This is a genomic window from Arcobacter thermotolerans (assembly GCF_983172305.1).
Map to the genome: position 1 here is coordinate 1 of NZ_CFAFZJ010000002.1, position 115,343 is coordinate 115,343.

General features: G+C 26.6%; 109 protein-coding genes, 1 other RNA gene and 1 pseudogene (1 of these 111 running past the window's edge). 63 read left to right on the top strand and 48 right to left on the bottom strand.

Translation table 11 applies throughout. From position 1 onward, the window contains the following. Nucleotides 1-30: 30 nt before the first annotated feature. Together AC5LG6_RS01685 and AC5LG6_RS01690 are read left to right on the top strand one after the other, a co-directional pair. A complete protein-coding gene (locus tag AC5LG6_RS01685; protein WP_498585523.1) occupies nucleotides 31-348 on the top strand; it encodes a hypothetical protein in 318 nt (105 codons plus the stop codon). Continuing rightward, entirely contained in the window at nucleotides 345-815 is a 471-nt protein-coding gene (locus AC5LG6_RS01690) for a hypothetical protein (protein ID WP_498585524.1), read from the top strand. The genes AC5LG6_RS01685 and AC5LG6_RS01690 overlap by 4 nt, the downstream gene beginning before the upstream one ends. Nucleotides 816-950: 135 nt before the next feature. Here AC5LG6_RS01690 and AC5LG6_RS01695 read toward each other — a convergent pair whose 3' ends face one another. Then, on the bottom strand, nucleotides 951-1,529 hold the full coding sequence (locus AC5LG6_RS01695; RefSeq protein ID WP_066154497.1) for a class II aldolase and adducin N-terminal domain-containing protein: 579 nt from the start codon (nucleotides 1,527-1,529) through the stop codon (nucleotides 951-953). A 56-nt stretch (nucleotides 1,530-1,585) separates the two neighbouring features. Between AC5LG6_RS01695 and rsmH the strand changes: the two genes are divergently transcribed. Both rsmH and AC5LG6_RS01705 read left to right on the top strand, forming a co-directional pair. Further along, nucleotides 1,586-2,491 (top strand): 16S rRNA (cytosine(1402)-N(4))-methyltransferase RsmH, encoded by a 906-nt coding sequence (gene rsmH, locus AC5LG6_RS01700; protein WP_498585525.1) that lies wholly within the window; start codon nucleotides 1,586-1,588, stop codon nucleotides 2,489-2,491. Then, nucleotides 2,484-2,747, top strand: coding sequence for a hypothetical protein (locus AC5LG6_RS01705; RefSeq protein WP_066154503.1), 264 nt, complete (start codon nucleotides 2,484-2,486; stop codon nucleotides 2,745-2,747). The genes rsmH and AC5LG6_RS01705 overlap by 8 nt, the downstream gene beginning before the upstream one ends. 1 nt (nucleotide 2,748) lies before the next feature. Here AC5LG6_RS01705 and AC5LG6_RS01710 read toward each other — a convergent pair whose 3' ends face one another. Further along, the gene (locus AC5LG6_RS01710; RefSeq protein ID WP_498585526.1) at nucleotides 2,749-4,038 is read right to left on the bottom strand and encodes a C40 family peptidase; all 1,290 of its coding nucleotides are present in this window, start codon (nucleotides 4,036-4,038) and stop codon (nucleotides 2,749-2,751) included. Nucleotides 4,039-4,116: 78 nt separating this feature from the next. Here AC5LG6_RS01710 and AC5LG6_RS01715 point away from each other — a divergent pair, with 78 nt between their 5' ends. Continuing rightward, nucleotides 4,117-4,506, top strand: a complete 390-nt coding sequence (locus AC5LG6_RS01715) for a hypothetical protein (RefSeq protein WP_066222883.1) — start codon at nucleotides 4,117-4,119, stop codon at nucleotides 4,504-4,506. A 30-nt stretch (nucleotides 4,507-4,536) separates the two neighbouring features. On the opposite strand, the gene AC5LG6_RS01720 is transcribed toward AC5LG6_RS01715, so the two are convergent. The 5 genes from AC5LG6_RS01720 to mltG form a co-directional block, all read right to left on the bottom strand. Beyond that, nucleotides 4,537-4,815: a c-type cytochrome gene (locus tag AC5LG6_RS01720; RefSeq protein ID WP_498585527.1), complete on the bottom strand. Its 279-nt coding sequence runs from the start codon at nucleotides 4,813-4,815 to the stop codon at nucleotides 4,537-4,539. Between the two features lie 76 nt (nucleotides 4,816-4,891). Next, nucleotides 4,892-5,182, bottom strand: a complete 291-nt coding sequence (locus tag AC5LG6_RS01725; RefSeq protein ID WP_066222886.1) for a heavy-metal-associated domain-containing protein — start codon at nucleotides 5,180-5,182, stop codon at nucleotides 4,892-4,894. After that, the gene (locus AC5LG6_RS01730; protein ID WP_498585528.1) at nucleotides 5,179-6,117 is read right to left on the bottom strand and encodes a malate dehydrogenase; all 939 of its coding nucleotides are present in this window, start codon (nucleotides 6,115-6,117) and stop codon (nucleotides 5,179-5,181) included. The genes AC5LG6_RS01725 and AC5LG6_RS01730 overlap by 4 nt, the downstream gene beginning before the upstream one ends. A gap of 93 nt (nucleotides 6,118-6,210) precedes the next feature. Further along, complete coding sequence (locus tag AC5LG6_RS01735; RefSeq protein ID WP_498585529.1) at nucleotides 6,211-8,403, bottom strand: NADP-dependent isocitrate dehydrogenase; 2,193 nt, start codon at nucleotides 8,401-8,403, stop codon at nucleotides 6,211-6,213. Between the two features lie 118 nt (nucleotides 8,404-8,521). Next, the gene (gene mltG, locus AC5LG6_RS01740; protein ID WP_498585530.1) at nucleotides 8,522-9,649 is read right to left on the bottom strand and encodes an endolytic transglycosylase MltG; all 1,128 of its coding nucleotides are present in this window, start codon (nucleotides 9,647-9,649) and stop codon (nucleotides 8,522-8,524) included. 52 nt (nucleotides 9,650-9,701) lie between these two features. On the opposite strand from mltG, the gene AC5LG6_RS01745 reads away from it, so the two are divergent. Together AC5LG6_RS01745 and AC5LG6_RS01750 are read left to right on the top strand one after the other, a co-directional pair. Beyond that, on the top strand, nucleotides 9,702-12,452 hold the full coding sequence (locus AC5LG6_RS01745) for a YhdP family protein (RefSeq protein ID WP_498585531.1): 2,751 nt from the start codon (nucleotides 9,702-9,704) through the stop codon (nucleotides 12,450-12,452). Between the two features lie 87 nt (nucleotides 12,453-12,539). Next, the gene (locus AC5LG6_RS01750) at nucleotides 12,540-14,741 is read left to right on the top strand and encodes an endonuclease MutS2 (RefSeq protein WP_498585532.1); all 2,202 of its coding nucleotides are present in this window, start codon (nucleotides 12,540-12,542) and stop codon (nucleotides 14,739-14,741) included. Nucleotides 14,742-14,758: 17 nt separating this feature from the next. Here AC5LG6_RS01750 and AC5LG6_RS01755 read toward each other — a convergent pair whose 3' ends face one another. The 3 genes from AC5LG6_RS01755 to AC5LG6_RS01765 all read right to left on the bottom strand — a co-directional run bounded on the left by AC5LG6_RS01755 (nucleotide 14,759) and on the right by AC5LG6_RS01765 (nucleotide 19,884). Next, a complete protein-coding gene (locus AC5LG6_RS01755) occupies nucleotides 14,759-16,069 on the bottom strand; it encodes a hemolysin family protein (protein WP_456264039.1) in 1,311 nt (436 codons plus the stop codon). A 68-nt stretch (nucleotides 16,070-16,137) separates the two neighbouring features. Further along, entirely contained in the window at nucleotides 16,138-19,035 is a 2,898-nt protein-coding gene (locus AC5LG6_RS01760) for a DUF748 domain-containing protein (RefSeq protein WP_498585533.1), read from the bottom strand. Nucleotides 19,036-19,095: 60 nt separating this feature from the next. Further along, nucleotides 19,096-19,884: an ABC transporter ATP-binding protein gene (locus tag AC5LG6_RS01765; protein WP_498585534.1), complete on the bottom strand. Its 789-nt coding sequence runs from the start codon at nucleotides 19,882-19,884 to the stop codon at nucleotides 19,096-19,098. A 146-nt stretch (nucleotides 19,885-20,030) separates the two neighbouring features. Here AC5LG6_RS01765 and AC5LG6_RS01770 point away from each other — a divergent pair, with 146 nt between their 5' ends. From AC5LG6_RS01770 to AC5LG6_RS01785, 4 genes are all read left to right on the top strand, one after another. After that, a complete protein-coding gene (locus AC5LG6_RS01770) occupies nucleotides 20,031-21,011 on the top strand; it encodes a diaminopimelate dehydrogenase (RefSeq protein ID WP_066359858.1) in 981 nt (326 codons plus the stop codon). A gap of 188 nt (nucleotides 21,012-21,199) precedes the next feature. Further along, a complete protein-coding gene (locus AC5LG6_RS01775) occupies nucleotides 21,200-21,901 on the top strand; it encodes an MOSC domain-containing protein (protein WP_498585535.1) in 702 nt (233 codons plus the stop codon). Between the two features lie 12 nt (nucleotides 21,902-21,913). After that, the gene (locus AC5LG6_RS01780; protein ID WP_498585536.1) at nucleotides 21,914-23,098 is read left to right on the top strand and encodes an aspartate aminotransferase family protein; all 1,185 of its coding nucleotides are present in this window, start codon (nucleotides 21,914-21,916) and stop codon (nucleotides 23,096-23,098) included. Beyond that, nucleotides 23,095-23,697: a pyridoxamine 5'-phosphate oxidase family protein gene (locus AC5LG6_RS01785; protein ID WP_260893408.1), complete on the top strand. Its 603-nt coding sequence runs from the start codon at nucleotides 23,095-23,097 to the stop codon at nucleotides 23,695-23,697. Before AC5LG6_RS01780 ends, AC5LG6_RS01785 begins: the two co-directional genes overlap by 4 nt. 55 nt (nucleotides 23,698-23,752) lie before the next feature. Here AC5LG6_RS01785 and AC5LG6_RS01790 read toward each other — a convergent pair whose 3' ends face one another. The 6 genes from AC5LG6_RS01790 to AC5LG6_RS01815 all read right to left on the bottom strand — a co-directional run bounded on the left by AC5LG6_RS01790 (nucleotide 23,753) and on the right by AC5LG6_RS01815 (nucleotide 31,200). Next, complete coding sequence (locus tag AC5LG6_RS01790) at nucleotides 23,753-24,925, bottom strand: benzoate/H(+) symporter BenE family transporter (protein WP_498585537.1); 1,173 nt, start codon at nucleotides 24,923-24,925, stop codon at nucleotides 23,753-23,755. 106 nt (nucleotides 24,926-25,031) lie between these two features. Beyond that, entirely contained in the window at nucleotides 25,032-26,060 is a 1,029-nt protein-coding gene (locus AC5LG6_RS01795; protein ID WP_081560202.1) for a hypothetical protein, read from the bottom strand. Between the two features lie 125 nt (nucleotides 26,061-26,185). Beyond that, the gene (gene hemN / locus AC5LG6_RS01800) at nucleotides 26,186-27,553 is read right to left on the bottom strand and encodes an oxygen-independent coproporphyrinogen III oxidase (protein WP_498585538.1); all 1,368 of its coding nucleotides are present in this window, start codon (nucleotides 27,551-27,553) and stop codon (nucleotides 26,186-26,188) included. Continuing rightward, the gene (argF, locus tag AC5LG6_RS01805; protein ID WP_066152132.1) at nucleotides 27,554-28,483 is read right to left on the bottom strand and encodes an ornithine carbamoyltransferase; all 930 of its coding nucleotides are present in this window, start codon (nucleotides 28,481-28,483) and stop codon (nucleotides 27,554-27,556) included. 139 nt (nucleotides 28,484-28,622) lie between these two features. Next, the gene (locus AC5LG6_RS01810; RefSeq protein ID WP_498585539.1) at nucleotides 28,623-29,306 is read right to left on the bottom strand and encodes a response regulator; all 684 of its coding nucleotides are present in this window, start codon (nucleotides 29,304-29,306) and stop codon (nucleotides 28,623-28,625) included. Nucleotides 29,307-29,370: 64 nt separating this feature from the next. Further along, on the bottom strand, nucleotides 29,371-31,200 hold the full coding sequence (locus AC5LG6_RS01815; protein WP_498585540.1) for a 7TM diverse intracellular signaling domain-containing protein: 1,830 nt from the start codon (nucleotides 31,198-31,200) through the stop codon (nucleotides 29,371-29,373). 242 nt (nucleotides 31,201-31,442) lie between these two features. Here AC5LG6_RS01815 and AC5LG6_RS01820 point away from each other — a divergent pair, with 242 nt between their 5' ends. The 8 genes from AC5LG6_RS01820 to AC5LG6_RS01855 all read left to right on the top strand — a co-directional run bounded on the left by AC5LG6_RS01820 (nucleotide 31,443) and on the right by AC5LG6_RS01855 (nucleotide 37,442). After that, nucleotides 31,443-31,655 (top strand): helix-turn-helix domain-containing protein, encoded by a 213-nt coding sequence (locus AC5LG6_RS01820; RefSeq protein WP_105912609.1) that lies wholly within the window; start codon nucleotides 31,443-31,445, stop codon nucleotides 31,653-31,655. Further along, on the top strand, nucleotides 31,655-31,993 hold the full coding sequence (locus tag AC5LG6_RS01825; protein WP_187472453.1) for a HipA N-terminal domain-containing protein: 339 nt from the start codon (nucleotides 31,655-31,657) through the stop codon (nucleotides 31,991-31,993). The genes AC5LG6_RS01820 and AC5LG6_RS01825 overlap by 1 nt, the downstream gene beginning before the upstream one ends. Further along, entirely contained in the window at nucleotides 31,983-32,981 is a 999-nt protein-coding gene (locus AC5LG6_RS01830) for a HipA domain-containing protein (protein WP_498585541.1), read from the top strand. The genes AC5LG6_RS01825 and AC5LG6_RS01830 overlap by 11 nt, the downstream gene beginning before the upstream one ends. Nucleotides 32,982-33,077: 96 nt before the next feature. Further along, the gene (locus tag AC5LG6_RS01835) at nucleotides 33,078-33,443 is read left to right on the top strand and encodes a hypothetical protein (protein ID WP_027390974.1); all 366 of its coding nucleotides are present in this window, start codon (nucleotides 33,078-33,080) and stop codon (nucleotides 33,441-33,443) included. Between the two features lie 333 nt (nucleotides 33,444-33,776). Then, the gene (locus AC5LG6_RS01840; RefSeq protein ID WP_431394625.1) at nucleotides 33,777-34,169 is read left to right on the top strand and encodes a hypothetical protein; all 393 of its coding nucleotides are present in this window, start codon (nucleotides 33,777-33,779) and stop codon (nucleotides 34,167-34,169) included. Between the two features lie 358 nt (nucleotides 34,170-34,527). Further along, nucleotides 34,528-36,645 (top strand): ribonucleoside triphosphate reductase, encoded by a 2,118-nt coding sequence (locus AC5LG6_RS01845; protein WP_390852046.1) that lies wholly within the window; start codon nucleotides 34,528-34,530, stop codon nucleotides 36,643-36,645. Next, the gene (gene nrdD, locus AC5LG6_RS01850) at nucleotides 36,623-36,787 is read left to right on the top strand and encodes an anaerobic ribonucleoside-triphosphate reductase (RefSeq protein ID WP_498585542.1); all 165 of its coding nucleotides are present in this window, start codon (nucleotides 36,623-36,625) and stop codon (nucleotides 36,785-36,787) included. Before AC5LG6_RS01845 ends, nrdD begins: the two co-directional genes overlap by 23 nt. Further along, on the top strand, nucleotides 36,765-37,442 hold the full coding sequence (locus tag AC5LG6_RS01855; RefSeq protein ID WP_498585543.1) for an anaerobic ribonucleoside-triphosphate reductase activating protein: 678 nt from the start codon (nucleotides 36,765-36,767) through the stop codon (nucleotides 37,440-37,442). Before nrdD ends, AC5LG6_RS01855 begins: the two co-directional genes overlap by 23 nt. Before the next feature lie 3 nt (nucleotides 37,443-37,445). Here AC5LG6_RS01855 and folP read toward each other — a convergent pair whose 3' ends face one another. The 5 genes from folP to AC5LG6_RS01880 are packed head-to-tail and all read right to left on the bottom strand — an operon-like array spanning nucleotide 37,446 to nucleotide 41,466. Continuing rightward, entirely contained in the window at nucleotides 37,446-38,585 is a 1,140-nt protein-coding gene (gene folP, locus AC5LG6_RS01860; RefSeq protein WP_498585544.1) for a dihydropteroate synthase, read from the bottom strand. Then, the gene (locus AC5LG6_RS01865) at nucleotides 38,582-39,205 is read right to left on the bottom strand and encodes a DNA polymerase III subunit delta' (RefSeq protein WP_228138038.1); all 624 of its coding nucleotides are present in this window, start codon (nucleotides 39,203-39,205) and stop codon (nucleotides 38,582-38,584) included. The genes folP and AC5LG6_RS01865 overlap by 4 nt, the downstream gene beginning before the upstream one ends. 2 nt (nucleotides 39,206-39,207) lie before the next feature. Next, nucleotides 39,208-39,783, bottom strand: coding sequence for a HobA family DNA replication regulator (locus AC5LG6_RS01870; RefSeq protein WP_228199232.1), 576 nt, complete (start codon nucleotides 39,781-39,783; stop codon nucleotides 39,208-39,210). Continuing rightward, nucleotides 39,761-40,972 (bottom strand): aspartate kinase, encoded by a 1,212-nt coding sequence (locus tag AC5LG6_RS01875; RefSeq protein WP_066222963.1) that lies wholly within the window; start codon nucleotides 40,970-40,972, stop codon nucleotides 39,761-39,763. The genes AC5LG6_RS01870 and AC5LG6_RS01875 overlap by 23 nt, the downstream gene beginning before the upstream one ends. Nucleotides 40,973-40,992: 20 nt before the next feature. Further along, the gene (locus tag AC5LG6_RS01880) at nucleotides 40,993-41,466 is read right to left on the bottom strand and encodes an RNA pyrophosphohydrolase (RefSeq protein WP_174519291.1); all 474 of its coding nucleotides are present in this window, start codon (nucleotides 41,464-41,466) and stop codon (nucleotides 40,993-40,995) included. A gap of 72 nt (nucleotides 41,467-41,538) precedes the next feature. On the opposite strand from AC5LG6_RS01880, the gene hemW reads away from it, so the two are divergent. The 10 genes from hemW to ypfJ all read left to right on the top strand — a co-directional run bounded on the left by hemW (nucleotide 41,539) and on the right by ypfJ (nucleotide 50,574). After that, on the top strand, nucleotides 41,539-42,627 hold the full coding sequence (gene hemW, locus AC5LG6_RS01885) for a radical SAM family heme chaperone HemW (RefSeq protein ID WP_498585545.1): 1,089 nt from the start codon (nucleotides 41,539-41,541) through the stop codon (nucleotides 42,625-42,627). A gap of 12 nt (nucleotides 42,628-42,639) precedes the next feature. Beyond that, nucleotides 42,640-43,479, top strand: a complete 840-nt coding sequence (prmC, locus tag AC5LG6_RS01890) for a peptide chain release factor N(5)-glutamine methyltransferase (RefSeq protein ID WP_498585546.1) — start codon at nucleotides 42,640-42,642, stop codon at nucleotides 43,477-43,479. Between the two features lie 26 nt (nucleotides 43,480-43,505). Further along, entirely contained in the window at nucleotides 43,506-45,470 is a 1,965-nt protein-coding gene (locus AC5LG6_RS01895) for a M3 family metallopeptidase (protein WP_498585547.1), read from the top strand. 62 nt (nucleotides 45,471-45,532) lie between these two features. Further along, nucleotides 45,533-46,075: a hypothetical protein gene (locus tag AC5LG6_RS01900; RefSeq protein WP_431399774.1), complete on the top strand. Its 543-nt coding sequence runs from the start codon at nucleotides 45,533-45,535 to the stop codon at nucleotides 46,073-46,075. Between the two features lie 9 nt (nucleotides 46,076-46,084). Continuing rightward, nucleotides 46,085-46,360 (top strand): hypothetical protein, encoded by a 276-nt coding sequence (locus AC5LG6_RS01905; protein ID WP_066359882.1) that lies wholly within the window; start codon nucleotides 46,085-46,087, stop codon nucleotides 46,358-46,360. Nucleotides 46,361-46,429: 69 nt separating this feature from the next. Further along, nucleotides 46,430-46,795 (top strand): YbgC/FadM family acyl-CoA thioesterase, encoded by a 366-nt coding sequence (locus tag AC5LG6_RS01910; protein WP_498585548.1) that lies wholly within the window; start codon nucleotides 46,430-46,432, stop codon nucleotides 46,793-46,795. Continuing rightward, nucleotides 46,796-47,266 (top strand): phospholipase D-like domain-containing protein, encoded by a 471-nt coding sequence (locus AC5LG6_RS01915; RefSeq protein ID WP_498585549.1) that lies wholly within the window; start codon nucleotides 46,796-46,798, stop codon nucleotides 47,264-47,266. 33 nt (nucleotides 47,267-47,299) lie between these two features. Next, nucleotides 47,300-48,517, top strand: a complete 1,218-nt coding sequence (locus AC5LG6_RS01920; protein WP_498585550.1) for a M48 family metallopeptidase — start codon at nucleotides 47,300-47,302, stop codon at nucleotides 48,515-48,517. Then, nucleotides 48,514-49,683 (top strand): DNA recombination protein RmuC, encoded by a 1,170-nt coding sequence (locus AC5LG6_RS01925; protein WP_434240190.1) that lies wholly within the window; start codon nucleotides 48,514-48,516, stop codon nucleotides 49,681-49,683. The genes AC5LG6_RS01920 and AC5LG6_RS01925 overlap by 4 nt, the downstream gene beginning before the upstream one ends. A gap of 3 nt (nucleotides 49,684-49,686) precedes the next feature. Beyond that, nucleotides 49,687-50,574 carry a KPN_02809 family neutral zinc metallopeptidase gene (ypfJ, locus tag AC5LG6_RS01930; RefSeq protein WP_498585551.1) on the top strand — a complete coding sequence of 296 codons (888 nt, stop codon included), beginning with the start codon at nucleotides 49,687-49,689 and terminating at the stop codon, nucleotides 50,572-50,574. Here the strand turns inward: ypfJ and AC5LG6_RS01935 are convergent. Genes AC5LG6_RS01935 through AC5LG6_RS01945 form a run of 3 tightly spaced genes read right to left on the bottom strand, consistent with a single transcriptional unit; the run spans nucleotide 50,571 to nucleotide 52,890 of the window. Continuing rightward, nucleotides 50,571-51,470: a DMT family transporter gene (locus AC5LG6_RS01935; protein WP_228280904.1), complete on the bottom strand. Its 900-nt coding sequence runs from the start codon at nucleotides 51,468-51,470 to the stop codon at nucleotides 50,571-50,573. The two genes, ypfJ and AC5LG6_RS01935, sit on opposite strands and share 4 nt — an antisense overlap. Next, complete coding sequence (locus tag AC5LG6_RS01940) at nucleotides 51,470-52,690, bottom strand: molybdopterin molybdotransferase MoeA (protein WP_066222993.1); 1,221 nt, start codon at nucleotides 52,688-52,690, stop codon at nucleotides 51,470-51,472. Before AC5LG6_RS01940 ends, AC5LG6_RS01935 begins: the two co-directional genes overlap by 1 nt. Before the next feature lie 2 nt (nucleotides 52,691-52,692). Further along, entirely contained in the window at nucleotides 52,693-52,890 is a 198-nt protein-coding gene (locus AC5LG6_RS01945; protein WP_066157412.1) for a hypothetical protein, read from the bottom strand. Nucleotides 52,891-53,002: 112 nt separating this feature from the next. Between AC5LG6_RS01945 and AC5LG6_RS01950 the strand changes: the two genes are divergently transcribed. Together AC5LG6_RS01950 and AC5LG6_RS01955 are read left to right on the top strand one after the other, a co-directional pair. After that, a complete protein-coding gene (locus AC5LG6_RS01950) occupies nucleotides 53,003-53,785 on the top strand; it encodes a tRNA 2-thiocytidine biosynthesis TtcA family protein (protein WP_260923988.1) in 783 nt (260 codons plus the stop codon). Then, nucleotides 53,782-54,276, top strand: a complete 495-nt coding sequence (locus AC5LG6_RS01955; protein ID WP_066222999.1) for a 2-thiouracil desulfurase family protein — start codon at nucleotides 53,782-53,784, stop codon at nucleotides 54,274-54,276. The genes AC5LG6_RS01950 and AC5LG6_RS01955 overlap by 4 nt, the downstream gene beginning before the upstream one ends. A gap of 18 nt (nucleotides 54,277-54,294) precedes the next feature. Here AC5LG6_RS01955 and AC5LG6_RS01960 read toward each other — a convergent pair whose 3' ends face one another. Both AC5LG6_RS01960 and AC5LG6_RS01965 read right to left on the bottom strand, forming a co-directional pair. After that, nucleotides 54,295-54,534: a hypothetical protein gene (locus AC5LG6_RS01960; RefSeq protein ID WP_187472438.1), complete on the bottom strand. Its 240-nt coding sequence runs from the start codon at nucleotides 54,532-54,534 to the stop codon at nucleotides 54,295-54,297. Continuing rightward, entirely contained in the window at nucleotides 54,521-55,015 is a 495-nt protein-coding gene (locus AC5LG6_RS01965) for a putative metalloprotease CJM1_0395 family protein (protein WP_422170302.1), read from the bottom strand. The genes AC5LG6_RS01960 and AC5LG6_RS01965 overlap by 14 nt, the downstream gene beginning before the upstream one ends. Nucleotides 55,016-55,153: 138 nt before the next feature. Between AC5LG6_RS01965 and AC5LG6_RS01970 the strand changes: the two genes are divergently transcribed. Both AC5LG6_RS01970 and AC5LG6_RS01975 read left to right on the top strand, forming a co-directional pair. Continuing rightward, a complete protein-coding gene (locus AC5LG6_RS01970) occupies nucleotides 55,154-55,711 on the top strand; it encodes a CDP-alcohol phosphatidyltransferase family protein (protein WP_066168608.1) in 558 nt (185 codons plus the stop codon). Next, nucleotides 55,708-56,622: a Ppx/GppA phosphatase family protein gene (locus AC5LG6_RS01975; protein ID WP_081560192.1), complete on the top strand. Its 915-nt coding sequence runs from the start codon at nucleotides 55,708-55,710 to the stop codon at nucleotides 56,620-56,622. The genes AC5LG6_RS01970 and AC5LG6_RS01975 overlap by 4 nt, the downstream gene beginning before the upstream one ends. 7 nt (nucleotides 56,623-56,629) lie before the next feature. Here AC5LG6_RS01975 and AC5LG6_RS01980 read toward each other — a convergent pair whose 3' ends face one another. Beyond that, the gene (locus AC5LG6_RS01980; RefSeq protein WP_066168614.1) at nucleotides 56,630-57,421 is read right to left on the bottom strand and encodes a hypothetical protein; all 792 of its coding nucleotides are present in this window, start codon (nucleotides 57,419-57,421) and stop codon (nucleotides 56,630-56,632) included. 172 nt (nucleotides 57,422-57,593) lie between these two features. Here AC5LG6_RS01980 and AC5LG6_RS01985 point away from each other — a divergent pair, with 172 nt between their 5' ends. From AC5LG6_RS01985 to AC5LG6_RS02005, 5 genes are all read left to right on the top strand, one after another. Then, nucleotides 57,594-59,291 carry an acetolactate synthase large subunit gene (locus AC5LG6_RS01985; RefSeq protein ID WP_498585552.1) on the top strand — a complete coding sequence of 566 codons (1,698 nt, stop codon included), beginning with the start codon at nucleotides 57,594-57,596 and terminating at the stop codon, nucleotides 59,289-59,291. Then, complete coding sequence (ilvN, locus tag AC5LG6_RS01990) at nucleotides 59,291-59,788, top strand: acetolactate synthase small subunit (RefSeq protein WP_066157384.1); 498 nt, start codon at nucleotides 59,291-59,293, stop codon at nucleotides 59,786-59,788. The genes AC5LG6_RS01985 and ilvN overlap by 1 nt, the downstream gene beginning before the upstream one ends. 3 nt (nucleotides 59,789-59,791) lie before the next feature. Beyond that, nucleotides 59,792-60,739: a UDP-3-O-(3-hydroxymyristoyl)glucosamine N-acyltransferase gene (lpxD, locus tag AC5LG6_RS01995; protein ID WP_260899175.1), complete on the top strand. Its 948-nt coding sequence runs from the start codon at nucleotides 59,792-59,794 to the stop codon at nucleotides 60,737-60,739. Nucleotides 60,740-60,834: 95 nt separating this feature from the next. Next, a complete protein-coding gene (locus AC5LG6_RS02000) occupies nucleotides 60,835-62,973 on the top strand; it encodes a DNA translocase FtsK (protein WP_498585553.1) in 2,139 nt (712 codons plus the stop codon). Between the two features lie 23 nt (nucleotides 62,974-62,996). Further along, nucleotides 62,997-63,704 (top strand): SDR family NAD(P)-dependent oxidoreductase, encoded by a 708-nt coding sequence (locus AC5LG6_RS02005; RefSeq protein WP_498585554.1) that lies wholly within the window; start codon nucleotides 62,997-62,999, stop codon nucleotides 63,702-63,704. Nucleotides 63,705-63,735: 31 nt separating this feature from the next. On the opposite strand, the gene AC5LG6_RS02010 is transcribed toward AC5LG6_RS02005, so the two are convergent. Further along, the gene (locus tag AC5LG6_RS02010) at nucleotides 63,736-63,888 is read right to left on the bottom strand and encodes a hypothetical protein (protein WP_192941052.1); all 153 of its coding nucleotides are present in this window, start codon (nucleotides 63,886-63,888) and stop codon (nucleotides 63,736-63,738) included. Nucleotides 63,889-63,989: 101 nt separating this feature from the next. On the opposite strand from AC5LG6_RS02010, the gene hpf reads away from it, so the two are divergent. The 17 genes from hpf (at nucleotide 63,990) to AC5LG6_RS02095 (ending at nucleotide 83,308) form a co-directional block, all read left to right on the top strand. Next, complete coding sequence (gene hpf, locus AC5LG6_RS02015) at nucleotides 63,990-64,520, top strand: ribosome hibernation-promoting factor, HPF/YfiA family (RefSeq protein WP_066157375.1); 531 nt, start codon at nucleotides 63,990-63,992, stop codon at nucleotides 64,518-64,520. Nucleotides 64,521-64,601: 81 nt separating this feature from the next. Beyond that, on the top strand, nucleotides 64,602-66,065 hold the full coding sequence (der, locus tag AC5LG6_RS02020; RefSeq protein WP_498585555.1) for a ribosome biogenesis GTPase Der: 1,464 nt from the start codon (nucleotides 64,602-64,604) through the stop codon (nucleotides 66,063-66,065). 7 nt (nucleotides 66,066-66,072) lie between these two features. Then, nucleotides 66,073-67,635, top strand: coding sequence for a SulP family inorganic anion transporter (locus AC5LG6_RS02025; RefSeq protein WP_498585556.1), 1,563 nt, complete (start codon nucleotides 66,073-66,075; stop codon nucleotides 67,633-67,635). After that, the gene (locus tag AC5LG6_RS02030) at nucleotides 67,610-68,239 is read left to right on the top strand and encodes a uroporphyrinogen-III synthase (protein ID WP_066359912.1); all 630 of its coding nucleotides are present in this window, start codon (nucleotides 67,610-67,612) and stop codon (nucleotides 68,237-68,239) included. The genes AC5LG6_RS02025 and AC5LG6_RS02030 overlap by 26 nt, the downstream gene beginning before the upstream one ends. A gap of 236 nt (nucleotides 68,240-68,475) precedes the next feature. Beyond that, a complete protein-coding gene (gene purD / locus AC5LG6_RS02035) occupies nucleotides 68,476-69,747 on the top strand; it encodes a phosphoribosylamine--glycine ligase (RefSeq protein WP_498585557.1) in 1,272 nt (423 codons plus the stop codon). A gap of 1 nt (nucleotide 69,748) precedes the next feature. After that, nucleotides 69,749-70,192: an RDD family protein gene (locus AC5LG6_RS02040; RefSeq protein WP_498585558.1), complete on the top strand. Its 444-nt coding sequence runs from the start codon at nucleotides 69,749-69,751 to the stop codon at nucleotides 70,190-70,192. Continuing rightward, on the top strand, nucleotides 70,185-72,338 hold the full coding sequence (locus tag AC5LG6_RS02045; RefSeq protein WP_498585559.1) for an LPS-assembly protein LptD: 2,154 nt from the start codon (nucleotides 70,185-70,187) through the stop codon (nucleotides 72,336-72,338). Before AC5LG6_RS02040 ends, AC5LG6_RS02045 begins: the two co-directional genes overlap by 8 nt. A 2-nt stretch (nucleotides 72,339-72,340) precedes the next feature. After that, nucleotides 72,341-73,006, top strand: a complete 666-nt coding sequence (locus AC5LG6_RS02050; protein WP_066223034.1) for a phosphoribosyltransferase family protein — start codon at nucleotides 72,341-72,343, stop codon at nucleotides 73,004-73,006. Then, nucleotides 73,003-75,147, top strand: coding sequence for a polyribonucleotide nucleotidyltransferase (locus AC5LG6_RS02055; protein WP_498585560.1), 2,145 nt, complete (start codon nucleotides 73,003-73,005; stop codon nucleotides 75,145-75,147). Before AC5LG6_RS02050 ends, AC5LG6_RS02055 begins: the two co-directional genes overlap by 4 nt. A gap of 64 nt (nucleotides 75,148-75,211) precedes the next feature. Continuing rightward, on the top strand, nucleotides 75,212-75,580 hold the full coding sequence (locus tag AC5LG6_RS02060) for a response regulator (protein WP_066223040.1): 369 nt from the start codon (nucleotides 75,212-75,214) through the stop codon (nucleotides 75,578-75,580). Between the two features lie 23 nt (nucleotides 75,581-75,603). Beyond that, entirely contained in the window at nucleotides 75,604-77,670 is a 2,067-nt protein-coding gene (locus AC5LG6_RS02065; protein ID WP_434228227.1) for a chemotaxis protein CheA, read from the top strand. A 9-nt stretch (nucleotides 77,671-77,679) separates the two neighbouring features. Continuing rightward, the gene (locus AC5LG6_RS02070; RefSeq protein ID WP_066168701.1) at nucleotides 77,680-78,525 is read left to right on the top strand and encodes a CheR family methyltransferase; all 846 of its coding nucleotides are present in this window, start codon (nucleotides 77,680-77,682) and stop codon (nucleotides 78,523-78,525) included. Further along, on the top strand, nucleotides 78,522-79,196 hold the full coding sequence (locus AC5LG6_RS02075; protein WP_141051430.1) for a chemotaxis protein CheD: 675 nt from the start codon (nucleotides 78,522-78,524) through the stop codon (nucleotides 79,194-79,196). The genes AC5LG6_RS02070 and AC5LG6_RS02075 overlap by 4 nt, the downstream gene beginning before the upstream one ends. Nucleotides 79,197-79,215: 19 nt before the next feature. After that, complete coding sequence (locus AC5LG6_RS02080; protein WP_066403922.1) at nucleotides 79,216-80,289, top strand: protein-glutamate methylesterase/protein-glutamine glutaminase; 1,074 nt, start codon at nucleotides 79,216-79,218, stop codon at nucleotides 80,287-80,289. A 155-nt stretch (nucleotides 80,290-80,444) separates the two neighbouring features. Next, entirely contained in the window at nucleotides 80,445-81,497 is a 1,053-nt protein-coding gene (locus AC5LG6_RS02085) for a tyrosine-type recombinase/integrase (RefSeq protein ID WP_066359925.1), read from the top strand. A gap of 75 nt (nucleotides 81,498-81,572) precedes the next feature. Then, nucleotides 81,573-82,685, top strand: coding sequence for a molecular chaperone DnaJ (dnaJ, locus tag AC5LG6_RS02090; protein WP_498585561.1), 1,113 nt, complete (start codon nucleotides 81,573-81,575; stop codon nucleotides 82,683-82,685). A gap of 26 nt (nucleotides 82,686-82,711) precedes the next feature. Next, nucleotides 82,712-83,308 carry a hypothetical protein gene (locus AC5LG6_RS02095; RefSeq protein WP_498585562.1) on the top strand — a complete coding sequence of 199 codons (597 nt, stop codon included), beginning with the start codon at nucleotides 82,712-82,714 and terminating at the stop codon, nucleotides 83,306-83,308. On the opposite strand, the gene AC5LG6_RS02100 is transcribed toward AC5LG6_RS02095, so the two are convergent. From AC5LG6_RS02100 to AC5LG6_RS02110, 3 genes are all read right to left on the bottom strand, one after another. Then, nucleotides 83,305-83,961, bottom strand: coding sequence for a hypothetical protein (locus AC5LG6_RS02100; RefSeq protein WP_498585563.1), 657 nt, complete (start codon nucleotides 83,959-83,961; stop codon nucleotides 83,305-83,307). The two genes, AC5LG6_RS02095 and AC5LG6_RS02100, sit on opposite strands and share 4 nt — an antisense overlap. Nucleotides 83,962-83,964: 3 nt before the next feature. After that, nucleotides 83,965-84,153, bottom strand: coding sequence for a hypothetical protein (locus AC5LG6_RS02105; RefSeq protein ID WP_105908875.1), 189 nt, complete (start codon nucleotides 84,151-84,153; stop codon nucleotides 83,965-83,967). 74 nt (nucleotides 84,154-84,227) lie between these two features. Next, nucleotides 84,228-85,046, bottom strand: a complete 819-nt coding sequence (locus tag AC5LG6_RS02110) for a ferritin-like domain-containing protein (RefSeq protein ID WP_105925708.1) — start codon at nucleotides 85,044-85,046, stop codon at nucleotides 84,228-84,230. A gap of 56 nt (nucleotides 85,047-85,102) precedes the next feature. On the opposite strand from AC5LG6_RS02110, the gene AC5LG6_RS02115 reads away from it, so the two are divergent. From AC5LG6_RS02115 to AC5LG6_RS02125, 3 genes are read left to right on the top strand one after another with little or no spacing between them, the layout of a single operon-like run. After that, nucleotides 85,103-85,699, top strand: coding sequence for an MBL fold metallo-hydrolase (locus AC5LG6_RS02115; RefSeq protein ID WP_081560968.1), 597 nt, complete (start codon nucleotides 85,103-85,105; stop codon nucleotides 85,697-85,699). Beyond that, complete coding sequence (locus tag AC5LG6_RS02120) at nucleotides 85,678-86,598, top strand: GGDEF domain-containing protein (protein WP_105925706.1); 921 nt, start codon at nucleotides 85,678-85,680, stop codon at nucleotides 86,596-86,598. The genes AC5LG6_RS02115 and AC5LG6_RS02120 overlap by 22 nt, the downstream gene beginning before the upstream one ends. Before the next feature lie 9 nt (nucleotides 86,599-86,607). Continuing rightward, nucleotides 86,608-87,582: a GGDEF domain-containing protein gene (locus AC5LG6_RS02125; RefSeq protein ID WP_498585564.1), complete on the top strand. Its 975-nt coding sequence runs from the start codon at nucleotides 86,608-86,610 to the stop codon at nucleotides 87,580-87,582. Nucleotides 87,583-87,595: 13 nt separating this feature from the next. On the opposite strand, the gene cmoB is transcribed toward AC5LG6_RS02125, so the two are convergent. Both cmoB and AC5LG6_RS02135 read right to left on the bottom strand, forming a co-directional pair. Then, the gene (cmoB, locus tag AC5LG6_RS02130) at nucleotides 87,596-88,510 is read right to left on the bottom strand and encodes a tRNA 5-methoxyuridine(34)/uridine 5-oxyacetic acid(34) synthase CmoB (RefSeq protein WP_498585565.1); all 915 of its coding nucleotides are present in this window, start codon (nucleotides 88,508-88,510) and stop codon (nucleotides 87,596-87,598) included. A gap of 42 nt (nucleotides 88,511-88,552) precedes the next feature. Beyond that, nucleotides 88,553-90,322 (bottom strand): sensor domain-containing diguanylate cyclase, encoded by a 1,770-nt coding sequence (locus AC5LG6_RS02135; RefSeq protein ID WP_498585566.1) that lies wholly within the window; start codon nucleotides 90,320-90,322, stop codon nucleotides 88,553-88,555. Nucleotides 90,323-90,599: 277 nt separating this feature from the next. Here AC5LG6_RS02135 and ccsA point away from each other — a divergent pair, with 277 nt between their 5' ends. Both ccsA and AC5LG6_RS02145 read left to right on the top strand, forming a co-directional pair. Beyond that, on the top strand, nucleotides 90,600-93,356 hold the full coding sequence (gene ccsA / locus AC5LG6_RS02140; RefSeq protein WP_498585567.1) for a cytochrome c biogenesis protein CcsA: 2,757 nt from the start codon (nucleotides 90,600-90,602) through the stop codon (nucleotides 93,354-93,356). A 111-nt stretch (nucleotides 93,357-93,467) separates the two neighbouring features. Next, nucleotides 93,468-94,754 (top strand): zinc-binding metallopeptidase family protein, encoded by a 1,287-nt coding sequence (locus AC5LG6_RS02145; protein WP_498585568.1) that lies wholly within the window; start codon nucleotides 93,468-93,470, stop codon nucleotides 94,752-94,754. Between the two features lie 45 nt (nucleotides 94,755-94,799). Here the strand turns inward: AC5LG6_RS02145 and AC5LG6_RS02150 are convergent. The 3 genes and pseudogenes from AC5LG6_RS02150 to lolA form a co-directional block, all read right to left on the bottom strand. Next, nucleotides 94,800-97,207: pseudogene (locus AC5LG6_RS02150) on the bottom strand (methyl-accepting chemotaxis protein). Between the two features lie 86 nt (nucleotides 97,208-97,293). Further along, nucleotides 97,294-97,613, bottom strand: an RNA gene (gene rnpB, locus AC5LG6_RS02155) — RNase P RNA component class A. Between the two features lie 14 nt (nucleotides 97,614-97,627). Beyond that, nucleotides 97,628-98,155, bottom strand: coding sequence for a LolA-like outer membrane lipoprotein chaperone (gene lolA / locus AC5LG6_RS02160; RefSeq protein WP_066168747.1), 528 nt, complete (start codon nucleotides 98,153-98,155; stop codon nucleotides 97,628-97,630). Nucleotides 98,156-98,214: 59 nt separating this feature from the next. On the opposite strand from lolA, the gene secA reads away from it, so the two are divergent. Together secA and AC5LG6_RS02170 are read left to right on the top strand one after the other, a co-directional pair. Further along, entirely contained in the window at nucleotides 98,215-100,821 is a 2,607-nt protein-coding gene (gene secA, locus AC5LG6_RS02165; protein WP_498585569.1) for a preprotein translocase subunit SecA, read from the top strand. Nucleotide 100,822: 1 nt separating this feature from the next. Next, nucleotides 100,823-102,028 (top strand): ABC transporter permease, encoded by a 1,206-nt coding sequence (locus AC5LG6_RS02170; RefSeq protein WP_187471283.1) that lies wholly within the window; start codon nucleotides 100,823-100,825, stop codon nucleotides 102,026-102,028. Nucleotides 102,029-102,091: 63 nt separating this feature from the next. Here AC5LG6_RS02170 and mog read toward each other — a convergent pair whose 3' ends face one another. The 8 genes from mog to AC5LG6_RS02210 all read right to left on the bottom strand — a co-directional run bounded on the left by mog (nucleotide 102,092) and on the right by AC5LG6_RS02210 (nucleotide 111,145). Next, nucleotides 102,092-102,619, bottom strand: a complete 528-nt coding sequence (gene mog, locus AC5LG6_RS02175; RefSeq protein ID WP_066222264.1) for a molybdopterin adenylyltransferase — start codon at nucleotides 102,617-102,619, stop codon at nucleotides 102,092-102,094. Beyond that, nucleotides 102,616-103,134: a pimelyl-ACP methyl ester esterase BioV gene (gene bioV / locus AC5LG6_RS02180; RefSeq protein ID WP_498585570.1), complete on the bottom strand. Its 519-nt coding sequence runs from the start codon at nucleotides 103,132-103,134 to the stop codon at nucleotides 102,616-102,618. The genes mog and bioV overlap by 4 nt, the downstream gene beginning before the upstream one ends. Next, complete coding sequence (locus AC5LG6_RS02185; RefSeq protein WP_498585571.1) at nucleotides 103,118-104,602, bottom strand: AAA family ATPase; 1,485 nt, start codon at nucleotides 104,600-104,602, stop codon at nucleotides 103,118-103,120. Before AC5LG6_RS02185 ends, bioV begins: the two co-directional genes overlap by 17 nt. Further along, nucleotides 104,583-105,860, bottom strand: a complete 1,278-nt coding sequence (gene mtaB / locus AC5LG6_RS02190; protein WP_498585572.1) for a tRNA (N(6)-L-threonylcarbamoyladenosine(37)-C(2))-methylthiotransferase MtaB — start codon at nucleotides 105,858-105,860, stop codon at nucleotides 104,583-104,585. Before mtaB ends, AC5LG6_RS02185 begins: the two co-directional genes overlap by 20 nt. 12 nt (nucleotides 105,861-105,872) lie before the next feature. Continuing rightward, nucleotides 105,873-107,555 (bottom strand): mechanosensitive ion channel family protein, encoded by a 1,683-nt coding sequence (locus AC5LG6_RS02195; protein ID WP_498585573.1) that lies wholly within the window; start codon nucleotides 107,553-107,555, stop codon nucleotides 105,873-105,875. Then, nucleotides 107,556-108,590 (bottom strand): 3-dehydroquinate synthase, encoded by a 1,035-nt coding sequence (gene aroB, locus AC5LG6_RS02200; protein ID WP_141054359.1) that lies wholly within the window; start codon nucleotides 108,588-108,590, stop codon nucleotides 107,556-107,558. Between the two features lie 84 nt (nucleotides 108,591-108,674). Then, entirely contained in the window at nucleotides 108,675-110,549 is a 1,875-nt protein-coding gene (locus AC5LG6_RS02205) for a bifunctional diguanylate cyclase/phosphodiesterase (protein WP_498585574.1), read from the bottom strand. Next, the gene (locus AC5LG6_RS02210) at nucleotides 110,546-111,145 is read right to left on the bottom strand and encodes a transglutaminase-like cysteine peptidase (RefSeq protein WP_148625345.1); all 600 of its coding nucleotides are present in this window, start codon (nucleotides 111,143-111,145) and stop codon (nucleotides 110,546-110,548) included. Before AC5LG6_RS02210 ends, AC5LG6_RS02205 begins: the two co-directional genes overlap by 4 nt. Before the next feature lie 82 nt (nucleotides 111,146-111,227). On the opposite strand from AC5LG6_RS02210, the gene AC5LG6_RS02215 reads away from it, so the two are divergent. Next, nucleotides 111,228-111,725: a SixA phosphatase family protein gene (locus AC5LG6_RS02215; RefSeq protein WP_260874972.1), complete on the top strand. Its 498-nt coding sequence runs from the start codon at nucleotides 111,228-111,230 to the stop codon at nucleotides 111,723-111,725. Nucleotides 111,726-111,735: 10 nt separating this feature from the next. On the opposite strand, the gene AC5LG6_RS02220 is transcribed toward AC5LG6_RS02215, so the two are convergent. The 4 genes in view from AC5LG6_RS02220 to AC5LG6_RS02235 are tightly spaced (at most 1 nt apart) and all read right to left on the bottom strand, a layout consistent with a single transcriptional unit that may run on beyond the window. Next, nucleotides 111,736-112,683, bottom strand: coding sequence for a FecCD family ABC transporter permease (locus AC5LG6_RS02220; RefSeq protein WP_498585575.1), 948 nt, complete (start codon nucleotides 112,681-112,683; stop codon nucleotides 111,736-111,738). Continuing rightward, nucleotides 112,680-113,381, bottom strand: coding sequence for an ATP-binding cassette domain-containing protein (locus AC5LG6_RS02225; protein WP_498585576.1), 702 nt, complete (start codon nucleotides 113,379-113,381; stop codon nucleotides 112,680-112,682). Before AC5LG6_RS02225 ends, AC5LG6_RS02220 begins: the two co-directional genes overlap by 4 nt. Beyond that, nucleotides 113,359-114,201 carry an ABC transporter substrate-binding protein gene (locus AC5LG6_RS02230; protein WP_498585577.1) on the bottom strand — a complete coding sequence of 281 codons (843 nt, stop codon included), beginning with the start codon at nucleotides 114,199-114,201 and terminating at the stop codon, nucleotides 113,359-113,361. The genes AC5LG6_RS02225 and AC5LG6_RS02230 overlap by 23 nt, the downstream gene beginning before the upstream one ends. 1 nt (nucleotide 114,202) lies before the next feature. Continuing rightward, a protein-coding gene (locus AC5LG6_RS02235) for a TonB-dependent receptor plug domain-containing protein (protein WP_498585578.1) crosses the window boundary here: on the bottom strand, nucleotides 114,203-115,343 show its 3' portion. 683 nt of this gene lie beyond the right edge of the window; the window shows 1,141 of its 1,824 coding nt (coding positions 684-1,824); the start codon falls outside the window, past its right edge; it ends in the stop codon at nucleotides 114,203-114,205.

Here is a 115,343-nt window from a genome sequence, read left to right on the forward strand (position 1 = left end):
TAAATAAAGATGAAAAAAGAAATCCTATTATTGTTAATTTTTAGTTTTTTTATTGCTGGATGTAGCTCAAAACAGCCACCAATTGTTTTTAAACCAGAGGTTGTCTGCTATAAGCTTGAAAAAGCTGAAATAAAACCTCTTCAGTGTAATGAAGCTAAAGAAATTTCAAATGATAAAACTCAATTTGTAGTTGATGAGTCAGATAAGGAAGTATTTTTATCAAGATGTAATGAGTTAAAAAGTGCAATGACTTTTTATGAAAACCAAATTGATAGATATAACGCTTTTTGTGAAAAACAAATTAATAAAAATTTCCCACGGGAAAATCTAAAAGAGGGTGAAATATGAACTATGGATTTATAGATGATGAAACAATCGTAAAACAAGCTAAAAAAATCTGTGATTGCATTGGTTATGGAATGCATGGAACTGCTATGCAAATGATTATTGAAACAGCAGTTGCTGAAACTGGACTTGGAAAAATTGAAGATAAGACTGTTGGTGCTGGAATGGGATTAACTCAATTTGATGAGCTACCTTTTAAAGATATTTTAAAAAGAAATATGAAATCAAGAGATAAAATTTTAAAAGAGCTAGGGGTTGATATAAGTTTAGTAGAGTGGGATGATTTAAGATATAACAGTTATTTGGCTTTGTTGTTTGCAAGATTGTTTTATTGGTTAAAAGGTGATCCAATTCCAAAAACAATTGAAGAAAGAGCAGCTTATTGGAAGTTACATTATAACACTAGATTAGGGAAGGGTACTGTTGAACATTATTTAGAAATGAATAGAAAGTATGGAGTTAAAATTTAGTGTGTACATTGTGTCAAATTTGTACAAAAAAATAGTACACCAAAAGTAATATTTTGATACATCAAAAAAGTAAATTAGCGTGTAAGGGTGCTATTAAAGGCTTTTTTTAATTGTTTTAGTATCTCATAATATCTATTATCTAAAAGTGCTTTTTATACTTAAAAGTCTGCAAGAATTTTCCAAAATTGCTATTTTTTTTACAAGTTCATGAATATCTCTATCGTAAATATAAGTACCGATACCTTTAATAACAAGTAAGTTATGGTCTGTATTTTTTATAGATTTTGTAATCTCTAAAGCACTTCTCTCTTTCCAAGTTGATAAATCACCTGGATTATATATTGGAACTTCTCCAAAAAGTATTTTTCCAAAATAGTCTTCAAAAATTATATTATCATGTCCTAAAGTATAAGCTGTAGTATAAATTGGCATACCAAATGCTATATATTTTGCTTCGTGGATATTTGTATAAATAGCTGAATGAGTATATGCATCTAAACTAGCAATATTCCATCTATAGTCTGGTTTATTCATATTTAAAGTACAAAAAGATTTATCATCTAAATTATCAAAAACAGCATCTTTTGAATTTATCATAAAGTGTTCATGGTCTAGTTTGGCTGAGATTGCACCTTGAAAAATTCCAAAAAAGTTTTTTGTAAACATCGATAGAGATAATTCTGATAATAATTTTACTGTATCTTGATTCAACATTTTAAGCCTTAAATATATTTTCGGTATTATATACCAATTTTAATAAAAGGCTAAATTTGCAAAATATACCACATGTTCCTGTTTTATATAATGAAGTTTTAGATTGTTTTAAAGATATAAACAAAGGTTATATTATTGATTGTACTACAGGATATGCAGGACATAGTAGTGGATTATTAAATCAAAATAGTAGTGTAAAATTAATCTGCAATGATCAAGATGATGAGGCATTGAATTTTAGTAAAAATAGATTAAAAGATTTTGAAAATAGAGTCGAATTTAACAAAGGAAATTTTGAAAATATTATTAAAAAATTTGAAAATTATCCAATAAGAGGTGTTTTGGCTGATATTGGAGTATCTTCTTTGCAACTTGATAAATTAGATAGAGGCTTTAGTTTTAATTCAGAAAATCTAGATATGAGAATGAATCAAAATCAGAGTTTAGATGCTTCAACTGTTATAAATTCATACTCTCAAGTAGAACTTGAAAATATTTTTAAAGAGTATGGTGAAATTAGAGAATATAAAAAAATTGCATCTTTGATTCTTCAAAATAGACCATTTTATAGTGCAAAAGAGCTCGCAGAGTTTTTTTATAATAAACTTCCAAAAGGAAAAATTCATCCAGCTACTTTGATTTTTCAAGCAATTAGAATTGAAGTAAATGATGAGTTAGGTGTTTTAGATAGATTATTTAAATCTATGGAAGAGGCAAAATTAAAAGATTGTATAGTTGCAATAATCTCTTTTCACTCTTTAGAGGATAGAGTTGTAAAAAACTATTTCAAAAAATGGAGCGAAAATTGTATTTGTCCTAAGGATGCTTTTAGATGTGAATGTGGGAAAAATCATGCTTTAGGTAAAATTATTACTAAAAAGCCTATAATTGCAACAAATTTTGAGATAAAACAAAATCCAAGAAGTAGAAGTGCAAAGTTGAGGGTATTTAGATTTGTTTAAATTAAATGAAAAAAATTCATTAAGATTTGTTATTATTATGCTATTTTTAGCACTCTTTATGTATATCCCAAAAATTTATGTTAGCAATAATATTTATTATACAAGTAAAGATATAAATAGACTTTATTCACATTATATATCTCTAAATGAAGAAAATACATTTTTAAGCAAACAATTAGAGGATATGAAGTTTAAGAATCAAGTTTTAGATTCTCTTTTATTCAATCCTTTAATTAGACTTGAAGAAAATAAATAGTTTATAAAATAGTTATTCCTAAAACTTTTTTTAGGATATTACTATCTTGAGTAAAACCTTCCTGCTCTTTTGCAGGTTCTAGAGTTGTAATAGCTGTTTTCCCTATTATATATCTAAACTCTTTGTCCTCTTTGTCTTTTAATTTAACACTCCAAACATTATGAACAACTAAAGGTTCATTATTTTCAAGACCTATATACAACATTATGTGTCCTTTTAAATATACTAAAGTAGAAAAAGGGATACCATTTTTTCTTATAAACTCTTTTTTTTCATCAAGATTTAGTTGTGAAATATCAAAATACTTTCCATTTGTTGTTTGTGCTTTTGAGTTTCTGTGAAGGTATTTTCCAAATACACTAAAATAATCTTGAGTAAAACTAGAGCAATCTCTATTGTTTAAAAGCCCAGCCCAACCATAAGGTTCATTTATAAACTCCTTTAAAATTCTAGCAAGGTTTTCGTGATTATAAGATAATGGCATTTTTTCAATGAACTCTTCTTCTATTTGAATATATGATATTTTTGCATTTAAATTATCATCTTCTTTTGCAACTATAAAATTATTATCTTTTTTAGGAAAAATTGTACCAACTTTCACATACTCTCTAAAAATAGGGTCATAAATAGCAAATTTTTCTTTAGTTGCTATAAAATAATCATTTGTAGTAAAATCTTTTATAAAATCATCATCTACAAATGCAATGTTATTTATCTCTACCCAACCACCAACAAAGTGTGACTCAACAAATGCCCAAGCTCTATCTTTTGAGAAGTGAGAAACTATCAAAGGAGTATTTATTTTTAGTAGTGAATTTTGGTTGTAATCAAATGGAAAACCTTCTCCTGGTAAACTAGGATTATAAAACATTGGTGAGTTTGTTGGCAATACTCTTACATTTGTATTTTTTAGTGTAATTGCTTTTTTAATATCTTTATTGTAGTTTTCAAAATTTGCATTATCTATTTTTTTATCAAACCACTCTTTTGTTGCTTGATTATGATTTTCTAAATATACTTTTTTATTTTTATATGAAAAGCCCCATTTTGCCTCAATTTCACTATAAGATAATTTTGATTGTTTCCAAGGTCTAAAATATTTAGAGAAATATTCATCTGTTTGTTCTTCTTGATTGAATGATTTATCATTTGCTTGTTTCGATAGTTCTACAATTTTATCTTGTTTTACTTCTAAAATTGTTGGTTTTTCTACAACTACTTTTTGACTACAAGCTGTAAGTAAAAAAGATATTGCTAAAATGGTAGTAAAATATTTAAAAGTTTTTAACATATTTGTCCCTTAAATTTTTTATGGGATTGTATCATTTTATAATTGAAATTCATTTCACTTTGATTCTAGGAAGAATAAATGCTTAAATTATCTATAAATAAAGTTTTATTTGAAGATATTATATTAAAAAATATAACGACTATTGAAAAAGAAGCTACTAATTATTGGAAAAAAGAGTTTTTAGAGCCAAAAATTGTAGATAATAATATTTTTTATAGCCTAAAAAAGATAGACAAAATAGTTTTATCTAACACATTAGGTAATGATAAACCACAAATTATTGCAGAATGCTTAGGTATTGATTATTTAGAAGATGAATCAAAGTTTAAAATATATTTGGGAAAAATTTTAGAACAAAAAAATATAAATAATTTTAAAGATAAAAAAGATATTTTGATAAGTGAACTTATAAATGAGAAAAACGAGCTTATAAAAATATTAGAAAATATAAAAAAGAGTATAAAGTAGCTAAATATTTTAGCTACTTTATTAAAAAGATTACTTAATTATTAAATCAGCAATCTGTTTCATAGTTGCTTCATCCATACCTTTAACTTGACCAACCATTAGAGTTTTTTGAGCACCACCATAAGTTCCATCTTGATAACCTTTTAAAGATGCTACAAAATCTTCTTTTGTCATATCTTTGATTATTTTAGACTTACCTAAAGCCACTTTTTCACCATTTGCACCATGACATGCTACACATTTTGCATAAGGATTTGCAAATGCAAAAGTTGCCGCTAATATTGTTGTTGCTAAAACTATTTTTTTCATTTAATTTCCCTTTTAAATAAGATAAAATTATTATATGCAATCTAAGATTAAAATATATTGATTTTAGTCAATTTTTTTATTTATTTAATGCAACATCAATTTTACCGATTGCACAAGATACAAAACTTTTTGCAGTTGTAGTTGCTTTTTCAAAACCACTTAACTCATCATTTGTTAGTGGATATCCTAAACTTCTTAATTTAAGTTTTAACTCTTCAATTTTATTATCTTCAATATCTAATGTTATTTTTCTTGGATTTACAGATAAATCAACTTCAACACTACCAAAATCATCTTTCAAAGATTTTGTTAAAGTATTTGCACAACCACCACATTTTACATTATGTACTTCAAATGTTTGTTTCATTTATTATCCTTTAAAATATTAATACTGCTTACAACAGTTTGAGCAGATAATTTTAAATTTTCTTTTTCATCATCACTCAAATCAAGCTCTATAACCTCTTCAATACCATTTTTACCTATTATAGTTGGTACTCCAAGAGTAATATTATTATAACCATATTCATCAAAAAGGACAACAGATGTTGGAAAAGTCTCTTTAGTATCTTCTATTATAGCCCTACAAATAAGAAAACAAGAGTAAGCAGGTGCAAAATAAGCTGAACCTGTTTTTAATAAATTAACAATTCTAGCTCCACCATTTTTAGTATTTTCTAAAATATATTCAATATCTTCAGATTTTAATATATCAACGACTTTTTTACCATCAACTTTTGCATGATTTATCAAAGGAACCATTGTATTTGAATGTGCTCCTATAACCATAGCTTCTATATTGGTGTAATCAAAATCTAATTTTTCTTCTATATAGTGTTTAAATCTTGCACTGTCTAAAACACCAGCCATACCAAAAACTTTATTTCTAGGTAACTTTGACTTATTTAATGCTACATAAACCATTGCATCTAAAGGATTTGAAACTATAATAAAAATAGCATTTTTATTGTTTTCTAACACTTCATCAAAAATAGATTCTAATATTTTTTTATTTGTAAATATTAAATCTTCTCTACTCATATTTGGTTTTCTTGCAATTCCAGCTGTTATTACTACAATATCACAGTTTTTAAAATCACTATTATTTATACAAGCTTTAACTTTTGTAGCGCTATTTTTAGATTTTGCTGCTTGAGATATATCTAAAGCCATAGCTTGTGTAAATTCTTCTCTAATATCTTTTAGTAAAATAGATTTACAAAGATTGCTTGTAGCTAGGCAAAAAGCTAAGTTTGAACCAACATTTCCAACACCAATAATTCCAACAGTTTTTTTATTCACATCGAGCCTTTTTAAATTTGAAGAGCAAATTAAGAGTTTTCATAAGAAAGATTTTAAATTTAGACTAAAAAGAGGAAATCCTCTTTTTAGTAGTTATCCAATAATTTTGTTTAAAGTTGCAGAAGGTCTCATAACTTTTGAAGTTAATTCATCATCAAATAGGTAGTAACCACCTGTATTTGCTGGTTTTCCTTGAACTTCAGTAAGCTCTTTTAAAATTTGAGCTTCATTTTCATTCATTGCTTTTGCAATTGGAGTAAATTCAGCTTTTAATTCAGCATCATCATTCTGTTTTGCTAACTCATCTGCCCAGTACATTGCAAGATAGAAATGACTTCCTCTATTATCTATACTTCCAATTTTTCTAGCTGGAGATTTGTCATTGATTAGGAAAGTTCCAGTAGCTTTATCTAAAGTTTTTGCTAAAACAGCTGCTTTTTTATTATTTTGAGTATTTGCTAAATGGTCAAATGAAGCAGCAAGAGCCATAAATTCACCTAAACTATCCCATCTTAAATAGTTCTCTTCTTGAAGTTGTTGAACATGTTTAGGAGCAGATCCTCCAGCACCTGTTTCAAACAGTCCTCCACCATTCATAAGTGGAACAATTGATAACATTTTTGCACTTGTTCCAAGCTCTAAAATTGGGAATAGATCTGTATTATAATCTCTAAATACATTTCCAGTTACAGAAATTGTATCAAGACCTTTTCTCATTCTGTCAAGTGAATATTGCATAGCATCATCAGGAGATTTAATAGATATTTCAAGACCAGTTAAATCATAATCTTTTAAGTATTTTTCAACTTTTTCAATCATTTTAGCATCATGACCTCTATTTTTATCTAACCAGAATACTGCAGGAGTATTTGATAGTTTAGCTCTATTAACTGCAAGTTTTACCCAATCTTTAATTGGTTCATCTTTAGTTTGGCACATTCTAAAAATATCACCATTATCAACATCAAAACTAAATACAGTCTCACCAGCCTTATTTGTTACAACTATTTTACCATCTTCATTTGCTTGGAAAGTTTTATCGTGACTTCCATACTCTTCAGCTTTTTTAGCCATTAATCCAACATTTGGTACTGAACCCATAGTTTTTGGATCAAGTGCTCCATTTTTTTTACAATCATCAATTATTATTTGGTAAGTTGTAGCATAACATCTATCAGGAATCATAGCTAGAGTATCTTCTTCTTTATCCTCTTTATTCCACATTTTTCCACCACCTCTAATCATAGCAGGCATAGATGCATCAATAATAACATCAGATGGAACATGTAAATTTGTTATACCTTTTGCAGAGTTTACCATAGCAAGTCTTGGTTGAGAAGCATACACTGCATCAATATCAGCTAAAATTTGTGCTCTAGTAGCATCATCAACTTGGTCAAGTTTTGAGTATAAATCACCTAAACCGTTGTTAAAGTTTACTCCAATTTTTTCAAAAGTTGCGCTATGTTTTGCAATTAAATCTTTGAAATATACTTTTACAGCAAATCCAAACATAATTGGATCAGAAACCTTCATCATTGTAGCTTTTAAGTGAAGTGATAATAAAACATCTCTTTTTTTAGCTTCATCAATTCCTTTTTGATAGAACTCTTGTAAAGATTTTGCAGAAAGTTTAGTTGCATCAACAACTTCTCCTGCTTCTAAAGGTAATGATGCTTTTAAAACAGTCTCTTTTCCATCTTTTCCAACAAAAGAAATTTTAAAGTTATCCTCTTTTTCTAATATAGTTGAAACTTCTGAACCATAGAAATCATTTGAATCCATATGAGCAACATCAGTTTTAGAATCTTTTGCCCAAACACCCATTTTGTGTGGATTGTTTTTTGCATAGTTTTTAACAGCACTTGGAGCTCTTCTATCTGAGTTTCCTTCTCTTAATACTGGATTTACAGCACTCCCTAAGATTTTAGAATATTTTGCATTTACTTCTTCACTTGCGTCATAATCTGGAATGTTATAACCTTTTGATTGAAGTTCAGCAATAGCTGCTTTTAATTGAGGGATTGATGCAGAGATATTTGGTAGTTTAATAATATTTGCATCTGGATTTTGAGTCATATCACCAAGCTCAGCTAAAGCATCACCAATTTTTTGCTCTGGTTTTAAGTTTTCAGGGAAAGCTGCAATAATTCTTCCAGCTAGTGAAATATCTTTTTGAACCATTTGTATACCAGAACTTTTTGTGAAAGCCTGTACAATTGGTAAAAATGAGTATGTAGCAAGTGCTGGTGCCTCATCAACTTTTGTGTAAATAATTTGTGCCATTTTTCATCCTAAATTTTAAATTTGATATGGCGAGATTGTAACTAGATTTATATTTAAAGATATTGAATTTAGTTATATTTTTGTGTGTGAATATCTGATTGTTTCAAATATTCACATCTTAATTTACACTATTAAACAAATCTTTTATTGAAGGTGCTTTTTGATTTGAAATATCATTTTTCATTATATCAATAGCTTCATTATCTATATCGTTTGGTTTATCATTAACTTTTGTATAAGTTTTTGCTACTCCAATATTCGCATTAATATTTGCTTGATGTGTTTCATAATCATTTGAAAACTTATGAAGACCTGTTTTGTTATCTCTTACAAAATATAAGTAATTACTTTTTACAGGGAAAATTGCAGCTTTTATTGCATCTAAACTAACTGCACAAACTGGATCTTTTGGTAAACCTTTGTTTTTGTAAGTATTATATGAAGTTTCATCATTTCTAATTCTATCAGCTGTCACAACACTATTTGAATATTTTCCATAGTTTAATGTTCCATCCATTTGAAGTGCCATATTTTTCTTTAATCTATTGTGAACAACACTTGCAATAATAGGCATTTCATTTGTTGTTGCTGCCTCTTTTTGTATAACTGAAGCTAAAGATATGTATCTAAACCATTTTTCTTTATCATATTTACCAAATATTTTTTTTGAGAACTCTTCATATTTTTTATTTGTTTGAGAAAATAGATAAAATAAAATATACTCTTCGCTCATTCCAACAGGCAAAGAGTAGCTATCTGCTAATATATTTCCATCTAATTTATATGCGTGTTCATCATAAATTTTTTGAAGTTTATTTTCATCTAAATTAAATTCTTCTGCAATTTTTTTTAAAAAAAAGTATGAAGTTTCACCTGGAATTAGCGTAATTGTTTTTAAAGCAGCTTTTGAAGTAAGAAGTTTTATTAAAAAATCCATTTTTGTAAGTCTTGTTTGTTCAACATCAATCCAACCACTTTGAATGAAGCCCCTAGATTTTAAAATAATCTCATCTATTATATTCATTTCATAGCCATTTTTGTTTAAGTGTGTTACAATACTGCTCGTACTACCTTTTGGAATAAAGATTATTTTATTTGTAACAACTGGTAAGTTTAGATAGTAAAGCACAGCAATACAAAAAATAAGGGATAGATATAAAGTGTTAAAAAAGATCAGAATTTTTGTATTGTTACTCTCGTTATCTCTCTTATTTGTGATGTTTTCTCTTCTATTTTCAGGTATCAAAATCAGCTCTTTTCAGTTATTAAATTTTAAAATTTCGCAATTTTATATGAAATTGGATAAAAAACTCATTTTAAATATTGAAAACATAGAGTATAAATCAGAAAAAACTATGACAAACAGCTCAATTGAAGATATAAAAAAGAATTTAGATATTTTACCATTTGTATTAAAATGGTTTCAAAGTATTGATATAGAAAAATTATCAATAAACGATAATATAGTTAAAATAGTATTAAATAAAGATATTTTAAGTGTTGAAAATAAGTTTTTTTTACTTGATTCAAAAATAGATGTTTTATCAAAAGAGGTTTTGTTAGATATTAATAATTTATATTTAAAAGATTACAACATTTTATTTAAAGGAAAAGCTAAAATTGACTATTTTGATGAAGAGTTAAAGTATTTTGGAGATATTTATTATCAAGATTTAATAGTTTCTGGAAATATTGATATCACAAAAGATAGAGTTAATTTTTTTATAAAAAGTGAATTTTTTAAAAACTTACATTTCTTAAAGAAATATCTTGATTTACCAGAAGTTGCAAACTTTTGGATGTATGATAATGTAACTGGAGATTTTAAGCTAAATTGGTTTTATGGTGAATTTGATTTAAATAAAAATGAGATAATTGGAAAAAGCCTACAAGGTGATGCAGTTATTGAAAATGCAAAAATAAGATTTGAAAATAGTCTAGAAGAGATAAATACAACTAAAGTTAATGTAAATTTTAAAAATAGTACCTTACATTTTGATTTAGTAGATGCTATATACAAAGAAAAAGAGCTTAAAAATAGTTTTGTAACAATAAAAGATATTGCAAATGAGAATAGTGGTTTAGTTTTGGTTAATATAGAAGCTAAAACATCTTTAGATAAAGATATTTTAGGTATTTTAGAAGCCTATGGAATTGTTGTTCCCGTTTTGCAAAAAAATGGAGAAACGCAAGCTAAGTTACTTTTATCTTTCCCTTATGCAGAAGATAAGCCTATGAGTTATAATGGAGTTTTTATAGCAGAAAAATCAAACATTTCTATATCTGGTTTTGATTTTGAAACAAATGGTGCAAAAGTTATTTTAGAAAATGATTTGTTATATATAAATGATGCTAGTTTTATTTATCAAGATATGGTAGATGCAAAAGCAAATTTAAAACTAGATTTAAATAGTTTAAAAATAGAAGGAACTTCACAAATAAATAAGATTTTAGTAAAAGATAGCAAAAATTCTAAAATTTTAAATATAACAAACGCAAATAGTGATATTTTTATGGATTTTAGCAAAAATGTAAATATTGAACTAAAAGATTTAAAAACAGTTATAAAATACGATAAGTTTTTAACTATAAATCTAAATGATATTTCAAAGATATATAATTATTCAGATATTTTAAAACAAAATAGTATAAATAGTGGAAATATATCTTTAAAAATTATAAATAAAGATAATATAGACTTCAATGGATTTGTTAGTGGGTTTGTTGTTCCTATAAAAAAATATAATAAAGAGATAAATAGTTTAGATTTTTATGGAAATATAAATAAAGATAGAGTACAAATATCTTCTAGTGATAACTCAATAAGGTTAAATATTAAAGATAATATAGATCTTTTTTTGGATGGATATGATATTTTTTATGATGAGAATATCAGTAAAAATAGTAAAGTAGAATTTGATACAAATATAGACTTAAAAAATTCTAAACTATTTTTTGATAATCAAGAGTATAAAATAAAAAGTGCTAATTTTAATATAAAAAAAGATGTAATAACTTTTAATGCATCTTTATTTGATTTGGATTTACCTATAAAAAAAGATAATCAAGATTTAAAAGAGCTTGATATTTTAGGAAAATACAAAAATGATATTTTAGATATAAACTCAAAAAAAGATGATATTTTTTTAAGAGTAAGAGATAATCAAACAACTATAAAATTAGATGGATATGATATTTTTTATGATACAAAATATAATGATATTCATGAGAAAATAGGTAATTTAAGTATTATTGGAACAAAATCAAATATAGTTATTAATAATAAAAATAAGATATTAGCAGATTTTTATGAGTTAAATATAAATAAAGATAGAAAATTTTTCTATTTAGAATTTGAAGATAGTAAAATAAGTTTTACAAATCAAAACAATAATATAGATATATATGCAGCAAAGATAAATGAAAAATTTATAAATACTTTTGCAAATAGTAATATTATAGATGGTGGAAAAGTTAATCTTTTTGCAAATGGAACTACAAAAAGTATAAAAGGAAAATTAATAGTAGAGAATAGTAGTTTAAAAAATATTACTATTTTAAATAATATTATGTTTTTAGTTGAAAGTTCACCAGCTTTTATAAATCCACTTTTGGCTATTCCTGCTGTTTTTGGCTTAAATAAACTAGGAATTTACAAAATAAAAGAGGGTGTAGTTGAATTTGAATATGATAATGATAAAAATTTAATTGATATAAAAAATTTACACACAGTTGGAAATGGTATGGATTTTGAAGGAAAAGGAGTTTTAGATTTAAATAAAAAAGAGGTAGATGCAACGCTTAATTTAGTATTTTTAAAAACATATTCATCTGTGTTTGAATATATTCCAATTGTAAATTATATTTTACTGGGAGATAAAAAGAGAGTTGAGACGCAAATACAATTAACAGGAAATTTAAGCGACCCAGTTCTTACTACAAATTTATTTAAAGATGGATTTTCTGCCCCTTTAAATATATTTAAAAGAGTATTTACAACACCTTCAAATATGATTGATAATTTTAATAAATTTAATCAAAAAGATTAAAGGTATTACTGTTTTTACTATAGTTTTAATATAAAAATATAAAATTTTTCATAAGAACCTTATTGCTATTTTGATACAATTCAAACTATGGAAAATTTAATAAAAAAACTAGACTTAAACGAATATATCACAAACTTTTCAAAACTTTTTGCAAGAGAAAAATCTATAATATTAGAAGGTGATATAAATATTCACTATAAAATAATAAGTGAACTTTCAAAATATAATATAAACCAACCTTTAAGTGTACAAAATCTTGATTCACAGTTAATGCATCTTCAAAAACAAGGTGTTTTAAGAGTTTATGAAATTTATGAGTTTATAAAAATAATAAACTATTTTTTATATCTAAAAAGATTTAATTTTGAAGGAAAACTTTTTGAGTGGATGGATAAAATCATTATTCCAAATGATATTTTAAAAATTTGTGAATATTTTGATGATAAAGCAAATCTAAAAGAGGGTGTTGATGAAGATTTTGACAATATAAAGCAAGCTATTTATAAAAATAAAGAAGAGATAAAGCAGAGTCTTTATAAAACTATAAACTCATCAAAAATAAAGCCTTATTTAGTAGATATGCAGGTACATTTTATAAATGAGCAAGAGTGTTTATTGGTTCGTGGAGGATTTAATCATATACTTAGTGGAAGTGTTATAGATAGGTCTAATTCAGGATTCTTTTATGTAATTCCACATAGTGTTAGTGATTTAAAAGAGAAACAGAGTGATTTAAAAAACAAACAAGAAGAGATTTTGTTTAAACTTTGTAAAGAAATTTCTCATATTTTTGAAAAAAATCTACTTTTTTTAAAGTTTATAAATAAAGAGTTTGATAAGTTTGATCACTATCAAGCTAGGATATTTTTCTCAAAAATAGGGGATAAAAATTTTATTTTACCTTCTAAAAAAGATGAGAACAGACTTGTTGATTTTTGTCATCCAGCTTTAAGTAGTCCAAGACCTATTTCTATTGATTTTTCAAAAAGTGTTATTATGATAACAGGAGTAAATGCAGGTGGAAAAACAATGATGCTAAAATCGATTTTAAGTGCGATTTTTCTATCAAAATATTTACTTCCATATAATGCTCATAAAAGTACAGTTGTAAGTAATTTTAAATCTATAAATGCTGTTTTAGATGATCCTCAAAGTGTTAAAAATGATATTTCCACATTTGCTGGTAGAATGTTAGAATTTTCAAAGCTTTTTGAAGTAAAAAATGCAATAGTTGGAGTTGATGAGATAGAATTAGGTACTGATTCAGATGAAGCCGCAAGCTTATTCAAAGTTATTATTGAAGATTTAATTAAAAATGATATAAAAATAATAATTACAACTCATCATAAAAGATTGGCTGCTTTGATGGCTTCAAACCCAAATGTTGAGTTAATAGCAGCACTTTATGATGAAGAGAATCAAAAACCAACATATCAGTTTTTACAAGGAACTATTGGTAGATCTTATGCTTTTGAAACAGCATTAAGATATAAAATTCCAGCTGGAGTTGTAAAAAGGGCAAAAGAGGTTTATGGAGAAGATAAAGATAGATTAAATGAGTTGATAGAAAGAAGTAGTGAGCTTGAGCGTGAGTATAGGCAAAAAATAGCAAATTTAGATAGTGAAATAGAAAATTATAAAAGATTATCAAATAATATAAAAGAGCAAAAAGAGAGTTTGGATTTACATATTTATAGTGAAAAATCAAAGCTTCATAAAGAGTATCAAGATGCACGAGATGAAGCAAAAAAGGCTATAAAAGCAAAACTTGTTAGCCAATCACATCAACATTTAAATATTTCACATAAAATAGCAAAAGAGATAGAAGTTGAAAAAGTGCAAGAAAAAATCGAGCTAAAAGTTGGAGATAGAGTTAAATATAGAAATACAAAAGGAACTATTGTTTCAATTAAAGGTTCTAAGGCATTTATTGAAAATGATATGGGAATGAAAGTTCAAGTTCAACTTAGTGATTTAAGTAGAAGTGGAAATCCTCCACCAAAAATTCCTACAAAAAAAGCTGTTGTAACTATTCAAAAGCCAGAAACAGGAAATATAAAGTTAGATTTACACGGTCTTAGAGCAGAAGAGGCTATTGAGAATCTTGATAAGTTTTTAAGTGATGCTCTTTTGGCAGGATTTGAAGAAGTTTTGGTATATCACGGGATTGGTTCTGGAAAATTAGCTTTTGCTGTAAAAGAGTTTTTGAAAAAACATCCAAGAGTAAAAGGTTTTGAAGATGCACATCCAAGTAGTGGTGGATTTGGGGCTAAAGTTATAAAACTTTAGCTCTCTATTTTAAGATATTATTCTTCTACTATTTTTTCGCATAAAATTCTTTTTATACGATTACTTCCTACTTCTAAAATTTTATAAGTACAATACTTATCTTCAATAGTTTCTCCAGCTACTGGTAATCTACCTATTAAATTAAATATTCTTCCGCCAATAGTAACAGATATTTCAGTCTCTTCAAATGTTATATCTAAAATCTCTTCAACTTTTTCAATATTTACCATACCATCTAGTTCATATTTATTTTCATCTATTTTTTTAATAGTTTCATTTTTTGGATCATGCTCATCTGTCGTTTCACCAATAATCTCTTCAATAATATCATCTAAAGTAATAAGACCAGAAGTTCCACCATACTCATCAACAACTAATGCTAAATGAATTCTACTTTTATTCATTCTTGTTAAAATAGTAGAGATTGATGTATTTTCAGGCACCATAATAATTGGTCTTACATATTTTGCAATATCTATATCTTTATTTTCAAGAGCGTTATTTAATAAATCTCTAGTGTGAACCATTCCTACAATATTATCTTTTCCTCCGTGGCAATATGGATATCTAGTATGTTTTGTTGAAGTTACTCTTTTGATATTTTCCTCAAAGCTTTTTTCAGAATTTAAACAAATCATATCTTTTCTTGGTGTCATAATCTCTTTTGCAACAGTTTCTGAAAAATCTACTGCATTTTTTATAATTTCACTTTCAACTGAATCAATATGACCACCTTTAAAACTCTCATTTACAATAATTCTAAGCTCTTCTTCTGAGTGAGCTAATTCATGTTCTGTTGCTGGTTTAACTCCAAGAGCTCTAAGAATAGCAGCAGCTACAATATCAAAAAATCTGATAAGTGGATAAAAAACTAACCAAAATAGATATAAAGGACGAGCAATATATAAAACCATCACTTCAGCTTTTGCGATAGCAATAGATTTTGGAACAATTTCACCAAAAACAACATGAAGAAATGTTACTATAGAAAACGCTATGATAAAACTAATAGTATGCAATAAAACAGGATTATTTGCTAAATAACTAAAATTAGTCTCTATAAGTTTAGCAAGAGCAGGTTCACCAATCCAACCAAGAGCAAGAGAAGAAAAAGTAATTCCAAGTTGAGTTGCACTTAAATAAGTATCAAGAGAATTAGACATTTTTAGTGCCAAAGAAGCACCGCTTTTACCCTGTTTTACAAACTCTTCTAATTTTGTTTTTCTTACTTTAACAATTGCAAATTCAGAAAGAACGAAAAAACCATTTAAAAGCACTAAAATTAGTGCAACAAAAAGCATAACATAGGATTGTATATCAGGATCCAATTTTTTCCTTTAATAAAATTTTAATAACTAGAAATATAAACAATATTGACTTAATTTTCGCTTTTAGATTATTTTTTTATCTCTTTTAAATTTAAATCAATATTTGATGATGTTTTTTTAATTTCCTTTTCTAAGATAACCTGTTTTTTATCTATTGATTTCTCTTCAATTAAATATTTTTGAATATTTAATGCTCTTTGATTTGCAATTTTTTCTTTTTCATTTTTTTCATCAAAAGATGGAGAAAAACTAATTGCAAACTCTTTTTTACTATTTAAAATAAGAGCTATTTTGTCTAAAGTCTCTTTTTGAATAGGTGTTATTTCGCTCTCTTTTAAATTAAAATCTACGCTATTTATCTCATCTTCACTAAAATTAAATAAGCTTCCAATAAGTGAAAATGGTGCTGTTATAGCCTTTGTAATAAGATTTATAAATGCTTTCCAAACTATTGCTGCAATAGAAAACTCTGGATCATCTACATTTCCAGAAACAGGAAGATTTAAGTCAATAGTATTTGAGCTATCCTCTAGAAGTGTAATTGCCAAATCTAAAGGTAAAGATACAGCATCTTTACTCTCTATTTTCTCTCCTAACTCTAGTTTTTTAATGATAATACTATTTTTTGCTTTTAGGTTTGATTCACTTATATTGTAGTTTAAATCGAGTTCTAATTTACCATCTTTAATTGCTCTACCAACAAACTTTGCTGTATATGGTGTAAAATTTTTCATAGATATATTTTTAAACTTCATATTTACATCTGTTAGAAGTTTTATATTATTTGGATTTACAATTCCTGTTATTTTAGCAACTCCATAATTATCTACAACCCCATTTATCTCAAGATTAGAAGTACTATTTGCTCTATTTTTTACTGCTGAAACTTCTCCAGTTAGTTTTGAAATTGTCGTTTTAAAAGGAATTGGAAGATTTTTATCTTCAAAATCCAAAGTCATATTCTTTATATTAATTGGACCTAAATTTAATCTTTTTGTTTTTTTATTTTCAACTTTTTTATCAATCTCTTCTTTTTTGATATCATTTTTTTCTATTTCATCTTTTGTTTGAATACTTTTTGGTAAGATTATAGAAATATGAGGGTTGTTTAAATTTGTTTTCTCTATTTTAAATAAATTCTCTTTATTAACTAGTTTATTTAAATCAAGATTTATATCTTTAGCCTCAATTTTTAACTTACTTTCCATATTTATAATATCTATTTTAGGCTCTTTCAATAATATTTGACCAATAGTTATTACATCTTTTTTTAAGTTAAAGTTTGAGATTTTTAAATTTGTTTTTTTTGTATTTATATCAAAAGAGCTATTTGAATCAAAAAAATTAACATTTGTGTCATAAAGTTCACTTTTGTTTATAGAGATATTATTCTGTTTATCTAATAAAAAGTTATTTACTTTAAGGTTACTATTTTTTGAAGATAAAGAGATATTACTGTTTTTATCTTCTAAAATAAAATTATTTAGTTTTAGATTTGATAAATCAAAAGATATTTCATCAAAAATAGATAGTTTTGATAGTTCTAAACCAATATTATTTGTAGTTATTTTAAGTTTTAATTTTTGATCTTCAAATGTTATTTTATCTTTTTTTAAAGCCGAATTTAATATTTCAACTTTTGAACCATTTATAAAAATATCATCATGAGTTAAATCTGTTTTGCTCGAGCTTATATTTAATTTATTGTTATTATCAATATATTTTGTATCTAAAGTTACTAAATTAGCACCTTTAATATTTATCTTATCATCTACTATATTTATATTTGCAGTTTTTGCTTTTATATCTTTAATATTTAGTTTTGAATTATTTAAAATATCATGAAAATCAAAATTTGCATTTAGATTAATATTTTCTAAATTTATTTTCCATGGTTTATTATTTAAATTATTTTCATTATTTTCTTGATTACTACTTTTTATCTCTTTTTCATCTTTTTGCTCTTTTAAAAGATTTGCAAAATTAACTCCACTTTTATCTAAAATCATATTTGCATATAAATCATTTATTGTTAAGTCTTTAAAATTTAACTCCTGATTATTTAAATCAAATGAAAAATATTTTAAATCTAGTTTGTTTAATCGTGCTATCTCTTTTTGATTTTGATTTAATTTTAAATTATTTATCTCAAAAATTTCACTATTTAAAAATATATTCAAATCATTTGTAGTATCAATATCGTAATTTAAAGCAAGATTTATATTTGCTTCAGGGTTTAATTCAAAATTAAAAAGAGATTTATCAAAATCTAAAAGCTCTTTGATTTTTAAATTTGAGATAGTAATTTTACCATAAGCAATAAATGGCTCAATTTTTAGACCGCCAGATATTTTTACATCTGTATTTTCATTTAATTTAAATTGTAAGTTATTTGAAGATAAAGAGTTCTTAAATGTTCCAAAATCATATATTGTATAGTTTATATCTTTTAGATGCAAGTTGTACTTTTTTTTATCTGTAAAACTTTTAAAATCTATATTTGTATCCTTTAAAACAATTTTAGAAATTAAAAAATCAATAAGTTTTGTTTTCTCTTTTTGATTTGTCTCTTCTTCTTTTGTTTGTGTTGGTTTTAGTAAACTTGCTAGGTTAAAAACTCCTTTTTCTTCTTCTATTATGTTTAGATAAATACCTTCAAGTAAAATATTTTTTATATGAAAATGCTTTTTTTCTATCGATTTTAAAGCTCTAAAATCAATAAATAAATTTTTTAAACCTACAACTTCTTGCTCTTTTTCATCTATAAGTGAAAAATTCTTTAACTCTAAGTTTAAAGTCAGAGGATTAAAATATATTTTTTCTATTTTTGTTTTTGTAATTAAAATTTCATCTAAATTTTTTACAATCTCTTTTTTTGCGATATAAGGAAGAAGAAAAAAACCACTTAAAATATATAAAAATATTAGTGAAAGTATTAAATAAGATATTATTTTGAGGGCTTTCATTTTTCTTTTTCCTTTGATTTGTATTTTTTTTAGATTATAGCACAATGAAAAATAAATTTATTATAAAATGGTTTCAATATAGTATCTTTCGTTTTTCTGTTTTACTTCAATTTTTATATCAAAAACTGTACTTAAATTTTCACTATTTAAAATATCTTCTTTTTTACCAATTTTAAAAATTGTATTGTTATAAATAAGAGCTACATTTTTTATCTCTGGAAATATCTCTTCTAAATGATGAGTTACTAAAATAATTGTTGATTTTAGTGATATTTTTTGTAGTAGTTTTATAAAATTTATTTGTGCTTTTATATCAAGCCCAACTGTTGGTTCATCTAGTACAAAAGCTTTTGGATCGTGTATTAAAGCACGAGCAACTATACATTTTCGAAGTTGCCCTGTACTCATAGATGATACTTTTTTATCTTTTAAATCAATAATTTCTAAAAAATCCATAACTTCAAGAGCTTTTTTTATCTGCTCTTTTGTAAAATCTTGATGAGTAAATATTCCTATTGAACTATAATATCCACTTAAAACTAGCTCAAAACCGCTTAAATATCCACCTTCTTTTTCAAAATAGTTGTGTAAGTCATTTGTTATTACTCCTAACTCTTTTTTTAATTCAAAAATGGAGTATCTACTTTTCCCAAAAATCTCTTTTTTGAAATTTTTTGTCTGTCTTGGATGAATTTGAGACTGTATTAGCTTCATTAAAGTTGATTTTCCACTTCCATTTGCACCTAAAATTGCAAAGTGTTCACCACTTTTTATTTTTAAATTTATATCTTTTAAAACAACTTTTTCATCATATCCAACATCGATATTTTCGAACTCTATTATATTCATTTTTACTCCTAAAAGTCGATAATTTGCATTTTACAACAACACTACTAACTATTTTATTAAGTTTTTTAATAGTAAAATATTGCCGAAATTTTTTTGTTATATCTTACATACCAAAAAAACTTACTACTTCAAAAGGAGCGTTTAGCATGAATAATCAGATTAAAGTTGCAATTGTTGGATATGGGAATTTAGGAAGAGGTGTTGAGCTTTCTATTTCAAAAAATCCTGATATGAGTTTAGTAGCGGTTTTTTCAAGAAGAGACCCAAAAAGTGTAACTACAATAAACACTCCTGTATTTTCTTTAGAAAATATTTTAGATTTCAAAGATAAAGTTGATGTTTTAATTTTATGTGGTGGTTCAAAAGATGATTTACCTATTCAAGGACCAAAATTTGCGGAGCATTTTCATATAGTAGATAGTTATGATAATCATGCTGAAATTCCAGCTTATTTTGCAAGTGTTGATAAAGCTTGCCAAAAAAATAAAAAAATAGGAATGATTTCTGTTGGTTGGGATCCTGGAATGTTTTCAATAAATAGAATATATGGAGAAGCTTTACTTCCAGATGGAGATACTTATACATTTTGGGGAAAAGGATTAAGTCAAGGACACTCAGATGCAATAAGAAGAGTTGAGGGTGTAAAAAATGGAGTTCAATATACAATTCCTTCAAATAGTGCTATTGAAAAAGTAAGAAGTGGTGCAAGACCTACTTTAACTACAAAAGAAAAACATTCTAGAGAGTGTTTTGTGGTTTTAAAGGATGGTGCAGATGCTAAAAAAGTAGAAAATGAGATAAAAACAATGCCAAACTACTTTGAGCCTTATGATACAACAGTAAATTTTATAAGCCAAGAAGAGTTTGATAAAAATCACAATACTATGCCTCATGGCGGATTTGTAATAAGAAGTGGAAAATCAAGCGAAGGTGTAAATCAAGTAATTGAATATGCTTTAAAACTTGATAGTAATCCAGAGTTTACTGCAAGTGTACTTGTAGCATACGCTAGAGCTACGTATAGAATGTCTTTAAAAGGTGATTTTGGAGCTAAAACAGTATTTGATGTAGCACCAATTTTGCTATCTTCAAAATCATCTGCTGATTTAGTAAAAGAACTTTTATAATATTATTTTAAATTGGGACTTTGGTCTCAATTTATTAAACATTTAATCTATAAAATATTCCATCACAATTTTAATCTAATTATTCAAAATTTTTCTTTTTTAATTTTAAAATTAAAATAGCAATTAACAGATTGTAAAAACTCCTTCATTTTTCTATACTTTTAATATATAAAATTGGAGTATAGAAAATGGCTACAAAAATATCAAATGTATTATATATAAAAGTTGGAAATGTAACTGTAACAAAACTTGAAAATCAAAAGAGGCAAGAGTTGATTTCAGGTATCAAAAAATATCCAGTTTCAAAAGCTTATTTAACAAAAACTGGATTTGTTGATGATTTCCAAGCAGATTTAGTCCATCATGGTGGAGTTAATAAAGCGTTATTTTTATTTTCAAGTATAACTTATGAAAAAATAAACTCTTCTTTTGATAATAGTTTTGATATGACAAATATGGCGTTTTTTGGAGAAAACTTAATACTTGACAAGATTTGTGAAAAAGATATTTGTATTGGAGATATCTTAAAAATTGGTCAAGCAAAAGTACAAATAACACAACCAAGGCAACCTTGTTGGAAACTTAGTGCAAATAGTTTAAAAAACAGTATGACGAAATTTATTTTTGAAACAGGTTTGACTGGATTTTACGCAAAAGTTTTAAAAGAGGGACAAATTTCACAAAATGATGATGTTGTTTTAGAGCAAAGGACAAACTCTAATTTAACTATTGAAAAATTAAATCAAATTATTGTTGAGCCAAAAATTGATATAAACCTTACAAAAGAAGCATTAGCTTGTGAAGATTTGGGGCATCAATTTAAAAACTCTTTAACAAAAAGATATGAGCTAGGAGATGAAGATAATCAATTTAGCTTTTATCATACATAAAAAAGGAAAGTTATGAATAAATATATATTACCTTTATATAATCGATTAGATATTGCATTTATAAAAGGTAAAAAATCTCTATTATTTGATGAAAATAAAAAAGATTATATAGATTTTGCTTCAGGAGTTGGAGTAAATAGTTTAGGTTATGCAAATAAAAAAGTAGCAAAAACAATAGAAAAACAAGCAAAAAAAATTTTACACAGTTCAAATATATATCGAATAAAACCGCAAGAAGAGTGTGCAAAAAAAATAGTTGAATTAAGCACTTATGATATGCAGTGTTTTTTTTGTAATAGTGGAGCAGAAGCAAATGAAACTGCTATAAAACTTGCTAGAAAATATGGAAATGTGACATTTAAAACACCTAAATATAAGATTATTACTATTAAAAACTCTTTTCATGGAAGAACAATAGCAACTTTAAAAGCAACAGCACAAGAAGATAAACATAAATATTTTGCTCCATATCCTGATGGATTTGTTTATGCAAATGATATAAATGAAGCTATTTCGATGATTGATGATACAACTGTTGGTGTTATGTTAGAGTTGATTCAAGGTGAGGGTGGTATTTTTATGCAAGATATTTTTCAAGTACAAAGACTTGAAAGAATTTTAAAAGAGAAGAAGTTACTTTTGATAATAGATGAAGTTCAAACAGGAGTTTATAGAAGTGGGAATTTTTTGATTTCTCAATATTTTGGAATAAAACCTGATATTGTAACTTTAGCAAAAGGTTTAGCAAGTGGTATTCCAATAGGTGTTATGATAACAAGTTTGAAAGATATTTTTACTTTTGGTGATCACGGTTCAACTTTTGGTGGAAATCATCTTTCAACAACAGTTTGTAAGGCTGTTCTAAAGATTTTAGAGAAATATTCAAATAGTGGAAAACTTAGTGAAAATATAAAATATTTTAACAGTTGTTTACAATATTTTACAGATAAATATCCAAATATCTTTTTACAAAAAAATGGTTGGGGATTTATGCAAGGTCTTGTTTTAAAAAATGAAAATGATTTAAGTAATATAGTAAATCTTGCACTTAAAAATGGTGTTTTAGTTTTAAAATCAGGAAAAAATATCATCAGATTTTTACCACCAATAATTATTTCAAAAAAAGAGATAAAAGAAGGTTTTAAAAGATTTGAAGAAATTCTTATAAACTATCATAAAATACAGGATAAAAAATGAGAAGAGATGAATTTAATATAAATGATAAAAATAGTATAGATGAAATATTAAAAGCGTGTGAATATGGAACTTTAAGTCTTATAAGTGAGGGAAAACCTTATGTCGTAGCTTTGAATTTTGTACAATATAAAAATGCAATATATTTTCATGGGGCAAAAGAAGGAAAAAAGATTGAAGCCATAAAATCAAATCCAAATGCAGCTTTTTTAGTAGTAAAACCATACTCTTTTATCCCTTCATATTTTAGTGATACAATGGCAGCTTGTCCTGCAACACAGTTTTTTGCTTCAGTATTACTTGAAGGAAAATTGAGTTTTATAGAAGATAAAGATAAAAAAGCTGATATTTTAAATGCTTTGATGAAAAAGTTTCAAAATGAAGATAGTTTTGAAAAAATTGCTTATGAAAAAGCGATGTACACAAAAATGCTTGATAAAACGGCAATTATTGAGTTAAAGATTGAAACTCAAAGTTGTAAAATAAAAGTAGGGCAAAACTTAAATGAAGAGAGAAAAAATAAATTCTTAGAAAAATTAAAAAATAGAAATTCACAAATAGATAATGAGACTATAAAAGTTATGGAAATTTATAAAAAATAGTTTATGTAAATATCCAAAATATAAATATTTATATTTTTGGATATTTTTATATCTTCTACTTATTTGATAATCTCCAATTTAATACAAAGTATGAAATTAAACCTAAAACTAATCCCCAAAATGCACCGCCAATTCCAAATAAATTTATATTTGCTGCTGTTGCTAAAAATGTTATAACTGAGGCTTCTCTACTATTTAAATCACTCATTGCATTTGTAAGACTTGTTGCTATTGTACTTAATAGAGCAAGTCCAGCTAAAGAGCTAATAAATGTTGCTGGAAAAGCAGCAAATAAACTTGCAAGAGTAACTCCAAAAATACCAACTAAGATATAAAATATTCCTGCTGCAATACCAGCTATGTATCTTTTTTTAGGATTTTCATGAGACTCTTTTCCTGTACAAATTGCAGATGTTATTGAAGATAAACAAAAAGCATGAGAACCAAAAGGAGCCATTAAAATAGAACCAAATCCAGTAACTGCTAAAATAGGTTTTGCTTCTGTTTTGAAACCATCATTTTTAAGTATTAAAAGTCCAGGCATATATTGTCCAGTTAATGTTATTAAAAATAGTGGTAAGGCAATACTTAGTGTTGAATTGAGTGAAAAAGTAGGTTCTGTAAAGATAGGATATGCTAGTTTTAATTCAAGATTAGAAAAGTTAATTTGGGATTGTATAGTTAATATTATAAATCCAAATATTAAAACAGTAACAATAGCATATCTAGCAGAAAATCTTTTTGTAATAAGATAAATAAAAAATAGTGAAATTGCCAAAATAGGGCTAATTGTCATATTTGTAAAAGCAGAAATTCCAAATTGTAGCAATATTCCAGCTAATAAACCCGATGCAATTCCAGATGGAATGAGACAAATTAATTTTCCAAAATATCCAGACAAACCTAAAATAAAAAAAGCAAAAGCAGATAATATATATGCTGCTATAACTTCAGAGTAAGAAACAGTTGCAATAGCAGTTACTAAAAATGCAGCTGCTGGAGTACTCCAAGCAGTTATTATTGGTTCTTTTGTGTACCAACTTAATATTATTCCAGTAATTCCAACACCAATAGAGATAGACCAAACCCAAGAAGCAGTTTGTTCAGGATTTAATCCTGCAATTTGTGCTGCTTGAAATATTAAAATAAAAGTTCCACCATAATTAACAATAACTGAAATTAACCCAGCTATTATTGGAGGTAAAATATTTGATACTTTTCTATCCATTTTTCTCTCCTTAAAATAAGATAGTAAAAGTATAAGTAAAAGAGAAGATTTATAGCAATCTGATAATTGCTAATTTCAAGTTTCAATAAAAAAATATATTTTAATTTTAGATAGCCATTGTTTGACTTATTCCATAGATTTTACTATCTAGTTCATCTATTTTAAACTCTTTTTGTTTTATTGTTAGATTTAGATTATTTATAGTTGTATTTTTCATAGATATAATATTTGAAAGATTCTCCAAATCTTCCTCTTTCATAAACATTTCAGTATTTAATTCATCTAAAATAGTCTCTTTTTGAGAGATTTTGATTAAAATATCATTTAACATAGATTGTTTTACTCTTAACTTTGAAATTACCTCTTCTAATTCTAGTTCTTTTGCTCTTAATTGAGTATTTATCTCTATTAAATAAGAGTTTTTAATTGTCATTTGACTATTTAAATCTATTTCTTCACTATCTTTTAAATCAAGATTTGTATCATTATTTGAAATTTTATTAATTTTTTGCAAAGAGTAATCCATTTTTAATAAAGTTGCTACAAACCTTAATCTCTCCATCATATCTTTTTTTTGCATTCTTGCATTTCTTCCAAGAGAGAAGTCAAACATTGAAAAAATAGCATGTGCATGAGGAGTTAAAACTGTAGAAAATTCGGAAATATCTACTTTTTGTGAGAAATCTTCTGGTTTTTTACCATTTAAACCATCTTGAGTTATATACCAGTTGTTATCTTCTTTTTTTAATATGTTTTTGTGTGGATAAAAATTTTGATTATTTTTTGTAAAATAGCCTTCATCTTTATGAATTGTAAGAGATATTAACTCATGTCCACCATATTTTTGTTTTAATTCAAAAAATAGATCTAAAATATCTTCTGATGTATGATGTCCATCTATTGCAATAATAGCCTCTTGAAATATATTGACAATAGCACTATTTTGCATATTTTGTTTTACTTTTTCTTTGTATCTATCTTGAGCTTTTTGTAAAAATTCATCATATTCATAATATTTATTAAAACTATTAGCTCTTGAATTTTCAACTACAGCATAGTTTAAACCATTTTCTCTATTTATGTGCGATTGTGAGTGTTGTGTTAATTTTCCTACACTAAAAGACGCTTTCCCCATATTTTCCCCTATATGTTATGGTGCTATAAGCACCATTGAAATTGTGTAGTAAGATTAAACTTAATTTTTATTAAAAGTTTGCTTAAAAAAATGGACAAAAAAGCCCATTAATTTATTAAAATAATTTAAATTGTTTTAGAAAATCTTCTTTTATCTTCTGGAATTTTATTTAAATAAGCATCAAAAGGCATACATATATTTCTAATTAACATAGTTCCTGTTTGAGAAACTTCAATTCTATCAGCATATATTTTAAGAAGTTCTGCATCTTCAAACTCTTTTAAAGATTCTAGTGCATCGCTAAAATAATCTTTAAAATCTATTTTAAACTCCTCTTCAACTTTTTTTATATTTAAAGAGAAATTACTCATAAGTTCCATAATTACATATTGTCTAAGAATATCGTCATCACTTAGTCTATAACCTTTAAATACTGGTAGATTTCCATTATCAATAGCTTCTTCCCATTCATTTAAATCTTTAAAATTTTGTGCATAATAATCAACACCATTTCCTATAGACGTAACACCAATTCCTATTAAATCTGCTCCACCTTTTGTTGTATAACCTTGGAAATTTCTATGTAATTCACCTTTTTTTATCGCTTTAAAAAGTTCATCTTCTGGTTTTGCAAAGTGATCCATTCCAACCATTTTATATCCATTTGATGTAAAAAAGTCTATTGTATCTTTTAGCATCTCAAGTTTTATGTTTGGAGTTGGAAAGGTTGTTTCATCAAATTTTCTCATAGTTTTCATAAGCCAAGGAACATGTGCATAGTTAAATACTGCAAATCTATCTACATTTAGTGTTAGCATTTTCTCTAAAGTTTTTTTGAAACTCTCTTTTGTTTGGTGAGGCAAACCATAGATTAAATCTGTATTTATAGATTTAATACCAGCATCTCTTGCTATATTTATTACATTTAAAGTCAGTTCAAAAGGTTGAATTCTGTGAATCGTTTTTTGAACAGTTTCATCTAAATCTTGAACTCCAAAACTAAGACGATTAAAACCACCATCTTTTAATACATCCATATGCTCTTTTGTAAAGTATCTAGGATCAACTTCGCAAGATATTTCAGCATCACTGCTAAAATTTGGAAAAATAGATTTTATAGATTTTATAACATCTTCTAGTTGTTGCGGTGAAAAATATGTAGGAGTTCCTCCACCAAAGTGCATTTGTGTTACAACTCTAGATGTATCTAAGTGATTTTTTAATATATTTAACTCTTTTTTTAAATACTCAATATATCTTGTTTTTTTATCTTCTTTTGAAGTAAAAATAGTATTACAACCACAAAAATAACATGCACTTCTACAAAAAGGAAGATGAATATATAAAGACAAAGCTCTATTTTTATCTTGTTTTTTATAGAAATCTTTTAAATCTTCTTCTTTAAAATTTTCGCTAAACTCAGGTGCTGTTGGATATGAAGTATATCTAGGACCTGGTTTTGAGTATTTTACAAATTTTTCATAATCTATCATCTATTTCTCGTCTCTTTTTTTATCAAGCCAAACCATAATACCTTTTTGTGCATGAAGTCTATTTTCAGCCTCTTCAAAAATTCTACTTTGGCTTCCTTCTAATACAGCTTCACTAACTTCATAATCTCTATATGCAGGTAAACAGTGTAAAAATATTGCATTTTCTTTTGCTAATTTCATCATATCTTCATCAACCATATATCCAGAAAAATCTTTTACTCTTTTCTCTTTTTCTGACTCTTGTCCCATAGATATCCAAGTATCAGTTGTAACAACAGTTGAGTCTTTTATAGCCTCTTTAGGGTCAAAAGAAGTTGTAATTTTTGCACCACTTTTTTTAGCTTCTTCTAAAGCAGTTTGTAAAACTTTGCTATCTACTTGATAATCTTTTGGAGTAGCAATTCTAAGCTCAAATCCAAGTTTTGCTGCTAAATTTAGCCATGAGTGTGCCATATTGTTTCCATCTCCAATATATGCTACAACTAAATTTTTATCAAGTCCTTCTTCCATAATTGTAAGATAGTCAGCCATTAACTGTATAGGGTGATATTTATCTGTAAGTCCATTTATAACAGGAACTTTTGAGTATGAAGCAAACTCTTCAAGTTTTTCTTGCTCAAAAGTTCTAATCATCACCATATCAACCATTCTAGAGATTACTCTAGCAGTATCTTTCATAGGTTCACCACGACCAAGCTGAATATCATTTGATGAAAGAAAAAGCCCAACACCACCTAGTTGATATATACCAGTTTCAAAAGATACTCTAGTTCTTGTAGAGCTTTTTTCAAAAATCATACCTAAAACTTTTTTAGGCATATACTCTTTAAAAACTCTTTTTTTTGTCTCATCTTTAATCTGTTTTGATAATTGAAGAATTTCTAAAATTTCATCTTTTGAGAAGTCTAATAAACTTAAGAAGTGTCTCATAATATTTTCCTTATATGGATTAAAAGCCAATATTTTAGTTAATTTTTCTTTATAAACACTTAATATTAAGCTCTAAAAAGAGATTTATGTTTTTATTTAAAAATATTTAAAAAAAGCTAACCGTAATATTATAAAATTTCTAACTAAAATTTATTTTGTATCCTATTGAACTAACAGATTTAATTATCTTATGATTAAATTTACTTGTTGTTCTATGCATTAAAGTTCTTAATGTACTATCAGATATTTGTCTATCAAACCAAATAAAGTTTTCTATCTCAGAAAATCTTACTACTTCACCCTTTGCTTTGATTAATATTTCTAAAAAAAGTCTCTCATTTTTTGTTAAATCAATTTCTTGATTTTTAAAATAAACTTTTAAATATGGTTCAAGAGAGTAATAATATTCGTGCGATAATTTATATTTTCCATTTTCATCTATTTTTTCACTTCTTTTTTGTAATTTATAAGTAGCAATATTCATACTACTTTTTAAGTCATTACGATTAAATGGTTTTACCAAATAAGCAAATGGTTCAATTTGTGCAGCTTTATCAAGAGTTTCATCATCGCAATATGCACTCATAAATATAATAGCAGTGTTACTATTTTCATTTATCTTTTTTGTAATATCAATACCACTAAGGCTGTTTTTTAGAAAAATATCCATTAATATAATATCTGGCTTATTTTTTGAAAAAGATAATAATGCTTCTTCATAAGTTGTTACAATATCTGTAACTTCATAACCCAGTTTTATTAAAGTACTTTGTGTATCAAGTGCAACAATTGTCTCATCTTCAACAATTAAAATTTTTATCATATTTCTCATCTTTTAATTTTAAATATTATCATATAATAATTTAATCACATTTTTGTCACAAAAGCTACTCTTTCCATCTTAATTTTACTTTTACACCTTCATTGGTACTAATATTCATTTCTGCTTTAAGTTGTTTTTTTGCTAGAGTTTCAATTAAAGTAAGCCCTAAAGAACTTTTTTTAATATTTGGATTATATCCTTTTCCATTATCACTATAAACAAGCTTATATTCTTTGTTTTTACCAAAAAAAGATATGTTTACAATGCCTGTTTTATTTTTATCAAAAGCATGTTTAAAACTATTTGTTAGTAACTCATTTAATATTAATCCACAGTAAATAGCTGATTCAGAGCTTAAATTACAATTTATATCATATACAACATCAATATCATGCTCAAAGCTTTGTTTTATTTCAGATATTATCTTCTCAAAATATTCATTAGCATCAACAAATGTAATAGTATCTTTTTGATAAAGAAGCTCATGTAAATGACTCATTGCACTAATTCTATTTTGAATTGTTGTTAAAAGTATATTTATTTTAGAATCATTAATTTCGTCATTTTGCAATCTAATTAAAGATATTATAGTTTGCATATTATTTTTTACTCTATGGTTTAGCTCTTTTAATAAAATCTCTTTTTCTTCAAGTGCTATTATTAAGTTATTTGTTTTATTACTAACTATTTTATTTAATCTAGCTTCATTCTCTTTTTGTTCAGTAATCAAACTTAGCTGCATTTTTTCTTTTTCATCTTGTAATCTTTTTATTCTATTTGCTAAAGCAATAGAGAATACTAAAGCTTCTAATATAAAAGCTATTTCAATAATATAATAAGATGATAAATCATCTTCTATTATTCCAGAGCTTGATAAATACATTAAAGAACCAGCAAAAAGTATTGCTGTCCAACCAAATAATATTAATTTTGCTTGTTCATTTTTATTTAAAAAAGCATAAAAAGTTATAAAAAATAGATATAACATAACCAATATAGATATAACATTTCTATATGGTTCAAGGTAGTTTGTAAATATAAACAATATAACAGATGAAACTAATAGAGCAATTAATATATTTAATATGAAATTAATTTTTGGATATTGATTTATTTGAAGAAATGATTTTGAAAAAAGTGCTAAAAATAAAACTGGAAGTGCTATAAAAATTGCTGCATAGTTAACAACATATTCCATAAAAGCTGAGTCAAATATATATAAATTTGCAAATCCAACATAAAGCAAATGATGGAATACTAAAGTGATAATATATCCAACATAATAAAAATAACTAATATCTTTTATCATAAAATATATTGATAAATTATATAGTGCTAATACTATCATTCCACCAAAAAATAGACTTAGAATTATTTGTTGAATTATCTCTTGTTTGTAAAAAGCTTCATAAGAATAAAGATTTAATTTTAAAGATAAAGAGGTTTTTTTTGATGAAGCTTCAATATAGTAAGTTTTTGTCTCATCTTTTTCTAATTTTATATGAAAAACTGGGTTTACAGATTTTCTTTCTATACTTTTATTTAGTAATCCTTCGCTCTCTTTTAAATTATTGTTTTCATAAAAGTTAATATTTGTTACTAAAGGATTATCAAACTCTATTATTTTTAAAATAGCTTCGTTTTCTATATTGTGAAGTGTAAATTTAATCCATACTTTAAAATCTGGTGAATAACCAAATTTTTTAGTTGAAGAGTCTATTTTTGAAAAACTAACTTTATTTTCTATTATTTTATCAATTGTTAATTTTTTTGAATAGTCAATAAATATCTCTGAAGAGCTTAAAATATCTATATTTGAAGATTTATCAATATCAATATTAGTGGCACTTAAATAGGATAAAAATAGCATAAAAATCAGTAGTGTTTTTTTCAATATTCCTCTATTTATCTGTTTTATTTGTATTTTATAATTATGCCTTAAATGATATAAATTATAATTTATCAATATATTTTTAGTTTATATGCTAAATATTTGATAATTTTTCAATCACTAGTTTTTATTATAGGTTGTATTTAACTTATATACTAAACATTAAGTTATATATAACTATAAAATTATATAATTAGCTATATTTAACTTATATACTAAATATAGTTATTAAATTAAGGTAAAAAATGGAATTAACAAATATTAAAATAGGTAAAATCATAAAAAAAAGAAGACAAGAGTTAAATCTTGAATTAAAAGATTTACAAGATTATTCAGGTGTAAATTATGCGTCAATTTCAGATATTGAAAATGGAAAAGCAAATCCAACTATAAAAACCGTTGAAAAGCTTTTAGATGCACTTGGTATGCAAATAAATATTGAAGTAGTAAATAAATAATGCAAAGAGCAAAAGTTTTTAGAAATAGTATCTTTGCAGGAATACTAACAAAAATAAATGAAAAAGAGTATATTTTTGTTTATGATAAAGAGTATTTAAAAATGCCAAATAAAAAAGCTATTAGTTTAACTTTACCACTACAAGAAGAGGAGTTTAAATCACCTTTTTTATTTCCTTTTTTTTATAACTTGTTAGCTGAAGGTAAATTAAAAGATATTCAATGCAAAGAGTTAAGAATTGATAAAGATGACGATTTTTCAAGACTAATTCTTACAACAAAAGAGAATACAATAGGCTCTATAACAATCCAAAAAGATGAGACAAAAGATGGAAAATAATATTTGCTTAGCTTGTTTAGCAACAAATAAAAAACTTAAAAATAGTTATTGTTCAAAATGTATAAAAGAACTTTTTGATGGAATCATACCAAATCCTTTAAATTTTAATAAAGTTGAATTTACTAAAAAAAGAGCTGAACTATCACCTAGAATGTCAATTTCAGGAGTTCAAGATAAAATCTCTTTGACTTTTGAAAAAAAAGATTTAGTTCCAACTGCAATAAATGGAAAATATATTTTAAAACCAATTTCTAGTGGAGATGGATATATTAAAAATGAGAAAGATATTGTTGCAAATGAACATTTATCAATGCTTATATCAAAACAAATATTTAAAATCCCAACTGCAAATTGTGGATTAATAGAGTTTAGTGATTGTGAACTTGCATATATTACTAAAAGATTTGATTATGATGATATTTCTTCCTTAAAATTTGATCAAGAAGATTTTGCAGGAATTATGCAAATATCTCCATCATCTCATGGAGAAAACTATAAATATGATGCTTGTAGTTATCTTGATTGTGCAAAAATGATAAAAAAATATGTAGCTTCAAGTGTAGTTTGCTTAGAAGATTTTTTTAAAAGAGTTATTTTAAACTATCTAATATGCAATGGTGATGCCCATTTAAAAAATTTCTCTTTATATAGCAAACCATACTCAAATGAATATTTCTTATCTCCAAATTATGATTTATTAAATACAAGATTTCATATAAATGAAAAATATGGGGATATGGCATTAGATTTATTAGATGAATATACTCCTACATATGAAAAATACGGATACTATACTTATGATGATTTTAAAACATTTGCTAACTATATTGATTTAAAAGAGATTAGATTTAATAAAATTATGAAATTTATTGAAGAGAGCTACTATAAAGTTGAAGAGTTGATTGATAAATCATTTTTAAGTAAAAATGCAAAAGAGTTTTATAAATTATCTTATAAGACTAGATTGAAAAGATTAAGATATAGATAAATTGTAACAAAAATGTGACGAAAATGTGACATCTTTTTGATATAGTTTTTTCTAAGTAACTAATAATTAGTTTTATAAAAAATATAAGGAAAAAAAATGTATAAAAAAATAGTTGTAAGTTCTCTATTTGCAATGGTTGTATTTAGTGGTTGTAGTTATAGAAATGATTCTAATATCTCTATTCCAAATAATCCAGAAATTCAAACAAATATTTTAATAACAGAAGATAGTTTAAATGATAAAAGTTGCATCAATATAGAAAAAATTGATGTTAGTGTAAAGAAATTAACAGCATTTCATAAAGACCCAACAAAAGAACAAGCAAACTATGTATTATCAGAAAAGGCGAAACAACTAAAAGCAAATGTAGTAAGAAATGTAAAGTATAGTTCTGGAATAGGTTTTACAACATGGGGATATATGGATGCTGAAGGTGATGCATCTAAATGTAATTTAGATTAAATTTTTTGAATTTAATCTAAAAATAATTTTAATTTAAAAAAGAGTTAAGTAGTAAATAATATCAAACTATTACAAAACTGTGACAATTTTCTGATAGAATTTTCACAAGGCATAAAAATAATATTTATACAAGGGAATTAAGATAAAAATGGGGATTTTTACTAAATTTAAACTTACAGAGGTATTAAGTACCTTTTCCTATCTCGCTAATATAATTTCTATAAATAAGCTACAAAATTTAAAAGTAGTCAAATATTTTGCAAATTCAATAAATTATTATAGTTTTTTAAATAATAGAGTTCAATACAATATCTTAGGTAAGGAGAATATAAAATGAAACCTTTTAAAGAATATATAGGAGATATATTAGTTTATTTACTAATAGCTTTTTGGTTATGGATGCTATATTTTTTTTTGGGAGTAGCTTATCTTTTTATAAAAAGAGAAGATTATAAAACATTAATTTTTTTCTTAATATTATCTGGAATAGTTATTATAGTAGTTGGATATATTTCTAGGGCTTATGTTTATAACCGCAGTATAGCAGGAGCATATATAATAGAGTATTTTCAAGAGATAAGAAAAAAACAAGAATTAAAAGAAAAAATAAGTTTAAATGATAAACTAGATTTATGGACATTAGATGGATATATAATAAAAATTTGTAATATGATAGGGCTATTATTAATAATAATTGCTGTATTAATATATGTAATAAAATATTAGATATAGGGCTAAAGGAAGAAATATGGGAAGTAATAATTATACAAATACAGAAAATATTCAGAATATAGCTAATTCTGAAAATGAAAAAGTTGAAAATTGGAACATAAGATAATACCTAGTGAAGCATTTATGAAAAGAGTAAATGAGTATGAAAAAGAGTATGAGAAATATGATTTTTTTGAATATTTTAAAGAAAATGTAAATAAATAGGAATTTATTAATTAAAATAATAATTTCAAGAAAATTATAAAAAATAAATAACAATTCAAAGCTAATGACAATTTAGTGACTTTTTTACTTAACAGCTATTAATAAAAACTCTTTTAAACTTCCAGTGATTATAAAAAAGGAATAAGTTATGCAAATAGAGATTTTAAAAAGAGATGGTAAAAAAGAGAAATTTGAAGCTTTTAAAATTGAAGATGCTATAAAAAAAGCATTTAAAAGTGTAAATACTATTTATGATAAATCAATATATTTTTCAGTTTTATTTGAAATAAAATCTAAAAATCTAAAAGCTGTTGAAGATATTCAAGATTTAATAGAAAAAGAGCTTTTCAAAAGTGAATATTTTGATGTTATGAAAAGTTTTATGCTTTATAGACACCTTCATAAAATTCAAAGAGAGCAGATTTTAGGATTAACGAATGATACAACTTATGTAAACTCGACTCAAACAATACAAGAGTATATAAATGGTGAAGATTGGAGAATAAAAGCAAATTCAAATACAGGATATTCACATGCTGGACTTATAAATAATAGTGCTGGAAAATTAATAGCAAACTATTGGCTTGATAAAATTTATACAAAAGAGCAAGGATATGCTCATAGAAATGCAGATATTCATATTCATGATTTAGATTGTTTAAGTGCTTATTGTGCTGGATGGAGTTTGAGAGTTTTACTTGATGAGGGATTTAATGAAGTTAGAGGAAGAGTTGAAAGTAAGGCTCCAAATCATTTTAGAGAAGCTTTGGGACAGATGGCAAATTTTTTAGGAATACTTCAAAGTGAGTGGGCAGGAGCTCAAGCTTTTAGCTCTTTTGATACATATTTAGCACCTTATGTTTTTAAAGATAAACTTGAATTCAAAGAGATAAAAAAGGCTATAAGAAGCTTTGTTTATAACTTAAATGTTCCTGCACGATGGGGACAAAGTCCATTTACAAATATTACTATCGATTGGACGGTTCCAAGTGATTTAAAAGAGCAAATACCAACACGAAATCAAGAGCATCTATTTAAAGATTTAAAAGATGATGAGCTTTTAAAAGAGGCAAAAAATAGGGGAGTTTCAACTTTTGAAGAGCTTACATATAAACATTTTCAAAAAGAGATGAATCAAATAAACAAAGCTTACTACGAGATTATGACACAAGGTGATAAAACGGGTCAGCCATTTACTTTTCCTATTCCAACTGTAAATATCACTGAAGATTTTGACTGGGATGGAGAAAATACAGATATTTTATTTGAAAATACAGCAAAAATAGGAAGTAGCTATTTTCAAAATTTTATAGGAAGCCAATACAAAAAAGATAAATCGGGAAATAAAATACCAAATGAAGAGGCATATAAACCAGGACATGTAAGAAGTATGTGTTGCAGACTTCAACTTGACTTAAGAGAGCTTTTAAAACGAGGTGGAGGACTTTTTGGAAGTGCTGAAATGACTGGAAGTATTGGAGTTGTTACAATAAATATGGCAAGGCTTGGATATTTATATAAAAATGATATAAAAGGACTATATTCAAGAGTTGAAGAGCTTATGGATTTAGCAAAAGATAGTTTAGAAAGAAAGAGGATTTTTGTAAAAGAGATGTATGATAGAGGTCTTTATCCTTATACAAAAAGATATTTACCACACTTTAACAACCACTTTTCAACTATTGGAGTAAATGGTATAAATGAAATGCTAAAAAACTTTTTTACTAATGAAACTATAGATTTATCAAATGAAAAAGGTATAGAGTTTACTATGGAGTTATTAGATTTTATGAGAGCTAAGATGCTTGAATATCAAGAAAGAACTGGAAACCTATATAATCTTGAAGCAACACCAGCTGAAGGAACAACTTATAGATTTGCAAAAGAGGATATAAAAAGATACAAAGATATTATTCAAGCAGGTTTTGGGAAGAATATTTATTATACAAACTCATCTCAGCTACCAGTTGATTTTACAGATGATCCTTTTGAAGCACTTACGTTACAAGATGATTTACAGTGCAAATATACTGGTGGAACGGTTTTACACTTGTATATGAAAGAGAAAATATCAAGCAGTGAAGCTTGTAAAAAGATGGTAAAAAATGTAATTTCAAACTTTAGATTGCCATATATTACAATTACTCCACTTTTTTCAGTTTGCCCTGTTCATGGATATTTAGTTGGAGAATATGAGTATTGTCCAAAATGTGATGATGAAATTTTAAAAAAGGAATTAGAAGATGGAAAAAATAAAATTGCTTGAGAAAAATATAGAAAAAAGAACTAAATGTATAGTATATACTAGGGTTATGGGTTATCATAGACCAGTTGAAAGTTTTAATATAGGAAAAAAAGGTGAACATAAACAAAGAGTTAAATTTGTTGAACAAAAAGATTGTTTATAGTTTTACAAAATTTACAACAACAGACTACCAAGATGAAATATCTTGTATAGTCTGGCATATTTCTTGTAACTTGCTATGTAGCTATTGTTACAATGATAATATAGTTTTTTCCAAACAAGGATATTATTCTCATAATGATATTTTAGATTTTTTAAAATCTAGAGTAGGGCTTCTAAGTGCGGTTGTTTTAAGTGGTGGAGAAGCTACTATGAACAATTTAGAACCTTTTTGTAAAGAAGTTAAAAAACTAGGATTTAAAATAAAACTAGATACAAATGGAATAAATACCAAAATTATAAAAGATTTAATATCAAAAAACCTTATAGATTTTATATCTTTAGATTTTAAATCTCCAAAAGAAAAGTTTAAAATTGTAACTCAAAAAAATAGTTATGAAAGTATGATAAGTACAATAAAACATCTTTTAAGTATAAAATTTAATTTTGAAGTAAGAACTACTGTAAATGCTGATTTATTGGACTTTGAAGATATAAATAAAATTATAGAGAAACTTTATCGTTTAGGATATAATGGTATTTATTATATACAGAATTTTTTACAAACTTCTACAAATATTGGAAATATTACTCAAAAAAAGATTTTAGAAAAAGATAAAATAAGAGATGATTTATTAAAAATTGAATTTAGAAATTAACTCTTAATTGATATTCTCTATAGCTTCAAAAACTTTAATTGCTTGAAAATGCTCTTTTACATCATGACATCTTATAATGCTAGCACCATATCTTAAAGATTCAAGATGTATAGCCAAAGTCCCTGGAAGTCTATTTTCAATCTCACTTGGAGTAATCATATTTATCATAGATTTTCTACTAGCTCCAATTAGAAGTTCATATCCAAAATGTTTAAAATGTTCTAAATTCTTAAGTAAAAGTAGATTATGGTCCAATGTTTTTCCAAAACCAATTCCAACATCTAAGACAATATCATCTATTCCAAAACTTTTAGCCTTTTGGATTCTTTCTTTAAAGAAATCATCAATTTCAACCATAATATCTTCATAAAAAGGATTATCTTGCATAGTTGTTTGATCTTTTTGCATATGCATTATTACAACTTGAGCTTTGTATTTTGAAGCTATTTTACAAACTTCATCATTTTGCAATCCTGTTATATCATTAACTATTTTAAAACCATGATTTAAAACAAAATCTATAACTTTTGGAGAAAAAGAGTCAATAGAGAAATCAACTTTTTCAAAATATCTATTTTTATATATTGTTTGAACAATATCTTTGATTCTATTTAACTCTTCATCAGAACTTACGGGTAAACTTCCAGGACGGCTTGAAACTGCCCCAATATCAATTATATTTGCACCATCTTCAATCATTTTTTCAATTTTAAAAGATGCTTGAGAGTTATCAAATCTACTATTTTTAAAAAATGAGTCTTCATTTGCATTTAAAACACCCATGATTTTTGTAGAATATTTTTGCTCTTTTACAAAATCTTTTAAAACTTTTGCTAACTCTTTAAGCCCAAAAGGTTGGGATAACTCTTTTCTACTTAGAATTTCAAAATGTTTTGTAGTTCCTATAAGTAGGGCATTAACAAACTTGTCTTTTGCTATTATTACACCTTCTGGAACAGCTAAATCAGCACCAATAGATAAAGCATCTTGCTTTAATATATTAGCAGCACCTACATGCAAATCTTTTATAAAAAGTGTATGAATTTTTGCTTTTTTTGACATAATAGCAACACCACTTTTATCACATTTTAGAGTGCTTAAAAATGTTTTTGTCTCATTTAAAGATAGTTTATATAGTTTCATTTTGCCTCTTTTTCTAAAATAGATAGAAGAAGATAAGTTAAAACTGTAGTTGGTTTTGAGTTTAGTTCCAAAAGTTTTATAGATTTAAAAAATATATCCAACTCTTTTTGGTTAAGCTTTACATTTTCTTTATTTGCTTTTATTAAGATAGTTTCAACAATATTTATAGCTTCATCTTTTGTAATTTTTTGATTGTTTTTTATAAAAGTGTATATATCTTTTAAATCTAATTTTTTTATATTTAGTTCAATATCATCTTTTTCCACAACTTTTTTAAGATTTTTATATGGTAATCTTGAATAAATTGTAGGAAGTAAGGAATTTTTAGAAGAGACTAAAAGAATAAAGACTATATTCTTTGGTGGTTCTTCTAAAATTTTTAAAAGAGCATTTTGTGCTTCAACTCTAAATGTAGCACCACACAAAAATAGATATTTTGTCTCATTTGATGCAATATATGCCTCTTTTAGAGTTTTATTTGCTTGTTCTATTTGGAACTCATCTTTCTCTTCATTTTTAATAACTCTAGTTTGGTGAGTAGGGTAAACAGCTAGAAATTTATTTAAACTATCTTCAATGCTATTTACAATAAAAATTGAGGAGTTTTTAACTATCTCCAAGATTAGCTCTCTACATTAATATTTGCAAAAAGTGCTGCACTTATTGTTTTGTTATATAATCTAAACATTTGAAGAAGCTTCATATCAAGTCCATCATCATTTGATTTTAAGTTTATAGAACCTTGTCTCTCCTCATCAAAAATCCATAAAAAAGAGCTTTTTGTGATTTTTGCAAGAGTAGATCTATTATCTTGACTTTTTCCAATATACCAAAAACAGTATCCATTTGGAAAAGATATTTTTAGCATATCTTTAATATTTGAAATATCATCCTCTGATTTTATTTGATCAAGATTTTTATAAAATGAACTAAAATCATAAAATGGTAAAAAAGGTCTATTTAGTTTTGAAGAGTTTATGTTAGATAAAATATAGTTTAAAAACCATTCCCTCTCTTTATCTGTAATAATCAAGATAGAGTAACTTTTATCTAAAATATTTGTAATATTTTTTGATACTAATGGTGCCCATTCAAACTTTTTTTCTTCCAACCAAGGAGATAAAAGCTTATCTTCCCTGATTGTATCAACTGTCCAATTTAAAAACTCTTGCAAATTATTTGTCCAATTCGTATGCATCGTGTAAAGCTCTTACAGCTAACTCTGCATATTTTTCATCAATAATCATAGATATTTTAATCTCACTTGTAGAGATAATTCTAATATTAATATTCTCATTTGCCATAGCTGTAAATGCTTTTGAAGCAACTCCAGTATTTGATTTCATTCCAACACCAACAATAGAAACTTTACAAATTGCCTCATTATAATCTATATTTTTTGCTTGAGGTCTAAATTGTTCCATAACTTTTTTACAAATCTCTAAATCTGTTGTTGGAATTGTAAAATCTAAATCAGTTGTCCCATCAAGTCCTCTTGTTTGAACAATCATATCAACATTTATATTTGCATCTGCAAGAGCTGTAAAAATTGCACTAGCAACACCTGGTTTATCAACAACACCATACATTCCAACTCTTACTTGGTTTTTATCTAAAGCTATTCCACTTACTATTGGTTTTTCCATAATTTCCTCTTCATTTGTTATTAAAGTTCCCTCTACATCGGGTGTAAAACTACTTCTTGATACTAGATTTACATTTAATTTTTTTGCCATTTCAACTGATCTGTTTTGTAATACTTTTGCACCAAGACTTGCAAGTTCCAACATCTCATCATAAGATATTTTTTCTAGTTTTTTAGCTTTTGGTTCAATTCTAGGATCTGTTGTATAAATACCATCAACATCAGTATAAATTTCACAAACATCAGCTTTTATAGCACCAGCAATTGCAACAGCAGATAAATCACTTCCACCTCGACCTAAAGTCGTAACTCTTGAACCATCAAGTGTAACTCCTTGAAATCCAGCAACTATAATAATATTTCCCTCACTTAAAGCATTTTTCATCTTTTGTGTATCTATTTTTTCTATTTTTGCTTTTGTGTGAGTATCTGTTGTCATAATTCCAGCTTCTCTTCCTGTCATAGATATAGCTTTGTAGCCAATACTATTTAAAGCAATAGATAATAAAGCTGAAGTCACTCTCTCACCTGAACTTAAAAGCATATCCATCTCTTTTAAATCAGGAGTTTTTGTATAATATTCAGCATATTCTATTAATTTGTTTGTTTCACCGCTCATAGCAGAAACAATAGCTATAACATCATGACCTTCATCTCTTATCTTTTTAATAATCTGTGCAACATTTGCAATTCTATCAAGTGTTCCAACACTTGTTCCACCAAATTTTAAAACTTTTAACATCTAATTTACTTATCCTTTTTTTAAATATATCCCTCATCTTTAAAATACTTTAGAACTTGCTTGTAGACAGTTCTTTTAAAAAAAGTTATATGTTCATAAACTTCTTTTAAAGATACAAACTTATATTCACTAAACTCTGGAATTTCAGTGTTTATGTTTATTTTTGCATCTTTTTTTAATTTTACTAAATAGTATTTTTGTTTTTGACCATCATAAGGATACATCTTTTGAGCAATTACAGGAGGAAAAAGATAAGAGACCCAAGTTGGATATTCGGCTATTATTTCTATATCTTTTGTACCAATCTCTTCTTCAAGCTCCCTAAGAAGTGCCTCTTTTGTATTCTCGCCTTCATCAATCCCACCTTGAGGAAACTGCCAAGCGTTTGGAATATCAGTTCTTGAAGCAATAAAAATCTCACACTTCGCTGGATATTTAGATGATAAGATAATAGCTGCAACATTTGGTCTTAATTTTTTTTTCTCTTTTTCAATCACATTTTTATCAGTCATAAATATATTTTTCCTTATAATTAGGCGTTATTTTATAAAATATAGGATTAAAAATTGCTTTTATATATACATATTCCCTTTTGTGACAGCAAATGTTTTTACTGTGCATTTAACTCATATACAAATAAAAATAGTCAAAAAGAGGCATATATGAGAGCTTTAAAAATTGATTTAGAGCAGAATTTAAAATATTTAAAAGATAAAGAGATAAAGTTAAATACCGTTTTTATAGGTGGTGGGACTCCATCAACTGTTGATGCTTCTTTATATGAAGATATTTTTAAATTAATAAATCCACATATTTTAGAAAATTGTGAAATTACAACTGAAGCAAATCCAAATAGTGCCACAAAAGAGTGGTTGGAAAAAATGTATAGTTTTGGAGTAAATAGAGTTAGCTTTGGAGTACAAAGTTTTGATGATGAGAAGTTAAAGTTTTTAGGTAGAAATCACAATAGACTTAATGCTATTAAAGCGATACAAAATGCAAAATGTATAGGCTTTAATAGTATTAATTGCGATATAATATATGGAGTTACAAATGATACTTTTGAGCTTTTAAAAAGAGATTTTAACACTTTAAAAGAGCTAGAAGTTGAACATTTAAGTGCATATAGTTTAATAATAGAAGAGGATACAAAATTCTTTTTAAATGAAAAAGAGCTTCAAAAAAGTAAAAAAAGCTTAAAAATTGATGATGAAGACTTAAGTTATGAAATATTTAACTACTTGAAAAATATAGGATTTAATCAATATGAGATAGCAAATTTTAGTACTAATGAAAAATTTGAATCAAAACATAACTATGGATATTGGTCTAAAGATGATTATATAGGAGTTGGAGCTGGAGCTGTTGCTTGTATTGAAAATAGAAGAATGTATAAGCAAAAAAATATAGAAAAATATATACAAAATCCAGTTTATGAAGATATTGAAGAGTTAAGTAGTGATGATATAAAAGCTGAAAAAGTACTTTTAGGATTTAGATGTAAGTTTGGAGTTGATTTAAATATACTATCTTCTAAAGAGCTTAAAAAAGTGGATGATTTAGTAGTTGAAAATAGGGTTTGTATAAAAGAAAATAGGGTTTATAATAATAATTTTCTACTTGCAGATGAAATAGCGCTATATATTTTAGATTAAAAAAGAGGTAAAATGACAATAAAAGAGTGTGTAAAAAAATACACAGTATATTTAAAAAATATTACACATATTCCAGCAAAAGAGGTAGAGATATTAATCATGCATTTATTGGATAAAAATGTGATTTGGTTACATCTTAATTATGATAAAGCTTTTACAAAAGAGCTAGAATTAGAAAAATTGGTAAAAAAAAGAGCTACAAATTTTCCTTTAGAGTATATTATAAAAAAAGCCTCTTTTTATGGTGAACAATTTTTTACAGATGTGGATGTTTTAATTCCAAGACCAGAAACCGAGCTTTTAGTTGAAAATGCTTTTGAGATTTTAAAAGAGGTAAAAAATCAAGAAAAAGCAATCAAGGTTCTTGAAATTGGAACAGGGAGTGGAATAATTTCTGTTATGCTAGCAACACTTTTAAAAGATAAAAATATAGATTTTATAGCTGTTGATATAAATCCAAAAGCTATAGAATTAGCAAGAAAAAATGCAAAAAAATTTGAAGTTTTAGAAAGAATAGATTTTAGACTTAGTAATTTATTTGAAAATGTAAAAGAGAATGATATTTTTATGCTTATTTCAAATCCACCGTACATTGCAAATGATTATAAATTACCAAAAAATGTAGAGTTTGAACCATCAAATGCACTTTTGGGTGGAGTTGTAGGAGATGAGCTTTTGAAAAATATTATAGATGGTGCAAACAGTAGAAAGATTCCTTATGTGCTTTGTGAAATGGGATTTGATCAAAAAAAGAGTTTAGAAGAGTATTTTAAAGAGTTTAATGTAGAATTCTACTCTTTTTATAAAGATTATGAAAAATTTGATAGAGGATTTACTCTAAAATTTAAATAAAATGAATAATAATAAAGGATAAAAATATGTTTAAAGAGTTTCATATAGAGAATTTTGAGAATTCAAGTAAGCTTTTAGAAGAGCTTTTAAATAATAGTAGAGTTGAAGTTGAAAAACTTTTAGAAATTAAAAATAAAACTTATAAAAATTTTGTATTACCTTTTGCTGAAATAGGGGAGAAGATAAATGAATTTATAACTCCAATATTCCATTTAGATTCTGTAAAAAATTCAAAAATAACTTCTAAAGTATATGAAGAGTGCCTTCCTCTTATCTCAAAATATGAGAGTGAGATAAGTCAAAATGAGAATATTTATATATCTTTTAAAAATATACAGTCTAATGAAAAAAGTACTTTAAGCAATATACAACTTAAAGTATTAGAAAATGAGATAAGAGATTTTGAATTATCAGGTTGTCAACTAGAAAATAATAAAAAACAAAGATTAGAAGAGATAGATTTAGCTTTGGGTGAATTATCACATAAATTTTCACAAAATATTTTAGAGGCAACAAACTCTTTTTCTCTTATAATTGAAAATTTTGAAGATGTAAAAGAGATACCAAAGTCGGATTTAGAGTTAGCAAAATTTGAAGAAGATGGAAAAACTAAATATAAATTTACACTTCAAATGCCATCTTATATAGCTTATATGACTTATGGAACTTCTAGAGAAAAAAGAGAAGAACTATATAAAGCATATACAACAAGAGCACCACAAAATGGAGAGCTTATAGAAAAAATTTTAGCTTTAAAGGATGAAAAAGTAAAAATATTAGGATTTAAAAACTATGCTTCATATTCATTGGCTACAAAAATGGCAAATAGTGAAGATGATGTTATAAACTTTTTGGAAGAGTTGGGAAATAAAGCAAAAGAAAAAGCAATGAATGAGCTAGAAGAGATTAAACAAATAGCAAAAGAAGATGGTGTTGATGACTTTAGAGCAAGTGATATTAGTTTTTATAGTGAAAAATTAAAAAAAGCACAATATGATATTGATGAGGAGTATTATAGACCATACTTTGAGCAAAATAGTGTTTTAAATGGTTTTTTTACTGCTTTAAATGAGTTATTTGATATTGAGTTTAAATCTTCAAATGCATCTTCTTGGGATGAAAAAGTAAAAGTTTATGATATTCTGGAAAACAATAAAACAATAGCTAGGATATATATAGATTTAGAAGCAAGAGATGATAAAAGAGGTGGTGCTTGGATGAACAACTGGCACTCATATTACAAAGATTCAAATAACAAAATAAATCTTCCAACAGCTTATATAGTAGGAAATTTTCCTCAATCAACAAAAGATATTCCATCTTTATTAAGACATAGTGATGTGGTAACGCTTTTTCATGAAATGGGACATGCACTTCATCATCTTTTGAGTAAAGTTGAAGAACCAACTGTTAGTGGAATATCTGGAGTTGCTTGGGATGTTGTAGAGTTTCCATCTCAGTTTTTAGAGTATTTTTCTTACGATAGAGATATTTTAAAACTATTTGCAAAGCATTATCAAACTGGAGAAGTTCTTGATGATGAGGCAATATCTAGATTAATAAAAGCAAAAAATTTCCAATCATCAATGGCAACAGTTAGACAAATAGAGTTTGCTTTGTTTGACTTTAAACTTCATCAAAAACTATACAAAACTGAATTTGAGATTCAAGAGTTGTTAAATAGTATTAGGGATAAATTTTCTGTCATAAAAACACCAGAGTATAATAAGTTTCAAAATAGTTTTTCTCATATCTTTTCAGGTGGATATAGTGCAGGATATTACTCTTATAAGTGGGCTGAAGTACTTAGTGCAGATGCTTTTTATATGTTTTTGGATTCAAAAAATGTATTAAATAAAGAGTTGGGATTGAAATATAAAAATTGTGTGCTTAGTTGTGGTGGAAGCGAAAATATGGATAAATTGTTTTTCGATTTTGCACAAAGAGAACCTAAAATTGACTCTCTTTTGAAAATAGATGGAATTATTTAGCTAAATTTTGTAATAATACCATTTCATAAAATTTTTATATAAGCAATAAAGGATTAAAGAATATGACAAATGCAGAAACTATTTTAAAACTAAACGAAGCTTTAACAAGCTTAATAAAGGCATATGAGGAGCTTCAAGGAGAGAATGGAGTTCTTAAGCAAAGAGTAAATGAGTTAGAAGATGAAGTTTTAAATCTAGAGTTGATAAAAGAGGATTTAGAGAAAAGTGTTAATGAGCTTAAGAGTAATACAGAGGAAGATAAAAATACTATTTATAGTATGCTTGGTCAAATTGAAGGAATATTAAATAAAACTACTTCTTCTATAGCTACAGTAGAAGAAACAAAATACGAAGAAGTAAAAAAGGTAGATGACAACAAAGCTTTTAATCCAGTTATTTCTCAAAATCTTTTAGACAACTCTTTTGATCATAAAAATGAAACAGAGTTAGAACTTGATAAAAAAGAGGAAGAAAATATCTTTGCTTATGAGCAAAACAGCACAAATATTTTAAATGAAGAGAATAGTTTATATAAAAAAGAAGATGACAACAAAATAGATTTATCGGATGGAAGATTAGACTCTATTCTTGGAATAAAGCAGTAAAATTAACTCATGTTTGTTAACATAGATAAAAATATTATTTTAAACATTTTTGGAGTAGATACTTTTTATGGATTAGAGAAGGTTTTAGATAATATGTCTCCATCTTTAGTTGAGTATCATCTATCTAATTTTTTAGATAGTGATAACTCAAGCTATTTTGATAAAAAAAATATTGAAACTACTTTTAATATTGGTGATTATAATTTACATATTGATTATAATGATAATATATTTATTGAATTAAATAAAACTGAAGAAAACTCACAAACACTAACTTTTTGGTAAATAAAAATAGCAGAAAGTTTTAAAAATCAAGATATAAATATTTTAAAATCTATAAATAAAGGATTATAATTGAAAATAAGAGTTTATTACGAAGATACAGATTGTGGAAATATGGTTTATCACTCAATTTATTTAAACTATTGTGAAAGAGCTAGAAGTGAGTTGTTTTTTAAAAAAGGTTTACTTCCTCATTCACAAGATGAGTTTTTTGTTGTAAAATCGTGTGAAGCAAACTGGATAAAATCTGCAAAATTTGCAGATATTTTAGATATAAAAACAGAACTAATTGAGAAAAAATTAGCTTCAATTATTATGAAACAAGAGATTTACAGAGATGATGAGATTATTTTTGAAGCAAAATTTAAGTTAGCATTTTTGAAATTTGGGAAACCATCAAAAATACCACAAAATATATTTGAAATATTGGAGAATTAAATGAAAAAACTATTATTTATACTAATACTTGTTATAAATAGTTACTCAAATGAACTTTTTACACTTCCTGATGAATCCAATTTTCTAAGAGAGAAAATTAGATATGAAATTTTAAGTTCAAAAGAGTCTATTTTTATTGCTATGTATAATTTTTCATATAAAAATATTGCAAAAGATTTAATAAAGGCTTCAAAAAATGGAGTAAAAGTAACTGTTGTTTTGGATAAAAATAAGGTTGAGGCAAATGATAAAATCTATAATTTTTTAAAAGAGGCAAATATAAAAGTAATCATTCCAAATGATTCAAAAAAAATGCATCTTAAAACTATGATTTTTGATGATAAATTGGCTTTAATTGGTAGTTTAAATTTCACAAAAAAATCTTTTGAAAATAATCATGATTTAGTATATTTTACTAAAGATAGAAAAATTATTCAAAAATTAAAAGATATTAGAGCAAAATTTGAATAAAATATATACTATTTTTTAAATAAGGATTTATATTTGTTACAATTTTTTGTTATAGCATATTGTTTTTATCTTTTTTTTACAATTTATACATCTTTTATGCAAATTGGATTTGTAAAAGATGCAACTAAAAAAAAGGCTATTATTTTAAGTACAAAAAAATATCATGAAGCAGCAAATTATAGTATTGATAAAGAAAAATTAGCAATTTCTAGTTCATTTTTCGATTTTATTATTTTTATCATTTGGTTAAGTTTTGGTCTTAAATTTTTAGATGCTCAACTAAATATTGATAATCCAATTTTAAAAGCTGTTTTATTTATAAATTTATTTATTATAATAAACTGGTTTTTATCTTTACCATTTTCTTTGTATCAAACTTTTAAATTAGATAAAAAGTATGGTTTTTCAAATATAACACCAGCTTTATATATTAAAGATACGATAAAATCTGCATTTCTTATAGTTGTTTTTGGTTCGCTTGTAATTGCAGGAATTTCATATATTATTTTAAATTTTCCATCTTGGTGGATATTTGGTTTTATTTTTATTTTTGCAGTTATTGTTTTAATAAATATGCTTTATCCTCTTATTAGAGATAAGATGTTTGATAAGTTTGAAAAGCTAAAAGATGTTGAACTTGAAGAGAAAATAAATGCCCTTTTAAAAGAGGTTGGTTTTAAAAGTAGTGGAGTATTTAGTGTCGATGCAAGTAAAAGAGATAGTAGATTAAATGCTTATTTTGGAGGTCTTGGAAGCACAAAAAGAGTTGTTTTATTTGATACTTTAATTGAAAAATTAACTCATAATGAACTTTTAGCAGTTTTAGGGCATGAACTAGGACATTTTAAAAATGGTGATATTCTTAAAAACATAGGAATCATGGGATTAGTTATGTTTATTTTCTTCGCTATTTTTGGAAATTTAAATGATGAACTTTTTTTAAGTTTAGGATTAAAAAATGAACCTTATGCAATTATTGTAGTTTTTTTAATCTTTTCAACAGTTTTAAGCTTTTTCCTAATGCCTTTGATTTCTTTGATTTCAAGACACAATGAATATGCTGCGGATGATTTTGGAGCAAACTTATCTAGTAAAGAGGATTTAGTAAAAGCTTTGCTAAAACTAGCAAATGAGAATAAATCTTTTCCATATTCTCATAAGCTTTACATATTTTTTTACTTCTCTCATCCCCCTTTGATAGAGAGATTTAAAGAGCTGGGATATGATGTTGAAAAAGAGAAATTTATATGATTTTTGAATTTGAAAGTACAAATTTCTTTCTAGTAGTTGCAATAGTTATTATACTATTTGCAACTATTTTATTTTTTGTAGTTGAGAAGTATAAATCAAAAATAAAGAGTTTAGAGCTAGAAAAAGAGTTTTTAGAAGCTTCTATAGCTCAAAATAGAGAAAATCAAGCTTTACTAAAAGCTGAGATAGAAAATATTACTTCTAAAATTTTTGAAGATAATGCAAAAAAATCAAACCAAAATATAAATCAAATTTTAGAACCATTTAAAGCTCAATTAAATATATTTGGAAATAGGGTAAATGAAGTTTTTACAGAAGAGACAAAACAAAGAAGTTCACTTTTAACAGAGATAAAAAATTTAAAAGAGTTAAATAATCAAATCTCTAATGATGCCTTAAATCTTACAAAAGCACTAAAAGGTCAAAATAAGATTCAAGGTGATTGGGGAGAGATGATTTTAGAATCTATTTTAAATCAATCAGGACTTAGAAGAGATATTGAATATAAAGTTCAAAACTCATTTAGAACTAGCGAAGGAAATCTTGTAAGACCTGATGTTATTGTTCATCTACCCACAAATAAAGATATTATAATTGACTCAAAATTATCTTTAAACTCTTATGTTGATTATTTCAATAGTGAAGATGAAATAGAGAAAAAAGAGTCAATTTCTAGGCTTTTAAACTCTATAAAAAATCATATTAAAGATTTAAGTTCAAAAAAATATGAAAATATTGACTCATTAAGAAGTTTGGATTTTGTTTTAATGTTTATTCCTATAGAAGGAGCTTTTTCTATAGCATTATCACAGAATAGCAATATTTTTGAAATGGCTTTAAAATCAAATATCGTTATAGTTTCTCCAACAACTTTGTATTCAAGTCTAAAAGTTATTGAAAATCTTTGGCAAGATAATAGACAAAGTGAAAATGCGAAAGAGATTTCAAAACAAGCAGCAGATTTATATGATAAATTTGTAGGATTCTTAAATGATTTTGAAGATATTGGAAAAAGTATAGATAAAAGTAAAGAGTCTTATGACAAAGCAATAAATAAATTAAGTAGTGGAAGAGGAAATTTAATCTCAAGAAGTCAAAAGTTTTTAGAGCTTGGAGTAAAACCAACAAAAGAGATCTCTAATAAATATATTAAAGATGAAGAGTAAAATATGAGATGGGAAAATAATAGAAGAAGTTCAAATATTGAAGATAGAAGAGGTGAGTCTCATAATTTTGGAGGCAATTCAAGAGGAAGTTCTATTGTTTCATTATTACCTTTGATTAAATCTCTTTTGGGTACAAAAATTGGAAGAGTTATTTTAATTATTGGTTTAGTTTTATATTTTGGATTTGGAATAAATCCATTATCATTTATTGAAGGTGAAGCAACTTCTCAAACACAAACTAAAAACGTAGTAAATCAAGAGTATGATAATAGACAAGCTGCATTTGTTAGTGCTGTTTTAGCTCAAACAGAGGATATTTGGAGAGAAATTTTTGTACAAAATGGTCTAGCATATAGTGATGCTAAACTTGTACTTTTTAGAGGGGCAGTTAAAAGTGCTTGTGGATTTGCGTCTTCTGCAACTGGACCTTTTTATTGTCCAAGTGATAAAAAAGTATATATAGACCTATCTTTTTTTGATGAATTAGCAAAAAAATATAAAGCTCCTGGAGATTTTGCACAAGCTTATGTAATTGCTCACGAAATAGGGCATCATGTACAAAATCTATTAGGAACTTTAAATAAAGTTCAAAAAGAAAAAAGTAATATTTCAGCAACTAAACAAAATGCTTTACAAGTAAAAGTTGAATTACAAGCTGATTGTTACTCTGGAGTTTGGGCGCATCATTCAAAAGCTATGTTTGATTCAATAGAAGAGGGTGATTTAGAAGCTGGATTAAAAGCTGCTAGTGCTATAGGAGATGATACTTTACAAAAAAAATCACAAGGTTATGTTGTTCCTGATTCATTTACTCATGGAACTTCAAATCAAAGAATGGAAGCTTTAAAAAAAGGTTTTTATAGTGGAGATATAAAAGATTGCTCTTTTTAACTCTTTTTTCTAAATAATCTAAAAAAGCTTAGATTATTTAAAATATATATTGCAATCATTGCTAAAATAACACCAATAATTGTTGTAAATTCAATCTTTTCATCTAAGAAAATATTTCCTATGATAATAGCACTTGCTGGAACTAAAAAAACGAAACTAGAAACCTCTTTTGCACCATATTTAGCGGCTCCAAAAAAGTAAATAGATGTTGCAAATGTTGTACTTAAAATAGTAATTACAAACATATTAAACCAAAAAATTGTATCAAACTCTAATATTTTTACAAAAATAGAACTATCAATATAAAATATATATAAAGTAGCACTAGATATTATATAAGTATAAGTTGTAAATACAAAAGCATTTATTTTTATTGATTTAGCAGTAATTATAGTGATAATTGCCCATAAAGTTGAGGCTATTATAAAATATATATTATCTTTGCTAAATATAGCTTCAATGCTAAATTGGTATATATTTATCATATTTAAAACACCAAAAACTCCCAAAATTAAAGCAAAAGAGTGTTTTAAACTAATAGTTTTTTTATTTAAAATTGCTACAAAAATATATGTTATGATTGGAATCATTGAAGGAACCATTGCTCCGCCTAAACTTCCAGTTCCATGTTCAACTCCCCAAAACATAAAAATACTATATAAAACTAAAAAAAATGATGCAAAAAGTATCAAAATTGAAGTTTTTAGATCTAATTTATATTTCATGTTTGTAAAAAATATTATAGGAGCCATAGATATAAAGCATATTCCCATTCGTAAAAATACCATCTCATAGGCATTTATATAGTTTGTAAGAACTTTTGTACTAATCCAAGATGCTCCCCAAAGTATCATAGATACAACAAGAAGCAGATAAAAAATATTTCTGTTTTCCACTATTTTAAATTGTTTAGCAAAATAATATCTACCAAATCTCCTGATTTTATATCAAGGCTATCTTGATTTTGGATTAAAAGTGCTGGATTACCCAACATATTTGTTAATATAGCACTTGTCCCAGATTTTTTGCCAACAAAATCGATAATGTACTCACCATTTTTATACTCAACATTACAAGCTGTAAAAATTGTTTTATCTTGAGTTCTTTTTAAATCTTGATTTATTCTAGCTTTTACTATTGGTAAAGATTGATTTGCTTTTCTAAATTTAAAAATCAAAGGTAAAACATACAAAATAGCTGTAACAGTTGAAGAGTATGCAAATCCTGGAAGCGCTACTATAACTTTTTCATCTTTTAAAGCTATAAGTATATGAAGTCCTGGTTTTATCAAAACACCATGAAATAAAATTTTTGCTTTTAATCTATCTTTTATTACATCTTGAACAAAATCATAATCTCCAACACTAACTCCACCTGTTGTTACAACAATATCAGCTTTTTTAAGTGAACTTTCAAAGAAATTTGTAATAGTATCTATATCATCAATAATTGGTCCCATTTGTAATACTTCAGCACCATTACTTCTAAAAAGTGCCTCTAGTGTAAGATGATTTGAGCTTCTTATTTGAGAATCATTTGTTTGAGTAACACCCAAATCTAAAATTTCACTTCCTGTACTAGCAACTGCAATAGTTGGATTTAAAAAGACATCAACTTGAGGAATATTTAAAGAAGCCATAACCCCAACTTCACTAAAACCAATTATTGTTCCTTTTTTGATTAAAACTTCATCTTTTTTGTAGTTTTCTCCAATATTTCGCACAGCAAAACCAAAAGGAACTGGTTTTATAATTTTTATCTTATTTTTATCTACTTCCACATTTTCAATTGGAACTAAAGTATCGCTTCCTTTTGGCATTAAAGAACCTGTAAAAGTTTTTATACAACTACCATTTTCAACACTTTTTTCTACTACAAATCCAGCTGGATTTTTATCAATAATTTCTATAAAATCATTGCTTATATCTTCAAATTTTATAGCATATCCATCCATTCCCGAAGTTGGAAATTCAGGACTATTATGATCGGCTACTATATCTTTAGCTAAAACTCTTCCTATGGCATTTGTGATAAAAAGTTTTTGAGTTGGAATTTTATCAAATACTATACTATTTATAATCTCTAAAGATTTGTTATATGAAATAAAATCTCTCATAATTATTTCCCCAGTCTATTGTATTTTAGAATGATTAATTGTTCAAAAAGCATATCTCCAAAACCTTCTGGTAGGTTTTCATTTTGCTCTTCTACACTTAAAATAATTTTTTTTATCTCTTCTTCTTTCATATATATAACTATAGGTAAAAGTGTCTCTTTGATTTTGTCTATAAATATTTGTTCTTCTTCGATTGTCATTTTATATCTTTTTGATTAAATTTTAAAGAGTCGATTATATAATATTTTATTAAAATAGTTTATTAAAACTTTTTAGATATAATCCAAAAAAAATAATTTAGGATTTTTAAAATTGATAGAAATAAGTAAAAAAATAACTACAAATGTTGGTAGAACAAACGCACAGTTTGGATTGATAAAAGAGAATGATAGAATTATGATTGGATTTAGTGGGGGGAAAGACTCTTTAACTTTATTACATACACTAAATAGAATGCAAAAAAAAGCACCCTTTAAATTTGATTTTAAAGCAGTAACAATTACTTATGGAATGGGAGAACAAATAGAATTTTTAAGTAATCATTGCAAAGAACATGGTATAGAACATGAAATAATTGATACTCAAATATTTGATCTTGCAGGTGAAAAAATAAGAAAGAATTCTTCATTTTGTTCATTTTTTTCAAGAATGAGAAGAGGATATTTGTACACAACAGCTTTAGAGCAAGGTTACAATAAAGTAGCTCTTGGACATCATTTAGACGATGCAATGGAGTCTTATTTTATGAATCTATTTTATAATGGAACTATGAGAACTATGCCACCAATATATAAAGCAAGCAATGGTTTAGAAGTAATTCGTCCACTCATATTTTGTAGAGAGAGACAACTTCGTGCTTTTGCAGATTCAAATGAGATTAGAGTTATTGGTGATGAAGCTTGCCCAGGGCTTAGATTTGATGTTAAAATGCCTCATGCAAGAGCCGCTACAAAAGAGTTATTAGCAAAACTTGAAGAGCAAAATCCAAAGATTTTTGTATCTATGAAAGCTGCATTTAGTAATATACAATTACCTACATTTTTTTATAAAGATTTAAAAGATATAAAATTAAATATTGAAGATGAAAATATATGAGAATATTGGTTTCGTCATGCCTTTTAGGAGAAGACACAAGATATGATGGATTAAACTCTAGTATTGCATTAAATCCTAAATTTAGATTTTCACAAAAAGAACTTTTTATGGATATTATGTGCGAAAATGAGATTTTTTCGATCTGCCCTGAAGTTGCAGGTGGTTTAGGAATTCCAAGAAATAAAGCAGAGATAAAAAGCCATAATAAACCTTTTATGGTAATTGATGAAAAAGAAAATGATGTAACTATAAATTTTCTAATTGGTGCAAAAAAAGCTCTTGATATATGTTTAGAAAACAGTATAAAAGTAGCACTGTTTAAATCAAAATCTCCATCATGTGGTAATATTGAAGTTTATGATGGAACATTTAGTAAAAAACTCGTACTTGAAAAAGGATTAACGGCAAGATTGCTTGAAGAAAATGGAATTAAAGTTTTTAATGAAAACCAATTAGAAGATTTAAAAAAGTTTATAAAAGAAAATAGATGAAAGCATAAGTTTGATAACTTATGCTTTTAAATCAAGTAGTCTTTCCATAGCAACAGCTTGAATCTCAATACTTTTTGCATTTGCGCTATATGCTATTATTTCAGGAATTTGCTCAACCATAGCAGAAGTTATATCTTTTGCAGCATCTTGAAACTGTGGGTCAGCTGTTGTATTTGCAACTTGAGCAATATTAGATGCTTGTTCTTGAATTTGTAAACCAGCTCCTAACATAGCATTTAGATTATTATCTATTCTCATAATTAGCTCCTTCTTGTATAGATTGTATTAACATTTTATTTAAATTTGCAGCTTGTGCAATAGAACTATCAGCTCTACTTAAACCATCAGGAGAAGATGAAGCTTTTTGTAGTTCATCTAATTTTTGTATCGCTTCATCTTTATCTTTTGGAATAGATGTATCAAATCTTACACTTCCTCCAATTGCATATAGCTTTCCATCTGGTCCCATTTGATAATCATACTTAATAGGAGTTGTAGTAGTTCCTAAACTAGCATGTAACTGCTCATGATTTCTAGTTTCCATATCACTAGATTTAAATCTATTTAAAACTCTCTCATAATCTTTTTCATCATATTTAGAAATAGGATTTGTGCTATCACTTTTTTCAAAAGTTGATTTTTCCAACTCTTTTTTATCAATATTTGCTAACTCACTTCTTTTTAAAGCTAATTCAGAATATATTGTGGAAGCACTTAAATAATCGTTTTGTATTTCCATTTTTTTACCTATAATATAATTTAATGTTATTGTAACATAAAATATTAAAGAAGATTATATAAGAGAAATTTTTATATAAACTATATATTGAGCTAATATATAGTAAAATTTCAGCTATTTAATTTTAAAAGAGGGAAAATGAATTTTTTATTCAATAAACATAGTCACTTCAATCTTGCAAATATTGTAACTTTTTTTAATATCTCTTGTGGAATTTTTGCAATATATTTTTTAACTCATGATGAGTTTATGGGGGCTGCTCTTTTTGCTTGGCTAGCTGGCGCATTTGATATATTTGATGGTAAAATAGCAAGAAAATATAATCTTTCAACTGAATTTGGAATTCAACTTGACTCTTATGCTGATTTTTTATCTTTTGTAATTGTTCCTGCAATGTTTATATATTTTGCTATTTTTGATGGAAAAGAGTCATTTTACAATATGGCTTTAATAGCGTTTGTTTTTATTTATTATGTTATTTCTGGTCTTAGAAGACTTATTCAATTTAATATAAATGCAAATGAAGGTGAAGTTGAAAAATATTTTACTGGTATTCCAACACCCTTAGGAGCAATTCTTCTTTGGGTAGTATATTTAATATACTTAACAGATTATGTAAATGAGTATTTTGTCTTAGGTTCTATAATAATTATTGGATATTTATTAAATTCAAAAATAAAGATCAAACATTTATGAAAAATGAAGTCATAACAATTGATTTAGGTTCAAACTCTTTTAGAGTGTTAAAATATGACTGTTTGAATTTTAAAATAATAGATGAATATCATCAAGTTGTTGGACTTGCTGATGGTTTAATAAATAGTGGATTAATAAGTTTTGAAGCTTTAAATAGAGTAATAGATGCAATAAATATTGCAAAAGATAAGTTGAGTTTTAAACCAGAAAATGCAGTTTGTGTAACAACTGCTGCTATGAGAAAAGCAAAAAACTCACAAGAAGCATTAGATTTTATTGAAAAAAATAGTGGTGCAAAATTTAAAATAATAGATTCAAATGAGGAAGCAAGACTTACTTTACTTGCTATAAAATATGCTTTAAAACGAGAGAAAATAGATACACAAAACTTTATATTACTTGATATTGGTGGTGGTTCAACAGAGCTTATAGTTAATTTTGAGAATAATTTTTATATAAAAAGTTTTGATTTTGGAATAGTTACAATGACACAAAAATCTTCAAAAGATGGAAAGTTATTTGAAGATTTAGAAAATCAAAAAATAGAAATAAAAAAGTTTTTATCTACACTTGATTTTTCAATAAAAGATTTCCCATTTATTGCAACAGCTGGCACTCCAACAACTATTGCTTCAATAAAATTAGGATTTAGCTATTTTAATTATGATAAAAATATAGTAAACGGAACTATTTTGGATATAAAAGATTTAGAAGATAGTTTAAAACTTTTAAAACAAAAAACAATTGAAGAGTTAATTGAAATGGTAGGAAAAGGTAGAATTGAATATTTAGAAATTGGAACATATATTTATAGATTATTTTTTGATGCTTTAGAAAAAGAAAACTCTATTGTATTTGATGATGGATTAAGAGAAGGTGTTGCTATAAATTACGCTTTAAGTAAAAAGTGAAGCTCCGTTAAGAAAGGAGTCTTACACTTTGCTCTTGAATTACATTAGCTTGTGAAGCAGCTAAATATCCAGCATTTATATTTATATTTGCTTTTGAGAAGTTACTTGATTCTCTTCCAAAATCAATAGTTTGATTATAGTTTTGTTCTATGATTTTATTTTTTGCATCAGCTTGTAGCTGTTTTGAAAAATCTACAAATTGACCAGATAATTCTTGAAGTTGTTTTGAAGTATTTGTTACTTTATTTAAAGCATTTTCAACATTTTGTGGATTGTTTAAGTCGTTATTGTTGACAACATCAAAAATATCATTTGTAAAATTTGCAACATTTGGTTTATCGATTGAAAATAGATTATTGCTAGAGCTTATTTGTATACTCTCTTTTTCGTCATTATATCTACTTGCAATAAGATTTTCTTCTTTATATTTTGTATCAAAAGCTTGTTGATTGAAGTTTCTTAACTCTTGATTTATCTCTTGCTTTAAATCATTTTTATTTTCATAATTTTGACTATTTTCGAGTTTATTTTGAATATTTTTCATAAAATCTTGAAGTTTATCCATTGAAGCTTGTGAGATTTGAGATTTTGCAATACCATCATTTATTGATTGAATATCTTGAGAGAATTCACTTTTTAAAATAGAACTTCTACTTACAGCTAAAGCTTCTGATGAATTGTTTTTAAAATCATCAATACTATATTTTAGTTGTGCTTTATTTAAAGCAATGTTAGAATTATTGTTTAAATTATTTAAATTCTGAATACTGCTTGTACTATTTATTGAACCTATATCCATATGTAATCTCCTTAAAAAAGATTTTATGATTTATTATATCAGAAAAATAATAAAATATTTTAGGGTCAAATAGAAAATATAGATAAATTAACTATTTCATAGCTTTTAAAAACGATAATTTAATCAAAAATTGAGTAAAATCTAAACTTATTTTTAAATATTGGAGAATCGCATGAAAATGAGTGGCGCAAAAATGGTAATTGAATCATTACATCAAGAAGGGGTAGAAGTTGTATTTGGATACCCAGGTGGTGCCATTATGAACGTCTATGATGAGATTTACAAGCAAAATTATTTTGAACATATTTTAAACAGACATGAACAAGCTTGTGTTATTGCTGCTGAAGGCTATGCTAGAAGTACTGGAAAAACTGGAGTTGCAATAGTTACTTCAGGACCTGGATTTACAAATGCAATAACTGGTATAGCAGATGCTTATATGGATTCAATCCCTATAGTAATAATTTCGGGGCAAGTTCCAACAACAATTATTGGAACGGATGGTTTTCAAGAAATAGATGCTGTTGGTATTTCAAGACCATGTACAAAGCATAACTATTTGGTAAATAAAATAGAAGATTTACCAAGAATAATAAAAGAGGCATTTCATCTAGCAAGTACTGGAAGACCAGGACCTGTTCATGTTGATATTCCAAAAGATATTACAGCACAAATTGGAGAATTTATCTATCCTAGTGAAGTAAATATGGCAACATATAAACCTACATTAAACTACAATAAAAAGCAGTTAAAAAGGGCTATGGAAGCTATTTCAAATGCTAAAAAACCTCTTTTATATATTGGAGGAGGAGCTATTTTATCAAATTGTGGATATGAAATTAGAGATTTAGCAAAAAAACTAAATATTCCAGCTGTTGAAACTTTAATGGCAAGAGGAGTTATGGGAGATGAAAATCCACTTTTCTTTGGAATGCTAGGAATGCATGGAGAGTATGCTGCAAATATGGCAGCTCATGAAACAGATTTATTAATCTCTTTAGGTGCTAGATTTGATGATAGAGTTACAGGAAGGCTTGATGAATTTGCATCTAAAGCAAAAGTTATACATATAGATATTGACCCAACAAGTATTGCAAAGCTTGTGGTTGCTGATTATCCAATTGTTGGAGATTTAAAACTTACAGTTCAAGCTATGATTGAAGATGCTGAGAATTATGAGATAAATGATTTCTCAAATTGGGTTGAATTACTTAAAGATTATAGAGAAAAAGAGCCTTTAAGATATATTGATACAGATGATTTGATAAAACCTCAATGGCCGATTCAAAGAGTTGGAAAAATATTAGGAGATAATGCAATTATTTCTACAGATGTTGGGCAACACCAAATGTGGACTGCTCAATTTTTCCCATTTTCATACCCTAGACAATGGATAACAAGTGGTGGTTTAGGAACTATGGGATTTGGATTACCAGCAGCACTTGGAGCTGCTAGAGCATTCAAAGGTACAAATAGAGTAGTTGTTAATTTCACAGGAGATGGATCAATTTTAATGAATATTCAAGAGCTTATGACTTGTAGTGAATATGAGTTACCTGTAATAAATATTGTTTTAAACAATAACTATTTGGGAATGGTTAGACAATGGCAAACTATGTTTTATGAAAATAGACTAGCCGAAACTGATTTAACTGCGCAGCCTAAATTTAAGATGTTAGCAGAAGCTTTTAACTGTTTAGGTTATACAGTTTCAACTAAAAAAGAGTTTGATGAAGCTTTTAAAGATGCAGTTGAGAAGAGAAAACCAGCAATGATAGAGGTAATTGTTGCAAGAAATGAAGAGGTATTACCAATGGTTCCAAATGGACATTCTTTAAATGAGATGACTTTATTAAAAGGAGATAGATAATGAGTAATTTTAATAGTTATTATAATAGTGAAATAATAAGACAAGTTATCTCTGTAGTTGTTTTAAATGAACATAATGTTTTATCAAGAATTGTTGGGCTTTTTTCAGCTCGTGGTTACAATATAGACTCTTTAACAGTAGCACCAATGGAAGATAGCCCATACTCAAGAATGACTATAGTTACAACTGGTGATAAAAGAGTGATTGATCAAATTGTAAAACAACTAAATAAACTAATTCCTGTTCTAAAAGTAAATGAACACAAAAATGTTATAGAGAAAGATACAGTTTTGATGAAGTTCTCAATTGATAATAATCTTGCTGATATAGATGTTATAGCAAGAGCATATCATGGAAGTATTCAAAATGTTACTCATGATTCAATTATAGTTTCTGCAACAGATTCAAGTGATAGAATTATAAATTTTATAAAAGTTATGGAAAAGTTTAATCCACTTGAAGTTGTAAGAAGTGGAATTGTTGCTATGGAGAGATAATTTATGAAATTACAAGAGATATTAGATTATTTAAATATTTCTCAAAATTGTGATATTGAGATTAGTGGATTAAATGGTCTAAAAGATGCAACAAGTAACGAGCTTAGTTTTTTAGAGAGTTCCAAATATATAAGTATTTTAAAAGATACAAAAGCAGCAGCTGTTTTTGTAAACAAAGAGTTTGAGCAAGATGTTCCATCTGGAACTATTGCAATAGTATGTGATGAACCATATATAAATCTAGCAAAAGCTAGTAAACTTTTTGCTCCAAAACTTATTGAAAGTAGTGGAAATGAGCCAATAATTGGAGAAAATACAACAATTATGCCAAATGTACATTTGGGAAAAAATGTAGTTATTGGTAAAAATTGTACTATCATGTCTGGAAGTTTTATAGCAGATTGTGTAACTATCGGAAATAACACAATAATTTATCCAAATATTACAATTTATAGAGATTGTAAAATTGGAGATGATTGCATTATTCACTCTGGAACTGTTATTGGAAGCGATGGTTTTGGTTTTGCTCACACAAAAGATGGAAAATATATCAAAATATATCAAAATGGAAATGTAATAATAGGAAATGATGTAGAAATTGGTGCAAACTGTACAATAGATAGAGCTGTTTTCTCATCTACTATTATTGAAGATGGCGTAAGAATTGATAATCTAGTTCATATAGCACATAACTGTAAAATTGGTCGAGGTTCTATTTTAGTTACTCAAGTTGGACTATCAGGTTCTACAACTTTACAGCCTTATGTTATTATGGGTGGACAAAGCGCTACTTCTGGACATCTAGAAATTGCTGCATTTTCAACTATTGCAGCTCGAGGTGGAGTTACAAAATCTATAAAAGAGCCTAAAAAAACTTGGGCTGGTTTTCCTTTAATTGAGCATAGAGATTGGCTCAAACTTCAAGGAAAAATATCAAAATTACTAAAATAAAAGGATTTATTATCGCTAAGAAAGTCGTTTCATTAATTATTTTATTTATAATTTTATATTTTCAATTTACAACTTTAATTAGTACAAAAGATGTTGTGGGAAATGTTGGAGCTAGTTTTGCTAATTTCTCATTTAAATATTTTTCATATTTATCTTATATCTATTTACTTTTTCTAATTTATCCTTTGTATCTTATAAATTTTAAAAAAGGGCTTGATTATAAAGATTTAATTCTAAATATATCAGTTGTATTTCTATTTTTATTTATATCTTTGATTTTTCAAACTCTTTTGGTTGAAAATCCTTATGAAAGAGGTGAAATTGGTAATATTTTAGTAGATTCTCTTTCACCTTTTATTGGACAAGCTGGATTATATATTTTTGTTTTAATTGGTTTTAGTATCTGTCTTTTGATTCTTTTTGAAACTTTAAATATAACAATTGAGGATTTAAAAAAGTTAAAAGGAAGAATAAAACTAAGACAAAATAGTCTAAAAAATGCAAATGATCAAAAAGTAGGCAATCCTAAAATTCAACAAAAATTTGAACAAAAAATATATCAAGAAAAACCAAAATCTATTCCAAAAATAAAAGAAGAAGAAGAAATAATTTTTGAAAATCAAGAATCTTCTCAAGAAGAATCATATAAAGAAGAAGATGGTTTCAAAATATTAGAAAAAACTCAAGAAGAAGATATTTTTAGTGAAATTACAAATAATAATCAAATCAATAATAATATAATTGTAGATGAACTCGAAGAGAATGCAAAACTTCTAAGTGAATTAGAGTTTGGGAAAACTGAAAAACCAAAAGATTTTATGCTTCCACCAACTAGTTTTTTTCAAGAAGCACCAAAAGAGAATAAAACAAAAGTAAATGAGGCATTTATTGATAAAAAAATTGCTGATTTACTTGATAAACTTGCAATGTTTAAAATAGATGGGGATGTTGTAAGAACTTATACAGGACCTGTTGTTACAACTTTTGAGTTTAAGCCAGCTCCAAATGTAAAAGTTTCCAAAATACTAAGTCTTCAAGATGATTTAGCAATGGCTTTAAAAGCCCAAACAATAAGAATTCAAGCTCCTATTCCTGGAAAAGATGTTGTTGGAATTGAGGTTCCAAATGAAGATACACAAACAATTTATTTAAAAGAGATGCTTGATAGTGAGATTTTCCAAAACTCTAAATCTCCTTTAACTATGATTTTAGGAAAAGATATTGTAGGTAAACCTTTTGTAACCGATCTTAAAAAACTTCCTCACTTACTAATTGCAGGAACAACTGGAAGTGGAAAGTCTGTTGGAATAAACTCTATGATATTATCACTGCTTTATAAAAACTCACCAGATAATTTGCGACTTGTAATGATTGATCCAAAAATGCTTGAGTTTTCAATGTATAATGATATTCCTCATCTATTAACTCCAGTTATTACAAAAGCTGTTGATGCAATAAATGCTTTGGCAAATATGGTTGGGGAGATGGAAAGAAGGTACTCTTTAATGGCAAAAACTAAAACAAAAAATATTGAAAACTTCAATGAAAAAGCCCAAAAAGAAGGACTTCCTACAATGCCATATATTGTTGTTGTAATTGATGAGTTAGCTGATTTAATGATGACAAGTGGAAAAGATGTTGAATACTCAATTGCAAGACTTGCTCAAATGGCAAGAGCTAGTGGAATTCACTTAATAGTAGCAACTCAAAGACCATCAGTTGATGTTGTAACTGGACTTATAAAAGCAAATTTACCAAGCAGATTATCATATAAAGTGGGCCAAAAAATAGATTCGAAAATTATACTTGATTCTATGGGTGCTGAATCGCTTTTAGGAAGGGGAGATATGTTATTTACTCCTCCAGGAACTCCTGGAATTGTGAGAATTCATGCTCCTTGGAGTACTGAAACTGAAATTGAAAAAGTTGTTGAATTTTTAAAAGATCAAAGAGAAGTTGAATATGATATGAATTTTATTAAAGATAAAAATTTAGGTTCAAGTTCTAATGGTTCAAAAGGTGCTAAGAATATTAGTGATGAAGATATAGTTTTAGATGATTTGTATGAAGATGCAAAAGAGGTAATAATAACCGATAAAAAAACATCTATCTCATATCTTCAAAGAAGATTAAAAATAGGGTACAATAGAGCTGCAACAATTATTGAACAACTAGAAAAAACAGGTGTTCTAAGTGAAGTTGATGCAAGAGGAAATAGAGAAATTTTAGTTTAATAAATTTAAATAAGGATATAAATATGTGTTTTGAAAATAAAGTTGTATTTATTACAGGTGCAAATGGTGGTTTGGCTAAATCTTTTATTGAGGCTTTATTAAAAGAGAATGCAAAAAAAATATATTGTACAGCAAGAGATTTAGAAAAATTAGAAGAACTAAAAAAATTATCATCAAAAATAGAGATTTTTAATTTAGATATTACAAAAAAAGATGAATTAGAAGATATAGCTTCTAAAATAGAGAATATTGATTATTTAATAAATAATGCTGGTGTAAATAGCTTAAAAAGAGTTTTTGATGATAGTAAAATTGATTTTGAAGTAAATCTATTTGGAACACTAAATAGTTGTCAAATATTATCAAAAAAGTTAAATAAAAATGGATCTATTATTAATATTACATCAATTTTAGCTTTAATAAATCTTCCTATAATGGGACTTTACTGTGCTTCAAAAAGTGCTTTACACTCTTTAACTCAAGCTTTTAGAGCAGAGTTACAAAAAGAAAATATAAAAGTGTATGAAGTTTTACCAGGACCAATAGATACAAATATGACAAAAGGGCAAGATATGCCAAAAAGTTCAGCTTCTTATATAGTTTCAAATATTATAGATGGAATAAAAAATGAAGAGTTTGAAATCTATCCTGATGATTTTTCTAAAATGGTTAAAAGAAGACTAAAAGATGATAAAGAAAATTTAGAAAAAGAGTTTTTAAACTCTTTGTAAAACAATTAAATAAGGTTATTTATAATCTTATTTAATCAAACTTTTTAAAGTTGTCATCTTCACTTCCATCTTTTTTTCTATTTTTAAATCTCCACATTGTAATAAAATATTTAAAACTTGTAAAAGTAAGAATCAAAGCAATTAAAAAAAATATAAAGTATGAAATCAACAATAATATTTCCATAAGTAGACCTTTTATTGGTTTTGACTAAATTTTATCAGAAATTCTCACAGAATAAAAGAAAATTATGCTAGAATAAAGAGATTTTATTTTAAGGAGTAATTATGAATACAAGTATAGTAGGAAGACATATAAAACTTACGGACGCAATAAAAGATTATATCAATAGTTCAATTGATACATTTAAAAAATATAACTTGGATATTATTTCGGTTACTTCTACGATTGTTGGAGATGAAAAAGCAAAAGGTTTTACTTTTGAATTCTCTTTAAATATTGCAAATATAGATACAGTTGTTATTAAACAAAAAGATAAAGATTTATATACTGCAATTGATATAGCAACAGATAGAGTATCAAAAGTTCTAAGAAGACATAATGATAAAATAACTGCTCATAAAGCAACGAAATTTAGTGAAGCTGTTGAAGTAGAAGATGGTGTTGCAAAAGAGCTTGAAAAATTTGAAGATGAGATTATTCCTCAAAGATTAACTTCTTATAAACCAATGGATATTGAAGAAGCTTTAGAAGAGTTAAAAAATTCAACTGCACAATTTAAAGTTTTCTACGATAAAGATGATAATATGAGAGTTCTTTATAAGGCAAATGCTGCTGGAAAATTTGGACTTTATTAAAATAGAGAAAAGCATACAAAAAAGGTATTAGCTTTTGCTAGTACCTTTTTTAATTTATAAAAATAGGATTAGATAGAATTTATGGAAAAAAACTTAAAAAAGATTGCACTAATAGGGCAACCAAATGTTGGAAAATCATCACTTTTTAATAGAATAGCAAATAAAAGAATAGCTATTGTATCAGATGTTTCTGGAACAACAAGAGATGTAAGAAGACATGAAATAGAGATTATTGATAGAAGTGCATTACTTCTTGATACCGGAGGAATTGATGATACAAATGATGAAATTTTTTCAAATGTAAAAAAGAAGGCTGTAAAAACTGCAAAAGAGGCTGATATAATACTTTTTATTGTAGATGGAAAAAATATACCAGATGATAAAGATAAAGAACTATTTTATGAGCTTCAAAGATTAGGTAAAGAACTTGCTTTAGTTGTAAATAAAATTGATAATGATAAAGAACTAGAGAGACTTTGGGAATTTTTTGAATTTGGAATAGGAGAAGAGAATCTTTTTGGAATATCCGTTTCTCATAATCGTGGTACAAAAACACTTTATGAGTGGATTTATAAGCATCTTCCTGAGAATCCTGAAACAGTTGCAAGAATGGAAGAAGAAAAAAGAAGAAAAGAGTTAGAAGATGAGTTTTTTGAAGATGAGTTTGACAATGATGAAGATTTTTCTTCAGAAGGATTAGAAAAAATAGAAGAAGAGATTATTCTTGATGATACTTCAATAAATGTTGCTATTATTGGTAGAGTAAATGTTGGAAAATCCTCTATTTTAAATTCACTTGTAGGAATGGAAAGATCGGTTGTTTCAAGTATTGCTGGAACAACAATTGATCCTGTTGATGAGACATTTTCTTACAAAGATAAAGAGATAACTTTTGTTGATACAGCAGGACTTAGAAGAAGAGGAAGTATTGAAGGTATTGAAAAATTTGCATTAATGAGAACAAAAGAGATGCTAGAAAAAGCAAATGTTGCTTTAGTTGTTCTTGATGCTTCAAGAGAGCTTACAGATTTGGATGAAAAAATTGCTGGTTTAGTTGATGAATATGGTCTTGGAACAATTATTGTTTTAAATAAATGGGATGAAAATATGGATACATTCCAAAAAATGGAAGAAGAAGTAAGAAGAAGATTTAGATTTTTATCTTATGCCCCAATAATAGCAGTTTCAGCAAAAACTGGAAGAAGTATAGATAGATTAAAAGAAAAAATTATAGAGATTTTTGAAAACTATACACAAAGAATTCCAACTTCACAGCTAAACAAAGTAATAGAAGAAGCTGTAATTAGACACTCTCTTCCTAGTCCAAATGGAGCATATTTGAGAATTTATTACTCTACACAATTTAGCTCAAGACCACCAAGAATTGCCTTAGTTATGAATAAACCACAACTTTTACACTACTCATACAAAAGATATTTGATTAACTTTTTAAGAGAAAAGTTTAATTTTGAAGGAACTCCTATTCACGTTATTGCTCGTGGTAAAAATGATAAAATGGGTGATGAAGAGTATTTAGAAAAATAGGATTATTTTGACAATTCAAACTCTGAAAAATGATATTCTAGCTGGAGTTACTGTTGCTATTGTAGCTCTTCCTTTGGCTTTGGCATTTGGGGTTGTAAGTGGAGCAGGTGCTATTGCAGGACTTTATGGAGCTATAATATTAGGTTTTATTGCTGCACTTTTAGGTGGTGTTTCTGTTCAAGTTTCAGGACCAACTGGTCCTATGACTGTAGTAACAGCTGCTGCTGTTGCTACTTTTGCTAATGATTTTTCAACCGTTATGGCAGTTGTATTTTTTGCTGGAATTATTCAAATATCTTTTGGAATTGTTGATTTAGGTAAATGGATAAAGTTTATTCCATATCCAATTATTTCTGGATTTATGTGTGGAATAGGTGTTATTATTATAATTTTACAGATAAATCCACTTTTTGGAGCCAATACAAATAGCTCAATTGTTTATATAGTTACAAATCTTTTTGAAACGTTTGAAAATATAAATTATGAAGCACTTTTTGTGGGTTTAGTTACAATTTTTATAATGTTTTTAACTCCAAAAAGCATTACAAAAATAGTTCCAGCAGCTTTAATAGCTCTATTTTTTGTAACTATTTTAGCTACTATATTAAACTTAAATATTCCAACAATAGGTGAAATTCCATCCAAGTTACCAGACTTTATTTTACCATCTTTTAATATTTTAGAATTAAGCACAGTTCTTACTTTTGCTATAACTTTAGCACTTTTGGGTTCAGTTGATACTCAATTAACATCTGTTTTGGTCGATTCAAAACTAAAAACAAATCATAATTCAAAGAAAGAATTAATCGCTCAAGGTATTGGAAATACTATGTGTTCTTTTTTTGGTGCAATTCCAGGAGCAGGTGCAACTATGAGAACAGTTGTAAATATGAAAAATGGAGCAACAACTAGAATCTCTGGAGTTACTCATGCTATTGTATTACTTATAATAGCTCTGTTTTTAGCTCCAATTGCTTCAAAAATTCCTTTAGCACTACTTGCTGGAATTCTTATAAAAGTTGGTTTTGATATTTTAGATTATAGATTTTTACAAATCATACAAAAAGTATCAAAAGATGATTTAATTATTATGATAACTGTTTTTTTACTAACAGTTTTTGTAGATTTAATAATAGCAGTTGCTGCTGGAGTTTTCATATCATCATTTATGGCTGTTTATCAAATATCAAAAAATATCAAAATTAAACACTATAAAGTTTTAATAAATGATGAAAATATAGATATTATAAAAGTAAAAGGTGCTCTCTTTTTTGCTACAGCAATACTTCTTGAGAGAGTTCTAAATAAAGCTAATAGTAAAAAAATAGTAATTGATTGCACAGAAGTTAGTTATTTGGATATATCTGCTATATTTAAACTTGAAGATATTATAGAAAAATATGAAGAAAAAAATATTGAGATTATTTTGGTTATAAAGTATACTCACAAAAGAAGATTATTGAAAATAGGTAAAATTTTTAATACAATAAAGATATACAGAATCCTGGAACATGCAAAAATACATATAAAAGAAGAGTTAGAAAATGAGCAAAATATATCTACTAAATGAACAAAAATTTGATGGTGTAGAAAATCTTGAAGTTTTTGAGATAGAGTATCTAAAATTTGATTTAGATTTAAAAAAATATGATGCATTAGTTTTTACATCAAAAAATGCTATTTTTTCACTAGAAGAGAATGGTATAAGTTGGAAAAGTATTCCATCTTATGTAATAGCTCCAAAAACGGCAGATATTGCAAAAGAGTTTGGTGCTAATATAGCTTTTATTGGATTTAGTGGTCATGGAAATGATTTTGCATATGAACTAATACCATATTTAAAAGATAAAAAAACTCTATATGTAAGAGCATTAAAAACTGTATCAAATCTTGCAAATATTCTAAAAGAAAACGGTATAAATATAGATGAAGTAATTGCATATAAAACATCTTGTAATAAACAAGAAAAAAAAGCTTTAGATAAAAACTCCACAATTATTTTTACCTCTCCATCTAGTGTTGAGTGCTTTTTTAAAAAATATAGCTGGGAAGATAGCTTTAAAGCAATAGCTATAGGAAGAACAACTGCAATGTATCTTCCAAAAAATATAGAGTGTGAAATAAGTTCTATAACTAGTGTAGAAGAGTGTGTTAAACTAGCTTTTAAAAATTAGTTTAATCACAATTTTAAATTTTTTTAGATAAAATATTAAATTCTAAGTAGTACGGGATTTCCATTACTTGCGGGTCCGATAATATTTTATTTTATACAAATTTGTAGTTTATACCGTGTGCAGCATCTCCTTTGGTTTTTGCTCCTAAAGTATTTCTCTTGTATATATACTTGGCTTTTAGGGCCACCTTTATGGTTATCGGCTACTTGGATTTTTAAAAATTAAAGGGAAAAATAATGAATATATTAATACTTGGAAGTGGTGGTAGAGAGTACTCTATTGGACTTGCACTAAAAAATGAAAAATCTCACAATTTATACTTTATGCCAGGAAATGGTGCAACTTCTAACTTAGGAAAAAATATTAATATTACAGATTATGAAAAACTAGCAATTTTTGCAAAAGAGAATAGTATAGACTTAACAATTGTTGGACCAGAAGGACCTCTTGTAGATGGTGTTGTTGATATATTTAAGAAATATGAATTAACTATATTTGGACCTTCAAAAGAAGCTGCTCAACTTGAGGGCTCAAAAGCTTATATGAAAAATATATTAAAAAAATATAACATACCAACAGCAGCATTTATTGAAACATCAAATAAGCAAGATGCTTATGATTTTATTGATGGAATGAAAAATCTTCCAATTGTTGTAAAAGCAGATGGTCTTTGTGGTGGAAAAGGTGTAATAATAGCTCAAAGTAGAGAGGAAGCTAAAAAAACAGTTGATGATATGTTAAATGGAAGTAGTTTTGGGGAAGCTGGTGAAAAAGTTATTATTGAAGAGTTTTTAGATGGTTATGAGCTTTCTGTATTTGCAATTTGTGATGGTGAAAATTATAAAATACTTCCAGCTGCTCAAGATCATAAAAGAGTAGGAGATGGTGATACTGGACCAAATACTGGTGGAATGGGTGCATATGCTCCAACTCCTTTGGTAAATGATGATATTTATAAAAAACTTGAAGATAGAGTAATTAAGCCAACATTAAAAGGAATGCAAGAAGAAAATGCACCTTTTGAAGGTGTTTTATTTATTGGAGTTATGGTTGTAAAAGGTGAGCCAATAGTTTTAGAATATAATGTTAGATTTGGAGATCCAGAGTGTGAAATTTTAATGCCTTTGATTGAATCTAAAGTTTCTGAACTTTTCTATTATGGAGCGACAAAACAGCTTGATAAACTTGATATTAAGTTTAAGGACAAGTTTGCAGTTGGAGTTGTGATGGCAAGCTCTAACTATCCGTATAGTGCTTCAGCACCATCAATTATATCTTTATCAAATATTGTAGATAAAGAACTTTTAGAAAATAGTCATATATCTTTTGCGGGAGTTGAAGAAAAAGATGGAAATCTTATAGCAACTGGTGGAAGAGTTGCTGTTTGTGTTGCAATTGGAGACACTATTAAAGAGGCTAGAGATAGAGCTTATTTGCTTAGTTCTGAAATATCTTTTGATGGTAAAAAATTTAGAACAGATATTGCATATCAAGCTTTAAAGAATTAAAATGCAAGATCAAAATAGTACTTCAAACTTACAGCTAGCAACTCTTAGAAGTAGGGCATTGGCTTTTGTTATTGATGATTTAATTGTAACTTTATTAATCTGTCTTATTTATTGGAATAGTATTGTTGCTGTAAGTGATAATCAAGAGGCTTTAATAAATCTTATGCAAACAACTTTTGTAGTACCTTTAATACTATTAAAGATTATATACCATACTTTTTTTATTTGGTATTATGGACAAACTATAGGTAAAAAAATTGTAAAAATTAGAGTAATAGATGCTAATTCTTGGGAAAGAGTTAGCTTTTTTTCATCTTTTTTAAGAAGCTTAGGAAGAGTTGTATCTGAAATGTTTTTTTACATAGGTTTTTTAATAGGATTTTTTACAGAAGGTAGAAGAACTTTTCATGATTTTACTGGTAAAACGTTGGTAATAAATGCATAAAATAGTTGTTTCATTAGCTTTAGCCTCACTTTTAATTCAAGCAAATGCCGAAGAATTAAATATGGAAAAATTACAACTTGTTGCAAAAGATGTTGATACAAAAAACAACATTATAACTGCAGTTGGTGATGTTGTTGCATATTCTCCAACATATTATTTAAGCTCAGATAAAATGGTTTACGATAAAGATAGAGAGATTTTAGAACTTTTTGATAATGTATTAATTATCAAAGATAATAAAATTCAAACTCAAAGTAACTATGCTTATGTAGATATGAAAAATGATATTATAAATCAAGATCCAGTATTTTTAATGGATAACAGTTCAAACATTTGGTCAAACTCTAAAGAGGCAAATAAAGATAAAGATCTAATAACTCTTGAAAACTCTATTTTATCTTCTTGTGATTGTATAGATCCAATTTGGAGTATTAGATCATCTAGTAGTGATTATGATACTGAAGCTATGTGGATGAATACATATAATCCTAGACTTTATATAAAAAATGTTCCTGTATTTTATCTTCCATATTTTGGGTTTCCAACAGATACAACTAGAAGAACAGGACTTTTACTTCCAACTATGGGATATTCAAGTAGTGAAGGTTTTTTATATTCACAACCAATATTTATAGCTCCAGCTGATAATTATGATATTGAGTTAATTCCTCAAATTAGAACACAAAGAGGGTATGGAAGCTACGCAAATTTTAGATACGCTGATAGCCCTGATAGTATGCTTAATTTAAAAACAGGATATTTCAAAGAGTTTAATAATTATAGAAGAGAAGAAAAACTTGAAAATAGTGAGCATTATGGTTTAGATATTGATTATGAAAGAAAAAATATTTTTTCAACAAAAAAAGAGCATCAAGATGGAGTTTTTACCTCTGTTAGATACTTAAATGATATTGAATATATTATATTAAAAGAAGATGATGGTAATTTAGGAACTGATAAAAAAGTAGAATCTAAAGTAAACTATTTTTATAATACACCTGAATATTATGGTGGAGTTTATGGAAAATACTATATAGATGCTTCAAAAAAATCAAATGCTAACACTTTACAAGAGTTACCGCAAGTTCAGTTTCACTCATATAATAAAGAGTTGTTTTTAGAAAACCTTATATACTCTATAGATACAAAAGCTCAAAATTTTACAAGAAAAGAGGGCTTAAATGCAAAAATCTATGATATAACTGTTCCTATTAGTTATACAAAAAATATCTTAGATGACTATATGTATTTAGGAGTTGAAAATAGAACTATTTTAACTCAATATGATTACAGTAACTCTTTATATAATAATTTAAGATATGAAGATGGAACTTTAATCCAAAATAGAACATCTTTTATTGTTGGAACAGATTTAATAAAACCATATAGTGACTATATTCATACTTTAAACTTAAATGCTAGTTATGATATTCCTGAAAATTTAAGAAAAGATGGAGATTTATACAATATAACAGTAAAAGAGAATCAGCCACTGAAATATGATGAATTAAGTGTTTTTCCAACTTTACAAGAACAAAAAACGATAAAATTATCTTTAAATCAATCAATTTATGACAAAGAGAATTTAAAGCAGTTTATAAATCATAAGATGTCGCAATCCATCTTATATAATAGTGTAGATGAGCCAAAATTTCAAGATTTAGATAACTACATAAAGATAAATCATGATTATGGTTCATTATCTGGAAAAGTCGTTTATAATATGGATGATAACAAAGTTGTTGAAGGAAGTTTTGATAACTCATTAAGTTACGAAGATTTAACTTTTAGTGCTGGTTATTATTATAGTAAGAAGACAAACAATGAATTTAATACAAGAGATGATTTAGAATCATATAGATTATCAACTTCTTATAAACTAGCTAAAGATTACTCTATAAAATATTATGAAAACTATGATTTACAAGAAAAGAGAAGAAGTAGACAAGGAATAGGGTTAAATATAGATGATAGTTGTTGGAATTTAGATTTGCTACTTGAAAAAGAGATAACTCCTAGAAGTAGATATGTTCAGAGTACAAGAAGTTATGATAGTTATGAGCAAACTATTGTATATGCTGTTTTAATGCTAAAACCAATTGGTGGAATAAGACAAAAGTCTATAGTTCAAAATAGTGATAAATAATAATGAGTAAAGATAAAATATATTTCAAAAATAGAGAAGAGGCGGCTTATAAACTATTAGAAATATTACCAATAGATAGTATGAGGCTTGAAGAGTGGACGGTAATTGCTTGTTCATATGGTGGTTATGAAATTGCAAAAATAGTAGCAGATAGTTTGGATGCAGAATTTGATATTATGTTTAATGAAAAGATTTATGCTCCACAAAATGATGAGTGTGAAATAGCAGTTGTAACAGAACTAGAAGAAGTTTTAATACATGAAGAGTTAGTTAAAGCTTTTGATATAAATCTTGATTCAATATATATAATGTCTAAAGAGATATATAAGGATAATATAAGGCCAATAGCATATAGATTTAGAAATGGTGAAAAATTTCAAAATTTGGCTGGAAAAAATGTTTTAATTGTGGATGAGGATATAAATGTTGGTTTAGTTATGATGGCTTGTATAAAAACTATTATAAACCAAAAAGTAAAATCTATAAGTGTAGCAACTCCAATACTATCAACTGCTAGTATAAAAGCAATAGATAGTATTACAGATGATTTATATTATATAAAAAGTCTTGATCATTTTATTGAAGCAGAGTATTATTATGATACTTTTGAAGAGATAACTTACGAAGATATAAATAGAATTAAAAATGAAGGAAAAGAAAAAGAATGATAATAAAATGCGAATTAGAGCTAAATGAACAAAAAGAGATTTTTGAGTTTAATAAAATTGCTAAACAAGCAAATGGTGCTGTATTAGCTCAAATAGGAAATGCTGTTGTAATAGCTGCAGTTGCTAGTGAATTTGATAATCCTGTAAGTGAAGATTTTACTCCTCTTACTGTTCAATATATTGAAAAAACATATGCTTCTGCAAAACTTCCTGGAGGGTTTATAAAAAGAGAGGGAAAACCAAGTGATTTTGAAACTCTAACTTCAAGAGTAATTGATAGAAGTTTAAGACCACTTTTTCCAAAAGGTTTTGTATATCCAACAACAATAACTGTAATGGTTGTAAGTGCTGATAAAAATGTAGATTTACAAACATTAGCTTTAAATGCTGCAAATGCTGCTCTTTATACTTCTAATTTACCTATTAAAAAATCTGTTTGTGGTGTAAGAGTTGGAAAAATTGGTGATAAACTTGTAATAAATCCAACAAAAGATGATTTAGAAAATTCTACTTTAGATTTATATATAGCTGGTTCAAAAGATGAATTACTTATGATTGAGATGAAAACAATCTCTTCTTTAAATGATTCTAAACACTTTACAAACGAGATGGAAGAACAAACTTTAATAGAAGCGATAGCTTTTGCACAAGAGGCATTAAAAAAAGCAAATATAGCTTATGAAACAAATTTTGAAAAAGCTTGTAAAGTAAAGGCTAATGTAGAATTAATTGAGTTTGCAATAGAAAAAGATGTAATTGATTATGTAAGAGATAATTTCTCAAATGATATAAAAGATGCTATCAAAAAATTAGCAAAAAGTGAAAGAGCTGTTGAGTTAAAAGAGTTGGCAAAAAGTATAGCAAAAAATGATTATTGTACTATAAATGAAGTTGAATTTAAAACAATTTTTGAAGCAGTTAATATTGTAAAACGTGAATTAGTTAGAGCTATGATAGTAAATGAAAAAGTAAGAGCAGATGGAAGAGGTCTTAAAGATGTAAGACCAATAAATATTGAGACAAATATTTTACCATCAGCTCACTCTTCTTGTCTTTTTACAAGAGGTGAAACACAAGCTTTGGTTGTAGGAACGATTGCTGGAGCAAAAGATGGACAAATGTATGAGGTTTTAACAGACAAATCAACATCTATGGAAAATCTTATGGTTCATTATAATTTCCCTGGATTTAGTGTTGGTGAAGCAAAACCAATTTTTAGCGTAGGAAGAAGAGAGTTAGGTCACGGAAATCTAGCAAAAAAAGCATTAGAATCTACGATAAATAAGAACTTCAAAGATACTTTTAGAATAGTTTCAGAAATTTTAGAATCAAACGGTTCTTCTTCTATGGCAACTGTTTGTGGTGGTTCATTGGCACTTAAAGCTGCAAATATTCCAGTTTCAGATCTTGTAGCAGGTGTAGCTATGGGAATGGTTGTTGAAGGTGATAAATATTCTATTTTAACTGATATTATGGGACTTGAAGACCATGATGGAGATATGGATTTTAAAGTTGCTGGAACTTCAAAAGGTATTACAGCTTTACAAATGGATATAAAACTTGGTGGAATTGAATTAAATGTTCTACAAGAAGCACTTTTGCAAGCAAAAGAGGGTAGAGTTCATATTTTAAATATTATGGAAGAAGCAAGTAAAGATATAGTTTCAAGTCCTGCTTTACCAAAAATTGAAGAGTTTGAAGTTGATAGTTCTAAAATGATGGTTATTATTGGAAAAGGTGGAGCTACAATTAAAGAGATTATCGAAAAATACTCTGTAAATATAGATTTAGATAGAGATAATGGAGTTGTTAAAGTAAGTGGAGAAGACTCTTCTAAAATTACAGAAGCAAGCGATTTTATAAAAGATTTAGTAAATAACTCAACTTCATACAAAGCACCAGTAAAAATAGATTTTGAAAAACTTTATAGTGTAGATGAGATTGTTTCTGGAAAAGTTGAAAGAATAGTTGATTTTGGTGCATTTATTCTTCTTGCAAAAGGAGGAGAAGGTCTTTTACATATATCTAAAATTTCAAAACAAAGAGTAGAAAAAGTAAGCGATATTCTAAGTGTTGGACAAGAAATAGATGTAAAAGTTCTAAAAATTCAAAAAGATAAAATAGAACTAGGTTTAAATTAATATTAATTAATTTTGTGTTAGGATGGGAAAAATTTTTAAATGAATAAAATCAAGGGGCTAATATATGGCTAAACTTTTAATAGTAGATGATTCTACAATGCTTAGGGATATGTTAAACTACGCTTTAAACGAAGGTGGTTATACAGATGTTGTTGAAGCAGTAGATGGAGTAGATGGTCTAGCTAAGGCAAAAAATACAAATTTTGATTTAATTATTACAGATGTTAATATGCCAAATATGGATGGTTTAACCTTAATTGGTGAACTTAGAAAAATTCCTCAATATTTAAAAACACCTATTTTAGTTTTAACAACTGAAAGAAGTGATGAAATGAAAGCTAAGGGTAAATTTGCAGGAGCTACTGGTTGGATTGTTAAGCCTTTTGTTCCAGATCAGCTTTTAAAGGCTGTAAATATAGTGCTAAGTAGATAAATCAAAAAGGGGAGACTTAAATTATGTCATTTGATATTTCAAAATATAGAGAAATGTTTTTAGAGGAAGCAGCAGAGCTTTTTGAGTCAGCTGATAATGTTTTGTTGGCTGCTGAAAACAACGGAAGTTTAACAGATGATGAAATGGGACAACTTTTTCGTGATGTTCACACATTAAAAGGGAGTGGTGCTTCTGTTGAATTAGCTTTTTTTGCTGAGTTTACCCATGATGTTGAAAATTTAATGGACAAATTAAGAAGTCATAAAATTGAGTACCAACCTGAGATGGCTGAAACTCTAATAGATGGGCTTGATGTTATGAAAGAAATTTTAGAGTTAGAAGTATCAAATGAAATTAATAGAGAAAAATTTCAAGAGCTAACAAGCTCTTTACTAGAAGAGATTAGAGCATATTCAAATGGCTCTACTACTAATAAAAAAGAAGAAGAGCAAATTACTCAAAGTGTTAAAGTATTAGAAAAAATAGATACACCAATTTCTGATGAAAAAGAAGAATTTGGTTTCTTCAGTGATGATTTAAATAGTCAAAGAGATAGAAAAGATATGCCTTTTGGTATTTTTGAAGATGATGATACTGATGATAAAAATATTGGTTTTTATGATGAAGAACTTGAAAATATATCGAATAACACAGATGATAATAAATTTAAAATTGATGAAAATAAAGAAAATTTTGGTTTCTTTGATGGTATGGAAAAAATTTCACCAAATTCTGTTATGGAGATAAATGATATTGAATCTGAAACTTCTAATGAAAATAAAATAGCTGAACAAGAAAAAAAAGACCTCCCAACTACTGTATCTAGAAGAGCTAAAGAAAATAGTGATGACACTGAGAAAAAGTCCATCTCAAATAATAACAATAGCATTAGAGTAAATCTTGATAAAATTGATTTATTAATGAACAATGTTGGAGATTTAGTTATTACAAATGCTATGCTTACACAGTTTTCATCAACTATTGAAGAGAGTAAAACTAGAGGTTCTGTTTTAGAGAGATTAGAACTTCTTGAAAGACATATTAGAGATATGCAAGATAGTATTATGAGCATTAGAATGGTTCCTATGGATTCTATTTACTCAAAATTCCCAAAAGTGGTTCGTGACATATCTAAAAAACTTGGTAAAAAGGTTGAGTTTAAACATTATGGTGATAATGTTGAGATAGATAAAGCTATGATTGAAGGATTAACAGATCCTTTGATGCATATTATTAGAAACTCTCTTGATCACGGTATTGAAATGCCTGAAGATAGAATAAAAGCTGGTAAGAGTGATACAGGAACTATTAGTATTTCAGCAGAACAAGCAAATGGTCAAATGATAATTACAATTGAAGATGATGGTAAAGGTGTTGATAGTGAAAGAGTTGCTCAAAAAGCACTAGAAAAAGGTCAAATTGACGAAAATCAATTTGCAAGTATGTCTCATAATGATAAGGCTCTTTTAATTTTTGGAGCAGGGCTTTCAACAGCTGATCAAATAACTGATATTTCAGGTCGTGGTGTTGGAATGGATGTTGTAAAAACAAATATTCATAAATTAGGTGGGATAATTAAGCTTGATACTGAATTAGGAAAAGGTACTGTTATTACTATTATGCTTCCTTTAACACTTGCAATTCTTGATGGTCTTGATATAAGAGTTGGGGATCAAAAATATATCTTACCGCTTAGTTCTATTGTTGAATCACTTCAACCAACAGCTAATATGATTAAAAAAATTGGTGATGGAACTCAAGATTTACTAATGCTAAGAGAAGAGTTTATTCCTGTAGTTAAGCTTCATAAACTATTTGGTCTTAAAAAAAGTTTTGAAAAACTAGAAGATGGTATGTTAATAGTTGTAAAATCAGGAAACACAAAAGTTGCACTTTCAATTGATGAGTTTTTAAATCAACATCAAGTTGTTGTTAAACCTCTTGATAAAAACTTTAGAAGTGTTCAAGGAATTGGTGCTGCTACAGTGAGAGGTGATGGAAGTATAGGGCTTATTCTTGATGTTTTAGGAATAATTGATGCTCAAATTAAAATAGAAAAAGATATGAATGCAAATAAAAGAGCATCTTAAGAAATAATTATGGCATATACAACACAAGATGTACATGAAAAAATAAAAAAACTTCTTTATTCTCTAACGGGAATTACCCTTACAGAGAATAAGGATATTATGATTTCAAATAGAATTGATAAACTAAAAAGAAATTGTAATAACTATGGCGACATAATGGAACTTTTAGACTCTGTTGAAAAAGGACAAAATGTAACAGAGTTTATAAATACTTTTACTACAAATAAAACTCATTTTTTTAGAGAAGAGTTTCATTTTGAAGATTTAAGAGATAGAGTTCTTCCAGCTTTTTCAAAAAATAAAGAGAATATATCTATTTGGTGCTCTGCATCTTCAACAGGAGAAGAGCCTTATTCAATCGCTATGACTATATTTGAAGCTAATAAATTACTATCTTCAAATATCAAAGCAAATATAATAGCAACTGATATTGATACTAATGTTTTACAATATGCAGCTGATGGAATTTATAGATATTCTAAATCATCAAAAGAGTTTCCATCTTGGATTAAACCTCAAAACTATTTTAAAAGAAGAGTGCAAAAAAATCTATCAGGCGAAGAAGTTTTAATCAAAGTAAATGATGAATTAAAAAAAATGATTACTTTTCATATAATGAATCTAAATAATGATAGTTATCCTTTTTCAAATCATCAATTTGATGTAATCTTTTGTAGAAATGTTTTAATTTATTTTTCAGTAGAAGATCAAAATATTATTCTAAAAAAATTATTTAAACATCTAAAAATTGGTGGAACTTTATATTTAGGACACTCAGAAAATCCTCAAGATTTAATACATTATGTAAAAAGAGTAGGGCAAAATATTTTTGTTAAAGAGAAAGATTTAAGATGATTACTATTGGTAGAAAAGATGGTAATATAGAAAAACTATCTTTAGCTAATATAACTCAAAAAACAAAAGGTTTTCCTACTCATACAGTTATTGGTGGTGAGTTTGCAGTAGCTCCTGATAGCGATAATGTTGCTTTAAAGACTCTTTTGGGTTCTTGTGTTGCTTTAATGTTTTATGATAGAAAAAAGAAAATAAAAGCGATGAATCACTTTTTGCTGCCTGATACAAATGATAATTCAAATGATATGAAATATGGATTATATTCGGTTGAAGCTATGCTAAATGAGATGTATAAAATAGGTTGTTTAAAATCTGATATTGTTGCTAAAATATCAGGTGGAGCTGATATTATGAATTTAAATCTAAAAAACTCTATAGGGTCAAGAAATGTTGAATTTGCAAAAGAGTTTTGCCGTAAAGAAGGTTTTAGAATTATATCTGAACATGTAAGAGGTGAGCATGGAAGATTAATACTTCTTGCTGATAACTTTGAAACATTTATTAAAGTTACTCAAAAAACTGAGACAGATAGTAAAATTCTATCTAATGAGAAATCATTGCAGATTGAAATCTCTAAAGCTCCAGTTATTAAAGAGTACACAGGGGCAGTTGAACTATTTGGTAAAAATAATAAGAAAATTGAAGAAACTATGGAAATTGAACTTTTTTAAAAAATATTTAGGATAAGAGATGTATACGGTATTAATAATTGATGATTCTGCCTCTATGAGACGAATTTTAAAAGATATGATAAACTCTATTGACGAATTTGAAGTAGTTGCAGTTGCAAATGATGCCTACGAAGCTAGAGAAAAAATTAAAGAGTATGAGCCTGATTTAGTTACTATTGATATAAATATGCCAAAAATGGATGGAGTTACATTTTTACGAAATCTAATGAGACTTCATTCTATGCCAGCAGTTGTAATTTCAGGAGAAAGCGTAAGAGGAAGCGATATTTTCGATGATGGTGCTGTTGGATTTATTCCTAAACCAAGCTCTGGAGAGAGTATGGCATCTTTTGAGTCAAGAATAAAAGATACACTTTTGAGTCTCACTTTTTTACTAAAAAGATATACATTAAAAAAACCAGCTCCTTTAAAAAAAGATTACAAGCCAACACCAACACCAGATTACAAAGTTCATCCAGATGAAGTTATTCCTCTAAGAGCAGCAAAATTTGGAGGACAAAAAGTGATAGCTATTGGCTCATCAACAGGTGGTGTGGAGAGTTTATTAAAAGTGTTTAGCAGATTACCTTCAGATTTACCACCAATTGTTATGACACAGCATATTCCATATGGATTTTCAAACTCTTTTGCCTTAAGATTAAATGACCATTCAGCAGTTGAAGTTTGTGAAGCAAAAGATGGGCAGATTTTAGAATTTGGACATGCCTATTTAGCACCCGGAAATATGCATTTAACTATTGAAAAAATAGGAAATGAGTTAAGAACAAAGCTTCTTGACACAAAAAAAGTAAGTCAGCATAAACCAAGTGTTGATGTTTTATTTAGATCAGTAAATAATAGTGTAGGGGGAAGCGCTATGGCTGTTATGATGACCGGAATGGGAGATGATGGAACAATTGCAATGAAAGAGCTTTTTGATAATGGTGCATATACTATTGCACAAAATGAAGCTACTTGTGTTGTTTTTGGAATGCCTATGAAAGCAATACAAGCAGGAGCAGTAAAAGATATAGTTCCTTTAGATGAGATTGCAGATTATATAATAGCTTTTTCAAAAGGAAAAGTTAGATAATAAATTGTTTAAGAATAGAATATTAACTTTAATAGATATTCTGTTCTTAACAAATATAATATATTTAGTATTGAAAACCATAATTTTCAAACTAATACTAATATATTTTTTGTTATACTCTCTTATACAAAACACTAGAAATATTTAGAGGTCACATGAGATATAAATTAGATTTTAAAGATAGTTTTAAAATGAACATGCTTTTTTGGATAGAGAGATTTATAAGATATAAATTAACAAGCTTGTCAAATAGACAAGTATCAAATAAAGATAAACTAGCTTTTATTATTCAAAGTTTAATAAAAGGCACAAAATCAATAGATGAGCTTGATGTTTTAGTAAAAGAAGCTAGAAATATTGGCTTAAATGGAATAAATACATATTTTAATCCTCTTTTAAAACTATATAACTATACAAATAGTTTAGGATTAGCTTCACTTAAAGAGATTGATGAAGAGTTATTAAGTGATTTTTTAGCTAGCCAAACTAGTTCTCTATCGGATGCTTCTAAAAAGAACCATCGTATCGCCCTACTATCTTTCTTCTCATATATAGATAAACAAAATGAAAATGAAGATGGAAGCTCATATTTATTTAAAATAGAGTTAAAAAATTGGGGTGGATTAAGTGGAAAAAGTGGTTCAAAACTCCCCTCTTTTATGAATAAAGATGAAATTGATAGATTTTTATCTGCTATTAATAATTTTGAATTTTCAGATAATACAGCTTATAGAAATAGACTTATTATAAAAATAATAATATATACAGGAATTAGAGTTAGTGAGATGTTAAATCTCAAATTAAAAGATATTTTTAATGAAAAAGATGTTTATATGCTTCAAATTCGTGGAAAAGGAAATAAACCAAGAGTTGTGATGATTAAAAAAGATATTATTGAACATGAATTACAAAATTGGCTAACTCAAAGAGTTTGTAATAGTGATATTTTAGTTTGTAATCAAAAAGGTGAAAGATTAACTCAAGCTTATGTTAGTCGTATTGTTGAAAATATCTTAGCAAGTGCTGGTATTAGAAAAGAGAAAAATGGAGCACATATGCTACGTCACTCATTTGCAACTTTACTTTATTCAAAACATCATGATTTAATACTTGTTCAAGAGGCTTTAGGTCATGCAGATATAAACACAAGCAGAATTTATACGCACTTTGATAAAGAAAGATTAAGAAAGACTACAGATATTTTTTAACTTAATATTGTTTTATCAATAATTGGATAAAATAATAACTTTATTATAAAATTAATACATTTTTGGAGATTAAAATTGATTGAAATTGATTATTATGAACTTTTAGAGATTGAAAAAACATCAGATAAAGCGGCTATAAAAAAAGCTTATCGAAAACTTGCTATGCAGTATCATCCTGATAAAAATCCAAATGATAAAGAAGCTGAAGATAAATTCAAATCTATAAATGAGGCTTATCAAGTTTTAAGTGATGATGAAAAAAGAGCTTTATATGATAGATATGGAAAAGCTGGTTTAGAGGGTCATGGTGGACGAAGTTCTGGTTTTGGTGGTTTTGATGATTTAGGTTCTATTTTTGAAGAGATGTTTGGTTTTTCAAGAAATCATAGCAAAAAAGAGAGAAAAACTTATAACTATAATCTTGATACTGCCGTTGAAGTTAAATTAGAGTTTAACGAAGCAGTTTTTGGTTGCAAAAAAGAGATTAACTATAAATATAAAACAGCTTGTAAACCTTGTAATGGAACTGGTGCAAAAGATGCTAAGATTGAAAACTGTAGAACTTGTGGTGGAGTTGGACAAGTTCATTCAAGACAAGGTTTTATGACATTTGCACAAACATGTCCAACTTGTAGTGGTAGTGGACAATCAAAAGCAAATAGTTGTAAATCTTGTTCTGGTACTGGTTTTGAAGAGATTAAAGGAAATTTCACTGTTGATATTCCAGAAGGTGTAAATGATGGAATGAGAATAAGAGTTTCAAATAAGGGAAATATAGCACCAAATGGACAAAGAGGAGATTTATATATCCAAACAAAAGTCAAAGAAGATAGTCACTTTGTAAGACATGATGATGATATATATTTTGAAGCCCCTATTTTCTTTACTCAAGTAGCTTTAGGAGCAAAAATAAAGATTCCTAGCTTAAAAGGTGAATTAGAGCTTGAAATACCAAGAAATGCAAAAGATAAACAACAATTTACTTTTAAAAATGAGGGGGTAAAAAATGTTCAAGGATATGGAAAAGGTGATTTGATTGTTCAAATAAAAATAGAATATCCAAAAACTTTAACAAATGAACAAAAAGAGCTTTTAGAAAAATTACAAGAAAGTTTTGGAGTAGAAAGCACTCCTTCTGAAATAAAGTTTGAAGGAATGTTTGATAAAGTTAAAAAATGGTTTTCATAAATTGAAAATTTACACAAGGAGAACAAATGAAATTTGAATATGTTGGATATAGACCTATTATTAGCCACCATGGAATTACATTTAAGCAAGGAAAAGATGATAAATTTGTTTATTTTCCATATGTTTATGAAATTTTAAATTCATTAAATCATGAATATACAACAAATAAAAATAGATATTCTACTAGTATAAATCTTGAAAATGCTAGCATTGATAAGTTATACAAAATTGTTGAAAAATATTTTCCAAATATTGAAAAATCTATAGAAGATAAACTCAAAAGATACAAAGAACACTTAGAAGAAGAGAGAGAAGATATAAATTCAAGACCTAATTTAAGTGATATAGAAAAAAATATATTTCTTACAAATCTTGATTTAATGAAAAACTATAGAATAAATAGAGCAAAAAATAAGATTTTCTATTACTTTGCAATAGCAACTATTGCAGAAGTAATAAAAGAAAAAAGAATAAAAGAGCTAAATATTCCATACCACAATAAATTTTGGCATGTTTTAAATACTCTTCAAGGTGTTTTAAGTTCTGAAAAAATATCTAGCAATATAAAAGCTCTATATTTTGATACAAAACTAGAGCTTAAATTTACTACATCTTTATCTTAAAACTGTTTTATAATATCAAGATTTTTTTTATCTAAATCTTGATATTTTTCCATTATATTTTTATATTCTAACTCATAATTTTTATATAAAAAAGAGTATTTTTCTTCATCTTTATACTTTTTAGATCCTTTTTTTGAGCTTGAAGATAAAGCACTTATAAAATCAAAAGAGTTTATCTCAAGCAAAATATCATCCAAATCTTCCTTTTTTATATCTGATATATTTGAACTATTTAATCGATATTCCATTGATTTATGAAGCATATCAAATAATGTGCTAGAACCAAAGCTACTTTTTGATTTTAAATAACTATTTTTATCGCTATATCTATTGCTTAAATACTCAAAACCACCATCAAAAGGCTTTCCTAAAACGGTATCAAATAAAATATTGGCTAATTTTTCATCATTCGTAAAAAGTGTAGCTAATCTAAGATTTTTTGCTAAATTTTTCTTCTCTTTATCTTCAAAAAGCTCATCAATCTCTTTTAGTGTAATTCCATTTATATTTGAAAAAGTCAATGAATTATCTCTTCTTTTATCTTTATTTAATATGTTTTCAACACTATTTGAAAATATATTATCTATATTTTTTTCCAAATTATTATTTACATTTGTTTTAAAAAGTAAAATATCGTAGTTTGAGCTTATCATTTGTCAAAACCAAAATATAAAGAATGTTGCAATACTTGAAAATAAAATTGCAAAAAGTATTGATATTTTTGTAGAGTTATTTTCTATAAAAACAAACTTATTTGATAATCTATTTGTTACATAAATAGCAGGAGACAATGCAAATGCAATCAATGCTAAAACAAAAACAAAATATATAATCACATCAATCATAAAAAATTCCTCTTATATAAATATCAACAGAAATATAACAAAAATAAAAATAAAATAGATTAATTTATATCAACTTAAATACAATCATCTTTTTTTGATAAAAATTTTAATTCATCACAAGAAAAACCAGCCTCTTTTCTAGCACTAAAATTTAAATCCATTTTTCTTTTAGTACTGCCTGGAAAAACCTTTTCTATAGCTTCAAAATAGACAATTTCTGGCTTGCACCCTATTTTGTCGCACTCATATTTAAACCAAAAATCACCTTTTTTAACATGACTTATCTCTTCTTTTAAAATAATTTTTAAAGCATCTATTAACTTAAGATTAAATTCATCTTTATTTGAGTTTAATTTTTCCATAATTTTTGGATTTTGATCAAGACCATTTGCTTCTAAATATCTAGGAATACAAGCCATGCGGCTTAATAAATCAGGAGTTTGTTGCATAGCTTCAAATAGGTTTTTATGTACTTCAAACTCTCCATAAAAACCATTTAACTCATTTAATAACTTTTCTAACATTAAAAAATGTCTAATCTCGTCACTAGCAACTTCTAGCCAATCTTTATAAAACTCTAAAGGCATATTTTGGTATCTTAAAGCAGCATCTAAAGCTAAATCAACAGCACTATACTCAATATGTAAAATAGTGTGTATTAAATATTTTTTTCCTTCTTTGGTTTTAAAGTTTTTTATTGGAGGAAGTTTTGTTGGTTTTACTATAGATAAAAAATCATTATAAGATGGATTTTCTAAATCTAAAGCTCTGTAATTATGATCAAAAATAAGCTTATTTTCTAAGAAAAGTTTATAAAATTTATCAAACTTTATAAACTTTTCTTTTGGTAATTTTGTGAGTAAAATATCCTCTAAAATTATGAAATAATCCATGTAAATTAACCTTTTTTTAGATATAATCAGACAATTTTAGCAAATTAAGGTTTAAAATGGAAATTAAAGTTCATCCTATGGGTGATTATGGCACAAATTGTTATATTGTTACTATTGATAATAAGGATTTTATAATTGACCCTGGTGTAAATGCTACTGCTTGGATTAAGCAAAATACTACAAATCCAGTTGCTGTTTTAAATACGCATGGACATTTTGATCATATCTGGTCAAATCAAGAAGTAAAAGAACTTTTTAACATAAAACTTTATACTCCAAAAGATGATGAATTTATGCTTACTTTAAACCCATATAATTTAGGAATGCCACACTCAAAAGCAGATGTTTTGGTAAATCCAGATGAAGAGCTTGAAATTGAAGGTGTAAAAGTAAAATTTCACCATTTTCCTGGACATACTCCAGGATGTAGTATGATTGAAATAAACAGAACATTTTTTAGTGGAGATTTTATATTTAAAGGAACTATTGGGAGATTTGATTTTCCAAATTCAAGTTCAACTCAAATGAAAAAAAGTTTAAATAAGATTTTGGAATTTAAAGATAATTACAATATCTATCCAGGTCACGGGGATAAAACTACTCTTTTTAATGAGATTGATAATATTACTTTATGGGAAAAACATATAAAATGAGTAATTTCTATGAAACTATCACACAATTATCTCATAATCTGTCAATAAGCGAAAAACAAGAGATTTTTGATGATATATTTGAATTTTTGCAATCTAATTTTCACATAGATGCACTAAAAATCTATCTTAAAAAAAATGGTATTTCAAGTAGTGTATTTGATAATTCAGATGAAGAAAATTCAAAATTTTTTTATACATATAAAACAAAACTTACGAATAGTCTTGAGCTAACTTTTGGAATTATTTTTAAAAATGAAAATAAACTAGATGATTTAAAAAAAGATACTACAAATATTAATATTTCGCTAGATATTTTATCTATGAATATATATACAAAACATTTAGAAAACACTATATCTGATATTTTGATTATTGATTTACTTACAGGGTGCTATAATAGAACCTACTTAAATCACTATATAAGATCAATTTTTAGTTTGGCTTTGAGAGAGGGAAAAAAAATAGCTTTTTTAAAAATTGGAATAGATCACTTTAAAGCTGTTTTGGATGAATTCAACTATGAAATTGGAGATAGAGTAATAAAAAAACTATCAGAAGTTTTAAAAGCTGGAATTAGAGATTCTGATTTAGTAATAAAAGTATCAAATGATGCTTTTTTAGTTTTACTTCAAAACATACAAGAGGAAGAAAATGCTCTTTTTGTTGCAAACAAACTAATAGATACTTTTAAGAAAGAGAAAATAGTTATAAACCCAGACACTGGTCAAGTTTTAATGAAAACAATTTGTGTTGGAATTACATTCTACCCAAAAGATGGAGAAGATTTAGATACAATTATAAAAAAGTCAGATATTGCGATTAGAGAAGCTAAAAATAAAGGTAGAAGTATGGCATTTGTATTTAGTGAGGACGAAACATCAAAGATTGAACTTTTCTAGGTAAGATTTATGAAAGATAGTATTATAGAGTTAATTAGACAATCGGCATTTGATAAAGTTGCATTTGAAACATTAGAGAGTATTTTTAAGTTATATGAACAGCTTCAATACTCTTCGGATTTAAACCAACTTGCAGGAGATATTTTTTTATGGTTAGAGGAAGAATTTGCTATAAAAAATATGGTTTTTTCTTTATTTGATATAAATAAAAACAAAAAAACTGATATTTTATCAAAGGGCGATAAGTTTTTTTTAGATGACGATTTATCACAGTTTTTTATCATAAATACACATACAAATTTAAATGCGACAATATCTTTTTGTGCAACATCTCAAGAACACTCTTTATTTTTGGAAAGTAAGTATAACTCAATTGAAGCAACATTTTTTATTATTTCAACAATTGTTCAGAATGCTATTTTAAAGAAAAACTTTATCGACTCTGCTTCCCTTGATTCTGTTACTAATGTATTTTCGAGTCACTATTTTATTGAAAATTTATCTTCGTACCTTAAATTATCAAATAACAAACAAAATGAGATTTTTTTACTTATGGTAGGAATAGATAGATTCAAAGCCGTAGTTGATGAGTTTAATTATGAGATTGCAGATAAAGTTTTAATAGAATTAGCAAGAGTTATTCACTCAAATATAAATGAGTTTGATATAGTAGGAAGACTTGAAACTGATACTTTTTTAGTATCTATTTTAAGTAATGATGATGAAAACCAAGCTTGTGAGGTTGCAAAGAAAATTATTAGTGATTTCTCAAAAGCTAGAGTAATTGTAAATGAAGAGAATAGGCAAACTTTACAAAAAACAGTTAGTATTGGTTTTGAAAAATTTGTATTAAACTCAAATATGTCACTTGATGATGCTATAAAAAATGCTGATATTGCTCTGGTTGAAGCAAAAAATAAGGGAAGAGGAGAGTTTTTGAAATTTTCAAAAATAAATAGTAGTGATAATTTCAAACTCTTTTAATTATATTTTAAATCTACAAAACCTTTCTTGCCTTTACGTATACTCTTTTTGGAGCTGGATAACCCTCAACTGTTTTACTACTATCATTTGGATCTAAAAAATCTTCTAAACTCTCATCAAATGACCACTTCGTAGCTCTTTGTTCATCTTTTGTTGTAACAACTGTTGATAATACTTCAATATTTTCAAATCCAGCACGTACAAGCCAATTTTTTAAAGCTGGAATTGTTGGAATAAAGTATATATTTGGAATTTTTGAGTATCTTTGGTTTGGAGTTAAACATATCTCATCCTCTCCATCTATCATAAAAGTATCAATTATAATCTCACCTTTACTATTTAATCCTTTGTTTAGTGCTTTTAAAGTCCCAACAGGATCAGCTCTATGGTAAAGAACACCTAACATAAATATAAAATCAAATTTATGATTATAGAGTTCTAAATGCTCAACTCCAAGCATCTCATAAACAATATTGGATTTTACAAAGTGATTTATAAACTCAAATTGATGAAGCGTTAAAGGTGAAGGATCAAACCCTACTAATCTTTTAGGTTTATCTTCAAGCATTCTAAACATATAGTATCCATTGTTGCAACCAATATCTGCAACTACTTTATCTTTTAGATTAAAGTGAGGTCTTATTAGATTATATTTAAGATTACTTTGCCACTCACTATCAATTTTTAAATCAAAAATTTTAAATGGACCTTTTCTCCAAGGTATTAAAGCTTTTGCAGTTTTAACAATAGTTTGATACTCTTCATTGCTTAAATCTTCCTTGCAACCTACGCTAAAACAATCACCAAAATCAACTTTTAAATCTTTTTTTTCTATTTTTTGTGCATTTTGTAGCTCATTGTACCAAGGAGCTACATTTTTCCAATCTCTACACTCATTTTTTTTATTTTTTAGTTTTTCAATATTCATAGGTGGAATTATAGATATTTAAACTTAAACTTTAAATGATATTTAAAAAACTTCAACTCTATCTCTTCCATTATTTTTAGCTTCATATAAAGCTTTGTCAGCATTTGAGATTATATCATCATAGTTCAAATCCTTTACACTACAAGAAGCAACTCCTACACTAATAGTTACGCTATGTGGATAAGTACTAAATTTGTGAAGTTTAATAGCTTTATTTAATTTTATTGCTAAATCTTTTGCACCATCTTTTAAAGTTTCTGGACAAACTACTAAAAACTCCTCTCCTCCCCATCTTCCTAAAGTATCGACATTTCTTATATTTTGACTTAAAATATAAGAACACTCTTTTAAAACATCATCTCCAACTTGATGTCCAAAATTATCATTTATCTTTTTAAAGAAATCTATATCGATAATAATTACAGAAAAAATATTTCCATATCTTAAAGATAGGCTCATATTCTCTTGTAATACACTATCTAGTTTAACTCTGTTGTAAAGTCCTGTTAACTTATCTGTAATTGATAGCTTAAAAAGCTCTTCATTTTTAATATTTAACTCTTTTGTTCTTTGCTCTACCTTCTCTTCCAATGATTGTTGATATTCATAAATAGATTTTGACATATCTAAAAATGCATTTGATAAAATTGAAACCTCCAAAATAGAGCTATCAACTTTTGAAATAGAGTCATATTTCCTATCTTTTATCTTTTTACTCTCTTGAACAAGTTTAAAAATAGGAGCTACAATAATTTTTGAGAAATATATTATCAAAGGTATCATCATAAGACAAACTATAAATAAACTCAAAATTAAATTAAAAGTTTGAGAAAAATAAGGGGCAATAATCTTTTTATAATCTGCAAAAAGAATTATATAATCATCATTTTCTGAATTATTAAGTTTTTCAATTTGTACAATATATTTTTTATCTTTTACATTTACAATATTTGCATTTTCAAATTTCTCTAAATCTTTATTTTTCTCAAAAAATGAAGCTAATAAATCATCATCTTTTGTAATAGAAGATATTATAGTTCCATCTTTTTTAAATAAAAACATATCCATAGTCTCTTGATTTATATTATCTTTAAATATATTTTTGAAATCTTCAATCAAGAAATCAACTGATACAACATTTTTGCTACCACTTAACTCTTTTGAAAAAGTGATTCCAAAAGAGTCAATATGAGAAAATTTATATGGAGCCGTTTTTATAGCCCTATTCCCACTAGATATTGCCATCTCATACCATGGTCTTTTTGTTGGATTGTAACTATTTTCTTCTACTCTTTTGGCAGTTTGATTTAAATCTTCATCATAAAGTGTTATCTCTTTTTTGTTTATATTGTTACCATCTATTTTAATTAAAACCCATCTATCAAGCTCTCTTGCTTTATAAACCTCTTTTAACTTTTTATCAATATTGAGATTTATAAGTTCATAGAAACTTCCATCTTCATAACCTGTATATAGAGCATAAAAATTTTTTTCGATACTTAAAACTTTTACATATGCTTCAAAATTTTTATCTTGATCTGCTTTATCTTTATGATTTATAACACTTAACATCTCAATCACTCTAAAGTTTTGATTATCACTATTTTTGATTAATTGATTTAAACTAAGTGAAAGATTTTTTAATTTTTCACTTATATCTTTTTTTGATTGATTATTATCAATATAAATCAATTGAAAACCAAAAATAATTGAAAGCAGAATCATAATAGATATAAATAGAGAAAGTACAGTAGCTTTTAAAGATTTTTCTTTGTTTAATACTTTTTTGATAAAATTATTATTTTTTTGCATAACACCCCTAATTTTAAACATTCTAATATATTATTAATAGTTTCAAAAAGATAATTAAAATAACTATTTAAGCTATTAATTTTAATATAAATTTAGCTGATAATACTTTTGATTTTTTAAAACTTTTTATAGAAGAAAATTGTATCAAAAAATAACTTTTAATAATATAAATTTCATTTTATATAATAATTCTATTTTTAAAGAATATTTTTAATTAACCTAATGTTAATTTTACAATAATACAATTTTCCAAAAATGAATACTAAAAAGGATATTTTTGAAGCTTTTAAACTTTCTGTTCTCTTTTAAAGCAACCTTGCTTTTATTAGCTATTTTGGCAATTGGTGCTGGAGTTGCTACTTTTATTGAAAATGATTTTGGAACATCATCGGCTAGAGTTTTAGTTTATAACAACACTTGGTATGAGATAGTTTTAGTTTTAACTACAATAAATCTATCTGGAATAATCTATAAATTTAAAATGTGGAATAATCTTCCTAGATTTTTATTTCACTTCTCTTTTGTTGTAATACTTTTAGGAGCAATCATTACTAGGTATGTTGGATATGAAGGAATTATGCAAATACCACAAGGTACTACTACAAATCAGATGATTTCACTAGAACCTTATTTACAAGTTACAGTAAAAGATGGTGAAAAAGTTGTTGCTTACAAAGAGTGGCAAAAAGAGTTTACATCTTTACTTCCAGAATTAAACAATTTTTCTTATAAAGTAGATTTTGACAACAACAATTTAATCATAGACTACAAAAGATTTCAGTTTGAAAAAAAAGAGCAAGCAAAGATGGGCTTACTTACTGTTGATGTAACTTTAAATGGTAAAAAAGAGACTATTAGATTACCAGGATTAAGTGGACAATTGGGAGTTCCTAGAGATCTTATTTTTGATAAATATACAGTTACTTTAGAGTATGGTTCTAAGTTTATTGATCTTCCTTTTGCTATTAGACTAAATGAGTTTCAACTAGAAAGATACCCAGGAAGTATGGCTCCATCTTCGTATGCTAGTGAAGTTACAGTTATAAAAGATGATAAAACTTATGATTATAGAATATTTATGAATAGAACTTTAAATGAAGGAAATTTCCTATTTTTCCAAAGCTCATATTTCCCAGATGAAACTGGAACTGTATTATCAGTAAACAATGACCCTGGAAAATGGCCTACATATTTTGGATATTTTCTATTAACTCTTGGTCTGTTTTTAAACTTTTTTGATAAAAAATCAAGATTTAGAAAACTAACAAAATTTGTAGCAAACAAAAACTTAGCTATGTTTATTTTAACTTTAGCTCTTCTTTCAACTCAAAATTTAAAAGCTAATGAGAGTAACAATACTACATCACCTCAAGAGGTTGATGATATAGCTATGAGAGTTGATTACTTAAATAAATTTAAAGATGAATCAAAAGTAACTGCAGATAAATTTGGACATTTAGTAGTGCAAAGTAGCGGTGGAAGAATGAAACCTCTTGCAACTTTAAATAGAGAGATAGTTCAAAAACTAAGTGGAAAATCATCATTTATGGGAATGGATGCAAATCAGATTGTTTTAGGGATGATTACAAGACCTGATATTTGGAAAGATGTAAAAATAATAAAAATAAATACTCCAAAACTTAAAAAATTTCTAGGAGTACCTGAAAGTGAAAAATATATCTCTTTTTCAGAAGCATTTGGAGAAAAAAATGATTATTTACTTGCAAAAGAGTCAGAAAAAGCTCTTCTTACAAAACCAATTGAAAGAGGAACTTATGAGAAAGATATTATAAAAGTAGATGAAAAATTAAATATTATTTATAGCGTATTTAATGGTGCATTATTAAATATTTTTCCAAAAGTTTATGATGAACAAAGTGTAGATGACAACTTCAAATGGTACTCACCTATTGAAGCAATGCAAGAATTTTCAGGACAAAATCAAGCTGCTATTGGATCTGTTGTAAGAGGACTATTTAACTCAACGATGGATTTTGACTGGAATAGTGCAAATAATTATATTGATATGATAGCTTTATATCAAGATAAAGTTGGTACAGATATAAAACCTACTGCTTCAAAAATAAATGCTGAAATAGTTTTTAATAAATTAGATATTTTCTTTAATTTAACTTTAGCTTACGTTCTTTTAGGTTTTATTATGGTTGTTTTAGCTTTTGTTGTTATATTTAAACCAGAGTTTAAACCTGCAAAAACAACAAAAATTATATTTGCTATTTTAACTATACTTTTTGCTATACAAACTTTTGGTATGGGTTATAGATGGTATTTATCAGGACATGCACCTTGGAGTGATATTTATGAAACTTTAATTTATATATCTTGGTCTGCTATATTTGCTGGAGTTATATTTTTTAGAAACTCTTTATTAGCTTTAGGTGCTGCTACAATTATTGCTGGTATTTTTATGTTTACAGCTCACTTAACAGATGTTGATCCTCAAATTACAAGTTTGGTGCCTGTTTTAAAATCTTATTGGCTTACAATCCATGTATCTATTTTGACTGCTTCATACGGATTTTTTGGACTTAGTGCTATTTTAGGATTCTTAACTTTAATTATGTTTATTTTTAGAAAAAATAGGCAACATTTGGATGACATCATTAAACACATAAGTGCAATAAATGAGATTTCTTTAATTATTGGTTTAGCATGTATTACTATTGGAAATTTCCTTGGTGGAGTTTGGGCAAATGAGTCTTGGGGTAGATACTGGGGATGGGATCCAAAAGAGACTTGGGCATATGTTTCAATAGTTGTTTATGCATTAGTTATACACCTTAGATTTGTAAAATCATTAAATACACCATATGTTTTAGCAACTGCTTCATTACTTGCATTTAGCTCTATTATGATGACTTATTTAGGAGTAAACTTCTACTTATCTGGAATGCACTCTTATGCAACAGGTGATCCTGTACCTATTCCAATGTGGGCTTATTTAACTGTTGCAACTGCTTTTGCTGCAATTATATTAGCTTACAAAAATAGAGATTTAAAAAATATAGAGTAGAAAAAAGGGCTTTTAGCCCTTTTTTTTATTTAAGATATAAATTTGTAAAAAAGCAAATATACTTTTTTCTTAAAATTTCTTTTTTTCAAGTTTTATAAAGTAAGGATATCAATGCCAACTGTTTTAGAAATATTTAAAGAGATTACAAAAATACAAAGATGTAGTGGAAATCATAAAGATTTTATAGAATATATTAAAGAAATATCTAAAAAACTAAAATATATTTGTCTAGTTGATGAAGCCAATAATATTTTATGTAAAAAAGAAGACTCAAACGCAAATATAGTATTTCAATCTCACTATGATATTGTTTGTTTAAATGATTTTTGTATTCCTCAAATTGTTGAAGATGATACAACTTTAAAAGCAATAGATTCAACTTTGGGAGCTGATAATGGAATTGGTTGCTCATATATGATAGCTTTAATGTATGAAAATTTTGATGGAGAATTTTTATTTACAAGCGATGAAGAGATAGGGCTCATAGGTGCAAATGGTTTAAATCTTCCTATAAATTCTAAATATATGCTAAATCTTGATAGCGAAGATGAAGGTAAAATTTGTATTGGTTGTGCTGGAGGAGTAGATATTATTGCGAAAAACTCAAACACAAAAATAGTTCCAAACATTGAAAATTTAGATTTATATGAAATTTCTATATCAAATTTACAAGGTGGACACAGTGGTGTTGATATAGATAAAAATATTCAAAATGCTATAAAACTAATTGTAAAAACTATAAAAGAGTGTGAAGGAAAAATATTGGATATAAATGGAGGTGAGAGAATAAACTCAATTCCCGCAAATGCAAAAGCTATAATTGCTTCAAAAAAGAGACCTCAAAAAACTCATGAAAATATGAAAATAGAAAAAATTAACACAAAATCTGAACATTTAAATATTTATGATGATGAAATTATTAATTTTTTATACAACTTTCAAAATGGTGTAAGAGATTTTAATAAAGAGTTAAATGTAGTTCAAGACTCTATAAATTTAGCATTAATTAAGACAAATATAGATGAAATTGTTATTGAATTTAGTGCTAGATCTATGAATAATGAAAATTTAAAAGAGTTAAAAGAGAAAACAAAAAAAGATTTAATAAATAACAATTTTTATGTAGAAACTTATGGAAAATATCCAGCTTGGAGTCCTGATATAAATGATTTCACATCAACAGTTTTGAATATTTACAAAACTTTTGATAAAAATGCATCTTTAGAAGCTATTCATGCTGGATTAGAGTGTGCTATTTTTAAAGATAAATTTCCAAATTTAAAAATAGCTTCTATTGGTCCAACTATAAAATTTCCTCACTCAAAAAAAGAGTTTGTATATAAAAAATCTATTGAAAATGTTTTTGAGGTAGTTAAAAAAATTGCAAATAGTATATAGTCTTTAAAAGTTGAGATTAATTCTCAACTTTTATTTTTTAAGAGTTTAAAAATTTTCCCATTCATCACTATCTTTTATTGACTCTTTTTTCTCAATATTTACTATGGTTGGTTTTTTATTTGAAGTTGTAGCTACAGTTGTATTAGATTTATGAAAATCTCTAGCTTTCGCACTATTTTTTCCTATAAACTCTTTTGAGTTTGCCTCTTTTATAATCTCTTTTGCTATTTCATCTGTAACCAAAGCAATATCGTGAGTTTGAGATGATACCATTGCATTTTGTTGAGTTTGACGATCAAGTTCACTTACTGCATCATTTATCTGCTCTATTCCCATTAGTTGTTCTTTAGAAGCATTTTCAATATCAGATATCAAATTCATAGTTTGTGTAATATTTTCACTTAAATCTTTATACCCATATATCATACTTGAAGCTATTTGTTTTCCTTCATTTGCTTTTATTGTAGCTTCTTCAACAATATGTTTTATATCTTTTGCAGCTTCTGCACTTCTACTTGCAAGGTTTCGAACCTCTTGAGCAACAACAGCAAAACCTTTTCCTGCTTCTCCAGCAGTTGCAGCTTCAACAGCAGCATTAAGACTTAGAATATTTGTTTGAAATGCAATTTGATCAATTACTGCTATAGCTTCATTTACCATATTTACTTTATTGTTTATCTCATCCATAGCATTTGTTGTCTGATTTGCTAAATTTTCTCCATCTTTTGAAGAACGAATAACACCATCTGATAATTTTGCCATTTTAGCAATACTTTCAGTATTATTTCTAATATTTGAAGTAATTTGCTCTAAAGCAGCTGCTTCATTAGAGCTAATATTTAATTTATTTACATTTTCTAATAAAATTTTTGAACTATCTTCTAAAGTAAGCCCATTTATTTTATTTTCTAATAAAAGATGATTTATAGTATCTGCTAAAATATTTATCTCTTTTGCTACATCACCTGTTAAATTCTCTATTCTTGCTGTAAAATTCATATCTTTATATTTAGATAAAACTTCATCAATTGAAACCAAATCATTATTTACTTTTTTAGATATTATTTCTAGCATATCATTTAAAATATTTTTTAACTCTTCTAAGCTATCATTATCTGTCTTTGCAATAATTCTCTCTTTTAGATTTCCTTCATTTATTTGTGAAACAACCTCTTTTACATTTTTAATTAATGCTTCATCTTGTTTTAATAGATTGTTTGTTCTTTCAATATTTTCATTTACTACTTTTGTCATTATTCCTATTTCATCTTCAGATTTTATCTCTATTTTAGAAACATCTGAACTCTCTTTATTTAGATATTTAAAAAATGATAAAATTCCATTTTCAAATCTTTCTAAAGGAGAGATTATCTCTTTTGTGATAAAAAATGAGATAATAAAAATTAAAATAACTGAAACAACTATAGCAATAATAACTATTCCTAAAATAATTGAAGTAATTTTCTCTTTTGAGTTTTGATGCATAATTTCAATATTTTTTTCAATATTATCAACATAAACTCCAGTTCCAATCATCCATTTCCACTCTTGAAGACCATCAGCATACCCTATTTTGTCATATAAAGTTGGATCATCTTTACTTTTTGGGAAATCAAAAATTACTGTTCCACCGCCTTTTTTTGCAGCTTCTATCAAATCTTTTATATAATAAACACCTTTTTGGCTTTTATTTTCAATTAAATTTTTTCCAACTAATGATGGATTTATTGGATGCATTATGTTTGTACCATCGTAGTCATAAACAAAAAAATATCCATCTTGACCAAATCTAATTTTTGAAATTTCATTTAAAGCTTTTGCTTTTAACTCTTTTTCTTCATTATCAATATAAACTCCTGTTCCAACGACCCAACCATAAGGCTCAAATAATCTTATATTAGATAGTTTTGCTGTTCGTAAGGAACGAAACCTTCACCTTTTTCAAAAGCAGTTTTTATAAATTCTAAAATATGTTTTCCATTATTTTTAGTACCTTCTCTCTCTGGTGTTAAAGGTAATTTTAGTATTGTAGAATTTTTATCATAGACAAAGAAATAGTCATTTTCCTCTCCATATCTAACAGAACCAATAGCTTCTAAAAGAATTTTTTTTAGTTCTGCTTCTGGCATTTTATTTTTTTGTTCATCATAAATTTTAGATATCATTGCAAATAAAAAATCAGTTTGTGACTTTAAATAGGCACCTTTTCTTGCTTTGATATTTTCAATTTTTGCTTCTTCATAAGCACTTTTTGCAATATTTTGAGCAAATGCTGTATAGTTTTTTAACTCTTCTATACTTGTATTAAAAGCATTTTGCTTATACTCTTCAATAGTTTGATTTGTAAGGTTATTAACCTCATAAATAGACTTTGTAGCTATTATAGTAGAGACTAATATAATAGTAATTATTACTATACTTAGTAACTTGACTCGTATTGATAAATTTTTCATAAAAACCCCTTTTGTGTTTGTTGAAAATCATTTTACCAAAAGAATTATAAGTTTGTTTGTAATTTTAAATAGATTTTTATTATATTTTTAAAAGGTAGATTATAAGCCGTGTTTTGTATTTGACAATAATTTATCTAGGTATTAAATCACTTTAATACTCATGCGAAGACGAAAAATGTGAAGCTAAATACCATGTCTTCTTGCTGCAAGTTGGGTTTACAAAGCTGTTAAGATTACTCAAAACACTGGTAGGCTCTTACTCTACCGTTTCACCATCACCAAAAATTGGCTGTATACTTTCTGTTGCACTATCCCTTAGATTACTCTAGCCATCCGTTAGATGGAACCTTGCTTCACTGCAGCACGGACTTTCCTCTTGAAATCAAGCTATTGTCTATCTACCTTTGGTCGGAATTGTATCTATTTTCTTATTAAATCATAATTACTAGGAGCTACAAATACAAAAATATTATCATCAATTGGTTCATCTTGAACTGAATTTGAGAAAATTATCTCAACACTATTATCAAGAGTATCTTTGTAAGTTATTTTTTTTATTTTGTTACTACTCATAGAAATTTGATATTTTGTACCATCTATTGTTGAAACATAGTTATTGTTATCAATTTTTTTAGCCTCTTTTAAAAGCTTTAATATATTTATCTCATTTTCAAGAGTTGTAAAAATAGCTTGCTCTAATTCTGGCTCATCAACTATTGCCATATTATTCTCAATATAAACATTTTTAACCACTGGAGTTTTGTATTTCCACAAAATTTGTCCACTACTTTTTATAAAAACTTCACCTTGATAAGTTATTATATCACTTGAACTAGATGTAATAGTTTGAGTAAACTTTGACTGAAAACTTTTAAGATTTTGAATATCATTTGAAGAAAAACAGAAGCTTGAAAAAATAAACAGAGTAAAGATAAGCTTATAAAACATTTTTTAACCTTTTTTTATATATAATCATTGCTTCATTATAACGAAAAGGAACTAATTTTATGTTAAATGTTTTTTCAAAAGTTTTTGGTACAAGAAATGATAGAGTTGTAAAAAAATATAAAAATATAGCAAACGAAATAACAAATTTGGAAGCAAAATACTCAAAGCTAAGCGATGATGAGCTTAAAGCCAAATTTAATGAGTTTAAAAAAGAAGTACAAAACGATGAAAAATCATTGGATAGTGTTTTAAAAGATGTTTTTGCAATAACAAGAGAAGCTAGTGTTAGAAGCTTAGGTCTTAGACCTTATGATGTGCAACTAATTGGTGCTATGGTTTTAAATGATGGAAATATTGCAGAGATGAAAACAGGAGAGGGAAAAACTCTTGTTGGTGCTATTGCAGTTTGTTTAAATGCACTAAGTGGAAAAGGTGTACATGTTGTAACTGTAAATGATTATTTAGCAACTAGAGATGCAAATGAGCTAAAACCACTATATGAATTTTTAGGATACAGTGTTGGAGCTTTAAGTGATGCCGTAAGAGATGATGATATAAGAAGAGAACAATATGCTTGTGATATTACTTATGGAACAAATAGTTCATATGGGTTTGACTTCTTAAGAGATAATATGGTTTATGATTTAAAAGATAAAGTTCAAAGAGGTCATCATTTTGTTATTGTAGATGAAGTTGACTCTATTTTAATAGATGAAGCTAGAACTCCATTAATTATTAGTGGTCCAACAAATCACAAAAATTCAAACTATGTAAAAGCAAATGAGATAGCACTAAAATTAGTTCATGGAGAGCTAATAGAACCAAAAAATGCTAGTGAAAAACCAACTACAACCGGAGATTTTATTGTAGATGAAAAAAATAGAGCTGTAAGTTTAACAGAAGAAGGTCACATAAAAGCCGAGGAGCTTTTTGGAGTTGAAAATCTTTACTCGATTGAAAATGCTATGTTATCACACTCTCTTGACCAAGCACTTAAAGCAAACTATATTTTCCAAAAAGATGTTGACTATGTTGTAAAAGATGATCAAATCATTATTGTAGATGAGTTTACAGGAAGATTAAGCGAAGGAAGAAGATTTAGTGAAGGGCTTCATCAAGCACTTGAAGCAAAAGAGAAAGTTGCTATTCAAGAAGAGAGTCAAACTTTAGCAGATACAACATATCAAAACTACTTTAGAATGTACAAAAAACTTTCAGGAATGACTGGAACAGCTCAAACAGAGGCAACAGAATTCGCACAAATCTATAATTTAGATGTTGTATCTATTCCTACAAATGTGCCTGTTAAAAGAATTGATAAAAGTGATTTAATCTATAAAAGTGAAAGAGAGAAGTTTGAAGCCGTTTGTGAAAAGATAAAGTACTACCATGAAAAAGGACAACCTGTACTTGTAGGAACTGCAAGTATTGAAAAGAGTGAAAAACTTCATAAAATTCTATCAGATAAAAAAATTCCTCATACTGTTTTAAATGCAAAACAGCATGAAAAAGAGGGAAAAATAATCGCTGATGCTGGTCAAAAAGGTGCTGTTACAATTGCTACAAATATGGCAGGACGTGGAGTTGATATTAAATTAACACCTGAGATATTAGCTCTTGGTGGTTTAGCAATTATTGGAACAGAAAGACACGAAAGTAGAAGAATTGATAACCAACTTCGAGGAAGAAGTGGAAGACAAGGTGATGTTGGAGAGTCTCAATTCTATTTAAGCTTAGAAGATAATCTTTTAAGAATATTTGGAAGTGATAGAATAAAATCTATTATGGAAAGATTAGGAATAAAAGAGGGAGAGTTTATTGAGTCAAAAATGGTTACAAGAGCAGTTGAAAACTCTCAAAAGAAAGTTGAAGCTATGCACTTTGAAAGTAGAAAACATCTTTTAGAGTATGATGATGTTGCAAACGAGCAAAGAAAAGTAATATATTCATTTAGAAATGATTTATTAAAAGAGGATTATGATATAAGCTCTAAAATAGATGAAAATAGAGTTGAGTATGTTCAAAATCTTTTATCTGAATTAAATATTACTCAAGGTGCAAGTGAAGATGAGTTTGATTATGAGCAATTAGTAGCAAGACTTAAAGAAGAACTACATTTTATAGTAAAAATAGAAGATATAAAAAGTGAAGATTATGAAGCTTTAGAAAATAGATTAGTTCAAATTTTAAAAGATGTTTATGAGCAAAAAATGAGTAAAGTTGGAGATAAACAAAAAAGTGAAATTGAAAGAATTTTATATCTTCAAATTTTAGATAATGCCTACAGAGAACACCTTTATGCTATGGATACTCTTAAAACTGGAATTGGACTTAGAGGATATAACCAAAAAGATCCCCTAGTTGAGTATAAGAAAGAGTCTTATAATATGTTTATAGATTTGGTTTCAAATATTAAATTAGAAATTATAAAAATTCTTTTTACAATACAGCTTCAAAGTAAAGAGGAACAAGAAGCACTAGATAAAGTAAAAGCTAATATGGAAAAATCCAATGAGCATATAACTACAAATCTTGCACAAGAAGCTGTAAAAAGTAGTGATAAAAAGATAGCTAGAAATGAAGTTTGTCCTTGCGGAAGTGGATTAAAATATAAACAGTGTTGTGGTAAAAGTGGTCCAAAAAGAGGCTTGGTAGCAGGAATTTAATTTGAATAAAGAATTAATAAATTTTATAGTTAAAAAGTATCTAAAGTTTGATAAAAAAAATCCATTTATCTCTATTAGTGCTATTTTGGCTTTTATTGGTGTTGCAATCGGAGTTATGGTACTAATATTATCAATGGCAATTATGAATGGAACTGCAAAAGAGTTTGAGCGAAAACTTTTTACTATGAATTATCCATTAACTATATATTCAAAAGGTGCAAATAGTGTAACTGAAGATTTACTTTTAGATCTTGAGGCAAATTTTAAAAATCTTAAATTTTCACCATTTATATCAACTCAAGCTATTGTTCAAAATGCAAACAATATGAGTGGTGGAATGATTTTTGGAGTACTTCCTGAAAAGGAGGCAAAAATCAACCCTATTTTCAAAGAGGCTTTAAGCGATTTTGATTTTAGTAAATTTGACATTATAACAGGTGTTGGAATAAGCGATAAACTTCTTCTTACTCAAAATAGTAAATTAACACTCTATTTTACAGAGTTAAATCCAGCCGGTTTTTCACTTATGCCAAAAATGAAAAGATTTGATTATATTTCATCTTTTAACTCTGGTCTTAGTGCTTATGACAAAGCTTATATGTATACAACTATTGAAGCTTTACAAACTCTTCTGCAAAAAGATCTTGGCACTTACGATGGTATTCATGTACATTCAGACGATGCTTTTGTTGATATTGAAAAGCTAAGAACTTTTTTACAAGATAAAAGAGTTGGTGTTGTTGGTTGGTGGCAACAAAATGGAAACTTTTTTGCTGCCATGAAAATGGAAAAAACAGCTCTTTTTATAGTATTAATGTTAATTATTTTAGTTGCTTCATTAAATATAATTTCATCTTTACTTATGACTGTAATGAGCAGAAGAAAAGAGATAGCACTTCTTTTATCAATGGGTGCTAGCTCAAAAGAGATAAAATCTATTTTCCTTAAAGTTGGTATGGCTATTGGTTTTGGTGGTATTATTTTAGGTATTATTTTAGGCTTTATTGGCTATTTTTTACTTGATACTTTTGATATAGTTAGCTTACCAGCTGATGTTTATGGAAGTGCTAAATTACCTTTAGATTTAGCTGTTACAGATTTTATATCTATTGTTGTAGGATCTATTGTTATTGTATTATTATCATCTTTTTATCCAGCTAGCAGAGCCACAAAAATAGATGTTATTGATGTTTTAAGAAATGAGTGATTATATAAAGACTTAAAATATAGTATTTTTTTATACTATATTAGTCTAAATATTTTATAAAAACTATTTTTTTGGTCTAAAAGCTTTTATAATCTCTTCATTAGTCTCTAAATATGGACCTTCCATCAAATCAATACAGTATGGAATTGCTGGAAAAACTGCGTCTAAACACTCTTTTATTGATTTTGGTTTTCCTGGAAGGTTTACTATTAAAGAGCTTCCTCTAAGTCCTGCTGTTTGTCTTGAAAGAATAGCAGTTGGAACATATTGTAAACTTACACTTCTCATAAGCTCTCCAAATCCTGGCATCATTCTATCGCACACAGCTTCAGTTGCTTCTGGAGTTACATCTCTAAGAGAAGGTCCTGTTCCACCTGTTGTTACAACCAAACAGCACTTTTGATTATCTATTAAATCTATTAAAGTCTCTTCAATAGTCATTCTATCATCACTAATACATCTATAAACCTCTTGCCAAGGAGATTTTAAATAACTATTTAAAGTATCAATAATAGCCTTTCCTGATAAATCCTCATAAATTCCAGCACTAGCTCTATCACTTGTTGTAATTATTCCAATTTTTGCAATCATAATAAATGTCCTTTATCTTTAAAATAGTAAACAGTTGCAAACTCTTTAAAAAACTCTTTTGCATCTAAACTATCAATTATTTTATCGTTTCCACCAACAAAAACCTCTATTTTAATACCTTTTTTTATCAACTCTTCTAAATCTTCTTTGCTCCATTTAAAATTTAAAAGCTCTTCTAACTCTTTGAAACTTCCTTTTTTAAAGAAGTTTTCTATACTTTTTGTTGATTTATCTTTTACATTTTCTAAGAAATTTTTAATATAAGCATCTTCATCTTTTTTAAAAAACATAAGTTGCATTCTTTTAAACTTCTCATCTTTTGTTTGAAAAAATGCAGGTGAAAAGAGTTGAAGTTTATCAACTCTTGCTTTACTTTCTAAAGCTTGGTTAAAAGCTTTTATAGCTCCATATGAAAATCCAGAGATTATAAAATCCCCTATTTCTAAATAATCCTTAAAAATTTCACACTCATTTTTAAAACAAAATCCACTATAAAAGTTATTGCAAATCATCAAGAGTTATTACCTCGTTTTTAAGCATAATATCTTTTAATCTATTTATCTTTTCAATGTTTTGTGAAAATTCAAGTTTTAGACTCTCTTGTGCATCAAAAATTATATCTTTGCTATCTTTTGACATTTTATATTTTTCTACCATTAAAACTGCAATATCTTCTGCTCTTTTAATATCTTCTTCACCTATTGCAAATTTTTTATTTTTTATTAACTCAAGCCCAACACTTCCTGATAATTCTCTTTTAATATTCTCTTGCAACTCTTCAAAAGATAAAAATACTTTATTTATTTTTTTTACACCCTCTTCTAGTAAATTTACTTTTGATTTTGTAATATATGCCTTACAAGTTTGATAAATTGCTAGAATCTCTTTTTGCTCACTATCAAGAATCTTGAGCTGTTTTTTTCCAAACTCTAGCTTATTTTTTGCAATTTCAATATCATTTTCACTTAATGATTGATTATTATTTTTTATCATATTTAAAAGAGCCTCATTTACCAATGTTGCTAATGCAGCTGAGCTAAAACCTGATGTCTCATTTGAAAGTTTTTGAATATTTATCTCATATTTAACATCTTTTAAATAAAGCTCCAAAATCTTTCTTCTATCCTCCATGTTAGGTAATCCAACATACAATCTTCTATCAAATCTACCTGCTCTTAAAAGTGCATCATCTAAAACCTCTATTTTATTTGTTGCAGCAATTACAATTACACCACTCTCTCCATCAAATCCATCCATTTGAGTTAGAAGTTCATTTAAAGTAGACTCTCTCTCATCATTAGATTTTCCACTTCTTGCCTTTCCAACAGCATCTATTTCATCTATAAAGACTATCGATGGAGCATTTATTTTTGCACTTGAGAAAAGTTCTCTTACTTTTTTTGCACCCATTCCAACATAAATATGAACAAAACTAGCTCCACTTTGGTAAAAAAATGGCACTTGTGCCTCACCTGCAACTGCTCTTGCAATAAGAGTTTTTCCAACACCTGGAGGTCCTACAAGAAGAACACCTTTTGGTAGTTTTACACCAAATTTTTGGTACTTTTTAGGATTATTTAAAAAATCAACAATCTCTTCAAGCTCCTCTTTTATCTCTTTAATTCCTGCAACATCTTTAAAAGTAATATTTGAACTAACAGGTTTTATTGTAAAATCAATATTTTTTGAATCTCCATAAGATGAGTTTTTTTCTTGAAGCTCTTTTTCAAAAAGAGAACTTTCTTGTTTTAAACCTCTTTTTTTAAGAAAATAGTCTCTTATTTTATCTTGCTTAGCTCTTAAAACAAATGATAAAATAAGTAAGATAAATAGAAAACCAACTCCAATATAATAGCTTACTCCTTGAATATTTGTACTACTTTTATAGATTGTATAAGAGAATAAAACAACTAAAACTATAGCTGATAAAACCATTAACTTAAAGTTTTTATCTATATTTTTATTATTTAAATCTTGCTTCATTTTTATTAAACTCCACTTCATAATCTTCTAAATTTAACCAATCTGATACTAAATCTTCATTTGAAGTTATCTCAACTTGATTAAAAAACTGATCAAACCCTAAATACTTACCATTTTTTTCTTGTTCAACTAAAACCTCTAGTTTAACTTTATTATTCTTTATATTTTGTCTAAATTCGTAGTTTTTTTGTTTAATTATCTCTACAAGTTCAATATATCTATCTTTTGCAATATCACCTTTTACAATATCTTTCATAGAAGCACTTGGTGTTCCATCTCTTTTAGAATAAGTAAAAGCATGAATATGAGTGAGAGGAAAATTATGCAAATTTTTCATAGCTTCATTCCAAAGCTCTTGAGTTTCTCCTGGATGACCAACTATAAAATCAGTTCCTAAAGCATAACCATTTTGGCTTAAAAACTCAAAAAGCTCTAAATCACTTAAAACTTTATTTCTTCTATTCATAATTTTTAACATCTCTTTTGAAGTGTGCTGAAGTGCTATATGCAAATGTTTTGCCATAAAAGGCTCATTTATGAGCTCCTTAAACTCATCATCAATTTGAATTGGCTCAATACTTCCCATTCTAATTCTCTTAACACCTTTTATAAGTGACATTTTTTTAAGAAGTTTTGCTAAAGAAGTATGCATTTTTTTACCATAACTTCCTACATTTGTTCCAGTTAAAATAAATTCACTAAAACCATTATTAGCCAAAGTTTGCACTTGATTTAAAATAATACTCTCTTCATAACTTCTAGCATCACCTCTTACATGAGGTATAATACAATAAGAACATCTAAAATCACACCCCTCTTGTATTTTTATAAATGCCCTACTTTTTCCAACAAACTCTTCAACAACTGTTGTATCAAGACTTTTTAAATCGCCAAGTTTATAGAATTTATTATCTAGTTTTAAAAGTTCATTAATATTCTCTTTTTCACTTGAACCAAAAAGTCCATCGATTTTATCATCTGCAAAAAGCTTCTCACCCTTTGTTCTTGTTCCACAACCTGTAAATATTACTTTTGGAGAGTTTTCAAGTTTTTTTAAACTATTTATATAGCTTCTAGCTGTTGTATCTGCACTATTTGTAACTGTACAAGAGTTTATTATTACAACATTTGCTTCTTTTTCATTATTTGCTACATCAAAATCTTTTAGGTTACTAATCATCACTTGTGTATCAAAAATATTTGTTCTACAACCAAAAGTCTTAAAAAAAACCTTTGGTCTATGTTCACTAAAATTCATAAAATATTTATCCTAATTATCATCTACTTCAAACTCTTTTTTTGGCATTTTTGATGCTGGACCATAAGGATTTGAAGTTTTATTTATATTTATTTGCTGAGTTGGATAAGCTATATGTATATCATCCTCTTTCATTAAAGCTTCAAGTATTTCAGCACAAATAGTACTTCTTAAAACAAGTGCAGCAAAAGAGTTTGTAAGATACCAACCAGAAATAACCATTCCATGAGGTTCTAATAGAGTAAATACTCTTGGTTCAACTCCAGTTGCTCTAAGTTGATACTTATTTCGCATTTTTGAAAGTTGTTTTCTTGTAATATCACTATAACCTTTTGAATAGTGTTTCAAAATATCTCTAATAATTTTTTGAGCCTTTTTAAAATTTGAATCAAAAGTTAAAGTTATATCAATTCCATCCCAAACTGTTTTTAGTTCGCTATGACTATAATTTGAAATTAGTTCAGAGAATATATAGTTATTTGGTACAAAGAAAATTCTTCCAGCTCTTCTATTTTTCATATATGAAACAAGCGTAACATCCTCTTTTATAGTGATTTTAAATAATGAAATATCTAAAACATCTCCAACAGTTTCAACCTCTCCTTTTGTAACACGAATTCTATCTCCAACTTGAATAAAACCAGAAGTTACAATAACTAACCAACCAAAAATAGACATAAACCAATCTTTTAATGCAATAGCAATACCAGCAGATGCAAATCCTAAAATTGTTACAAGATATGAAACATTATCAATATAAGAGAAAAGAAGAAGCATTAAAACTAAAAAAGCCAATGTAAAATTTATAATTTTATTTACCATATAATAATTTTCATTTTGTGAAAAATATCTTTTTAGTGTTAATTTCACCAAAAATGAAACTATAAGCATAATTACAATAATAGCAAATATCAAAAGCATTTTTTGTACTTGTTGAGATATTTGATTTTTTATCTCTAAAATAACCTGTTCTATCTTTCTTCCATAAACCTCTTGAGTTGTAGTTACAATATCTAAAACAATATCAAAATCTCTTTTTTGTTTATCTAAAAATACTATTTTCTCTTTGTACTCATCTTTTGGCTCTAAAACGTATAAATTTCTATAACTATCAAGCTCTTCTTCGAGATTTTTTGATAAAAATTCTAATTGAGACTCTAAACTAGTAAATTGTTGTTTACTATCTTCCATCTTTTTTATACTTGATAGAGCATTAATTATTCCAAAAGGGTTTGTAATTTTTTCAACTATTTCAATTTCTGGCGGATTTATCAAACTTCCTATTGGTGAACCTTTATATTCGCTTATTAACTCTAGCTCATTCTCTTTTACTCTAATTTTATTTAAAAGTTGATACTCAAGCTCATCACTTAAATTATTTTTTCTTTTTAAACTATCTTTTAATTGTTCTAAATCAGCTGAAATTTTACTGTACGACAAATAGTTTGAATATCTTTTTAAAAGAATATTATCTTTAAATCCAGCCTCAATTTTATTTATTTTTTCAAGTAAAATATTTGCTTCGACCATGTTTTCAATATCTAAAATATTTTCATCTTTTTTTTGACTATTTTTTGAAGATCCTTTTTTTTGATCTACTTTTTCTGTTTTTGTATCATTTATATTATCTTGATTTGCATTTAAAACTGTAGTAGCAACTAAAAAAAGTATTAAAATAACTATTTTTTTAAACAATTAAAATCCTTTTAAAATTTCAATAACATCATCTTTTTTTATCTCATCTGTAATTTTACAATCACCAATCCCAACAGGTAAAATAAATTTAATCTTACTATTACTAGACTTTTTATCCAAGAAAAAATGCTCATAAAAATCTTCAACATCATTTATTTTAAAAGTTGTTGGAATATCATATTTTTTAAGTAAATTTTCTACTCTTTTTTCTTCTTCTTTACTCATAAACCCAAGCTTTACAGCTAAAGCATTTGCCATACACATACCAATTCCAACAGCTTCACCATGAAGATATGTTTTATAATTTGTAATATTCTCTATAACATGCCCAAAAGTATGACCATAATTTAATGCAGCTCTTAATCCTTGCTCTTTTTCATCTTGTGAAACAACCCAAGCTTTAGTCTCTACAGATTTTTGTATAGCTATATCAATATTTTTTTCATCTCTTAAGTCGTTATTTTCAAGCCAAGAAAAAAAATCTTTATTGAAACAAACAGCCATTTTTATAATTTCAGAAATTCCAGCTCCTAACTCTCTTTTTGGAAGAGTTTTTAAAAAACTTGAATCAATATAAACAGCTTTTGGCTGATGAAAAGTTCCTACTAGGTTTTTTCCATATTTATTATTTATTCCTGTTTTCCCACCAACACTTGCATCTACTTGCGATAAAAGAGTAGTTGGAATTTGAATAAAATCAATTCCTCTTTGATAAATTGATGCAGCAAAACCAGTCATATCTCCAATTACACCACCACCAAATGCAATAAGAAGAGATTTTCTATCAAGTTTTGCTTCAAAGCATGAACTTAAAATATCTTCTAAAGTTTGCATATTCTTATACTCTTCACCATCTTTAATTGTGCAAACAGATAACTCCTTTGCTGTTAATTTTGATTTTAAATACTCTAAATGAAAACCAGCAACCGTAGGGTTAGTAACAACAACAACTTTTCTATCAAAGCTCAATGCTTTTAATTTTTCGATATAAATTTCGTATGAATTATCATTTGTTAAGTCTATTTTTACAATCATAATTTATCTTTCATTTGATATAAGTAGAAATAGATATTAACCAAAAAAAGCTAAAAAAAGCCTTTTTTGGTCAAATAGTAGTTTTTATAATTTTGACATAACAGAGCCAGAAATTGCGTTTATTCCTATCTCTTCTAAAGTTTTTATCTCTTCAATTTCATCAACACTTGTAGCAACAAGTTTAATATCTAAAGATTGTGTAAGTATTTTTAACATATTCAAACTCTGTCTTGATTCAAGCAAGAAGAATTTTGAAGCTTTAATATAAAGTGGTCTTAACTCTTTTAAATAGTTATAATCATCGCTATTTGCAATAAAATTAAATATAGCAAAGTTAAATCCAAACTCTTTAAATAGTGAAATATACATCAAAGTGCTATTGAAATTTTTATTAAATGCCTCTTCTTCAATTTCAAAAATAATATTTTTTGAAATATGTTTATACTTGCTTAATAACTCTTTTAAATTTGCATAACTACTTAATTTTTCAATAAATAAAGTAGGAAGTTGAATCGATACAAACTCATTTGCTTTATTTTGTTTGAAAACTTTTTCAATGACATGTAAATATACTTCATCTAACCTATTTTGTTCTAAAACAGAGGCAATAAATTCGCCATATCTTATTGTCTCGCCTTTAAAATCAAGCTCAAAACTAATTGTTTTTAAATACTCTTCTTTTGAGTTAATATCAACAATATCTCTATGTATAAGCCTAAAAAACTCCTCTTTTAAAGATACATTTAATATATTTATCCACTCTTCTTTTGTTTTAATATTTTCCATATGAGTTACATAGAAATAATCTTTATCACTATTTACTTTTGCTTGAGAAAGTGTGTAGTCTATTTTTGTAAATAGAGTTCTTAGACTCTCTTCATTTTCATATTTACAAAGACCAATAAAAATATTATCTTCAAGCTCTACAATAGCTTTTAAATCAATTATCAGTTTTTCTAAAGCGTTTTTTACATCTTCTTCTTTAGCATTTGGAACAAGTGCTAAAAACTCTGAACCATTCATTCTAACAACAATATCATTATCTACATTAAAACTATTTTTTAACTTTGAAGCTAATTTAAACAAAATCTCATTTGTTTTTATAAATCCATAAGTTTTGTTTATTACATCAAGTTTTATTGAAAGAGATACTATAAAACCTTTATTATTTGAGCTATCTTTATCTAAATACTCATTTGCTTTTAATATAAAATATTTTCTATTATTTATTTTTGTTACTTCATCAAAATATAAAAGCTCTTTATTTGTCTTTAATACTTCATTTGTATTTTGAAACATTTTTTCAAATTTAGAAACCATACTGTTTATACTAGTTGTTAAAGTTTTAAACTCATCTGTAAATGGTTGCTCTGTTGAGAGTATAAACTCATTGTTCATTACAGCTTTTGCTTGATTATTTATTGTTCTTAAAGGTTTTAGTATAAAATTAAAAAATATAGATAAAATAATTATTAAAACAACAAAACTAAATGCTAAAGATTGTAAAAGTTTAATAAACATACTATATGTCTGATTATAGTATATAGCTCTATCTGCATAAATTTCTAAAACTCCTAAAACATTCCATCCCTCTGAAATACTAGCAAGTGCTGAAATTTCACCAGTATCTACAATATTAATAAACCAATGTGGTATCTCATCGCTTATTATTAAATCTTTTTTTAGTTCATAAACTATCTCATCATTAATATTTTTAAACACAATTTTTTCATAATTTCCATTATCAAAAGCTGCATTTATAACTGTTTTTATAGTTCCTTCATCAACTCCTGCATTTGTTATTGATAAACTAGTACTTGTAACACTATTTTGTACATTTTCATACAAAGATTTTGCCGATGAATCTTTTATAATATTAAAAGATAGACCAATAATAGATACAAAAAGTATCAAAAAAATAAAACCAAGAACAATAGAAACTTGCTTTAATAAACTCATATTTTTTTTCCTTTATAATCTTTAATTAATGTATCCCACTTTCTGTGAGCAGCTGTTTTTTCACCTTTTAAAATATTTGGATTAAAGTTGAAAACTGGTATCAAATCATCTCTTTTTGAAGCTGGCTGTATAGTTTTTCTTAAATTATCTAAAACTAAGGGTTCAGAACTTGGTGTTTCAAAATATGTCAAAACCATATGTGCTTCATTTGAAGATTTAACTCTAACATAAGATAAAAACATTTTAGAAGTTGGAACTCCTAAGTATTCAAGTGCAAGATATTTTGCAATTGCATAATCTTCACAATCTCCTTTATCTTTTGCTAAGAATTCATAAGGGTTTGCCCAATAATCACTAGTACCATAAACAGTTTGATCACTTGCATATTTTATATCGTTGAAAAAATCATTTATCTTCTCAAGCTTTGTTCTTAAATCAGAGTTTTTGTTTTTTTCCAACATAGTATTTAATGCAATAAACCTATTTTTTGCAAATTTTCCATATTTTTCTTCAACTTTTAAAATTAAAGAGGTATCAACAAAATCAGCATTTATAGTAAAAAACAGTAGAAAAAATATACTAATTAAAATTTTCATGTAATTATTATATCTAAAAATAATATATTTTTTTCTTTTCTATAATATATGATAAAATGAGAAAAAAATTGAAGGATTTTATATGAAAGAGTTGATTTTAATAAGACATGCAAAATCTAGTTGGTCAAATCCTCTTTTAGAAGATTTTGAAAGACCTTTAAATAAAAGGGGTGCAAAAAATGCACCTTTTATGGCAAAAGTTTTAAAACAAAAAGAGGTAAATCCAGATTTAATAATCTCTTCACCATCAAAAAGAACAAAAGATACTTTAGATTTTTTTATCAAAGAGTTTGATTATAAAGGAGAAATTATCTTTGAAGAATCGATTTATGAAGCACCTTATATTAATATTTTAAAAGTTATAAAAAATATAGATGATAAACATAAAACTATATTTTTATTTGGACATAATCCTGGATTTAATGATTTAGCAGATTTTTTATTAGGAAGATTTGAAGAGAATATCCCTACATGTGGAGTATTAAAACTAAATTTTAATATATCAAAATGGGAAGATATTAAAGAAAAAATTGGAATTTTAGAGTTTTTTATATATCCAAAAATGTTTGATAAATCTTAACTAAAAAGTTTTATTTACGTATTAAAAGATATACAAAAAATGGAGCTCCAATAAAAGCAGTTACAACACCTATTGGTAAGCTTGAAGCTGTTGGTAAAACTCTTGAAATTAAATCACAAAAAACTAAAAAAGTTCCACCAAAAAATAGTGTTGGTATAAATAGTTTAGTTGCACTTTGCTTATATATTAGTTTTACAATATGAGGAATTACAAGCCCTACAAAGCCAATAGGTCCTGTAAAACTAATACAAATACCAACACAAATAGTAATAAAAAGAAGTAAAATCAAAATAGTTTTATTTACATTTAAACCTTTTAAAAAAGCCATATCATTTGATATAAGAAGTAAATTTATACTATTTTTCATTTTATAAATAAAAATAATAAGACAAATTGCCACAACAAATACAACAAAAGAAGCAATAAATCCAACTGTATCAAGACTTCCCAAAGTAAATCTTACTATTGAATAGTTTTCTTGAAGATTACTCATAAAAAATATAAGCATAAGTGCTGAACTATAAAAATATGATAAGGCAATTCCTATTAGAAGCATCGAATTTGTCGAACTTATAAGTTTATTAGAGCTTATCTTTTTAGAAATTATAAATAGAATTAAAATAGTAACAAGTGATCCAAAAATACTAGAAAAAAATAGTGGTATCAAAGGAAAAAAAACTATAGAAATAGCTGAAAATAGTGTTGTTCCACTTGCAATTCCTAAAGTATATGGAGTTATTAACTCATTTTTAAAAACTATTTGAAAAATTAAACCACCCATAGCCAAAATTGAACCTACAAAAAATGCCAAAATAACTCTAGGAACTCTTAAGTCCCAAAAAACGGTAGATAAACTATCATTTAAACTGAAAATATCTTTAATATTTATTGTAATTTCTCCTAAAAAAGGAGATATAATTATAATCAAAATAGCAAAAATATATAATATTTTTTTCATAAATCAAGCACCAAATGTGAGTCTAAAAGTTTTAAATTTTCACCATAAAATCTATTTAAATTCTCTTGTATAAAAAATTCACTACGAGAGCCAAAAAATTTCAAAGAACCTTTTTGTAAAAACAGTACTTTGAAATCTTTTAAAGCATAAGCAAAATCAAGATTATGTGTAATTACTATTTTTTGAGAAAGTAAGCTTGAATTTAAAATATCAAAAACATCTTTTACTCTATTTAAATCCAAATTTGCAGTTAATTCATCAAAAATTGTAATCTTTGCATTGTGTAGTAAAGAACTAGCAAGAAGTAAAAGTTGCTGCTCTCCTGAACTTAAATCTACACAAGAGTTTAATTTTAGATCTTCAAGTTTTAGTAAAGATATAATTTTTTCTATATCTTCTATATTTTTTTCTTCTATAATTGATAGTTTTAAATACTCTAAAACATTCAAATATTCATCAAATATTTCAAAACGACTAGGTATATAATTTATATATTTTGCTCTATCATATGAGCTTAAATCTTTTATATTTTTACTTTCAAAAAAAAGATTAGAAGATGGTAAAAGATTTGATAAAACTTTTGCTAAAGTTGATTTACCTGCTCCATTTTCACCTAAAATAAGTAAGTTTTCATTTTTTTCTAAAATAAAAGATATATCTTTTAAAATAAAATTACTAAAATTTTTTAGCTCTAACATCTTCTAAAATACCTTTAAAATCATCTATTAAATATTTTACTCTGTGACTTGATATTCCTGAATATTCATCATCTATTATAAAAATATTCTCTTGTTTACTTGCAGTTACTGGTAACTTTTTCCAAAGATTTAACATATCATCTTTTTCTTTATCATCTTTTAAATATGGTGCTAATAATATAATAATATCTGGATTTAAAGTAATCAATTTTTCACTATTTATTGAAGGTTGTGATTTTAAACTTGATTGATAGGCATTTATATTGTTACTAGCTTTTATAATATCTTCAAAATATATAAAATTTCCTACTACAAAAATCTGATTTGATAGAGTACTTTGTGGACTTATTACTATAAGGATTTTTTGATTTTCTATAATATTTTTTAAAGATTCCAAACTATTTTCTATCTGATTATTTAAATCTTTTGCTTCTTCGTTTTTATTGAAAACTTCACCTAAATCTTTTATTGTAAACTTAATATCCTCTAAACTGTTCGTTTTATAAACCAAAGTTTTAAAATTTAAATCTTTTAAACTTTGGTTTAATTTTTTATCATAATCTTGATTTAATATAATAGTTGGATTTAAGTTTACAACTTTTTCCAAGCTAACACTTCCATATCCTCCAACTTTTTGAATATTTTTTGACTCAATTGGAAAATCACAAAACTCCGTATTTGCAATAATTTTATCTCCTAAACCCAAAGCAAAAACTATCTCATTTACAGCAGGACTTAGAGTAATAACTCTATCATTTGCAAATAAAATATTTAAAAAAGAGATATTAAAAAAAATTAGAAAATATAGTAGTTTTTTCATATTAGAAACTAGCCTTTATACCTAAATATGCTGCTCTTTGACTTGTAGCATATCCATCAACTATTTGATAATCTTTATTGAACATATTATCAAGTTTTATATAAGTTGAGAAGTTTTTATTTGCTTGATAATCAATAACTGCATTCCAGATTGTATAGTTTCCTGTTTTTACATCAGGATTTCCCCAGTTTATATTTGGACTATAACGAGTACCAATATATTCTCCATTTATATTAATATGAAAATCTTTTAAACCATAGTAATCAACTCCAAAATTAAACTTATTTGTTGGTCTATTTAGAAGTTTATCTCCATTTGCATCTTTTGCACTTAAATTTGTATAACTTAAATTTAAAAGTAAATCTTCAATTACTTCATTTTTATAGGCAATTTCAGTACCTTTAAATTTACTATCTCCTTCAATATTTTTATTTTGATAAGTCCATGGAGCTATTTCTATAGACTGTATTAAATTATTAACTTTTGTATTAAAGTAAGTTATAGAAAAACCTTTGTACTCAATCCCGACATCATAAGATTTTGTTTTTTCAGGATTTAAGTCTGGATTTCCACCCCAAGATGTTTTATATAATTGTATAAAAGATGGAGTATTGTATCCTGTTCCATAATTAGTGCTAATATTTAAATCATCAATAATATACTGTTTTATTCCTATTTTTCCAGTTGTTTTATTTTCAAAATCACTATATCTATCATATCTTAAAGCTTCAGTTATAATAGTTTTATCATCAAAAAACTTATTTGTATTTGTGATATAAATAGCTTTGCTATTATATTTTCTATTTATATCTTCTTTATCTTCAAATCCTTTATAATCAGCTCCTATTATAAAAGATGAAGAGCTTTCTAAATAAGGAATAATAGATTTAATACCATATTCTCTTATATCAGTTTTATTTTTTGAATTATAAGTTTCTGCATATGTTTCATTTTTAAATCTTGAATAATTTGTATAAATGTTTGTAGTAGCAAAACTATTTTTATTTTCATAATTTAAACTAACTATACTATTCATTAAATCTGTATAAGCTGATGAGTTTCTTGATGAATCATCAAAATTTATTTTTGCATCAATTATTTCATATGAAGTTGAAACTCTATTACTATCATCAAAGTTATAT

Bases quoted from the DNA above. Each gene is read 5' to 3' on its own strand.
- AC5LG6_RS01690 (WP_498585524.1), top strand. From the start codon at position 345: ATGAACTATGGATTTATAGATGATGAAACAATCGTAAAACAAGCTAAA.
- AC5LG6_RS01695 (WP_066154497.1), bottom strand. From the start codon at position 1,529: ATGTTGAATCAAGATACAGTAAAATTATTATCAGAATTATCTCTATCG.
- AC5LG6_RS01710 (WP_498585526.1), bottom strand. From the start codon at position 4,038: ATGTTAAAAACTTTTAAATATTTTACTACCATTTTAGCAATATCTTTT.
- AC5LG6_RS01715 (WP_066222883.1), top strand. From the start codon at position 4,117: ATGCTTAAATTATCTATAAATAAAGTTTTATTTGAAGATATTATATTA.
- AC5LG6_RS01720 (WP_498585527.1), bottom strand. From the start codon at position 4,815: ATGAAAAAAATAGTTTTAGCAACAACAATATTAGCGGCAACTTTTGCA.
- AC5LG6_RS01725 (WP_066222886.1), bottom strand. From the start codon at position 5,182: ATGAAACAAACATTTGAAGTACATAATGTAAAATGTGGTGGTTGTGCA.
- AC5LG6_RS01735 (WP_498585529.1), bottom strand. From the start codon at position 8,403: ATGGCACAAATTATTTACACAAAAGTTGATGAGGCACCAGCACTTGCT.
- AC5LG6_RS01750 (WP_498585532.1), top strand. From the start codon at position 12,540: ATGGAAAATTTAATAAAAAAACTAGACTTAAACGAATATATCACAAAC.
- AC5LG6_RS01760 (WP_498585533.1), bottom strand. From the start codon at position 19,035: ATGAAAGCCCTCAAAATAATATCTTATTTAATACTTTCACTAATATTT.
- AC5LG6_RS01765 (WP_498585534.1), bottom strand. From the start codon at position 19,884: ATGAATATAATAGAGTTCGAAAATATCGATGTTGGATATGATGAAAAA.
- AC5LG6_RS01770 (WP_066359858.1), top strand. From the start codon at position 20,031: ATGAATAATCAGATTAAAGTTGCAATTGTTGGATATGGGAATTTAGGA.
- AC5LG6_RS01775 (WP_498585535.1), top strand. From the start codon at position 21,200: ATGGCTACAAAAATATCAAATGTATTATATATAAAAGTTGGAAATGTA.
- AC5LG6_RS01780 (WP_498585536.1), top strand. From the start codon at position 21,914: ATGAATAAATATATATTACCTTTATATAATCGATTAGATATTGCATTT.
- AC5LG6_RS01785 (WP_260893408.1), top strand. From the start codon at position 23,095: ATGAGAAGAGATGAATTTAATATAAATGATAAAAATAGTATAGATGAA.
- AC5LG6_RS01790 (WP_498585537.1), bottom strand. From the start codon at position 24,925: ATGGATAGAAAAGTATCAAATATTTTACCTCCAATAATAGCTGGGTTA.
- AC5LG6_RS01795 (WP_081560202.1), bottom strand. From the start codon at position 26,060: ATGGGGAAAGCGTCTTTTAGTGTAGGAAAATTAACACAACACTCACAA.
- hemN (WP_498585538.1), bottom strand. From the start codon at position 27,553: ATGATAGATTATGAAAAATTTGTAAAATACTCAAAACCAGGTCCTAGA.
- argF (WP_066152132.1), bottom strand. From the start codon at position 28,483: ATGAGACACTTCTTAAGTTTATTAGACTTCTCAAAAGATGAAATTTTA.
- AC5LG6_RS01810 (WP_498585539.1), bottom strand. From the start codon at position 29,306: ATGATAAAAATTTTAATTGTTGAAGATGAGACAATTGTTGCACTTGAT.
- AC5LG6_RS01820 (WP_105912609.1), top strand. From the start codon at position 31,443: ATGGAATTAACAAATATTAAAATAGGTAAAATCATAAAAAAAAGAAGA.
- AC5LG6_RS01825 (WP_187472453.1), top strand. From the start codon at position 31,655: ATGCAAAGAGCAAAAGTTTTTAGAAATAGTATCTTTGCAGGAATACTA.
- AC5LG6_RS01830 (WP_498585541.1), top strand. From the start codon at position 31,983: ATGGAAAATAATATTTGCTTAGCTTGTTTAGCAACAAATAAAAAACTT.
- AC5LG6_RS01835 (WP_027390974.1), top strand. From the start codon at position 33,078: ATGTATAAAAAAATAGTTGTAAGTTCTCTATTTGCAATGGTTGTATTT.
- AC5LG6_RS01840 (WP_431394625.1), top strand. From the start codon at position 33,777: ATGAAACCTTTTAAAGAATATATAGGAGATATATTAGTTTATTTACTA.
- AC5LG6_RS01845 (WP_390852046.1), top strand. From the start codon at position 34,528: ATGCAAATAGAGATTTTAAAAAGAGATGGTAAAAAAGAGAAATTTGAA.
- nrdD (WP_498585542.1), top strand. From the start codon at position 36,623: ATGGAAAAAATAAAATTGCTTGAGAAAAATATAGAAAAAAGAACTAAA.
- folP (WP_498585544.1), bottom strand. From the start codon at position 38,585: ATGAAACTATATAAACTATCTTTAAATGAGACAAAAACATTTTTAAGC.
- AC5LG6_RS01870 (WP_228199232.1), bottom strand. From the start codon at position 39,783: ATGCATACGAATTGGACAAATAATTTGCAAGAGTTTTTAAATTGGACA.
- AC5LG6_RS01875 (WP_066222963.1), bottom strand. From the start codon at position 40,972: ATGTTAAAAGTTTTAAAATTTGGTGGAACAAGTGTTGGAACACTTGAT.
- prmC (WP_498585546.1), top strand. From the start codon at position 42,640: ATGACAATAAAAGAGTGTGTAAAAAAATACACAGTATATTTAAAAAAT.
- AC5LG6_RS01895 (WP_498585547.1), top strand. From the start codon at position 43,506: ATGTTTAAAGAGTTTCATATAGAGAATTTTGAGAATTCAAGTAAGCTT.
- AC5LG6_RS01900 (WP_431399774.1), top strand. From the start codon at position 45,533: ATGACAAATGCAGAAACTATTTTAAAACTAAACGAAGCTTTAACAAGC.
- AC5LG6_RS01905 (WP_066359882.1), top strand. From the start codon at position 46,085: ATGTTTGTTAACATAGATAAAAATATTATTTTAAACATTTTTGGAGTA.
- AC5LG6_RS01915 (WP_498585549.1), top strand. From the start codon at position 46,796: ATGAAAAAACTATTATTTATACTAATACTTGTTATAAATAGTTACTCA.
- AC5LG6_RS01925 (WP_434240190.1), top strand. From the start codon at position 48,514: ATGATTTTTGAATTTGAAAGTACAAATTTCTTTCTAGTAGTTGCAATA.
- ypfJ (WP_498585551.1), top strand. From the start codon at position 49,687: ATGAGATGGGAAAATAATAGAAGAAGTTCAAATATTGAAGATAGAAGA.
- AC5LG6_RS01940 (WP_066222993.1), bottom strand. From the start codon at position 52,690: ATGAGAGATTTTATTTCATATAACAAATCTTTAGAGATTATAAATAGT.
- AC5LG6_RS01945 (WP_066157412.1), bottom strand. From the start codon at position 52,890: ATGACAATCGAAGAAGAACAAATATTTATAGACAAAATCAAAGAGACA.
- AC5LG6_RS01955 (WP_066222999.1), top strand. From the start codon at position 53,782: ATGAGAATATTGGTTTCGTCATGCCTTTTAGGAGAAGACACAAGATAT.
- AC5LG6_RS01960 (WP_187472438.1), bottom strand. From the start codon at position 54,534: ATGAGAATAGATAATAATCTAAATGCTATGTTAGGAGCTGGTTTACAA.
- AC5LG6_RS01965 (WP_422170302.1), bottom strand. From the start codon at position 55,015: ATGGAAATACAAAACGATTATTTAAGTGCTTCCACAATATATTCTGAA.
- AC5LG6_RS01970 (WP_066168608.1), top strand. From the start codon at position 55,154: ATGAATTTTTTATTCAATAAACATAGTCACTTCAATCTTGCAAATATT.
- AC5LG6_RS01975 (WP_081560192.1), top strand. From the start codon at position 55,708: ATGAAAAATGAAGTCATAACAATTGATTTAGGTTCAAACTCTTTTAGA.
- AC5LG6_RS01980 (WP_066168614.1), bottom strand. From the start codon at position 57,421: ATGGATATAGGTTCAATAAATAGTACAAGCAGTATTCAGAATTTAAAT.
- AC5LG6_RS01985 (WP_498585552.1), top strand. From the start codon at position 57,594: ATGAAAATGAGTGGCGCAAAAATGGTAATTGAATCATTACATCAAGAA.
- ilvN (WP_066157384.1), top strand. From the start codon at position 59,291: ATGAGTAATTTTAATAGTTATTATAATAGTGAAATAATAAGACAAGTT.
- lpxD (WP_260899175.1), top strand. From the start codon at position 59,792: ATGAAATTACAAGAGATATTAGATTATTTAAATATTTCTCAAAATTGT.
- AC5LG6_RS02005 (WP_498585554.1), top strand. From the start codon at position 62,997: ATGTGTTTTGAAAATAAAGTTGTATTTATTACAGGTGCAAATGGTGGT.
- AC5LG6_RS02010 (WP_192941052.1), bottom strand. From the start codon at position 63,888: ATGGAAATATTATTGTTGATTTCATACTTTATATTTTTTTTAATTGCT.
- hpf (WP_066157375.1), top strand. From the start codon at position 63,990: ATGAATACAAGTATAGTAGGAAGACATATAAAACTTACGGACGCAATA.
- der (WP_498585555.1), top strand. From the start codon at position 64,602: ATGGAAAAAAACTTAAAAAAGATTGCACTAATAGGGCAACCAAATGTT.
- AC5LG6_RS02030 (WP_066359912.1), top strand. From the start codon at position 67,610: ATGAGCAAAATATATCTACTAAATGAACAAAAATTTGATGGTGTAGAA.
- purD (WP_498585557.1), top strand. From the start codon at position 68,476: ATGAATATATTAATACTTGGAAGTGGTGGTAGAGAGTACTCTATTGGA.
- AC5LG6_RS02040 (WP_498585558.1), top strand. From the start codon at position 69,749: ATGCAAGATCAAAATAGTACTTCAAACTTACAGCTAGCAACTCTTAGA.
- AC5LG6_RS02045 (WP_498585559.1), top strand. From the start codon at position 70,185: ATGCATAAAATAGTTGTTTCATTAGCTTTAGCCTCACTTTTAATTCAA.
- AC5LG6_RS02050 (WP_066223034.1), top strand. From the start codon at position 72,341: ATGAGTAAAGATAAAATATATTTCAAAAATAGAGAAGAGGCGGCTTAT.
- AC5LG6_RS02055 (WP_498585560.1), top strand. From the start codon at position 73,003: ATGATAATAAAATGCGAATTAGAGCTAAATGAACAAAAAGAGATTTTT.
- AC5LG6_RS02060 (WP_066223040.1), top strand. From the start codon at position 75,212: ATGGCTAAACTTTTAATAGTAGATGATTCTACAATGCTTAGGGATATG.
- AC5LG6_RS02065 (WP_434228227.1), top strand. From the start codon at position 75,604: ATGTCATTTGATATTTCAAAATATAGAGAAATGTTTTTAGAGGAAGCA.
- AC5LG6_RS02070 (WP_066168701.1), top strand. From the start codon at position 77,680: ATGGCATATACAACACAAGATGTACATGAAAAAATAAAAAAACTTCTT.
- AC5LG6_RS02075 (WP_141051430.1), top strand. From the start codon at position 78,522: ATGATTACTATTGGTAGAAAAGATGGTAATATAGAAAAACTATCTTTA.
- AC5LG6_RS02080 (WP_066403922.1), top strand. From the start codon at position 79,216: ATGTATACGGTATTAATAATTGATGATTCTGCCTCTATGAGACGAATT.
- AC5LG6_RS02085 (WP_066359925.1), top strand. From the start codon at position 80,445: ATGAGATATAAATTAGATTTTAAAGATAGTTTTAAAATGAACATGCTT.
- AC5LG6_RS02095 (WP_498585562.1), top strand. From the start codon at position 82,712: ATGAAATTTGAATATGTTGGATATAGACCTATTATTAGCCACCATGGA.
- AC5LG6_RS02100 (WP_498585563.1), bottom strand. From the start codon at position 83,961: ATGATAAGCTCAAACTACGATATTTTACTTTTTAAAACAAATGTAAAT.
- AC5LG6_RS02105 (WP_105908875.1), bottom strand. From the start codon at position 84,153: ATGATTGATGTGATTATATATTTTGTTTTTGTTTTAGCATTGATTGCA.
- AC5LG6_RS02110 (WP_105925708.1), bottom strand. From the start codon at position 85,046: ATGGATTATTTCATAATTTTAGAGGATATTTTACTCACAAAATTACCA.
- AC5LG6_RS02115 (WP_081560968.1), top strand. From the start codon at position 85,103: ATGGAAATTAAAGTTCATCCTATGGGTGATTATGGCACAAATTGTTAT.
- AC5LG6_RS02120 (WP_105925706.1), top strand. From the start codon at position 85,678: ATGGGAAAAACATATAAAATGAGTAATTTCTATGAAACTATCACACAA.
- AC5LG6_RS02125 (WP_498585564.1), top strand. From the start codon at position 86,608: ATGAAAGATAGTATTATAGAGTTAATTAGACAATCGGCATTTGATAAA.
- cmoB (WP_498585565.1), bottom strand. From the start codon at position 88,510: ATGAATATTGAAAAACTAAAAAATAAAAAAAATGAGTGTAGAGATTGG.
- AC5LG6_RS02135 (WP_498585566.1), bottom strand. From the start codon at position 90,322: ATGCAAAAAAATAATAATTTTATCAAAAAAGTATTAAACAAAGAAAAA.
- AC5LG6_RS02145 (WP_498585568.1), top strand. From the start codon at position 93,468: ATGCCAACTGTTTTAGAAATATTTAAAGAGATTACAAAAATACAAAGA.
- lolA (WP_066168747.1), bottom strand. From the start codon at position 98,155: ATGTTTTATAAGCTTATCTTTACTCTGTTTATTTTTTCAAGCTTCTGT.
- secA (WP_498585569.1), top strand. From the start codon at position 98,215: ATGTTAAATGTTTTTTCAAAAGTTTTTGGTACAAGAAATGATAGAGTT.
- mog (WP_066222264.1), bottom strand. From the start codon at position 102,619: ATGATTGCAAAAATTGGAATAATTACAACAAGTGATAGAGCTAGTGCT.
- AC5LG6_RS02185 (WP_498585571.1), bottom strand. From the start codon at position 104,602: ATGAAGCAAGATTTAAATAATAAAAATATAGATAAAAACTTTAAGTTA.
- mtaB (WP_498585572.1), bottom strand. From the start codon at position 105,860: ATGAATTTTAGTGAACATAGACCAAAGGTTTTTTTTAAGACTTTTGGT.
- aroB (WP_141054359.1), bottom strand. From the start codon at position 108,590: ATGATTGTAAAAATAGACTTAACAAATGATAATTCATACGAAATTTAT.
- AC5LG6_RS02205 (WP_498585574.1), bottom strand. From the start codon at position 110,549: ATGAGTTTATTAAAGCAAGTTTCTATTGTTCTTGGTTTTATTTTTTTG.
- AC5LG6_RS02210 (WP_148625345.1), bottom strand. From the start codon at position 111,145: ATGAAAATTTTAATTAGTATATTTTTTCTACTGTTTTTTACTATAAAT.
- AC5LG6_RS02215 (WP_260874972.1), top strand. From the start codon at position 111,228: ATGAAAGAGTTGATTTTAATAAGACATGCAAAATCTAGTTGGTCAAAT.
- AC5LG6_RS02220 (WP_498585575.1), bottom strand. From the start codon at position 112,683: ATGAAAAAAATATTATATATTTTTGCTATTTTGATTATAATTATATCT.
- AC5LG6_RS02225 (WP_498585576.1), bottom strand. From the start codon at position 113,381: ATGTTAGAGCTAAAAAATTTTAGTAATTTTATTTTAAAAGATATATCT.
- AC5LG6_RS02230 (WP_498585577.1), bottom strand. From the start codon at position 114,201: ATGAAAAAACTACTATATTTTCTAATTTTTTTTAATATCTCTTTTTTA.